82 protein-coding genes (1 of these 82 cut by a window edge) are annotated in these 102,810 nt (G+C 34.5%); 31 read left to right on the top strand and 51 right to left on the bottom strand.

Annotation, left to right across the window (positions count from 1 at the left end; translation table 11 throughout):
* Nucleotides 1–118: 118 nt before the first annotated feature.
* Nucleotides 119–688, bottom strand: a complete 570-nt coding sequence (locus tag AC3Y25_RS16650; protein ID WP_427875483.1) for a 5-formyltetrahydrofolate cyclo-ligase — start codon at nt 686–688, stop codon at nt 119–121.
* Nucleotides 675–1,652, bottom strand: coding sequence for a succinylglutamate desuccinylase/aspartoacylase family protein (locus AC3Y25_RS16645; RefSeq protein WP_095928419.1), 978 nt, complete (start codon nt 1,650–1,652; stop codon nt 675–677). The genes AC3Y25_RS16650 and AC3Y25_RS16645 overlap by 14 nt, the downstream gene beginning before the upstream one ends.
* Before the next feature lie 137 nt (nt 1,653–1,789).
* Here AC3Y25_RS16645 and uvrC point away from each other — a divergent pair, with 137 nt between their 5' ends.
* From uvrC to AC3Y25_RS16580, 13 genes are all read left to right on the top strand, one after another.
* Complete coding sequence (gene uvrC, locus AC3Y25_RS16640) at nt 1,790–3,583, top strand: excinuclease ABC subunit UvrC (RefSeq protein ID WP_489903502.1); 1,794 nt, start codon at nt 1,790–1,792, stop codon at nt 3,581–3,583.
* Nucleotides 3,584–3,590: 7 nt separating this feature from the next.
* Nucleotides 3,591–5,861, top strand: coding sequence for a patatin-like phospholipase family protein (locus tag AC3Y25_RS16635; RefSeq protein WP_489903501.1), 2,271 nt, complete (start codon nt 3,591–3,593; stop codon nt 5,859–5,861).
* Between the two features lie 317 nt (nt 5,862–6,178).
* Nucleotides 6,179–7,336 (top strand): homogentisate 1,2-dioxygenase, encoded by a 1,158-nt coding sequence (locus AC3Y25_RS16630; protein ID WP_489903500.1) that lies wholly within the window; start codon nt 6,179–6,181, stop codon nt 7,334–7,336.
* A gap of 174 nt (nt 7,337–7,510) precedes the next feature.
* Entirely contained in the window at nt 7,511–8,671 is a 1,161-nt protein-coding gene (hppD, locus tag AC3Y25_RS16625; RefSeq protein ID WP_489903499.1) for a 4-hydroxyphenylpyruvate dioxygenase, read from the top strand.
* 297 nt (nt 8,672–8,968) lie between these two features.
* Nucleotides 8,969–9,739: a DUF3108 domain-containing protein gene (locus AC3Y25_RS16620; protein ID WP_489903498.1), complete on the top strand. Its 771-nt coding sequence runs from the start codon at nt 8,969–8,971 to the stop codon at nt 9,737–9,739.
* Entirely contained in the window at nt 9,739–10,680 is a 942-nt protein-coding gene (locus AC3Y25_RS16615) for a tryptophan 2,3-dioxygenase family protein (RefSeq protein WP_489903497.1), read from the top strand. The genes AC3Y25_RS16620 and AC3Y25_RS16615 overlap by 1 nt, the downstream gene beginning before the upstream one ends.
* A 26-nt stretch (nt 10,681–10,706) precedes the next feature.
* Nucleotides 10,707–11,927: a M23 family metallopeptidase gene (locus AC3Y25_RS16610; RefSeq protein WP_250834890.1), complete on the top strand. Its 1,221-nt coding sequence runs from the start codon at nt 10,707–10,709 to the stop codon at nt 11,925–11,927.
* Between the two features lie 33 nt (nt 11,928–11,960).
* The gene (locus AC3Y25_RS16605; protein ID WP_489903496.1) at nt 11,961–12,581 is read left to right on the top strand and encodes a hypothetical protein; all 621 of its coding nucleotides are present in this window, start codon (nt 11,961–11,963) and stop codon (nt 12,579–12,581) included.
* 28 nt (nt 12,582–12,609) lie between these two features.
* On the top strand, nt 12,610–12,942 hold the full coding sequence (locus AC3Y25_RS16600; protein WP_489903495.1) for a hypothetical protein: 333 nt from the start codon (nt 12,610–12,612) through the stop codon (nt 12,940–12,942).
* A 114-nt stretch (nt 12,943–13,056) separates the two neighbouring features.
* Nucleotides 13,057–14,700 carry a glucose-6-phosphate isomerase gene (pgi, locus tag AC3Y25_RS16595; protein ID WP_427875492.1) on the top strand — a complete coding sequence of 548 codons (1,644 nt, stop codon included), beginning with the start codon at nt 13,057–13,059 and terminating at the stop codon, nt 14,698–14,700.
* A 321-nt stretch (nt 14,701–15,021) separates the two neighbouring features.
* Nucleotides 15,022–17,760, top strand: coding sequence for a TonB-dependent receptor (locus tag AC3Y25_RS16590; protein WP_320494316.1), 2,739 nt, complete (start codon nt 15,022–15,024; stop codon nt 17,758–17,760).
* A 108-nt stretch (nt 17,761–17,868) separates the two neighbouring features.
* Nucleotides 17,869–18,291: a hypothetical protein gene (locus AC3Y25_RS16585; RefSeq protein WP_489903494.1), complete on the top strand. Its 423-nt coding sequence runs from the start codon at nt 17,869–17,871 to the stop codon at nt 18,289–18,291.
* A gap of 91 nt (nt 18,292–18,382) precedes the next feature.
* Nucleotides 18,383–18,871: a septal ring lytic transglycosylase RlpA family protein gene (locus AC3Y25_RS16580; protein WP_250834883.1), complete on the top strand. Its 489-nt coding sequence runs from the start codon at nt 18,383–18,385 to the stop codon at nt 18,869–18,871.
* Nucleotides 18,872–18,900: 29 nt separating this feature from the next.
* On the opposite strand, the gene AC3Y25_RS16575 is transcribed toward AC3Y25_RS16580, so the two are convergent.
* Nucleotides 18,901–19,356, bottom strand: a complete 456-nt coding sequence (locus AC3Y25_RS16575) for a DinB family protein (protein ID WP_250834882.1) — start codon at nt 19,354–19,356, stop codon at nt 18,901–18,903.
* Nucleotides 19,357–19,435: 79 nt separating this feature from the next.
* Here AC3Y25_RS16575 and AC3Y25_RS16570 point away from each other — a divergent pair, with 79 nt between their 5' ends.
* From AC3Y25_RS16570 to nadD, 4 genes are all read left to right on the top strand, one after another.
* Entirely contained in the window at nt 19,436–19,783 is a 348-nt protein-coding gene (locus AC3Y25_RS16570) for an arsenate reductase family protein (RefSeq protein ID WP_095928433.1), read from the top strand.
* Between the two features lie 95 nt (nt 19,784–19,878).
* Complete coding sequence (locus AC3Y25_RS16565) at nt 19,879–20,739, top strand: YicC/YloC family endoribonuclease (protein ID WP_095928434.1); 861 nt, start codon at nt 19,879–19,881, stop codon at nt 20,737–20,739.
* A 69-nt stretch (nt 20,740–20,808) separates the two neighbouring features.
* A complete protein-coding gene (gmk, locus tag AC3Y25_RS16560; RefSeq protein WP_250834881.1) occupies nt 20,809–21,381 on the top strand; it encodes a guanylate kinase in 573 nt (190 codons plus the stop codon).
* 111 nt (nt 21,382–21,492) lie between these two features.
* Nucleotides 21,493–22,074: a nicotinate (nicotinamide) nucleotide adenylyltransferase gene (nadD, locus tag AC3Y25_RS16555; protein ID WP_250834880.1), complete on the top strand. Its 582-nt coding sequence runs from the start codon at nt 21,493–21,495 to the stop codon at nt 22,072–22,074.
* A gap of 178 nt (nt 22,075–22,252) precedes the next feature.
* On the opposite strand, the gene AC3Y25_RS16550 is transcribed toward nadD, so the two are convergent.
* The 16 genes from AC3Y25_RS16550 to AC3Y25_RS16475 form a co-directional block, all read right to left on the bottom strand.
* The gene (locus tag AC3Y25_RS16550) at nt 22,253–23,722 is read right to left on the bottom strand and encodes a nicotinate phosphoribosyltransferase (RefSeq protein ID WP_489903493.1); all 1,470 of its coding nucleotides are present in this window, start codon (nt 23,720–23,722) and stop codon (nt 22,253–22,255) included.
* 11 nt (nt 23,723–23,733) lie between these two features.
* Nucleotides 23,734–24,669, bottom strand: a complete 936-nt coding sequence (locus tag AC3Y25_RS16545) for an ADP-ribosylglycohydrolase family protein (RefSeq protein ID WP_489903492.1) — start codon at nt 24,667–24,669, stop codon at nt 23,734–23,736.
* 1 nt (nt 24,670) lies between these two features.
* Complete coding sequence (locus AC3Y25_RS16540; protein WP_489903491.1) at nt 24,671–25,402, bottom strand: metallophosphoesterase family protein; 732 nt, start codon at nt 25,400–25,402, stop codon at nt 24,671–24,673.
* 3 nt (nt 25,403–25,405) lie between these two features.
* The gene (locus tag AC3Y25_RS16535) at nt 25,406–25,966 is read right to left on the bottom strand and encodes a 2OG-Fe(II) oxygenase (protein ID WP_489903490.1); all 561 of its coding nucleotides are present in this window, start codon (nt 25,964–25,966) and stop codon (nt 25,406–25,408) included.
* A 66-nt stretch (nt 25,967–26,032) separates the two neighbouring features.
* Nucleotides 26,033–26,581 carry an RNA 2'-phosphotransferase gene (locus tag AC3Y25_RS16530; protein WP_489903489.1) on the bottom strand — a complete coding sequence of 183 codons (549 nt, stop codon included), beginning with the start codon at nt 26,579–26,581 and terminating at the stop codon, nt 26,033–26,035.
* A 41-nt stretch (nt 26,582–26,622) separates the two neighbouring features.
* Nucleotides 26,623–27,129 carry an O-acetyl-ADP-ribose deacetylase gene (locus tag AC3Y25_RS16525; RefSeq protein WP_489903488.1) on the bottom strand — a complete coding sequence of 169 codons (507 nt, stop codon included), beginning with the start codon at nt 27,127–27,129 and terminating at the stop codon, nt 26,623–26,625.
* Between the two features lie 18 nt (nt 27,130–27,147).
* Entirely contained in the window at nt 27,148–27,618 is a 471-nt protein-coding gene (locus tag AC3Y25_RS16520) for a macro domain-containing protein (RefSeq protein ID WP_489903487.1), read from the bottom strand.
* A 108-nt stretch (nt 27,619–27,726) separates the two neighbouring features.
* On the bottom strand, nt 27,727–28,254 hold the full coding sequence (gene ybiA, locus AC3Y25_RS16515; RefSeq protein WP_489903486.1) for a riboflavin biosynthesis intermediates N-glycosidase: 528 nt from the start codon (nt 28,252–28,254) through the stop codon (nt 27,727–27,729).
* A 9-nt stretch (nt 28,255–28,263) separates the two neighbouring features.
* Nucleotides 28,264–29,346, bottom strand: a complete 1,083-nt coding sequence (locus AC3Y25_RS16510; RefSeq protein ID WP_489903485.1) for an adenylosuccinate synthetase — start codon at nt 29,344–29,346, stop codon at nt 28,264–28,266.
* A gap of 156 nt (nt 29,347–29,502) precedes the next feature.
* Complete coding sequence (locus AC3Y25_RS16505; protein WP_489903484.1) at nt 29,503–30,366, bottom strand: hypothetical protein; 864 nt, start codon at nt 30,364–30,366, stop codon at nt 29,503–29,505.
* Between the two features lie 2 nt (nt 30,367–30,368).
* Nucleotides 30,369–30,704: a hypothetical protein gene (locus AC3Y25_RS16500; protein ID WP_095928446.1), complete on the bottom strand. Its 336-nt coding sequence runs from the start codon at nt 30,702–30,704 to the stop codon at nt 30,369–30,371.
* Between the two features lie 155 nt (nt 30,705–30,859).
* Nucleotides 30,860–31,699: an ADP-ribosylglycohydrolase family protein gene (locus AC3Y25_RS16495; RefSeq protein ID WP_489903483.1), complete on the bottom strand. Its 840-nt coding sequence runs from the start codon at nt 31,697–31,699 to the stop codon at nt 30,860–30,862.
* A 17-nt stretch (nt 31,700–31,716) separates the two neighbouring features.
* The gene (prs, locus tag AC3Y25_RS16490; RefSeq protein WP_489903482.1) at nt 31,717–32,550 is read right to left on the bottom strand and encodes a ribose-phosphate diphosphokinase; all 834 of its coding nucleotides are present in this window, start codon (nt 32,548–32,550) and stop codon (nt 31,717–31,719) included.
* Nucleotides 32,551–32,624: 74 nt separating this feature from the next.
* The gene (locus AC3Y25_RS16485; RefSeq protein ID WP_489903481.1) at nt 32,625–33,317 is read right to left on the bottom strand and encodes an NUDIX hydrolase; all 693 of its coding nucleotides are present in this window, start codon (nt 33,315–33,317) and stop codon (nt 32,625–32,627) included.
* Nucleotides 33,318–33,425: 108 nt separating this feature from the next.
* Nucleotides 33,426–33,782 carry a PKD domain-containing protein gene (locus tag AC3Y25_RS16480; RefSeq protein ID WP_379798473.1) on the bottom strand — a complete coding sequence of 119 codons (357 nt, stop codon included), beginning with the start codon at nt 33,780–33,782 and terminating at the stop codon, nt 33,426–33,428.
* Nucleotides 33,783–33,849: 67 nt separating this feature from the next.
* The gene (locus AC3Y25_RS16475; RefSeq protein ID WP_379798475.1) at nt 33,850–34,755 is read right to left on the bottom strand and encodes a LysR family transcriptional regulator; all 906 of its coding nucleotides are present in this window, start codon (nt 34,753–34,755) and stop codon (nt 33,850–33,852) included.
* Between the two features lie 85 nt (nt 34,756–34,840).
* On the opposite strand from AC3Y25_RS16475, the gene AC3Y25_RS16470 reads away from it, so the two are divergent.
* The 3 genes from AC3Y25_RS16470 to AC3Y25_RS16460 all read left to right on the top strand — a co-directional run bounded on the left by AC3Y25_RS16470 (nt 34,841) and on the right by AC3Y25_RS16460 (nt 38,306).
* Nucleotides 34,841–35,602, top strand: a complete 762-nt coding sequence (locus tag AC3Y25_RS16470) for a type 1 glutamine amidotransferase domain-containing protein (protein ID WP_379798478.1) — start codon at nt 34,841–34,843, stop codon at nt 35,600–35,602.
* A gap of 178 nt (nt 35,603–35,780) precedes the next feature.
* Nucleotides 35,781–36,938: an iron-containing alcohol dehydrogenase gene (locus AC3Y25_RS16465; RefSeq protein ID WP_489903480.1), complete on the top strand. Its 1,158-nt coding sequence runs from the start codon at nt 35,781–35,783 to the stop codon at nt 36,936–36,938.
* Nucleotides 36,939–37,310: 372 nt separating this feature from the next.
* A complete protein-coding gene (locus AC3Y25_RS16460) occupies nt 37,311–38,306 on the top strand; it encodes an NAD(P)H-dependent glycerol-3-phosphate dehydrogenase (RefSeq protein WP_489903479.1) in 996 nt (331 codons plus the stop codon).
* A gap of 150 nt (nt 38,307–38,456) precedes the next feature.
* Here AC3Y25_RS16460 and AC3Y25_RS16455 read toward each other — a convergent pair whose 3' ends face one another.
* The 4 genes from AC3Y25_RS16455 to AC3Y25_RS16440 form a co-directional block, all read right to left on the bottom strand.
* Nucleotides 38,457–38,864, bottom strand: coding sequence for a hypothetical protein (locus AC3Y25_RS16455; RefSeq protein ID WP_489903478.1), 408 nt, complete (start codon nt 38,862–38,864; stop codon nt 38,457–38,459).
* A gap of 162 nt (nt 38,865–39,026) precedes the next feature.
* Nucleotides 39,027–40,046 (bottom strand): phenylalanine--tRNA ligase subunit alpha, encoded by a 1,020-nt coding sequence (locus AC3Y25_RS16450; protein WP_198855280.1) that lies wholly within the window; start codon nt 40,044–40,046, stop codon nt 39,027–39,029.
* Between the two features lie 84 nt (nt 40,047–40,130).
* Complete coding sequence (locus tag AC3Y25_RS16445; protein ID WP_489903477.1) at nt 40,131–40,580, bottom strand: hypothetical protein; 450 nt, start codon at nt 40,578–40,580, stop codon at nt 40,131–40,133.
* 164 nt (nt 40,581–40,744) lie between these two features.
* The gene (locus AC3Y25_RS16440; protein WP_111377556.1) at nt 40,745–41,101 is read right to left on the bottom strand and encodes a hypothetical protein; all 357 of its coding nucleotides are present in this window, start codon (nt 41,099–41,101) and stop codon (nt 40,745–40,747) included.
* A gap of 244 nt (nt 41,102–41,345) precedes the next feature.
* On the opposite strand from AC3Y25_RS16440, the gene AC3Y25_RS16435 reads away from it, so the two are divergent.
* The gene (locus AC3Y25_RS16435) at nt 41,346–41,900 is read left to right on the top strand and encodes a CvpA family protein (RefSeq protein ID WP_489903476.1); all 555 of its coding nucleotides are present in this window, start codon (nt 41,346–41,348) and stop codon (nt 41,898–41,900) included.
* 184 nt (nt 41,901–42,084) lie between these two features.
* On the opposite strand, the gene AC3Y25_RS16430 is transcribed toward AC3Y25_RS16435, so the two are convergent.
* The 12 genes from AC3Y25_RS16430 to AC3Y25_RS16375 form a co-directional block, all read right to left on the bottom strand.
* Nucleotides 42,085–44,481: a glycoside hydrolase family 95 protein gene (locus AC3Y25_RS16430; RefSeq protein ID WP_489903475.1), complete on the bottom strand. Its 2,397-nt coding sequence runs from the start codon at nt 44,479–44,481 to the stop codon at nt 42,085–42,087.
* Nucleotides 44,482–44,769: 288 nt separating this feature from the next.
* A complete protein-coding gene (locus tag AC3Y25_RS16425; protein ID WP_489903474.1) occupies nt 44,770–46,716 on the bottom strand; it encodes a sialate O-acetylesterase in 1,947 nt (648 codons plus the stop codon).
* Nucleotides 46,717–46,829: 113 nt separating this feature from the next.
* Nucleotides 46,830–48,320, bottom strand: coding sequence for a cellulase family glycosylhydrolase (locus tag AC3Y25_RS16420; RefSeq protein ID WP_489903473.1), 1,491 nt, complete (start codon nt 48,318–48,320; stop codon nt 46,830–46,832).
* 201 nt (nt 48,321–48,521) lie between these two features.
* Entirely contained in the window at nt 48,522–50,759 is a 2,238-nt protein-coding gene (locus AC3Y25_RS16415) for a glycoside hydrolase family 3 C-terminal domain-containing protein (protein ID WP_489903472.1), read from the bottom strand.
* A gap of 98 nt (nt 50,760–50,857) precedes the next feature.
* Nucleotides 50,858–52,423, bottom strand: coding sequence for a GH39 family glycosyl hydrolase (locus tag AC3Y25_RS16410; protein ID WP_489903471.1), 1,566 nt, complete (start codon nt 52,421–52,423; stop codon nt 50,858–50,860).
* A 281-nt stretch (nt 52,424–52,704) separates the two neighbouring features.
* A complete protein-coding gene (locus tag AC3Y25_RS16405; protein WP_489903470.1) occupies nt 52,705–54,711 on the bottom strand; it encodes a glycoside hydrolase family 97 protein in 2,007 nt (668 codons plus the stop codon).
* A gap of 276 nt (nt 54,712–54,987) precedes the next feature.
* Complete coding sequence (locus tag AC3Y25_RS16400) at nt 54,988–57,387, bottom strand: glycoside hydrolase family 31 protein (protein WP_489903469.1); 2,400 nt, start codon at nt 57,385–57,387, stop codon at nt 54,988–54,990.
* A 228-nt stretch (nt 57,388–57,615) separates the two neighbouring features.
* Complete coding sequence (locus AC3Y25_RS16395; RefSeq protein WP_489903468.1) at nt 57,616–60,102, bottom strand: glycoside hydrolase family 2 TIM barrel-domain containing protein; 2,487 nt, start codon at nt 60,100–60,102, stop codon at nt 57,616–57,618.
* Between the two features lie 137 nt (nt 60,103–60,239).
* Nucleotides 60,240–61,109, bottom strand: a complete 870-nt coding sequence (locus AC3Y25_RS16390; protein WP_427875520.1) for a hypothetical protein — start codon at nt 61,107–61,109, stop codon at nt 60,240–60,242.
* Nucleotides 61,110–61,127: 18 nt separating this feature from the next.
* Nucleotides 61,128–62,708, bottom strand: a complete 1,581-nt coding sequence (locus AC3Y25_RS16385; RefSeq protein WP_489903467.1) for a RagB/SusD family nutrient uptake outer membrane protein — start codon at nt 62,706–62,708, stop codon at nt 61,128–61,130.
* A 12-nt stretch (nt 62,709–62,720) separates the two neighbouring features.
* Nucleotides 62,721–65,810, bottom strand: a complete 3,090-nt coding sequence (locus tag AC3Y25_RS16380) for a SusC/RagA family TonB-linked outer membrane protein (protein WP_489903466.1) — start codon at nt 65,808–65,810, stop codon at nt 62,721–62,723.
* Nucleotides 65,811–65,851: 41 nt separating this feature from the next.
* Complete coding sequence (locus tag AC3Y25_RS16375; protein WP_320495579.1) at nt 65,852–66,034, bottom strand: hypothetical protein; 183 nt, start codon at nt 66,032–66,034, stop codon at nt 65,852–65,854.
* Nucleotides 66,035–66,423: 389 nt separating this feature from the next.
* Here AC3Y25_RS16375 and AC3Y25_RS16370 point away from each other — a divergent pair, with 389 nt between their 5' ends.
* The 4 genes from AC3Y25_RS16370 (at nt 66,424) to AC3Y25_RS16355 (ending at nt 70,693) form a co-directional block, all read left to right on the top strand.
* Nucleotides 66,424–67,140 carry an NUDIX hydrolase gene (locus AC3Y25_RS16370; protein ID WP_489903465.1) on the top strand — a complete coding sequence of 239 codons (717 nt, stop codon included), beginning with the start codon at nt 66,424–66,426 and terminating at the stop codon, nt 67,138–67,140.
* 35 nt (nt 67,141–67,175) lie between these two features.
* Nucleotides 67,176–67,877, top strand: coding sequence for an NUDIX hydrolase (locus tag AC3Y25_RS16365; RefSeq protein WP_379798511.1), 702 nt, complete (start codon nt 67,176–67,178; stop codon nt 67,875–67,877).
* Nucleotides 67,878–68,039: 162 nt separating this feature from the next.
* Nucleotides 68,040–69,836, top strand: coding sequence for a translation elongation factor 4 (gene lepA / locus AC3Y25_RS16360; RefSeq protein ID WP_095928470.1), 1,797 nt, complete (start codon nt 68,040–68,042; stop codon nt 69,834–69,836).
* Between the two features lie 239 nt (nt 69,837–70,075).
* Nucleotides 70,076–70,693: an outer membrane beta-barrel protein gene (locus AC3Y25_RS16355; RefSeq protein WP_489903464.1), complete on the top strand. Its 618-nt coding sequence runs from the start codon at nt 70,076–70,078 to the stop codon at nt 70,691–70,693.
* A 92-nt stretch (nt 70,694–70,785) separates the two neighbouring features.
* Here the strand turns inward: AC3Y25_RS16355 and AC3Y25_RS16350 are convergent, their stop codons facing one another.
* The 4 genes from AC3Y25_RS16350 to AC3Y25_RS16335 all read right to left on the bottom strand — a co-directional run bounded on the left by AC3Y25_RS16350 (nt 70,786) and on the right by AC3Y25_RS16335 (nt 73,735).
* Nucleotides 70,786–70,983, bottom strand: coding sequence for a hypothetical protein (locus AC3Y25_RS16350; protein WP_095928472.1), 198 nt, complete (start codon nt 70,981–70,983; stop codon nt 70,786–70,788).
* Between the two features lie 4 nt (nt 70,984–70,987).
* Nucleotides 70,988–72,379, bottom strand: a complete 1,392-nt coding sequence (locus AC3Y25_RS16345) for a radical SAM protein (protein WP_489903463.1) — start codon at nt 72,377–72,379, stop codon at nt 70,988–70,990.
* Entirely contained in the window at nt 72,369–73,112 is a 744-nt protein-coding gene (locus AC3Y25_RS16340) for a prolipoprotein diacylglyceryl transferase (RefSeq protein WP_489903462.1), read from the bottom strand. The genes AC3Y25_RS16345 and AC3Y25_RS16340 overlap by 11 nt, the downstream gene beginning before the upstream one ends.
* A gap of 128 nt (nt 73,113–73,240) precedes the next feature.
* The gene (locus AC3Y25_RS16335; RefSeq protein WP_489903461.1) at nt 73,241–73,735 is read right to left on the bottom strand and encodes a hypothetical protein; all 495 of its coding nucleotides are present in this window, start codon (nt 73,733–73,735) and stop codon (nt 73,241–73,243) included.
* Between the two features lie 156 nt (nt 73,736–73,891).
* Here AC3Y25_RS16335 and AC3Y25_RS16330 point away from each other — a divergent pair, with 156 nt between their 5' ends.
* The gene (locus AC3Y25_RS16330) at nt 73,892–74,851 is read left to right on the top strand and encodes a helix-turn-helix transcriptional regulator (protein ID WP_427875527.1); all 960 of its coding nucleotides are present in this window, start codon (nt 73,892–73,894) and stop codon (nt 74,849–74,851) included.
* Between the two features lie 48 nt (nt 74,852–74,899).
* Here the strand turns inward: AC3Y25_RS16330 and AC3Y25_RS16325 are convergent, their stop codons facing one another.
* Together AC3Y25_RS16325 and AC3Y25_RS16320 are read right to left on the bottom strand one after the other, a co-directional pair.
* Nucleotides 74,900–75,400 (bottom strand): DinB family protein, encoded by a 501-nt coding sequence (locus AC3Y25_RS16325; RefSeq protein ID WP_489903460.1) that lies wholly within the window; start codon nt 75,398–75,400, stop codon nt 74,900–74,902.
* A gap of 47 nt (nt 75,401–75,447) precedes the next feature.
* A complete protein-coding gene (locus tag AC3Y25_RS16320) occupies nt 75,448–75,927 on the bottom strand; it encodes a DinB family protein (RefSeq protein ID WP_095928477.1) in 480 nt (159 codons plus the stop codon).
* Between the two features lie 305 nt (nt 75,928–76,232).
* On the opposite strand from AC3Y25_RS16320, the gene thiL reads away from it, so the two are divergent.
* Nucleotides 76,233–77,279, top strand: coding sequence for a thiamine-phosphate kinase (thiL, locus tag AC3Y25_RS16315; protein WP_489903459.1), 1,047 nt, complete (start codon nt 76,233–76,235; stop codon nt 77,277–77,279).
* A gap of 139 nt (nt 77,280–77,418) precedes the next feature.
* Here thiL and AC3Y25_RS16310 read toward each other — a convergent pair whose 3' ends face one another.
* The 6 genes from AC3Y25_RS16310 to AC3Y25_RS16285 form a co-directional block, all read right to left on the bottom strand.
* A complete protein-coding gene (locus AC3Y25_RS16310) occupies nt 77,419–78,117 on the bottom strand; it encodes a response regulator (protein WP_489903458.1) in 699 nt (232 codons plus the stop codon).
* Nucleotides 78,107–80,161 (bottom strand): ATP-binding protein, encoded by a 2,055-nt coding sequence (locus tag AC3Y25_RS16305; RefSeq protein ID WP_427875531.1) that lies wholly within the window; start codon nt 80,159–80,161, stop codon nt 78,107–78,109. Before AC3Y25_RS16305 ends, AC3Y25_RS16310 begins: the two co-directional genes overlap by 11 nt.
* Nucleotides 80,162–80,257: 96 nt before the next feature.
* Entirely contained in the window at nt 80,258–80,533 is a 276-nt protein-coding gene (locus AC3Y25_RS16300) for a hypothetical protein (protein ID WP_427875532.1), read from the bottom strand.
* A 176-nt stretch (nt 80,534–80,709) separates the two neighbouring features.
* Nucleotides 80,710–81,519, bottom strand: a complete 810-nt coding sequence (locus AC3Y25_RS16295) for a LytR/AlgR family response regulator transcription factor (RefSeq protein WP_489903457.1) — start codon at nt 81,517–81,519, stop codon at nt 80,710–80,712.
* A gap of 270 nt (nt 81,520–81,789) precedes the next feature.
* Nucleotides 81,790–83,331 carry a glycine--tRNA ligase gene (locus AC3Y25_RS16290; RefSeq protein WP_250834831.1) on the bottom strand — a complete coding sequence of 514 codons (1,542 nt, stop codon included), beginning with the start codon at nt 83,329–83,331 and terminating at the stop codon, nt 81,790–81,792.
* 139 nt (nt 83,332–83,470) lie between these two features.
* Nucleotides 83,471–84,889: a T9SS type A sorting domain-containing protein gene (locus tag AC3Y25_RS16285; protein WP_489903456.1), complete on the bottom strand. Its 1,419-nt coding sequence runs from the start codon at nt 84,887–84,889 to the stop codon at nt 83,471–83,473.
* Nucleotides 84,890–85,234: 345 nt separating this feature from the next.
* Here AC3Y25_RS16285 and AC3Y25_RS16280 point away from each other — a divergent pair, with 345 nt between their 5' ends.
* Nucleotides 85,235–85,768: a ComF family protein gene (locus AC3Y25_RS16280; RefSeq protein ID WP_489903455.1), complete on the top strand. Its 534-nt coding sequence runs from the start codon at nt 85,235–85,237 to the stop codon at nt 85,766–85,768.
* A 15-nt stretch (nt 85,769–85,783) separates the two neighbouring features.
* On the opposite strand, the gene AC3Y25_RS16275 is transcribed toward AC3Y25_RS16280, so the two are convergent.
* Entirely contained in the window at nt 85,784–88,459 is a 2,676-nt protein-coding gene (locus AC3Y25_RS16275) for a zinc-dependent metalloprotease (protein WP_489903454.1), read from the bottom strand.
* 192 nt (nt 88,460–88,651) lie between these two features.
* On the opposite strand from AC3Y25_RS16275, the gene AC3Y25_RS16270 reads away from it, so the two are divergent.
* The 3 genes from AC3Y25_RS16270 to AC3Y25_RS16260 all read left to right on the top strand — a co-directional run bounded on the left by AC3Y25_RS16270 (nt 88,652) and on the right by AC3Y25_RS16260 (nt 91,164).
* Nucleotides 88,652–89,599, top strand: a complete 948-nt coding sequence (locus AC3Y25_RS16270) for a bifunctional riboflavin kinase/FAD synthetase (protein ID WP_489903453.1) — start codon at nt 88,652–88,654, stop codon at nt 89,597–89,599.
* A 98-nt stretch (nt 89,600–89,697) separates the two neighbouring features.
* Nucleotides 89,698–90,135 carry a hypothetical protein gene (locus tag AC3Y25_RS16265; RefSeq protein ID WP_250834827.1) on the top strand — a complete coding sequence of 146 codons (438 nt, stop codon included), beginning with the start codon at nt 89,698–89,700 and terminating at the stop codon, nt 90,133–90,135.
* A gap of 162 nt (nt 90,136–90,297) precedes the next feature.
* Nucleotides 90,298–91,164 (top strand): cupin-like domain-containing protein, encoded by an 867-nt coding sequence (locus AC3Y25_RS16260; protein ID WP_427875537.1) that lies wholly within the window; start codon nt 90,298–90,300, stop codon nt 91,162–91,164.
* 47 nt (nt 91,165–91,211) lie between these two features.
* On the opposite strand, the gene AC3Y25_RS16255 is transcribed toward AC3Y25_RS16260, so the two are convergent.
* The 3 genes from AC3Y25_RS16255 to AC3Y25_RS16245 all read right to left on the bottom strand — a co-directional run.
* Complete coding sequence (locus AC3Y25_RS16255; protein WP_489903452.1) at nt 91,212–96,626, bottom strand: DUF8693 domain-containing protein; 5,415 nt, start codon at nt 96,624–96,626, stop codon at nt 91,212–91,214.
* Between the two features lie 450 nt (nt 96,627–97,076).
* Nucleotides 97,077–100,910, bottom strand: a complete 3,834-nt coding sequence (locus AC3Y25_RS16250) for a DUF8693 domain-containing protein (protein WP_489903451.1) — start codon at nt 100,908–100,910, stop codon at nt 97,077–97,079.
* A 188-nt stretch (nt 100,911–101,098) separates the two neighbouring features.
* Nucleotides 101,099–102,810, bottom strand: partial view of a DUF8693 domain-containing protein gene (locus AC3Y25_RS16245; protein WP_489903450.1) — the 3' portion only. Its footprint extends 3,586 nt past the window's final position; 1,712 of the gene's 5,298 nt are visible here — the last part of the coding sequence; the start codon falls outside the window, past its right edge; its stop codon occupies nt 101,099–101,101.

Genomic DNA, 102,810 nt, shown 5'->3' with positions numbered 1-102,810 from the left:
ACAATAAAATGGGGTATAAAAAATTAAATGTGTGTTTTTTTGCCACAGATTAAAATGATTAAATGGATTAATCTTTTATAATCCTTTAATCTGTGGCATTATTTTTTTTGCAATTAAATTAAAACTGATAAATCTTCTCTGGCGTTACGCAATAGTCCAACTTGATATCCGATTCAAAAACATCATCAATCTGGTTTACAGCTTCAAAAAATGAAAGTCCAATTTTTAAGGTTTCGGGTTTGCATTCGGCAAGGAATTTATCATAAAAACCTTTTCCGTAACCAATTCTGTTTCCAAAAACATCAAAAGCTAAAAGTGGTACAAAAACAACTTCAACTTTAGAAGATGGAACTTCAATTCCATCAACAGGTTCCGGAATGTTGTATTCGTTCTTTTTGATTTTAGTATTATCCGTTAAAAGAAAATGAGTCATTTTTCTGGTTTCGAAATCACTTTTAGAAATCAGGATTTCTTTGTCTTTTCCAGAAAGCAAATGCAGAACAAATTCCGTATTAACTTCTTTATGCTCTTCAATTGGAAGAAAAACATGATAATAAATTTTATCCCAAATCGGCATTTGAATCAATTGGTTTGCAATTGCCAAACTCTTCTCTTCTACTTCATCAAAAGAAAGTGCTTTACGGAAATTTTTATATTCTATTCGGAGTTCTTTTTTACTCGTCGGCATTGTCTGGAGTTTTAGATAAATGATAAATAGCATCGCCTTCATAAACAATTGGCGAATGATTGGCATTGATTACATAACCATCGTGCGGCGCTTTGATTTTTTGTTCAAACTTCCCGAACGGGTCTGTAATAATCGCCAAAATAGTACCTTTGGTTACAAATTTTCCGATCAAGTTAAAATCATGAAGCAAACCCGAACATTTTGCTCGAAGCCAAACCGATTGTTTAATATAAATTGAAGGTGTTAAGGCGGGTTCCATAATTTGTTTAGAATCTAACATTCCTAAATAATGGAGCAAACGTTTTGTTCCCAAAACACCTTGATTTGCAATTTCATTATTGATATCTAAAGATTTTCCTCCTTCAAAAAGAAGCATTTTTACATTGGCACTTTCAGAGGTTTTTCTAAAAGAACCATTTATATTTTTAGAATAAAGTGTAAATGGCGCATTAAAAATATCGGCCAAAACTTTCAGTTCAGGATTGTTTTCTGTGATTCTAATTTGTGGCGCGTTAAATCGGCTTGCTCCGCCCGCATGAAAATCGACTGCATAATCTAAGATTGGCAAAATTTCTTCGACAATATGATAAGCAAATCGGCTGGCAAGCGAACCTTTTTTGCTTCCTGGAAAAACACGATTCAAGTCGCGCCCATCCGGAAACTCGCGAGATTTATTCACAAAACCATACATGTTAATCACCGGAATGCAGATTATAGTACCGCGTGCAGGTCTGTTGATTTTTTTACTGATAATCTGACGAACAATTTCGACACCGTTAATTTCGTCTCCGTGTATTCCGGCAGAAAATAAAACAGTCGGACCTTCGTTCTTGGAACGACGAACAATAACAGGAATATTAAGTTTTGTTGTAGTATGAAGCCGAGCAATTTCGACGTTTATCGTTCTGTGTTCTCCCGGCAAAATCGATTCGCCAAAAATAACCAATGGAGTACTATTTTTCATGTAGAATTATAAAATCTAAATATAGAAATTATTCTTTTGATTTTGTAAATTTGAAACTAATTCAATGTTAAGCTTCATTTGGAAATCGGAATGGTTTTTGAAAAAAGCTTTTCGAGTATCTTCACACATAAAAAAGAATGCAAAAACCAGCCTTAGATCTTCAAATTTTAACTTTACCAGACAATCCTGGCGTCTATCAGTATTATGATAAAGATGGGAAAATCTTATATGTCGGCAAAGCTAAAAATTTAAAAAAAAGGGTTTCTTCATATTTCAATAAAATTCACGATACTGCCAAGACAAATGTACTGGTAAAAAAAATCGTAACGATAAAACACATCGTAGTTCCAACCGAAACCGATGCGCTTTTATTAGAAAATAATTTAATTAAAACCCTACAGCCGCGATACAACGTACTTTTGCGTGATGACAAAACGTATCCTTGGATCTGCATCAAAAAAGAACCTTTTTCGAGAATATTTTCAACTCGAAACATGGTCAAGGACGGCTCTGAATATTTTGGTCCCTACACCAGTTTCAAAACAGTACATACTATTTTAGATTTAATAAAAGAATTATATCCGCTGCGAACTTGCAATTATGACTTGAGCGCATCTAATATTAATTCAGGAAAATTTAAAGTTTGTCTGGAATATCATATTGGCAATTGCAAAGGTCCTTGCGAAGGTTTGGAGCCATTGGAGGAATACCAAAGACAGGTTAATGCGATTCGCGAAATCTTGAAAGGAAATTTCAAAGAAAGTTTAAAGGATTTCAAGAAACTGATGAACACTTATGCGCAGAATTTACAGTTTGAAGAAGCGCAAAAAATAAAAGAAAAGATTGAAGTTTTAGAGAATTATCAATCCAGATCTACCATTATCAATCCGAAGATTACCAATATTGATGTTTTCTCTATTATTTCTGACGAAAGTGCGGCTTATGTCAACTTCCTTCAGATTTCTCATGGTTCAATTATTCGTTCGCACACTTTAGAAATGAAGAAAAAGCTGGATGAAAGTGATGAAGAATTATTAGAATTGGCGATTATAGAACTTCGCGAGCGTTTTCAGCTATTATCAAAAGAAATCATTGTTCCTTTTGAAATGGATTTGGGCGAAAACATTAAAATAACTGTTCCTCAGCTTGGAGATAAAAAACAGATTTTAGATTTGTCAATTCGAAATGCTAAATTTTATCGAATCGAACAATTAAAGCAATTACAGATTGTAGATCCAGATCGTCATGTGAACAGAATTATGGCGCAGATGCAGAAAGATTTACGTCTTCCTGTTGAACCAAGACATATAGAATGTTTTGATAACTCGAACATTCAGGGAACAAATCCTGTTGCGGCCTGCGTGGTTTTTAAAGACGGAAAACCAAGCAAAAAAGATTATCGCCATTTTAACGTTAAAACTGTTGAAGGCCCCGACGATTTTGCTTCGATGACCGAAATTGTTTATCGCCGTTACAAAAGATTATTAGACGAAAATCAGCCTTTGCCTCAGCTAATAATCATTGACGGTGGAAAAGGACAATTATCATCGGCTTTAAAAAGTATTGATGAATTAGGTTTACGCGGTAAAATTGCCATTATCGGAATTGCAAAACGTTTGGAAGAACTTTTTTATCCAGGCGATTCGATTCCATTATATTTAGACAAAAAATCAGAAACCTTAAAAGTGATTCAACAGTTACGAAACGAAGCGCACCGATTTGGAATTACTTTTCACAGAGACAAGCGAAGCAAATCGGCACTTAATTCTTCTGTTGAAAGCATTCCTGGAATTGGCGAAAAAACTATGACAACATTAATCCAACATTTTAAAAGTGTTAAAAGATTAAAATTGGCTACAGAAAAAGAAATTTCAGACGTTATAGGTGTTTCTAAAGCCAAAAAAATTGTCGACTTTTACAAAACCAATTAAAGTTTTTATGCGTTCATTCCAACTGTACATTTCAAAAATTTGTTTCAAAGGAGCTTCTTCGTACGCATTCTCATTTGTTTTATTGCTGACCTTTTTGTTTTCGTCAAAATCATTTTCGCAGGAAACAAAAAAAGATAGTGTTAAAAGACCCAAAATAGGATTAGTTTTAAGTGGCGGCGGCGCCAAAGGTTTTGCACATATTGGAGTTTTGAAAGTTTTGGAAGAAGCCGGAATCAAAATTGACTATATTGGCGGAACCAGTATGGGATCTGTAATTGGCGGACTTTATGCTTCTGGTTACAATGCTTCTCAAATCGATTCTATTTTCAAACAAACCAACTTCGACGAATTAATAAACGATTATATACCGCGTTCTTCTAAGAATTTTTATGGCAAGAAGAATGACGAGTTATATGCGATTGTCTTGCCTTTCAGTAACTTCAGAGTCGGCATTCCAGAAGCACTTTCAAAAGGAATGTACAATTATAATTTATTAAGCAGTTTAACTAGAAATGTACGTCACGTTCGGGATTTCAACAAACTGCCAACTCCTTTTTTATGTATTGGAACTAACATTGAAACAGGTGAAGAAGTTTTGCTAAATAAAGGAAATCTGGTTCAGGCCATGATGGCGAGTTCGGCTTTCCCTTCCCTATTTACACCAGTTGAAATTGACGGAAATTTGTTGGTTGATGGTGGCGTAGTCAATAATTATCCCATACAAGAAGTTCGCAATCTCGGCGCTGATATTATTATTGGCGTAGATGTTCAAGACGATTTGCTGAAAAGAAAAAATCTAAAAAACGCCACACGAATCTTGGTTCAGATTACAAATCTGCAATCCATCGAAAAAATGAAAAGCAAGATAAAGGACACAGATGTTTACATCAGACCCGATATTCGTGATTTTGGAGTTATTTCGTTTGACCGAGGAGAAGAAATCATTAGAAAAGGAGAAGAAGCCGCTTTTGCGGTTTATGAAAAAATCAAAACTTTGAGTGATGAAAACCACTTTTACAAAAAGCCAAAATTAAAAGTTGAAACAGACACACTTCATATTCAAGACATAAATACTGATAAATTAGATAATTACACCAAAGAATATATTCGCGGTAAACTTCGTTTTAAACCAGGAAGCACCATAACTTATGATGGACTTAAAGCTGGGATAAACAACTTAAATGCAACACAAAACTTTAGCACTATCTCCTATTGCCTTCAGCCAGATGGCGATAAGGACGATTTGGATTTGGTTTTAAGAGAAAATCCAACGCAGACTTATCTAAAACTTGGACTTCATTATGATGGTCTTTACAAAAGTGCGGTTTTATTAAACCTAACTCATAAAAAGACCTTTTTAAAAAACGACGTTACTTCTTTGGATATCATTTTGGGTGATAATTTTAGATATGATTTTAATTATTATGTCGAAAATGGTTTTAACATCAGTTTTGGCTTCCGTTCGAGACTAAATCAATTTAATCGAAATGTAACGACTAGTTTGAGTGGCGTTCTTAAAGAGAATCCAAATTTCAACCTTATTAATGTTGACTTCATGGATATAACCAATCAGGCTTATTTTCAGACTATTTTTGTCCAGAAATTTTTAATGGGCGGTGGATTAGAATATAAGTATCTAAAAATTAACTCCCCAACACTTACCAACGAAGATAACATAATTGAAAAAAGCAATTATTTTAGTGCTTTTGCCTATTTAAAATACGATTCGCTAGATGAAAAATATTACCCAAGTTCTGGATTATATTTTTCTACAGATCTGCAAACCTATATGGCATCATCAGATTATACAAAGCAATTTAAACCTTTCTCGATTGCGAAAGCCGAAATATCAGTTGTTAGACCGCTATTTAGAAAAGCAACTATAAAGTTTGGAGCCGATGCTGGTTTTAATATTGGCAGCGACAGTGTTCCGTTTTTTGATTTTATATTTGGTGGTTATGGCTACAACAAAATAAACAATTTTAATTATTTCTACGGATACGATTTTCTAAGCATTGCCGGCAACAGTTATATTAAAACTGATATTAATATTGATTACGAAATCTTCAAAAAAAATCACATCAATGTATCAGCAAATTTTGCCAACTTAGGAGATGATATTTTTTCTTCTGTAGATTGGGTTTCTATGCCAAAGTATACAGGATATGCCATTGGTTATGGTTTAGAAACCATAATTGGACCTATCGAAGTAAAACAATCTTGGTCTCCAGAAATGTCAAAAAGCTTTACGTGGTTTAGCATCGGGTTTCAATTTTAGTATTATAACCGAGAATACTTCAATAAAAACAGTGTATTTTTTTACATCATAAAAATTAAATCAAAAAAACTAAGTTATTTTATAGTTATAAATAATATAATTTTTATTTTTACTCCGAAAAAATTACGACATTTGTTATAATGAAAACAAATTGGACAGGTTTATTAGAGTATCTTCAATTTCTTATTAAGAGAAATCCAGAATAATGCTTCTATCGAATTGAGATAATTAGTCAATTGGAAAAATTGAACTGATTATTCACTCTGCAATTCAAATTTTCGAATTATCTAATTTACTAATTATCTAATTGAAAAGCCATGCCATTATATCACAAACTCGGAGAATTTCCGCAAAAGCGACACACCCAATTTGAAAAACCAAACGGAGGTTTTTACTATGAACAATTGTTCGGAACCGAAGGTTTTCACGGGCATTCGTCGCTATCTTATCACGTACACAGACCAACTCAGGTTAAAGAAATTTTAAACTCTTATTCGGTTGAACCTAAAATTGCAATCGGAAAAAATATAAAATCGCTTCTTTTTAAAGGTTTTGAATTAAAACCCGAAAATGATTTTCTGGACAGCCGAAAAGCAATGCTTGTCAATAAAGACTGTATTATTGGTTTGGCTGCGCCGAAAGAATCGCTTCGTAATTATTTTTATAAAAATGCCGATGCCGATGAAATGCTTTTCATTCATAGAGGAAAAGGAAAGTTAAGAACCATGTTAGGAAATATTCCGTTTGAATATGGCGATTATTTAATTATTCCGCGCGGTATTATTTATCAGATCGATTTCGAAACAGAAGACAACCGATTATTTTATGTAGAATCTTATTCTCCTTTTTATACTCCAAAACGTTATAAAAACCAATCTGGACAGCATTTAGAACATTCTCCATTTTGTGAGCGTGATTTTATTTTGCCTAGCGAATTGGAAACTCATGACGAAAAAGGCGATTTTTTAATTAAAATCAAAAAGGAAGGAATGATTCATGAAGTGGTTTATGCCACACATCCGTTTGACGTTGTAGGCTGGGACGGCTACAATTTCCCATACGGATTTTCAATTCATAATTTCGAACCTATAACCGGGCGTGTTCACCAACCGCCTCCGGTACATCAAACTTTTGAAACGGCAACTTTTGTCGTTTGTTCATTCTGCCCAAGACTTTATGATTATCATCCGAAAGCCATTCCGGCGCCATACAATCACAGCAATATAGATTCTGACGAAGTTCTATATTATGTAGATGGCGATTTTATGAGTCGCAACAATATTGAGCAAGGTCATATTACTTTACACCCAAAAGGAATTCCGCACGGACCAGCGCCAGGCGCAATGGAACGAAGTATTGGTCATAAAGAAACTCAGGAATTAGCCGTTATGGTGGATACGTTCCGCCCATTAATGGTTACTGAAGAGGCTATGGGGCTTGATGATGGACAGTACTATAAATCTTGGGTTGAATAAATTTCACTTTCGATCTAACCGCAAAGTTCGCAAGGATTTTACGCAAAGATCGCTATAAAAAACTTTGCGAACCTTGCGATTTACTTAGCGCCTTTGCGGTAAAAAAAACAAATTTTAAACACAACATTTCGGAAAAATCAATTAAACGATTAACCGATTAAACAAATAAACATCATGTCAAAAGAAGTAAAATCAGTAGAATACGGATTAGAGAAAATATTTGAAGGAGCACAAGATTTCCTTCCATTATTAGGAACAGATTATGTAGAATTTTATGTGGGAAATGCCAAACAAGCAGCTCATTATTATAAATCTGCATTCGGATATCAGTCATTAGCTTACGCTGGATTAGAAACTGGAGTAAAAGACAGAGCCTCTTATGTTTTGAAACAAGATAAAATTAGAATTGTTTTGACTACGCCTTTAACAGCAGATTCTCCAATAAACGAACATTTGAAAAAACATGGTGATGGTGTAAAAGTGGCTGCTCTTTGGGTTGAAGACGCTACAAAATCTTACGAAGAAACCATGAAGCGTGGTGCCCGTTCTTTTATGGAACCAACGGTTGAAGAAGATGAATTTGGACAAGTGGTTCGTTCTGGAATTTACACTTACGGAGAGACAGTTCACATTTTTGTAGAAAGAAAAAATTATAATGGTGTTTTCTTGCCAGGTTATAAAGAATGGAAATCTGACTTTAACCCAGAATCAACTGGATTAAAATACATTGACCACATGGTTGGAAATGTAGGCTGGAACGAAATGAATACTTGGGTAAAATTCTACGAAGAAGTAATGGGATTTGTAAACTTCCTATCTTTTGATGACAAACAAATTACTACAGAGTATTCTGCTTTGATGAGTAAAGTAATGTCTAACGGAAACGGAAGAATTAAATTTCCAATCAACGAACCTGCAGAAGGAAAGAAAAAATCGCAGATTGAAGAATATTTAGATTTTTACGGAGGACCTGGAATTCAACACATTGCCATTGCTACAGACGATATTATTAAAACGGTTTCACAACTTAGAGCACGTGGTGTTGAATTTTTATCGGCTCCTCCACACGCATATTACGAAGCAATTCCTGAAAGATTGGGTGTTCATATGGACATGATGAAAGAGGATTTGAGCGAAATCGAAAAATTAGCGATCATGGTCGATGCCGACGAAGATGGTTACCTTTTACAGATTTTTACAAAGCCAGTTCAAGACAGACCGACGCTTTTCTTCGAAATTATTCAAAGAATGGGGGCAAAAGGGTTCGGTGCGGGTAACTTTAAAGCCCTTTTTGAGTCTATCGAAAGAGAGCAAGAATTGAGAGGAACGCTATAAAATGTTAATTTTGATGCACAAAACCACATAATTCGCCAAAAAACGATGCTTTTTTTGCAAATGTTATGTTAAACTTGACTTTTGCTATTTTATTTTTGAACTTTCTATCTATCTTTGCACCGCAAATCAGGAAGGGGTGGTTTCCTTCCGAATTGATATAAATTTCATAATTTATAGTTTTTTGGTTAGTTAATAGCATAAAAACTCAGTCATTTTTGACTGAGTTTTTTTGTTTTGGTACATTTGGAATAGAATTTGCATTTGTCTATCTTTATAATAAAATGTAAAGAATGTACTATGAAAAAGCTCTTCCTCACTATATTAGCACTAACAACACTCTCATTTGCGCCTCAAAAAGAAGATGCCTTCGATACTGGAGAATATTTCAAATTTAGAATACATTACGGAATTGTAAATGCGGGCTATGCTACTCTTGAAGTTAAAGATGCCACGATAAACAACAAAAAGGTATATCACTCTGTTGGAAAAGGTTACACAACTGGAATGTCTAAATTTTTCTTTAAAGTAGAAGATTTATACGAAAGTTATTTCGACAAAGAAACAGGAAAACCCTATCGTTATGTTAGAAAAATTGACGAAGGTGGCTACACCAAAAATCAAGAAGGTTTTTTCAATCAAGCAGAAAATAGAGTTTTAGTAAAAGACTATAAAAGAAAATCAGAAAAAACGATTCTAGTATCGGAAGATGTACAAGATATTGTGTCGGCATTTTACTTTTTGAGAAACCATCCCAATATCGATAAACTTAAATCTGGCGAAGCCATTACAATCGATATGTTTTTTGATGAAGAAATCACAAAATTTAAGTTAAAATTTGTAGGCCGTCAAGATATTACGACTAAATTTGGAACCGTTTCTACAATGGTCTTTAAGCCATTGGTACAAACAGGTAGAGTATTTAAAGAAAAAGAGAGCTTAACACTCTGGATAACAGATGATGCAAACAAAGTTCCCATAAGAATTAAAGCAGATTTGGCCGTCGGATCGCTTAAGGCAGATCTTGATGATTATAAAGGATTAAAAAGTCCACTTAAAGTAAAAAAATAATGAACCCTACAGATAATTCTGAAGCACTTTTAAAAGAAATTGATCTTAAATTTCAAGCCATAAATCAAAAAACTAATGTTCAATTAGAAGGATTGCTTTGGGCTAAACCCATCACATATTGGGATTATATTCAGACCGATGCTCTTTTGAATCTGCAAATTCAACGCACCACACTTCCTGACGAAATGGTATTTATAATGTATCATCAGGTAAACGAATTGATTTTTAAAATGATTCTGTGGGAAATTGATCAGATTGCCGAAACAGAAAATATTCAAGTTGATTTTTTTAGCGAAAGACTATCAAGAATCACAAGATATTTTGACATGCTTACCAACTCTTTCAGTATTATGGAAAATGGTATGGAAGTAGATCAATACATGAAATTTAGAAATACGCTTACTCCAGCCAGCGGATTCCAGAGCGCTCAATATAGAATGATCGAATTTGCTTCTACTGATGTGATCAATTTAACAGACCGCAGATACAAAGCAAACTTTGACGAAAATACCGATTTAGAAACTAGCTTTGAACATCTTTATTGGCAAGCTGCCGGAAAAGATTATCATACTGGCGAAAAATCATATTTGCTAAATGAGTTTGAGAAAAAGTACAAAGAGCAGTTCTTAAGACAAATGGCTTCTTTTAAAACCAAAAATCTTTGGCAAAAATTCATCCAATTACCTATTGAAGACCAACAAAATACAGAACTAATCGCAGCAATGCGCCATTACGACAAAACGGTAAACATTACTTGGGTAATGCAACACCTTAATACGGCTAGAAAATACATTTTGGAAAGCGGAAAAGGTAACGGAGAAGCTACTGGAGGAAGTGATTGGCAAAAATATATGCACCCAAAATACCAAAGACGCATCTTTTTTCCTAAATTGTGGACCGAAGAAGAATTGTCCAATTGGGGAAATGAAACCGAAGTTTAATTTCACCACAAAAAAATATTAAAAGTTTGAAAAAAGCAGTCGTAATTTTAATTGTCTTGTTTTCTATTTTTTCATGTAAAAAAGCAGAAGAAAAAGTAGAAACAAAAATTACTAAACCAGCAACCAAAAAAATAGAATTCGGTTTTAATTACGCAGACTTTAATGTTGTTAATGATACTATTTCAAAAGGAGATTCTTTTGGCTCTATACTTCAAAGTCAAAATATTGGAGACAAAAAAGTACATGATATTGTAGAACAGGTAAAAGATTCGTTCAATGTCAGAAGTATTCGTTACGGCAAACCCTTTACTTTACTTCGTTCTAAAAACAAAACGAATAATCTTCAAGTTTTTGTTTATCAGCCAGACGCCTTAAGTTATTATGTTATTGATTTAAGAGATAGCATTGCAAAAGCATATAAAAAAATAAAACCTGTTTCTCTAAAAAGAAAAATGATTGGTGGCGTTCTTAAAAGTTCATTATCTGAAACTTTAGGAAACGAAAGTGTTGAAACAGCTTTGGCCAGCAGAATCACAAAAGTATTTTCTTGGTCTATTGACTTTTTTAAACTTAAAAAAGGAGATCGTTACGGATTAATTTTCACTGAAAGATTTATCAACGGAAAGACGTATGATGGCGTTGAAGATCTTGAGGCTGCATTTTTTGAATATAAAGGCAAAATCATTTACGCCTTCCCTTTTGCAAGAGACACCACTTCTGGTAAAGTTGAATATTATGATGATGAAGGAAAAACACTTAAAAACTTCTTCTTAAAAACGCCAATTAAATTTAGCCGAATCACTTCAAGATTCACTATGAATAGATATCATCCGGTACAGCACACTTGGAAAGCGCATAAAGGAACAGATTACGCCGCTCCAACAGGAACACCAATTTCTACAACCGCATCTGGAGTTGTTGAAGCTACAGGATATACTGCAGGAAACGGAAACTTTGTAAAAGTAAAACACAACGGAACCTATTCTACCCAATATTTACATATGTCTAAAATCTTGGTTCGCCGCGGACAACGCGTTACTCAAGGTCAGACAATTGGTTTGGTAGGAAGTACAGGTCTAGCTTCTGGTCCTCACGTTTGTTACCGTTTTTGGAAAAATGGAGTACAAGTAGATGCTCTTAGACTGAATCTTCCAACTGGAGAATCTTTGACAGGAAACGACAGAACTCGTTTCATGAAACAGATTGAGCCTTTAAAAAGAGAATTGGATAGCATTGGGAATCTGTAATAACCCATTTTATAATCTTTTTGTTTTAAAGCCATGAAAAATGAACGCCTTAAAGCCATGTATCATGAAACTTTTTCTGGTTTAAAATTATTTTACAGAGACACAAATCTTCCTGAAAATATAATTTTAAATTATAAAGTCGGACAGATTATTCAAGAAAAAGGTTTTACTGATATGAGTTCGATTGGCGGAGGACTTTCGAGCAATCTTAGATATTTGATTGCCAGTTCGCATGTAAAAGATTTATCAAAATTTAATCCTGATTCAGCAAAAATTGGACATTTTCTATTAGATTCTATTTCTTATTTTAAAGTTTTGGATATTCAGAAAATTGGCGATAAAACTCAAATTTTTCTTTTGAATATTCCAGACAATTCAATTTCGCTTTTTAAAAATTCATCTTCAAACTTAGAGGAAGAAATTATAGAAAAAGCTCAAAAACGCTTTCGCGAAAAAATCGATTTACCTTTCGTTTTAGAATTGCAAACCGAAGAATGGAAAGAAAGAACAAAATCTCCTCTCGGAATGGACGAAAGCGGAAAATTATTTTTTGACGATTCTAAAATTAAAACCGAATCTCCAAAAAGAATAGATGTTGATGTCTCGAAGAAAATTATAGAAATTAATAAAAAGCCTTGGTGGAAATTCTGGTAAAAAATATCTCTTAAACTCTTATTTATTCATGCAAAAATCCTTTCTGATATTTTTATCATTATTAGCCGTAGGATGCTCCAATCCAAAAGTTTTTATTTTAAATGAAAAAGAAGAAAGCATATATTTTGTACAGCAACTAGTTAGCACTGCCTTCGAAAAAGATTTGATCGGAGAATCGCCACTGATCGTAATAAACGGAATTCCATTTAAATACAATAAAAAACAAGACACCATCTTATTGCCACTTAAAAAACTTGACATCATTACTTTAGACTTTATAAACAAAAACAGCAGCCGTATAATTTATAACGAAAAGGAAAACGATGGAGCTATCATTATAATTTCTAAAAATCAAAAGTGATAATTCATAAAACGTTTTCGTAACTAATTGTTATATAATCGCAAACCGTTCCCCTTTTAAAAGTTATTTCAGTATTTTTGTGTTTCAGAAAACAAACTCAATTATAGATAAAAAATGGCTTTAAACACAACAAACCCAACTGGGACTGAAGCGTGGAAAAATCTACAAAACCACTATAACGCAATTCACGAAACCACAATACAAGAATTGTTTCAACAAGATAGTGCCCGTGCTGAAAAATTCAATTTACAATGGAATGATTTTTTAGTAGATTATTCAAAGAACAATATTAGTCAGGAAACTGTTTCTCTTTTATTAGAATTGGCAAACTCGATCGGACTGAAAGATGCAATCGCACAATATTTTGGAGGAGAATTAATCAATCAGACAGAAAATCGCGCTGTTTTACATACGGCATTACGTGCTCCAGAATCGGCAGTCATTAAGGTTGATGGAGAAAATGTAATTCCAGAAGTTTACGAAGTAAAAAATAAAATCAAAAACTTTACAGAAGAAGTAATCTCTGGGCAAAGAAAAGGATATACTGGAAAAGCTTTTACCGATGTTGTAAATATTGGTATTGGAGGTTCTGATCTTGGTCCAGTAATGGCGGTTGAAGCTTTACAATTTTATAAAAATCACCTAAACACACATTTCGTTTCAAATGTTGACGGTGACCACGTAAATGAAGTTATCAAAAAACTAAATCCTGAAACGACACTTTTCGTGATTGTTTCTAAAACTTTTACTACTCAGGAAACACTTTCGAATTCAGAAACTATTAAGGAATGGTTTTTGAAATCGGCTACTCAGGAAGATATTGCGAAACACTTTGCAGCGGTTTCTACAAACATTAAAAATGTAACAGAATTCGGAATTAATCCGGACAACGTTTTCCCAATGTGGGACTGGGTTGGAGGAAGATTTTCTCTTTGGAGCGCAGTTGGTTTGAGCATCGCATTAGCAATTGGTTTTGACAATTACAATCAATTATTAGTTGGAGCAAATGAAATGGACGAGCATTTCAAATCGGCAGAATTCGACGAAAACATTCCGGTTATTTTGGCTTTATTAAGCGTTTGGTACAATAATTTTTATGGTGCTGAAAGCGAAGCTTTGATTCCATATACACAATATTTACACAAACTTGCTCCTTATTTACAGCAAGCTTTTATGGAAAGCAATGGAAAAAGTGTTGGTCGTGATGGCAAACCTGTTAATTACCAAACCGGAACAATTATTTGGGGAGAGCCAGGAACAAATTCACAACACGCTTTCTTCCAATTAATTCACCAAGGAACAAAAAGAATTCCAACAGACTTTATTGGATTTGTAAAACCTCTTTATGGCAATGAAGATCACCACGATAAATTGATGTCTAATTTCTTTGCTCAAACAGAAGCTTTAATGAATGGTAAAACTCCAGCCCAAGTTCAAGCAGAATTTGACAAACAAGGACTTGCAGCTGAAAAAGCATCATATTTGTTACCGTTTAAAGTTTTTACAGGAAACAAACCAACCAATACAATTCTAATTCAAAAACTTACTCCAAAAAGCTTAGGATCTTTAATCGCATTATATGAGCACAAAATATTTGTTCAAGGTGTGATCTGGAACATCTTTAGTTTTGATCAATGGGGAGTTGAATTAGGCAAGCAATTAGCAAACTCAATCTTAGACGAGATTAATTCTAAGACTGTTAAAAATCACGACAGTTCGACTTCATTTTTGTTAAATCATTTCTTAAAAAACAAATAGAAACATTGTCTTAAGTATTCTATAACTTTTGAAACGTCCTAATTACTAGTAAAATTAGGACGTTTTTTGTATAAAATTCCGACAAAAGACAGAAAAATCCGCTAATTTACATTTTTAACATTGCTTGACCATCCAAATAATTACAGTTTTAACAAAAAAGCATTACATAAATTCAACAAATCAATATTTTTTTTAATAAAAAGAGAAAAATTCATTTTAATGCGCAGCACAAAAAGCAAAACTTGTTTTTCTTAACATTTCGATAACATTATCTGAGTTATTTGTTATAATTTTGCCAAAAACAATAAACTCAATAACAAAATGAAGAAAATGAAAAATTGGTTACTGACCGGACTATTCTTTATGATAGTTTCAACCGTATTTTCTCAAGGAAAAGTTACTGGTAAAATTACCGACGGAACAGGTGGATTACCAGGAGCAAATGTAGTGATCAAAGGATCTACTACAGCAACTTCAACAGATTTTGATGGTAAATTTACTCTTACTTCAACATCAAGCACAGGAGAGATTGTTATCTCTTTCTTAGGTTATGACAACCAAACTGTGAAATTTAATGTGTCTAACGGCGCAACTACAAACTTAGGAACTATCACTTTGGTTTCTAACTCAAACGAATTGAGCGAGATCGTAGTTAAAAGTAGCACAGTAGATATTGCAAAAGACAGAAAAACTCCTGTTGCAGTATCAACAATTAAAGCTTCTGAAATTCAGGCAAAACTAGGAAACCAAGAACTTCCTGAAATGTTAAAAAGCACTCCATCTGTTTACGTAACTAAATCTGGTGGAGGATTTGGAGATTCTAGAATCACAATTCGTGGATTTAGCCAAAACAACGTTGCGGTAATGGTTAACGGTATGCCAGTTAACGACATGGAAAATGGTGCTGTTTACTGGAGTAACTGGGCAGGTTTATCTGACGTTACTTCTTTCATTCAAGTACAAAGAGGTTTAGGTTCTTCTAAATTAGCTATTGCTTCTGTTGGAGGTACTATGAACTACGTAACTAAAGCTTCAGATTTAAAACAAGGTGGTACAGTTGGTACTTCTTTTGGTAACGATAATTTCTTCAAATCTAACGTTGCTTACAACACAGGAAAATTAGATAGCGGATTCTCTGCTTCTGTATTATACAGCCACACTCAAGGTGACGGATATGTAGATGGAACTCAATTTAACGGAGATAACTACTATGTAGCTCTTGGTTATACTACAAAAAACAACAAACACGATTTCCAATTTACAGTTACTGGTGCTCCACAATGGCACGATCAAAGATCTACATTCATCACTATAGCACAGTATCAACAATATGGTTCAGTATCTGATCCAAACATTAGATATAACTCTGATTGGGGATACAAAGATGGTCAGGCTTTCAACATGGTAAGAAACTACTACCACAAACCTGTTACTTCATTAAACTATGATTTCCAAATTAATGAAACATCTAAATTATCTGCTGTAGCTTACGCTTCTTTCGGACGTGGAGGAGGATCTAGAGGAACTGGATTTATTAAAGGATTAAATTATGCTAACGCTGCATTTAGAACAGCAGATGGTTTAGTGGATTATGATAAAATCGTAGCTTACAACTCAGGTGAAACGGTAATGATCAATGGAGCTGCTTCTACTCGTACAACAACAGGTACGACTGGTCAATACCAAAATACTTCACTTACTGGAAACAATACTACAAATGGTATTTCTCAAATTTCATCTGTTAACTCTCACAACTGGTATGGTGCAATTGTTAACTTCAACAAAAAATTCACAGAAAATTTAACTTGGGATTTAGGAGTTGATGTAAGAGGATACAAAGGTCTTCACTACCAAAACGTAAATAACCTTCTAGGAGCAGATGCATTCGCTGACAATTTTGATGTAAACAACCCAAATAGAGTTTTATACGGAACATATTCTACATACCCAGCTTGGAATGTATTCAAAAGCACTGACAAAGAAGAAAAAATCAACTTCAACAATGACGGTGACGTAAGATGGTATGGAGGATTTACTCAATTAGAGTATACTTCTGATAAATTTACTGCATTCGTTCAAGGTGCACTTTCTCAACAAGGATTCAAAAGAGTTGACTATTTCAAATATGCAGCTGGAACTCCATTAGCAAGTACAGATTACGAAAACATCTTAGGTGGTAACGTAAAAGGTGGTGTTAACTACAACATCAACGAGCACCATAATGTTTTTGTTAACTCAGGATACTACTCAAAACAACCATTCTTTAATGCAGTTTACCCAAACAACAGTTCAATTGTAGCTGGTAACTTAACAAACGAAAAAATCTTTGCTGTTGAAGCTGGATATGGTTTACGTACAAGTAAATTTACTGCAAACGTAAACTTATACAGAACTTCTTGGAAAGACAGATACCAAAGATCTAATGATGGTGCTGCTGATAACCCAGGTGGTTACTTTGATTTCGCTGGAATTACAGAAATCCACTCAGGTATTGAGATTGATGGTACTGCTAAAGTTCTTGACAAACTTACTATTACAGGTATGCTATCTCTTGGAGATTGGAAATATGAAGGAACAAGTACAAGTAACCGTTACGATTCAGCTAACAATCAAATCGGAACTGGTTCAACATTATTCCTTGACGGTGTAAGAGTTGGTGATGCTGCTCAAACAACTGCTGCTTTAGGAGCAACTTATGAAATCTTACCTCGTTTTACTGTAGATGCAAACTACAACTATGTTGACAAATTGTATGCTGCTATCTCTCCAGGAAACTTTACTAAAGAAGATAACAGAGGTGCATTACAATTACCATCTTACGGTACTGCTGATGCTGGTTTATCATACAAACTGTTAGTAGGTAGAAACAAAAGCAACTCAGTAGGTTTCAGATTAAATGTAAACAACCTTTTTGATTACACTTACATTGCTGAAGCAAAAACAAATATATTTGCTGCTGATGTTCCTACTGTTACAACTTACAAAGGTATTGCTACTACAAACCAAGTATACTTTGGTTTCGGTAGAACTTGGAACTTCGCATTACGTTACGATTTCTAAGAATTTAGAATCTAAATAAATAATAAAAACGGCATTGACTTTTAAGTTTAATGCCGTTTTTTTATAGCCTTTTTTGTTATATTTGTTTTTAAACAAAAAACACAGTTTATGTATAATTTTCTACAAAAATTTCACTCTGGCTGGGCGTACTTAGCATTGCTTCTTTTAGTAATTGCAGTGGTTAACGCTATCATCGGAGTAACTTCAAAAAAAGAATTTACTGGTAAGGATCGTAAAATCGCTTTATTTGCTTTAATTGGCACACACACTCAATTATTGATTGGTTTAATCTTATATTTTGTTTCTGCGAGAGGCTTTGCTGTATTAGGTCAAATGTCAAATGCAGAATTAAGATTAACATCATTAGAACACCCTCTAATTAATATTATTGCTATCATCTTGATTACTATCGGATGGTCTAAACATAAAAAATTAATCAATAGCGAAGCTAAATTTAAAACCTTTGCTATTTTTTACGGATTAGGATTATTGCTTATTTTAAGTAGAATTCCATGGAGCCTTTGGTTCTAAAAAATACCAATTAAAAGCCCTTAATCAGGGCTTTTTTTATCTCGGCATATTATTTGTACAAACTCCCCCCAAGTCTGAAAAAGAATAACCCATGAGAAATAAAAAGAACATTTTATTCGCCACAATCGCTTTAACCTTAATTAGCGGCTTTACGTATGTCATAAGCCAAACCAAACCTACAACAGAACCTAAAATCATTCAAGATACTGTTAAAAATGTAAAACCAGCTATTATTCCGTTGCCGGATTCTGTTTTTACAGACAAAGGTTTAAAACTGAGACCATACAAGAAAAACGCTCATGCTTCCTACTACGCAGATCGTTTTAACGGAAAAAGAACCGCTAATGGAAGTAGATTTAACAACAACAGCTATACTGCAGCTCACAAAAAACTTCCTTTTGGAACAAGAGTTAAAGTAACCAATGAAGCCAATGGCAAATTCGTTATCGTAAAAATTACAGATCGCGGACCTTTTGTAAAAACCCGCGAAATCGATTTGTCTAAACGAGCTTTTATGGACATTACAAAACATAAAGGTGCCGGAGCTATGAAGGTTACCATTGAAACCATAATTGAATAAAAAAAGTCCCGCTTAAAGCGGGACTTTTTTTAAACCAATTTTCTTATGGCCATTGCAATTCCACTATGAAGCCCTTCGTGGTAATTATTAAAATCTAAGGCTCCTTGAACATGACGAAGCGTGAAACCGATACTAGTAGTATATTCGTGGTAATCAACAAAAAGTCCGCTCTCAAAATCATTTTTTGTTTTTTCTAATGTTGTAGAAAGCAATGTTCGAATCTCATCAACTTCAGCTTGAGAAACATCCCCTTCTGGTTTGGTTCCTTTTCTGTATTTGTTAATGAAATCTTCAGAAACCATTGTTGGAAGGCCCGATAATTTATAAACCAAAACCTGCTGCGACGAAATACAATGACCTATATTCCAAATAATATTGTTGCTAAAACCATCTGGAACTTTGTTTAATTGCTCTAACGAATGACTGTCTAAGATTTTCAAAAGAATTTCTCTAATAGTTTTCTGCACATCAAAAACTGAACTCATAATTTTATTTTTTTTTCTAAAATTAATCATTTTTAAGCTTCAAATGGATTTTCTTTGCATTCTAACAAATTCATAAATAATGAACAAAATATATTACTTAGCATCCTGTGATACTTGTCGTAAAATCATTAAAAGTCTTCCAGAAAACAATCTAGTTTTTCAAGACATTAGACAAGATCCCATTACAGAAGAACAACTGGAAGAAATGTATAAACTTTCTGGAAGTTATGAAGCGTTATTTAGCAAAAAGGCTCAATTGTATAAGTCAATGGGGTTAAAAGAAAAATCTTTGACTGAAGCCGATTTTAAAAAATACATTTTAGAGCATTACACTTTCTTAAGCCGTCCGGTTTTTATTATTGACGGAAAAATTTACATCGGTAACAGCCAAAAAAATGTAGCCGAAGTTATAAATGCACTAACGTAAGAATAACCGCAAATTTTGATCTATAAAACTGATTCACAATTTACAACGTAACACATCAAACTTTTATTTATCTTTGCGCCTTTATACTCAATTATATGATACAATCTATGACAGGGTTTGGCAAAGCTTCTTTGCAATTGCCTACAAAAAAAATCACCGTTGAAGTAAAATCTCTAAACTCTAAAGGTTTAGATTTAAATGTAAGAATGCCATCGGTTTACCGTGAGATGGAACTTGGATTGCGAACTCTTATTTCGACTAAATTGGAAAGAGGAAAAATTGATTTTGCAATCTATGTAGAAAGTACTGCAGAACAAACTTCAACTAAAGTAAATGTACCTGTCGTAAAAAATTATATTGCGCAGTTAAAAGAAGTAAATCCAAATGCTGATGAAACTGAATTAATGAAAATGGCGGTTCGTATGCCTGACACATTAAAAACAGAACGCGAAGAAATTGATGAGAATGACTGGGAGCAGATTCAGGTTATTATTGATGAGGCACTTCAAAACATTTTAAACTTCCGTAAAGACGAAGGTGAATCTCTTGAAAAAGAATTCAATTTAAGAATTGGGAACATTCGCCAATTCATGAATGATACCTTGGCACTTGATCCAGAACGCGTACAAGCAATTAAAGATCGTTTGCAGACTGCAATTTCAGAATTACAGGTTAATGTTGATGAAAACCGTTTTGAGCAGGAATTAATCTATTATTTAGAGAAATTAGACATTACTGAAGAAAAAGTCCGTTTAGGCAATCATTTAGATTACTTTATAGAAACCCTTAATGGAACTGAAGCTAATGGACGAAAACTTGGCTTTATCACTCAGGAAATGGGACGCGAAATTAATACAATGGGATCTAAATCCAATCATGCTCAAATGCAGAAATTGGTTGTGATGATGAAGGATGAATTGGAGAAGATTAAAGAACAGGTCTTGAATGTGCTTTAAAGCTTAGAGCATAAATACCACACAAATATCAAGCTTAGAGCATATTGCTTAAAGCCTAAAGCATACACAATGAACAAAGGAAAATTAATTGTTTTTTCGGCACCGTCTGGATCAGGAAAAACAACTATCGTAAAACATTTATTAGGTCAGGAAGATTTAAATCTTGAATTTTCGATTTCGGCAGCGTCACGTGCGCCACGTGGTGAAGAAGTAGACGGAAAGGATTATTATTTTATTTCGTTGGAAGAATTCAAAAAACACATTAAAGCTGAAGATTTCTTGGAATGGGAAGAAGTATATCGCGACAACTTCTACGGCACTTTAAAATCGGAAATTGAAAGAATCTGGGCTTTAGGAAAAAATGTCATTTTTGATATTGACGTGGTTGGTGGCCTTCGTATTAAACACAAATTTCCAGAAGAAACTTTGGCTGTTTTTGTTAAACCTCCAAGTGTTGACGAATTAAAACGTCGATTAAAACAACGTTCTACAGAAAGCGAAGACAAAATCAATATGCGTATCGCAAAAGCTTCTGTAGAATTGGCAACAGCGCCTCAGTTCGACGTGATTATCAAAAACTATGATTTATCAGTTGCTCTTGAAGAAGCACATCAACTGGTAAAAGATTTCATAAACAAGTAATTTTATTCCACAGAGATACACAACAAAAAAACACAGAGATTCGCAAAAGTATTATTTTAAACTTTGCGAATCTTTGTGCTATCTTAGCGACTCTCTGTGAAACTATAAAAAATGAAAATAGGTCTTTACTTCGGAACATACAACCCTATACATGTTGGTCATTTAATCATTGCGAATCACATGGCCGAGTTTGCAGATTTAGATCAGATTTGGATGGTTGTTACGCCTCACAATCCGTTAAAAAAGAAATCGACTTTATTAGACGACCAACAGCGTCTGCAAATGGTTTTTCTGGCCACAGAAGATTACACAAAGATAAAACCGTCTGACATCGAATTTAAATTACCTCAGCCGAGTTATACTGTTATCACGCTCGCTCATTTACAAGAGAAATATCCAACCCATGAATTTTCATTAATTATGGGCGAAGACAATCTGAAAACGCTTCATAAATGGAAAAACTATGAAGTGATACTGGAAAATCATGATATTTATGTATACCCAAGAATTTCTGATGAACCTGAAAATGTTGAGCTAAAATCGCATCCCAAAATTCATGTAATCGATGCGCCAATTGTAGAGATTTCTTCGACTTTTATTCGAAACAGTATTAAAGAAGGCAAAAACATTCAGCCTTTATTACCTCCAAAGGTTTGGGAATATATTGATCATAATAATTTTTATAAGAAGTAATTCCCGAACAGTTTACATAATCTTGTCATTTCGACCAAAGGGAGAAATCACACAAGAAACTCCGCAAAAGGCATCCCATCTTTGTCGATTTACGAGTGTGATTTCTCCCTTTGGTCGAAATGACAACAGAGCGCAATAAAAAAGCCTGAATTTAAAAATTCAGGCTTTCTATTTATAATTAAGCTTCTATACTTACTTCACTTTTTACTCTCGTTCTGATTTCACTCAGCGATTGATCAACCAAAAGTTTTCCATCTCTAAAAACTTCTTTCAATTCACTTTGTTTTTCTTCTTCCCAAGAAACATTATCTGTTAAATGATACTTGCCATCGATTAAATCGATTTTCATTAATCCTTTAGCCGATTTTTTAGTTCCGTCATCTGTAATCGGATCTTTGAAGATGGCTCTTCCTTCTCCGTTTACTTCTCCGTAAGTTGCTTTCATCGCAAATCCGAACGTATCTCTGGTGTTGTATTGATAAGTGAAAGAACCAATTCCAAGAACAACATTCGTAGAAGCAAATCCCTTTTCTTTTAATCTTTCGCAGATTTGAGTTGCTCTTGCTACTGTAATACTGTCTCCGTAAATAGCTCCGATTTGCGGAACCAATTCTTTAAATCCTTTAGCATTTGTAGTTCCTCCAAAAACATCCCAAAGCAATTCGATAACACCTTTTTTCTCTTGTTCTGTTTTTCCGTTTGGATTTCCGCAGATTATATCAACTGGATCACCGCTGTCAGGACGAATTACGACTTTACCTTCTCTTGAAACAATTTCTTCTTTTAATCTTGGAAGATAATCCGTTAGAACTTTCCATAAATCCCAAGTATCAGAAACGATAGAAACAATTCCTTTTGGATAAACTTCTGTAATTAATCTTTTGAAAGTTTCGTACTCGCCTTCTGTTGTTCCCATACACATAACAGAATGTTCTGTTGCGGCTACTGAACCTGCAACCAATTCTAGATCTGAATTGGCATTGTAATATTCTTCTAAGAAATCAATTGCAGGAATCGTGTCAGATCCTGTAAAGCTTAATAAATGTCCAGCTGCAGAAGTTAGAGCTGCTTCTATTCCGCCCATTCCTCTCATTGAGAAATCATGTGCCTGCCAGTCTACAAATTCTGGAACAGAAGAAGTTTCTGCCGCATATTTGTCCAATACTTTTCTGTATTCTTTTGCAATGGTTGCTGAGTTACAAGGCAGCCAAACTACTGCAGAAAGTAACGTTTCGAAATAATTCGTCAACCAGAAAAATTCTGGAATTGTATTGTACATCGTAAACATTGGAACTCTCAACGGAACGCTTGCGCCTTCTGGCAAAGCTTTGAACACCATCGGAATATATCCTAAATCGTGTAAATCTTCTATATGTTTAGTTCCAACTAAATTTTCGCCTAAATAATTATTGATTCTGCGAGAATACTTTTTAATCACCTCTTCTTTTGGCTTTTTGAAGAAATCCTCTTCGAAGTCATGAATGATATATTTTTTAATGAAATATTGCAATCCAAAAAAGATTACCTCATCAACTGTTTCAATTCTTGATTTTCTTGGTGTCCAGTTAGAATATACGATTGTGGTTCCGTCTGGGTATTGTCTTCTGTGGTCAACTTTGTAACCGTCAGTTAATAGTAGTGGGTTCATATATAAGTTATTTATATTTTATTTGATAAGCGTTCTGCTAAATCTTTTATATCGTTTGTTCTTACTAAATTCTCAATCCATTTTTGCGGAATACTCTCGATTCCATAATAAATTCCTGCCAATCCTCCCGCAATTGCACCGGTTGTATCTGTATCTTGCCCTAAATTAACTGCTTTTAAAACAGTTTCTTCATAAGAATTCGAATTTAGAAAACACCAGATACTCGCTTCTAAACTATGAAGCACATAACCCGAAGAATGAATTTCGTTTTCATTGTATTTTGAAATATCATTTTTCAAAATTCTATCAAATAATCCGATTTCAACAGGATTAAAACTTTTATCTTTCAGAAATTCAGAAAGAATAAGTTGGGTATTTTTATAAGCTTCGAATTTATCTTTATCTTTTAAGATTTCCAAACAATAAACCACGTAAATAAAACAAGCAAATACAGATCTGAAATGTGCGTGTGTTATAGATGAAACTTCTTTTACTTTTTGATAAATAACTTCAATATTATTTTCTTTTTGAAGATAAAAAACCAATGGCAAAATACGCATTAAGGAGCCATTTCCGTTATCGCTTTCAGAAAATCCTCCGCATAAATCCGGCTGATGCCCTTTTGCAATATTTAAAATTGCATTTCTGGTTGCTATTCCAATATCAAAAACCTGTCCGTGTGGTGTCCACAATTCTGCACTATACCATTTTACAAAATTCCTTGCAATATCATTCAAATCATAGCCCGAACATAAACTCTCCACTAAACAAAAAGCAAGTGAACTGTCATCACTCCAGGTTCCAATTGGCTGATAATGCGTTCCAAAACCAAACATTTCTGTAACTGGATTTTGTTTTAAATAAGCTCGAGATTGAAATTCAACCGGAACTCCCAAAGCATCGCCAACAGCTAGGCCAAATAAACCAGATTCTATTGTATTTTTCATTTTATTTATTTCTTCCTTTCTCGTTAGGATACAAGTTTTGCACGACATCACTCTGCCAGAATTCTTTTGATTCTATATCAATACAGGAAAGTTTTCCATAAAAACCTCCTCCTGTATCAATATTCCAAACATTACAACCTTGCATTGGGATTTCTACATCGTAATGAAGCGTTGGCGTATGGCCTATGTAGATTTCATTAAAGAGCAATAATCTTTTTGGATATAAAAGTGAATCTTTTTTGATTCGCTTGTCCATTGTCAGCGCCATTTCCCATAATGTTCTGTCCCACGAAAAGTTGGTTTGGTAATGCTCTTTTTCTGGTCCATGCATAGAGGAGAATCCAGCATGAATAAAAAGATTGTTGTTTTCATCTATGAAATAATCTTTCATTTGATTAAAAAACTCGAGATGTTTCTGTTTTTCCGAAAAATCAACATTCTTATAACTTTCTATTGTCGATTTTCCTCCATGAAGAAACCAAATATCATTTACAACATCGTTCATCAACCATTCTTGACACCAAGCATCGTGATTTCCTTTTATAAAAATACATTCGTGCTTTTTGGATAAATCAATCAGAAAATCAATAACCTGTGCCGATTCGCTCCATCCATCTACATAATCTCCTAAAAAAATTAATCTGTCATTTTCAGATATCGAGACTCTTTCCAGTAATTGAAACAAAGCGTTTAATCCTCCGTGAATATCTCCAAAAACTAGTGTTCTTTTCATTAATTAAATACTGTCTTTACTTTTATACATAATATCACTTCTTAAAACATATTTTACTCCCGAAATCAAAGATGCCCCTTCATGACGCTGTTTATGTTCAAAAATAAGAGCTGATCCTGTTTTGGGTTCAATAATTTCACCCGAAGCAAATTTTGTTTCTCCGCCTTCATAACCATCATTCAGATAAATAAGAAATGTATAATAGCTAGATTCTGATTCATTACGTTTATAACTTCCGTCAATATGCATTTTAAAACGCTGACTTGAATTATACTTATAAAACCTGAACATTTCATTTAATCCAATAGCTGTACTGTTTCCTACTTCTGCTCTAACATGTGGTTCCAGTTTCTGCCATAATAAAGAGGCATATTCATCATCCCGATACATGATACGCTCGTTATTGCGTACCATTTTCATCATTTTTTGTGCACCATCAACATTTACTTCAGCTTCTTCAAAGCCAATTTGTTCGCTTCTCTCTATTAACTCATTACATTCTTCAACGGTAAGAAAATTATCGATTGTGTAAATTTCCTTTTCTTCATTAATAATATTCAGCATGATTATGTATTTAGGAATTACTAAAATTGTTTCTTGAAAAGTCTGATCTCTAAAGCAATCTTTATATTATGATGCAAACTCAATGTACTTCGCCGGAACCTCATCGGTCAACCAAACATTATTTTCGGATAAATAAAATTTAAATCCGTCTCTATGCATCGCGCCGCTTCTAACGGTTAAAATTTGTGGCACTCCTCTTCGGCTTCCTACTTTTGTTGCCGTTTCTTTGTCTTTGCTTAAATGTACGTGTTGACGACTCATTTTTTTCAAACCTTCTGCACGAATGTTTTCCATAAACTTCCCAACCGTTCCGTGGTACAAATATTCCAAAGGTTCTGTTTCTGTCAGATTTAATTCAACCGAAATTGAATGTCCCTGACTTGCACGGATTTTGGTTTTATCTTCGTTATAAGCAAAACGCTTTTTATCGTTATTTTCTACAACGTAATCTAAAAGTTCTGCATCCATGCGTTGTCCTTTTTTATTACATTTTGTAATTAATTCTTCAACATCTGCCCAACCGTTTTCATCTAATTTTAATCCGATTTTTTCTGGCGAATGTCTAAGCACCAGACTTAAAAACTTGCTGACGCTTTTTGCTATATTTTCATTCATATTAATGTTTTTTTTACCAACGAAATGTTCCTAAGGAACATCTACAAAAGGTCTTTATAAATCTTATAATTTTCATCATCGAAACAGACAAATATTACCTTTTCTATTTCATTTGATTTATCGAAATCTTTTACAGCTCTTACTGCGATTTCTGCGGCTTTATCTTTTGGAAAGTGATAAATCCCTGTACTAATATTTGGAAAAGCAATCGTTTTGATTCTGTTTTCAACAGCAAGATTCAAACTGTTCTTGTAACAATCTGCAAGCAATTTTGATTTTTCTTCTTTGTCACCATTCCAAACTGGCCCAACCGTATGAATAACATATTTAGAAGGCAGATTTCCTGCAACTGTAATTACAGCTTCACCAGTTTTGCATCCTCCCTGCTTATTTCTAATTTGGACACATTCATCTAAAATTGCTTTTCCTCCTTTTCGATGAATTGCACCGTCAACGCCACCACCTCCAAGCAAGGAAGTATTAGCGGCATTTACGATCGCATCAACCTTAATTTCTGTTATATCTGCTTTTAACAATTCAATTTTCATGATACTTTTATTATGGATTTAAAAATCATAAACCACGACTTTTATATCATGACTAGAAAGAGTTTTAAGAATGATAGGTTCAATCATTTCCCATTTTCCTCCTGCTAATCCACATCCAATTCTAGGCATATGGACTGATGCGTTGTTTGTTTTTGCAAAATCAGAAACTGCCTCTAACCCTTCTTCAATCGCATGGTATCGAATTGGAGCTTCACCGTTTTCGTCTTTATTTATTTTATGCTGTCCAATTAAATTCGCTACCCATAAATCCTCTTCAACTTGAACAAACTGCACTTTTCCTAATTCAAAATCATTTTTAGATTTAAACCAATCACGATATTGCTTTTCTGGTGTTTTCCATTTTTTTGAAATTGCCATTACAAACCCTTTTCCCCATCCGCCAATATCATTACAAACATGAACGATTATCTTGTTTTCTAATCCTTCAGGAGATGTTGCATCGCCTTTTATATATTGAATGTCTTTCATTTTTACAATTTATTTTAATCAAACGTTCCTACGGAACGTAAATTCGATTAATCAATATTTTTTTCTACCGACCAAATGTTCCTAGCGGAACACCTTTAGCATTTCGATTTATCTCAATTCATCCCTAACTTCCATCAAAGCAAAACCTAAAAGATTCAATCCTTTCCAGGCTTCTGGTTTTAGAACATCTTTATGATCTTCTGCCATTCCGATTCCCCAAATTGGATCGACCGGACTTGCTTCTACGATAACGCGTTCTTTCGTGTTTAGTAAAAACGTTTTCAAATTTGCATTTTGGCTGAATTTGTGAAAGTTTCCTTGTTTTACAATTTCGTATCGATTCTCTAGCCAAACCGTATCAACATAATTTTTAACTTCTCTACCCAATTTTTTAGCTTCGGCAGGAGAATCAGCTTCAAGGATTTTTTCTAAAATTTCTTGATCGTTAAATAATTCAGCTTTCTTTGCCATCATCCAATGTTCTGCAGTTTTATAAGTTACTTTATCTACTTTAAAAGAACTCAACCACCATTGGCTGAAACAGGTTTTAAGAATTTTTCCGTCTTTACTCGGTTGATGACCCCAGAAAAATATAAACTTACTCTCTGGAGCTATGGTATCTATATTGTATTTCATTTTTTCTATTTATTGGAACAAAGAAGTAATGTTTTTAAAATCTTTTGAATCGGGTGAAAATGATCCATAGATTTCATTGAACGTTGTTGTGAGACTTTCAAACTCATAATTCTGATCCAACTGATCCATACAGGTTACAACCAAATTTCGTTTTGCCGTTGGGCTGTAAGCGGCATCGAGTTTTAGAGCATAATTCAGAAGTTCGTAATTCAACTTTCCAAAACGTAAATGTTTTTGGTATTCGTTAAAAACACAAGTTTCTTCTTCGTTGTTTTTTAATTTAATTTCTCCTTCGTTAGCCATCCAGCCGTGTCCATGGCGGGTTGAATAACTTCGGGTTACGTAATAAATGGCTACATCTTCAATCTTTAGTTTATTGCAAATTTCAATTGCATTTTTTGAAGTGGTATTGGCATAGGTTACATTTGGAAAAACGCCGTGATCCATATCCAGCAGAATTCCCTGACTGCCTTCAAAAATGAGATTTTCGTATTTTGAAAGAAACGTATAATCCACAATATTCCATTTTAATTCATCTATTGCTTCTAAATATTTTTCTACTTCATAGTCGATTTCACTTTCGTTTAAAAAACCATAATAATAGGCGATTTGATTTAGTTTTTCTAAAAGCATTTCTCGAGGCGCAATCAAATCTATAGCAAATAATTTATATGGACCTTCATTTCTTTTCATGGTTGAACCAATGCCTTTTCCACAGGTTCCGTGGTCAATATTCCTAGCATTTCCTCTATTATGCCATACATCAAAAGGAGTGGTCACTTTTGCTAAAGGATGAATGTACAAATCCAGATTAGCCTCTTTTTCTTTCAATTCTTCTCTTTCGTTGTATAAAAAAAGCGGATGAATCGTACAGTGTTCGCTGTAATAAGACGGAAGACCGCGAAGTGCTCCACTTGCAAAACTCGAATGCACGTGTTTTCTATTGCCAATCATGACGGTATGAGCGGCCTGCTGTCCTCCTGAAAACCGAATAACTATTGATTCAGGATTTTGTTTTGCCAGAAAATCTGTGGTTATGCCTTTTCCTTCATCACCAAATCCTAAACCTATAACTATTTTCGCTGTTTTCATTTTGTTGTTATTTTAATCTCGCAAAGGCGCGAGGCCGCAAAGTTTTTTAAGCTTAACCTTTAAATTAAAAGGCTTTGCGCCTTTGCGTCTTTGCGAGCAAATTTGTCATTGCTGAGAAAAAAACTTATTATTTTAATCTCGGAAACTCAGAAAATTTTAAAGCATTTCTATATTATCTAAACCTCCTGAAACCGGACTTGTTCCTAAACCTGAAACAGAACTTTTATGTTTATCGCAGATTATCTTTTTAATTACGTTTGGAATTTCTCTGTGATCTTCGATAGACAAACAATTTTGCCCCAGTAATTCTTTCCATTCTACATCGGCATTAATGGCTTGTCCTGAATGCAATACACTAATATGATAGACATCGTATTTTTTTTGCGCTTCTGCTAATAATTCAAGATGCGTATAAGTCTGTTGTCCCTGCCCCATAATTTCTTTAATTGCTGAAGCTGGAAGTGTTTTTAAACCTGGCTCATCACCAACTGTAAACAGCAATCCTTTTTGTCCTCTTTTTTCAAAAGCATCGGTTTTGGTGTGAAAAGCTGCAAAATACCATGCTAAAAGATAACTTTCACCAGCATTTCCTCCTCCTCCGCCTTCAATGTAGGTTCTTGTTAACCACATGTCCAATTCTTCGTCGCCAGATTCAAACTGTCCGACTTGGAGCGGATATCTGTCGCATTCGTGATCGCCAATTCCTAAGAATAAAAGCGCTGGATCTCGAACGCCACCTTGGATAATTCCTCCCATTAATTTTGGAAGTCCTTCTTTTATCAATTCGTGCGGAATATGTCCCATACTTCCGGTAACGTCCAATCCTAAAATAATCGGAACTGTATTGGGATGCACATCTGAATCTCTTGCTTCTCTAAAAACCACTCCGTTTGGGTTCATAGATTCATGAGCCATTCGTAATGCATTCTGTGTAAAAATCTCGCTAGCTGATTTACTAGCATAGCCTACTTTTTTTGCTCTGTCTTCACGAGCACCGAAATCATATCTTGTACCTCCCATGACTAATATTTTTTACCAAATAAATACTCAAATCTCTTTTTTGTAACCTCAAACTGGATGTTTAAATTTCTAATGGTCAGCGAAAGCTCCATGTCTTTCTGAACAAAGGCTTCTGGCTGAAAATCAGCAAAAGTCAAACTGTTTTTATCCAATGGACTAATATCGATCAGCCCTTCTTGTTCTCTTTCGAGTCTTTTGATTTTTAATTCGATATCTTCGACTCTTCTTCTGTATATCAATTCTGAATCCTCACCAATTACTTTGGCTCTGTCTTCTCTTATCTGATCATTGTTCCTTTTTAAAGACTCAATAAATCTTGGTTTTAAATCGTCGCTCATAATATTTTGGTTGTTTTTGTTTCAAGTTTAAAGTTTCAGGTTATATGCTGGGCCTGAAATTTGGTTTTAAATTTGAAAAAGTTAATAGTATTTTTTTGTTTCATGTCTCACACTCGCAACAACAACTTGAAACCTGAAACGTGAAACTTATAATCTCAATGAAACTTCTCTTTCAATTTAAGATCTAAACTGATTAGAAAATCTCTTCCGTATGTGCCGTTTTCTAATTCATCATACAAAAACTTCGGCAGTGTTTTTTCGCAATTATCTTTTTGACTCAAAATCGCCATACACAAAGCTGCAACGGTATCTGTATCTCCACCATAATCGATTCCTCTTTTTAAACAATCCTGCATAGAATCTGCTTCAGAAACCATTTTGATAACAGCTTGAGTTGTAAAATACCCGTGCATATCAATTGGTGATGTTACTTGGTATACTTCTTTTTCTTTTAAAGTATCGTTTATAAAATCTACCAAAGAGCTTTTGTCTCCCAATTTATATTTGTAAAAATGAACCGCTAAAGCTATTCTTTTAGCACAGCTAATTCCTTCTGCAGTAAGATGAGATGTTTTTGCCTGAATTTCACAAAAATCCAATAACTGATTAACATCTTTTACAAGTCCGATAGAGTAAGCTCGCATGGCCGATCCATTTCCACTACTTCTATTATCGATAATTTTTAGAAAATCAGTTCCGTTTTTACTAGCATCTAATGCGTTATAAACCCTATCTGAATAACCTCTTCTTTTATCTCTGTGAAAAACTTCAACAAACTTATCGGCAACTTTTACTTCATTCCAATTGTCATCTTCCAATAAAAGTTCTGTTATTGCAATGGCCATTTGTGTATCGTCAGTATATCTTTTGTAGATTTCTGTATACATACCATGTTTATGATATTGCGTTAAATGATTGTTTTTAATGATATAATCTAACTCCTGAAATTCAAATCCTGCTCCGTAAGCGTCTCCTATTGCTGCTTCTAGTATCATTTTTTACAATTCAAAAGTTAAACTAATTGATCTAATCCAATCACTTGAACGCTTTCTCCTTCAAAATCTTTAAAAGAATTGGTTGTAAAAATGCCATCAAAGCAGTTTAAAACTTCAAAACCTTTATTGAAAATTCCGTGGCTTACTGCTAAGTAAAGTTTTCCTGCATTTTTCTTTTTTAGCTCTTCGGCTAATCCTACAAAAGTTCCTCCTCCGTCGCAGATATCATCTACAATTAAGCAATCCATTCCTTGTAAATCTTCGTTGTAAACTTTAAAACCAGATAATTTTCCCGTTTTTACATCGCGGCTTTTACTGCATTCTACAACCGCAACACCACCTAAAAACTCAGATACTTTGTAAATTTTTTTCAAAGCGCCACCGTCTGGAGAAATCAGTTTTACGTTTTCGCCAATTCTATTCAAAACTTCTTTGATAAAAGTGTAATTCGGAATTACGGTACTATTATTCAACAAAGCTGGTGTTACTTCTGAATGCGCATCAAAAACAAAAACTTTGTTCAATTGCATTGCATTAATAATATCGGCGTATACTTTTACAGATAATGGTTCGCCAGGAATCATAACACGGTCTTGTCTCGCAGCTGGGAAATACGGAATAAAAAGATCAATGATTTTAACATCCATTCTTCTTAGCGCATCAACTGTAACGCACAACAAACCTAAATCGTTGAATGAATTCAATCGATGTGTAATGGTAACTTTTCTATTTGGATCAAAATCTGGAGCGATTTTAATGTGTGGTTCTCCTCCTGAGAAAGTAAAACTTTGAAATTTGATTTCTTCCTGATTTTGAAATGGAGCGAATTTTGGGTCGAGATTTAGTATCATAGTGTTGCAGTTTGCGTTAATTATACGCAAATGTAGAATTTAATTTTAAATAAACAATTTATTTTGTGTAAAAATTACGCAAACTTTATTTCGAAGTGAAAGCCTTTATCAATTAACTCATTGTATTTTAGCTTATTGAACTTAAATAATTTTGCTGGTCTTCCGCTTCTTATGGGAGAAAAAATATCGGTTTCTTCTAAAAAACCATAGCTCAGTATTTTTTTTCTGAAGTTTCGGCGATCTATTTCTTTTTCTAAAATTGTGCAATAAAGATTTTCGAGGTCTGAGAATAAGAATTCCTCGGGAAGTAAATCGAAACCAATTGGTTCGTAAGTCAGTTTGGCTTTTAATCTTTCTATTCCTTTCTTTAAAATCAAATTATGATCGAAAGCCAAAGACGGAATTTCATCAATCTTAAACCATTGCACTCTTTCTGCATCTGTATCTGCTTTAATTTCTAAGTTGGAAGCATCAACCAAAGCGTAATAAGCCACCGAAATAACACGGTTTCTGGAATCTCTGTAAATATCATCTCCAAAAGTGTACAATTGTTCCATAAACGTTAATTGCACATTGGTTTCTTCATGCAATTCACGAATAACGGCATCGCTCAAAGATTCGTCGTTCTGCACTAAACCACCTGGTAGTGCCCAATATTTCTCTGAAGAACCAAACTTTTGTTCAATTAATAAAACATATAAACCATTGTTTTTATAACCAAAAACAATCGCATCAACCGCAATTCTAATATTTTGTAACTTTTCCATATTCCTAAATCATATTCAAACAAATATAACGAATGAGAGTCAACTTTATAATTTATGCTCTTGCATTAAACTATAAAATTGACTCTCATCAATATCTCTTAACTTTTCTTAGTTAACTGTCACAGTTCTTTTAGGGATAGAAGTACATTCTGCACCATCTTTTTTAACCGTAACTTCAGCCTTAGCTTCATATGTTCCTGCAGCCGCATAAGTATGTGTTACCGCCGTACCAGTTCCTGTAGATCCGTCACCAAATGTCCATTTTACAGAAACTAAAGTTCCTGTTCCTGTATACTCAGCCGAGTAGTTCATCAACTTCGGATTAGTAGCATCAGTTGAATTATGTATTTTAACAAAAATTGATTCTGCTAAACAATCTACTATCGCTTCATCGTCGCTTTTACTGCACGAATTACTTATAAGTACAGCTGCAAATAGGATTAACACTGTTGCAATCTTTTTCATTTTTGAAAATTTTAGTGGTTTACTTATCAAAATTAAACTTTTAAAACACACGAACACATGATTGAAATCACAATCGATTTCCAAAAAACAGCTTTAATTCTTTCTCTATAATATCAAAAAACGATTTCAAATTATTGTTTTTAGGCATCAGTAAATACACAAATTCCTCTGGAACATGAAAGCTATTCCAAACTAACTGCAATTTATTCTCTTTGATATAATTTCTGGCGTTGCAATTCCAAGTTGCTGCGATTCCTTCATTTTTAGCCAAAAGCCTAAGCATTTCTGATTCCGAAGGTATAATATAATTTGGAACCATCGACGGTCTCTTTTTATTAAAAGCATGGAGCCAGAATAATTTTATATGCGGAATTCTCGCATCATGGCTGTACCATTTTTGGGCATTAAGCCACTGCTCGATCTCAGTAAAATTATCTGATTTTAATTTCTGTCGGAACTCTGTTATATCCAAACTTGTTGGAGCAACTAAAATCAGTTTGATTTTTCCAACAATTTCATAAGTGGTATCAAAAGTGTCAAATCTTTTTGTTGTAATAGCAAAGTCAAGTTTTTTTGCGTCGACTAAAGCAAAAAGTTCGTCGTTTTCTGCAAAAGTAAAATCGATTAAATCAAACTTTGAAATTAAAAGATTACCAACACAGTCAAAAAGATGTTTTGAAATTCCAACAGAAATTAATCGATTAGCATCTTCTGCTTTAGCCCGGAAACTAGTTTCGACACTTTCGAGCCTGTCAAGAGCGTCTATAATCAAATTATTCAGTAACTTAGCATATTCGGTTGGTTCAACTCCTTTTGATTTCCGATTAAATAATTTATTTCCAACGTGCGCTTCAAGCATTGAAATCTGCTGACTAACGGCAGGCTGACTCATAAACAACTCTTTTGCAGCGATCGAAAAATTACCATTTTTATAAACCGCTTTAAATGTTCTGTACCATTCTAGATTTACCATGATATAAATTTAATAATAACAAACATAGTTTATTTTATTTTTACTGATATCACTTTCGCCGTAAATTTGTTCAAAATTTAATATTATGAAGAAAATAGCACTATTCGCAATAACTGCATTTACAGCTGTAAGCATTTCTGCTGAAGCTCAAAAATCAAACAAGAAAAGTATGAAAAAAGTATTATTTGTTGTAACCAGCAATGATAAACTGGGCAATACAGGAGAAAAAACAGGATTTTGGTCAGAAGAATTTGCTGCACCTTACTACGAATTATTAGATCAAGGTGTTGAAATTACAATTGCGTCTCCACTTGGAGGACAACCGCCAATTGATCCAAAAAGTGCCGATCCAGCTTCGGCAACTGAAGACACCAAACGTTTTGATGCTGATAAAGTTTTACAGGAAAAATTAAAAAACACTTTAAAGCTTTCTACAGTTAACCAAAAAGATTACGACGCTGTATTTTATCCAGGAGGTCACGGTCCGCTTTGGGATTTGGTTGAAGATAGAAGTTCAATTGCTTTAATCGAATCTTTTTACACACACAATAAACCAGTCGCATTTGTATGTCACGCGCCTGCTGTTTTGAAAAATGTAAAAGTAAAAGGTGAATATCTAGTAAAAGGCAAAAAAGTAACCGGATTTACCAATGAGGAAGAAGAAGCTGTTGGATTAACAAAAGTAGTTCCGTTTTTATTAGAAGATGCTTTATCATCCAACGGAGCAATTTTTTCTAAAGGTCCAAACTGGCAACCATATGCCGTTGCAGACGGACTTTTGATTACAGGACAAAACCCAGCTTCATCTAAATTGGTAGCTGCAAAATTGTTACAAGAATTAAAATAAAGGGTCTAAGGGACTGAGGCTCTAAGATGCTAAGGTTTTCTTTTAGAAATCTAAAAACTCAATCTCTTATTCACTAAATGGGAAAATAAAAATTAATAAATCACAATGTTAAGTTTCTGAGAATTTATGTTCTAAAGCAAAAAACTCAGAAACTTAGCATCTTAGAAACGCTAAAAAAATGCTCAACTTTGAATTATATAATCCGACGAATTTAGTTTTCGGAAAAGGACAAATTGAAAAACTTTCGACATTAGTTCCAAAAGGCGCAAAAGTGCTTTTGGCTTATGGCGGTGGAAGTATTTTTAAAAACGGAATTTACGATCAAGTAATCAACAACCTTAAAGGTTTTGAAATTGTAGAATTTGGTGGAATTGAACCCAATCCGAGATTTGAAACTTTGATGAAAGCTGTTGATGTGATCAAAGCAGAAAAAATCGATTTTATTTTGGCTGTTGGTGGCGGATCTGTAATTGATGGCGTGAAGTTTATTTCGGCAGCAGTAAACTTTGAAGGAGATCCGATTGACATTCTTCAAAAAAGAATTTTAATTAAAGAAAATGCAATGCCATTTGGAACAGTTTTAACGCTACCGGCAACAGGAAGCGAAATGAATTCTGGATATGTGGTAACAATTGAGGCAACTCAAGAAAAATTATCTTCTGGCGGAAGTGCTTTATTTCCTCTATTTTCAATCTGTGATCCTACAGTGATTTCGTCTTTACCAAAAAGACAAATCGAAAATGGTATTGTAGATGCGTACACGCACGTTATGGAACAATATTTAACGTATCCTACGGATGCATTTCTTCAGGATAGAATTGCAGAAGGTGTTCTACAAACTTTAATTGAAGTTGGTCCCGGAATCGTAGCAAACCCAACTGATTATACTTTGGCTTCTAATTTTATGTGGAGCTGTACAATGGCATTAAACGGATTAATTCAGAAAGGTGTTCCAAGCGATTGGGCAACGCACATGATTGGTCACGAATTGACAGCGCTTTACGAAATTGATCATGCTAGAACTTTGGCGATAATTGGGCCAAGTTTGTACCATGTAATGTTTGAAACTAAAAAAGCAAAACTAGCACAATACGGAAGAAGAATCTTCAACTTGACTGGTTCTGACGAAGAAGTTGCAAAAGAAGCCATTAACAAAACGGTTGAATTTTTCCATACAATGGGAATGGACACTAAACTTTCTCAATATACAGAAAACTATTCTAAAACTGCCGATTTTATCGTAAATCGCTTTGAGGAAAGAGGTTGGAAAGGCTTAGGAGAAAATCAATTAGTGACTTTAGATAAAGTAAAATCTATTGTTGAACTTAGTTATTAAGGGATAAATTCCAAATTTTTAAAATTCCAAATTCCAATCTTAGACCTATTGGAATTTGGAATTTTTCTATTGGGATTTTTTTAAAATTTGGAATTCATCAAAAAAGGCGTTCTTAACAAGTTTAGGAACGCCTTTTTAAAATACTAAAACAAAACTAACTAACTCAATTTTTTTTAAATTCATTAAAATTCTAATTTATAAATTGTTATAACGTAAGTCAGATAGTTTTATTGTTTGAACATTAAAAATTTTTTTTTTGTTCTTAAACTTCTTGAAAGTCATTGCAATTAAAGCTTGTTTTCAAAATTTCTTAAAACAGATTTTGCTTTATTAGCACATTATTAAGTACTTTTGTTTTAAATTATTAAAATAATGAGCGAAAATTTAAAATTTGCAGTGATTGGTGGTGGTAGTTGGGCAACGGCAATTGCAAAAATGTTATGTGTAAATCTTTCTGAAATTTCGTGGTACATGCGCAATGAAGCTGCTATTGAGCATATCGAGAAATTCAAGCACAATCCGAACTACTTAAGTTCTGTTGAATTTGACACCAAAAAACTCAAATTAACCAACAATATAAATGAAGCGATAGAATATGCAGATTACATTATTTTTGCCATTCCATCTGCTTTCTTAGATGCAGAGTTAAAAAACATGACGGTTTCTTTATCAGATAAGATCATTTTTTCTGCTATTAAAGGAATTGTTCCAGAAACGAGTTTAATTGTCGGCGAACATTTCCACATTGAATACGACATTCCATATTACAATATTGGCGTTATTACAGGACCTTGCCACGCAGAAGAAGTAGCTTTAGAAAGGCTTTCGTACTTGACAATTGCTTGCGGCGATCCGGATAAAGCTAAAATTGTAGCCAAAACACTTTCTGGAAATTATATTAAAGCCAAAATTTCAGATGACATCATCGGAACTGAATATGCAGCGATGCTAAAAAACATTTACTCCATTGCTGCCGGAATTGCGCATGGTTTAGGTTATGGCGACAACTTCCAATCGGTTCTTATGAGTAATGCGATTCGCGAAATGAAGAAATTCATTAGAAAAGTACATAGAATGAAACGTAACATTAACGATTCGGCTTATCTAGGCGATTTGTTGGTTACAGGATATTCTGTTTTCTCTAGAAATAGAATGTTCGGAAATATGATCGGAAAAGGATATACCGTAAAAAGTGCCATGATGGAAATGAGCATGGTTGCCGAAGGTTATTACGCAACAAAAAGTGCTTATAAACTAAATCAAGGTTACGGTGCGAAAACGCCTATTATAGACGCTGTTTATGCTGTTTTATACGAAGGAAAAGACGCTAAAACGGTTTTCAAGAAATTGACCGAGTCTTTGGATTAAGTTTTAGTTAAAAGATGCAAGAAGCCAGAGAAAAGACTTCAATGTTGAGATAAAAAAAGAGCCAAACTGAATTTCAGTCTTGGCTCTTTCTTCTTTATTTCATTTAAGTTTAATATAGTCTTCACTCTTGCTTCTTTCCTCTTTAAAACTTTACTTCACCATCACCCCTTCAACAAACAAAATCGGCACTTCTTCCGTATTGTTTTCGTCAAGCGAATTGGCTTTAAAAATAAACTTCTTATCGTATAAAGTATTTCCGATGAAGAAAGTTACCATAAACTCATTATTAAGCGGTAAAAGGCTTTTTTCTACCAATTCTATTTTCACAACAGAAACCGAAGGAACCTCAACAAATGCATGACGCAAGATTGAAGTCTTTTTCATTTCGCCCTCAATAGTTCCAAATGCTTTTGAAACTACCATTACGCTGTCTAAATTAAAATCACTGTCGTTAACCAAATAAGCGTACCACACTTTTTCCATAAAATCGTCGCTCCATTCCTGCACTGCTGCTAGAAATACGTTTTCAACTTCTGGAATTATTATATCTTTTTTCATCTATTAAATTTTAAAAACCTTTGTCAAAGCCTGAAGCTTCAACAAAGGTTTGTTTATTGTAAAGGTAATTTATAACGTAAAGCCCTAGCCCTGATGGAAGCGGCATCCTTTTGTTTTTTTCTTTAAAAAACAAAAGATACAGCGGACAGCAGGAAATAGCTCCTAAATATTTGCTTTGAACTGCTCTAAGAAACGAACATCGTTTTCATAGAACATACGGATATCTCCAATTTGGTATAAAAGCATTGCAATACGCTCTACTCCCATTCCGAAAGCAAATCCGTTGTATTCATCTGGATTAATATCACAGTTTTTCAAAACGTTTGGATCTACCATTCCGCAACCTCCAATTTCTAACCAACCCGTTCCTTTTGTGATTCTGTAATCCGTTTCTGTTTTTAGTCCCCAATAGATATCAATCTCAGCGCTTGGCTCTGTAAATGGGAAATAAGATGGACGAAGACGGATCTTAGATTTTCCGAACATTTCTTTTGTGAAATAAAGTAACGTCTGTTTCAAATCGGCAAAAGACACATCTTTGTCAATGTATAATCCTTCCACTTGATGGAAAATACAGTGAGAACGAGAAGAAATTGCTTCATTACGGAAAACACGTCCTGGAGAAATGGTACGAATTGGCGGTTTGTGATTTTCCATATAACGCACCTGAACCGATGATGTATGCGTACGCAACAACACATCAGGATTAGTTTGGATAAAAAACGTATCCTGCATATCACGCGCCGGATGGTATTCTGGCAAGTTCAATGCTGTAAAGTTATGCCAGTCGTCTTCAATTTCTGGTCCTTCAGAAACATTGAATCCGATATTAGCAAAAATATCTATAATCTGATTTTTAACGATAGAAATTGGGTGGCGCGAACCAATAATTACTGGTTCTGCAGCACGAGTTAAATCTCCAAAAATTCCTTTAGACTCTTCTTTGCTTTCCAGCTCTTCCTGAATAACTCTAACTTTTTCTTCAGCAACCGCTTTTAAAGTATTGATTACTTGTCCAAAATCTTTTTTCTGGTCGTTTGGTATATTTTTAAATTCAGTAAAAAGTTCTTTCAGCAAACCTTTACTTCCTAAATATTTAATACGGAATTGTTCTAACGATTCTTTATTCTTCTCATTAAAGGCTTTAGCTTCCTCTATATGTTGTTTTATCTTATCTATCATTTTCCTTCGATAATTGAGAGTACAAATTTAGTGTTTTTAGTTGAAAGTGTGCGGTCACCGTCGCAGTTTTAGGTTTTCTGCAAATTATTTTATCAGATTTAACTTTTCTTCAACTTGTTTAATCTTTACATGCCAATAATCTAAACCTTCCTGATTGGTTACTATTTCTTTTTTGTAATTAGAAGAAATACTGCTGAGTTTATGCCAGTTTTTATTTAAATCCCGTTCTTTTTCTTGTTTATTCGTTGGTTCGATTCTAGTGCGCCAAAAGCCCATATTTTCAAGATATCTTTTTTTTATCCCTTCAAAATACTCCACTAATTTTTCTTTTGAATTTGGAATATAGCCCGGCCCGCTACAACCGCAGGAGTGAAACGTAATGCCTACAGAAAATAAACTTTTAATATGTTCCCACTTTTTGACATCGTCTTTCTTAGGCGATTCAAAATCTAGTCCCATATTGGCCATAAATTCACCACATTGCGGACATTTGGCTTCAAAAACCGATGTTTCTCCTTTTTTGACATCAACCATCAATCTTCTTTTAAAGGTCTTTCGACAATTAAAACAAGCATAATGAGGCTTATAAGATGTCATTGCGTATCTGCACATTTTTTTTAATTTTAGTCTCGGTTTTCAGTGACAGTTTACAGTCTCAAACACTGAAAACTGCGACTGCGACTGTAAACCAAAAAAAACTACTCAATAAGTTTTCTTTCTAAAAAATAACTCACAATCGCTTCTTTCATTAAAACCGATTGTTCACCGGCTTTTAACGGCGGTAAATTTTCTTTTACTTTATAATGAGGCCAGCCTTCATCGTCGAAATATTCGAATTCATAAAATCCGTATGGTTCTAGTAATCGACAGATTGCAATGTGCATTAAATTCAGTTTTTCGTCTTTTTTGTATTCGCGGTGCACTTTTCCGTATTCCTGAACTCCGATTAGGTAAATTATGGCATCCAAATCTAAATCTTCGCCTTGCGAAAATTGATTGGAAAGTATATCAACGAGCTTTTCCCAGCGCTCTTTTAATTGTGTATCTCTAGACATTATATGATTTTAGATTGTTGATTTTAGATATTAGATTGCTCAAAAATTCAATTCTGAAGGGGGCAGAATTACAATCTGTACTCTAAATTTGATTTGCAAAGATACAGAGTTCGAACGCAATGTGCCTAAAAAAAATTAAACACTAAAATTACATCTCTCACAAAACCTTTGAACCTTTGCTTCTCTGCAACTTTGAACCTTAAAAAAAACATATCTTTGCGCCTTTATTAAACACCCTTAAAACATGAGTTTTTTTGATATTATTGTAGCCGCACTTTTAGGATACAGTTTGTATAAAGGCATTAAAAATGGACTTTTTGTAGAAGTTGCCTCTTTCATTTCTTTACTATTAGGAATTTATCTTGCGATTAAATTTTCTTCGTTAATGACGGGAATGATTTCAAAACACGTTTCTTGGAATCCGACCAATATTCAAATTACCGCTTTTATCCTGACGTTTATTCTAGTTGTAATTGGAGTTTATTTTTTAGCCAAAATTTTAACCGGAATTGCCGATTTTGCCATGTTAGGCTGGATGAACAAACTCGGAGGCGGATTTTTCAGAGTTTTAAAAACGATTCTTATTCTGAGTATTTTTATTGCTTTGTTCGAAAAGATAAATTTCAATAATACTTTCGCTAAAGAGGAAACTTTAGATAGTTACATTTTTTATAATCCAGTAAAGAAAGTTGCTGCATTTGTATATCCGTCGATTGAGAAATGGTATGAAACTTTTAAAAAAGAACATTCTCAAAAAACAGAAGAAGAAAAAGAAACGTCTGAATCTGAAAAAGAATAAATTCAAATATAAAAAAGCTTCGGAGAAGCGAAATATTTATAGAAAAAAACAAGCGTTCAAGATATAAGAGAGCTCCAGCGGAGCGACATAAAAATTATTTAAAATCTAAATATGTCGCTCCGCTGGAGCTCTTTTTGGTTTGATTATTAAATTTCTACAAATATTTCGCTTCTCCGAAGCTTTTCTAAAACTTGATTTCTATACTTTCTCCTTTTTTCAAAACAATTTCCTGTTTTTTATCGCCAAAAATCAAAGTTGTTTTTCCTCCATTTTTAGAAGAAATAATTGCTTTTTCAGGTTTTTTATTGTTCCAGTTCATTTCAATTTCAAATCCGCCTCTTGCACAGATTCCCTTTACAGAACCTTCTGCCCAAGCGTCTGGTAAAGCAGGAAGTAATCGAATTTCATTTTCATTTGACTGCACCAACATTTCGGCAACGGCAGCTGCTCCTCCAAAATTACCATCAATTTGAAATGGCGGATGCGCATCGAATAAATTCGGATACGTTCCTCCTCCTCTTCTTGGCTTTTCTGTTTTCTTTCCGTGGGGATCTACGTAACGAAGTAATTCACGATACATTTTATAGGCACGATTCCCGTCCCAAAGTCTTGCCCAAAGATTGATTCTCCAACCTTTTGACCAACCTGTGGTTTCGTCGCCTTTTATTTCTAATGTTTTCTTTGAAGCTTCTGCTAAATCTGGAGTTTTTAAAGGCGTAATATGATCGCCAGGGAAAAGTCCGAATAACTGTGATTGATGACGGTGTTTCGGATCATTATCTTCCCAATCAAAATACCATTCTTGCAGATTTCCTTTTTTACCAATTTGATACGGATATAATTTTGAAAGCGCTGTTTCTAGTTTTTTTCTGAAGTCAGCATCTGTATTCAAAACTTTTGACGCTTTTATGGTTTTATCAAAACATTCGCGGATCATGGCTAAATCGGCAGTTCCTCCGTACAATGTCGCACCCACAAAACCATCTGCCAGTTTATATTGATTTTCTGGCGAAGTCGAAGGCGATGTAATTAAATTTCCGTTCTTATCTGTAACCAACCAACCCAAACAAAATTCGGCTGCGCCTTTCATTAACGGATAACCTTCTTTTTTCAAATAAGCTACATCTTGGGTAAAAGTATAATGTTCCCAAATGTGTGTACTCAGCCACGCCTGCGCCATTGGCCAGCATACCCACATCGGGTCTTCTTTTCCAAACTGTCCGACGGGATTGGTCATTGCCCAAATATCTGAATTGTGAGCTGCAGCCCAACCTTTATCTACACCATAAAAAGTTTTGGCTGTAACTTTTCCTGTTACCGAAAGATTTTTAATAAAGCTCAAGAGTGACGAATGCATTTCGGATAGATTGGTGTTTTCTGCCAGCCAGTAATTTTCTTCCAAATTGATATTCATCGTATAATTACTGCTCCAAGGCGGACTTAAATGCGGATTCCAAAGTCCTTGTAAATTGGCTGGAACGCCCAAAGTTCTTGACGAACTGATTAATAAATAACGTCCGAAATTGAAATACAGAATTTCGAGATTTTTATCTTCTTTCCCGTCTGCATAACGTAATAAACGTTCGTCTGTCGGTAAATCTAGAGCGGTTGTTTTTCCTAAATCTAAATTGACCCGATTGAAGAATTTTTGATAATCGGCAATGTGAGATTCTTTTAGTTTATCGAATGGTTTTGCGTATGCATTATTCAGATTTTGCAAGGCGATCGATACCTCGTCTAATCCTTCTGATGCTGGATTTTTGTCAAAACCGTTAAAGCTTGTTGCTACAGACACGTAAATAATCGCTTCGGTTGCATCTGTTAGCGTTAATGATTCTCGAGAACTTGTAATTTTTCCGTCTGTTTTTTTGATTTGGACTAAACCTGTAAATCGTGTTCCCCTTTCTTTTAAACTCAAATATTTTGGAGAAACATTATACCCTGCATTTTCATGAATTGGCGCAGAACCTTTTAAAACCAAAATATTGTTTCGCACTTCAACAGTTGATTTTAAAAGGCTTTTAAGATTTATATCAAAATTTAAAGCTCCTTTTTGATCGGCTGTCAGTTTGATAATCATAACTTTATCTGGAGCCGAAACGAAATATTCTCGCGTATATTTGATACCCGCCATTTCGTAACTTACTTTAGAAATAGCGTTCGAAAGATCCAATTCACGATGATAATTAACTGCTTTCCCTTTTTCAGAATTATTGATTTCTAAAGTTCCTAAAGGCGCATACGATTCGGAGTTTTTTCCCTGAACTTTTTTATTGAGTTCTTCTGCCAGTTTGTAGTTTTCGTTTTGTAAAGCTTCACGAATTGCCGGAATGTTTTTGTATGCTTCCGGACTCATATTGGCATTTACGGGTTCGCCCGACCAAAGCGTAATGTCATTCAAATAAATTTTGTCTGAATTAGCTCCTCCAAAAACCGTTGCTCCCATTTTTCCGTTTCCTAAAACCAAGCTTTCTTCAAAGAATTCTGCGGGTTGTTTGTACCATAAAACATTCTTGGATTGCGCCGAAATGTTTGCACAATAAGACGTGAAAAGTAAAATGAGAAATGTTTTTTTAATCATATTTGGTTATATTATCCTAACAGGTTTTAAAAACCTGTTAGGTATTTATTTTTTATCTAAACTAATAAAAAAATCTAGTGATACCTAACAGGTTTTTAAAACCTGTTAGGATAAAAACCGGTAACAAATCAGATGTTCCTACGGAACATTTTTTTGTTATATACATTTTATTCAACGGATTTCCGTTGACACCGATGAAATTTCTACCGACGAAATGTTCCTAGCGGAACATATATCGTTGTGTGTTATCTAGCTCTTTACTAGGGGCTAATCACTAACGCCTAATAACTATTTACTCACTTTATATTTCTCATTCGCTGTTAGCATTTCCCAATTATCAGTTCTAAATGGCGAAGCGGGAAATTTTTCTTTATTGAAAAGATTAATTGTCGTATCATCGTCTGCCCAGCCGTAATGCACTGCAACAGGATTTTGAACTTTATCGCTTGAAACGATTATTTTGTTGTCTTTAATGATCGCTTTCGCGGAATGAAAAACCTTGTCTGAACCTGCAATTTCGAAACCTTTTAATTCATCGTTATTTGGCGTTGATAATTCGCTGCCGATGTTATCGAAAGTAAGGATAATTTCGTTTCCTTTTATTGTTTGAGATTTATACGTTGGTCCGCTGTGAACTTGTTTTTTGCCGTAAATATTGTTCATTGCAATGGCTGCCAAACGCAAACCAATGTCTTGTTTGTTAGTTGGGTGAATGTCTTTTGCGTTTCCAATATCGGTTGTAACCGCCATTCCGGTGTTTGGTAATTTTAAAGTTTCCGATTGCGCTTCGCGAAGTTCTGCCCAACGGCTTCCTTTTTGACTGTTGCCTCCGAATTCATCAAAAGTGGACAATTGAACGAAATAAAAAGGGAAATTTCCTTGTTTGAATTTGGTTCTCCAATCGTTGATCAGTAACGGAAATGATTTTTTGTATTCTGCCGCTCTCCAAACATTCGCTTCTCCTTGATACCATAAGACGCCTTGCATCGCATAAGGAACTAACGGATTTACCATGGCATTGTACAATAATGACGGATAACTGTTTGGCGAAACTTCTATTCTCACTTTTATGACATTGAATTTCCAAAGTCCTTCTAATGGTAAATTTGAATCTTTAAAATCGATTTTTAGATCTTGCGGATCGCCGTAGATTCCGCCGCCGCCGCTATAATCTGTAATTCTTACGGCAATTACGTTTGTTCCTTCTTTTAAAATGTTTGCAGGAATTTTATAAACTCTTTTAGCATCCCAAAGATTATTAGTTCCAACTTCAACACCATTTACATACGTTTTGTCTTCGTCATCAACTTTTGCCAAATGTAAAATGGCTTCTTTTTTGGCTTGTTCCGCTGTTAAAACAATGGTTTTTCGCATCCATACAATTCCGTCGATATTGCCAATTTGCTGATTTTCCCAAAGTGAAGGCACTTTTATTTCTGGCCAGTTTTTATCTTGGAAGTTTGGGTTTTTAAATTGCTCTTCGTTTTCCATCGAAACATCAAAACCCTGCACTTTTTTAAGATTGTCTAAAACCGATTTTTTATAAGTTTCGAAAATAGCATTGATATCTACGGTTGGAACATCGGCAATCATGGCTTTAAAATCTGGACTGTTTTCGAAAGCTTCACGGCTTGTCCAAGTTTCAACATTGGTTCCGCCCCAAGAAGTATTGATGATTCCGATTGGAATTTTCAATTCTGAATATAGTTTTCTAGCAAAATAATAGCCGACCGCTGTAAAGTTACCTACATTTTCTTTGTTGGCCACTTCCCATTTTCCTTGCTTTAAATCGTCTTTCGGAGTGCCGCTTAAATCTTGGGCAACACCAAAATGACGAATCATTGGATAATCTGCATCACTAATTTCTTTTTCGGCATTCATAGTTTTGAAAACCTGAAATTCCATATTCGATTGTCCGCTGCAAATCCAAACTTCTCCAACCAAAACATTTTTGATGGTGATTTTATTTTTTCCGATAATTGTCAATTCGAAAGGTCCTCCGGCTTTTTCAGCACTTAAATTTACAGTCCATTTTCCGTTTTTATCGGCTTGCGTTTTCTTAATTTGTTTGTTGAAATGGACTTCTACACTTTCATTTGCATCCGCAAAACCCCAAATCGGAATTTGTTTATCTCTTTGAAGCACCATTCCGTCAGAGAATATTAAAGGCATTCTCACATTAGCATTAGTTAAAACACTAATTAACAGAAAAATAAACATTATACTCTTTTTCATTTTTTCAATTTATTTTTTTTTAAACCATATAAGTGATATAAGTTATTTTAAGTTTACATTTCGTATTGCGTTTAAATTTACTTATATCACTTACATGGTTTTACCACATTTTTTTACTTTAATCCGTCTATTAAAGCATTTAAAGCTTGTGTATCGAAGACGGTATTATCGGTTCTATTGATGATTCCGAAACCGTTGTTTCCTAGACTTCCTTCGTCCCAATAAAAAGGTAATAATCCGTTTGCTTTTGCTGTTTTGACTACCGTTTTTAAATAATAGGCTCTTGAGTTTAAATGCAAAGTCAGTGCGTCTCCTGTTAAAGTTGTTCTTCTAATTGCTCCAAACTCTCCCAATAAAACTGGAATTCCTTTGTCTACAAATTGGGTTTTCATCAATTTGAAATTCTTTTCTAAATCGGCTTCTTCTCCCCAAGTTGCATTTCGTTCTGTATCGGTCGCAGAATGAAATCCTGTTCCCCAATAGTAGAACATTTTACCCCAAGTTTCGTCTTTGGTTAAACCAGCAAAATTCCACGGTGAATAATAATGAACTTCGACCATCATTCTGCCTGTAACTTTATCTACTGGCAATGTAGTCATTAATTTGTTCGTTTTTTCGATATCTGTCGTTGGTCCCTGAACGACTAAAACACGCGTTGCATTTTTACCTCCTGTAGAACGAACGGCATCAATAAATGTTTGGTGATATGAAGTTAAAACTGCCATTTGTGTTGCATCTTCAACCGCTGGTTCATTGGCGCTTGCAAAAAGTAAATGTTCATCGAAGCCTCTTAAATGCGTTGCAATCTGTTCCCAAAAAGCTTTTTGTTTCGCATTGTTTTCTACTTTTTTGGCTTCGGTAATATTGTTTTCCAGCCAGCCGCCGTCCCAGTGAATGTTTACGACAACATACATATCATTATCAACGCAATATTGCACGACTTCTTTCACTCGGTTTAACCAATCCACTTTGATTTTTGCTGTTGCAGCATTTTCCAAATTCTGATTCCAAGAACATGGAATTCTGATCGCATTAAATCCGTTTGCTTTTACTGCATCAATTAAAGCTTTTGTTACTTTTGGATTTCCCCAAGCGGTTTCTCCTCCAGTTGCTTCCAATGTATTTCCAATATTCCATCCTAATTTGATTTTTGCAGCCAATTCGACCGCTGAACTTCCCATTCCAGAAGCATCTGCCGCAATTGGATTGGTATTGTAACTTGGATATAAGCTTCCTGCGGCCTGAGAAACCGAAATTGTTGTAGAAGGCACTTCGGTGCTTGTCAAAGTAATCACAGCATTTCGCAAAGCTGTAGTCGTGTTTTCTAAAGCGGTAATTTTTACCACTGTACTTCCTGAAGTTCCTGTAGTCTGACTTACTTTTATCCAGCTTACAGGATTACTCAATGTCCAAGTAACCCCATTGGAATTAACCGTTACTTCTATTGTATTTTCTTTGCTTTCAAAATCGATTTTACTTGTACTCACAGTAAGCGTTTTTATACTTACTGGAGCTTCTTCTTTATCTGAACTGCAAGCTAAAACTCCTAAGAAAGCAAAACATAGAATAAAAGACAAGAGGTAATCTTTGATTGATTTTTTCATTTGGTTTAGTTTAAGTTAAGTGTAATACCGATTATGTATTCAATATAGTCTAATAAAAATTAGACTATTTTCATACTATATCGGCATTATACCAGAATGGGTTAGACTAATATATAAGTATAAATGTATAAGTTTTTAAAATCAACGCCAGCTTTTAATGGGCTGGCGTTGGTGGTTTGGTTATTTTATAGCAATAACAATTTATTTAACTGTTACTTGAATTTCTTTTTTAATATCTCTTGAAGAAGTTCCTAACTTAATAGTATATTTTCCTGGTTCAACTGTCCATTTTTTAGCAGCAACATCGTAGTAAGCCAATTCTTTTACTGGTACTTTGATCGTCACTTTTTCTGAACTTCCCGCTTTTACGTTGGCTTTTTTGAAACCTTTTAATTCTTGCGCTGCACGAGTAATTTTAGAATCAGATTTTGAAGTGTATAATTGTACAACTTCTTTTCCGTCTACTTTTCCAGTGTTTTTAACGTCAACTGTAACTTCGATTACGTCGTTTTGAGCATACGAATCTTTATTTGCTTTTGCATTATCAAGCGCGAAAGTCGTATATGATAATCCGTAACCGAAAGGATATAACGGCGCAACATTTTTAGTATCAAACCAACGGTAACCAATTAAGATTCCTTCAGCATAATTTACTGCTTTGTCTCCAGGGAAACTGTTTGTGGCATGCGCAGGAGAATCTTTCAATTGTTTTGGCATTGTCCAAGGTAATTTTCCTGACGGATTTACTTTTCCTAAAATTACATCAGCCAAAGCATTTCCACCTTCAGAACCGTTGAACCAGCTCCAAACCAAAGCAGAAGATTTCTGGCTAACTTCATTAATATCAAAAGGAGCACCCGCAATCATTACTACAATCGTTTTAGGATTTGCAGCTGTTACTTTTCTAATTAATTCTTCTTGTCCAAAAGGCAAGTGTAAATCTCTACGGTCTGAAGCTTCTGTTTCGTAATCACGGTTGGATCCCGCAAAAATAATCGCAACATCTGAGTTTTTAGCAGCATCAACTGCTTCCTGAACTTTTGCAGGATCTAAAGCATCAATTGTAACTGGGCCATTAGCCGTGATATTTCCTAAATTTCCTTTGTTTTTCTCATCGTAACGCTCTAAATATCCTTCAGCATAATTGATTTTGATTGATGAAGGAAGTCTATTTTTAAGACCTTCAAGAGGTGTAACTTCTCTTTTTGTTTTTACTCCCGCTCCAAATCCGCCAAGAGCATTTTTCTTTGTTGCATTGTTTCCAATTACAGCGATAGATTTTACTCCGTCTAGTTTTAAAGGCAATGCATTGTTTTCGTTTTTCAACAACACAATCGCTTCAGCTGCAATTTTGTAAGCGTCTTGGTAATGTGCTTCAGTTGCGATGCTTCCTTTTGCACGTGTTCCGCCGCCCATTGCTTTTACCTGAAACAATGTTCTTAAAATGCGTTTTACATGCAGATCAATTTCTTTTTCTGAAACTTCTCCCGATTTAACGGCAGCAATTAATTTATCGGCTAAGAAAAATTCATTGAAAGGTTTTGGTGTTCCCATTTCAATATCTAAACCATTTTTCAATGCTTTAGCTGTAGAATGCACCGCAGCCCAGTCAGAAACTACAATACCTTTGAATCCCCATTCGTCACGAAGGATTTTATTCAGCATATAATCATTCTCACATAAATATTCGCCTCTGAATTTATTGTAAGCCCCCATTATACTGTATGCTTTTGCCTCTTTTACTGAAGCTTCAAAAGCGGGAAGATAAATTTCACGAAGTGTACGCTCGTCAATTTGTACATCTACAAAATCACGATTTGTTTCCTGATTGTTTGCTGCGTAATGTTTTACACACGCCATTACATCTTTTTCTTGTAAACCAACAATCAAAGGCACGGCGATTTTTTTGTTCAAAAATGGATCTTCAGACATGTATTCGTAAGTTCTTCCTCCAAGCGGTGTTCTCACCATATTGATCGCTGGCGAAAGCAACATGTCTTTATCTCTTGCACGTAATTCTTCTCCTAAACTGGTTCCGAAGGTATGTGCCATTTCTGCATTCCAAGTTGCTGCCAAAGCGCCTCCTGCTGGATAATACGTTGCAAAATCGTTTGTCCAACCTGCTGGAGCCCAATTGTCTCTTGAAATTTCTTCACGAACTCCCAACGGACCATCGGCCATTTTTAATTCTGGAATTCCTAAACGTTTTACGCCTGCATTCGCAAACATACTGTTCCCGTGAAGCATTCCGATTTTTTCTTCTAATGTCATTTGCGAAATCAATTTGTCGATTTCCGCATCATGATCTGTACTTATTTCTTTTCCAACGTATTCTTCGGTTTGTGCCGAATTTGAAGCTAAAGTTTGCGCATCGTTTTTACATGAAGTAAAAAATGCAAAAACTAAAGCTGATGAAAGGAATATCATTTTGTTTTTCATAGATAGTTAGGTGTTTTTTGATTTAAAGATTTTTGATTCCTCACACATCATCTTTAAATACCGTTAATACTATTTTTATGTTTGTGGTTTTCTCTTTATTATTGTTTGATTAAATTCAGCATGACAACATCATTTTCGTTGATTTTAAATTCTCTGCTGAAAGTTCCTTTTGCGTCAATTGTAATTTTTTCTGTTGAAATTGGCGCTCCGTTATTTTTCTCTTTTATGGAATTTACCTGCTGACGTGTTAATTGACTCGGCTTATTCATTGCCAAATAATCTGCATAAGCGTCATTTACTTTATAGCCGACTTTATATATTTCTAAAAGATATTTTCCTTTTTGAATGCCATCAATCTCCACTTTTACTTTTCCTTTTTCTTTTGATGGAAGATCCTGAATGTAATAAGTTTGGTTCCAAACCTTATCGCCTGGATGCGTATTCGTAAAATCCCATAGTAAAACCTGTACATCTCCTTTTGCATTTTTGGAAGTCCAAGAAGCTTTATCTGAGTTTTGAAGCTCTGTTTCTCCCAATTTATTCATTAAATAATAAGAGAAATAAGCTGGTTTTTTAATTCCCTGCGTATTCAACAATCCGAAACCGCCGTGGAAAGGTGTAAATCTTGGTCCTGGTTCTTCAAAAATATCGGTAAAAACCCAGTATGACATCGAGTTTGCCGCATTGCCGACTTGCTTGAGTTTTTGCAGAATGTAAGCTGCCGAATGATAGCTGTCGTGAATTGGATCTGCTGGCGTATAAGAAGAACTCCACTCTGTATAATGCAGTTCTAAATTAGGTTTAGCTGAATTGGTAATCTGCTTACGCGAATTAATAACATCTCCGTTTACACTATTTACGTCTGGACTCAATACTGTTCCAGAAGTTCCGAATTCGTCCAAATATCCTTGATTTACGCCATAAGTATGTGTCGAAATAAAATCCAATGGCACATTATTTTTCACACAAAAATCAATTGTTTCCGGAACCCATCCAGCACCCGCCGTTGCTGGGCCACCAACTTTATATGTAGGATTTACGGCTTTTACACCGCGGGCTGCGTAATCGTATAGTTTAAAATATTCTTGCTGCGTTCCTGTCCAAAATCCTGGAGATAAATTAGGTTCATTCCACACCTCAAAATACCATGTTTTTACTTCTTCATCTCCGTAACGTTCTTTAAAATGTGCGGTTAGATTTTTAATCAAATCTTCCCATTTTTTATAATCTTTTGGAGGCGTTACATTTCCCTTCCACCAAAAAATAGTTTCTTTTCCGCTTGCCAATGCATTCGGCATAAAACCTAATTCTACAAACGGTTTCATTTTCAGACTAACAATATAATCGAATAAAACATCAACATATTGGTAATTGTATTCTGGATTTCCTTTGTTGTCTTCACGATAAACGGCCATATCATCAGACAATAAACCATGAAAACGGATGTATTTAAAATCGCATTCTTTTTTCACCAATGCCAATTGCTGCTGCCAGTCAGCTCTCAAACCTTCATTTGCTCTTCCGGCTCCAATGCATTCTTTAAACATGGTGTTTAATTTTCCTGCTTCTTTTTTGAAATCTACTTTTATGATTCGATTTTCATTTTGCCCAAACGAATAGATTGAACTAAATAAAACTCCTGCTAGTATTAAAAGTTTTTTCATCTGAAAATGGTTTTGTTTATTTTTTGCCACAGATTAATAGGACTCTAAAGGATTTTTCTTTTCTCTCGCAGATTTAGGAGATCATGCAGATTTAAATCTTTTTAATCATTTTAATCTGTGGCTAAATATTTATTTTCTAACTATATTTTAAACGCACTGCAGTACGTCTCTACAGATTACGTTGTGTATAATCGTTGCGTTTAGCAAACCCGACAGGTTTTAAAAACCTGTCGGGTTTAACATCTAATATTTAACCTCTTACTTTTAACTTCTAACCCGAATTACAATTTTTTAAATCTCACTGCTCCACCGCCGGCACCGCCTAATTTCAATTGTAATTTATCTGAAGCTTTTACTGTTTTCTTAGAAATTGCCACTGCTTCTGGATTATGCGTTTGATCTGTTCCTTCGGCATCAACATAAATCTGTGCTTCGTAAGTTGCACTTGGATCTAAGAATGATAATGAAACTTCTACATTTCTAGGTTTTTCATTTGTTAAAGTTCCTAAATACCAATCGGCACTGTTTCTGTCTTTTCTTGCTGTTGTGATGTATTCACCAATTTTTCCTTCTAAGATTTTAGTGTCTTCCCAATCTGTTGGAACATCTTTTAAGAATTGTAAAGCTGGTTTTCCTTCGTAGTTTTCAGGAAGATCGGCTAACATTTGAATTGGAGAATAAATCGTAACGTACAATGCCAATTGCTGTCCAACTGTTCCCTGAATTCTTTTTCCTGGATAACCTTGTTTTACTTCAACATCAAAAATTCCAGGTGTAAAATCCATTGGTCCAGAAAGTAATCTTGTGAATGGAATAATACTTAAATGGTTTGGCGGATTTCCTTCGCTCCAAGCATTATATTCTTGTCCACGCGCTGCTTCTCTCGAAACCATGTTTGGGAAAGTTCTTCTTTCTCCCGTATCTTTTATTGATTCGTGGTATAAAACCGCTAAATCATATTGTGCTGCTTTTTCTAAAATGTATCTGAAATAATTTACTCCGAACTGTCCGAAATGCATTTGTTTCATATTCAATTTAGAACCTACGTGACCAATTTTTACGGTATGAATTCCTAGTTTTTTGTATAAAGCAAAACCTTCGTCAACTTCTTTTAAGTAGTTAATTAAGTTTGAACCTGTTTCGTGGTAACCGATTAATTCGATGTTCTTTTTCTTTCCGTATTCCACCACTTTTTGTAAGTCGAAATTGTCTGCGCTTTTTGTGAAGCTAAACATGTGCATACGGTTTTCATACCAACCCGGCGTCCAACCTTTGTTCCATCCTTCGATTAATAAATGGTTGAAACCTTCTTTTGCTGTAAAGTCGATATACGTTTCAGCATTTTTAGTTGTCGCACCTTGTTTGTCACTTTCCCAGAAAGTGTATTTCCCAATATGCATTCCCCACCAAATTCCTAAATATTTATAAGGTTTGAAATAGCTGTTTGTATTTTTTAATTTGTTTGGTTCGTTTAAGTTTAAAACCAAATATGAAGTGATTAATTCTCCTGGATTTTCTCCAATTTGAAGTGTTCTCCAAGAAGAAGTAAACGTATCTTTTACGCGAACTTTAACTCCGTCAGGCCAAGGCACCAAATCCGATTTTAATTCTGTTCCTTTATTATTCACCAAAGTCATACTTGCAAAATCGATCAAGTTTGCTTCGTGAAAACTTAACGCTAATCCGCTTTTGCTTTCGATTGTTAATGGAGTAAGAACCGTATCTAATGTGCTTATTGGCGCATCTTTGAAAAGATATTCGTCACGGTTTTCTCTGTTTGCTGGAATCCACCAAGCTTTTCCGTCTTCTTTTAAGTTGAAAGTTGTTTTTTCATCCATGATGAAAATACTGTCTTTTACATTTTGTTTTGGATACACATATCTGAAAGCAACTCCATCATCAAAAGCTCGAAACTGAATTTGTAATTTACGTTTGTTTCCTGTTTTCTGCTGTAAATCAACAACTAATTGATTGTAGTGATTTCTAATATTTTTCTTTTCTCCCCAAACTTGTTCCCAAGTTTCGTCAAACGTAGAAGTCTTAGCTCCCTTAATTTCAAAGTTTGAACTTAAGTCTTCATTTCCTTTCAATACAAATCCCATATCAGACGGAGAAATTACTTCTGTTTTTCCGTGAGAAACGGCATATTTTGGAGCATTTTTTACTAACTCAAATTTGATTGTATTCTTTCCGTTTGGCGATGCCAATTCGTAAGCGCTTTTCGTTTTTTGACTGTAGCCTATTGCTATCGAAAACAATACGGCTGGGAGAACTAGATAGTTTTTCATGTTTTTTGGTATTATGTTTTTTTGCCACAGATTTAAAGGATTATAAAGGATTTTTTCTTTTCATTTTCTCTCGAAGATTTGGCAGATTGCTTCGCCTGTTCGCTATCGCTCGAGTGAGCTGATTTAAAAATTAAAAAAATCTGAATGATCTGCTAAATTTGCGAGAGTAATAATCCTTTTAATCTGTACAATCTGTGGCTATATTTTTCACCACAAATTCCACAAATTATCACAAATTCAATTCGTGATAATTCGTGTAATTTGTGTTTAACTTTTTTATTTAATCCACTCTGTTTTAAAAGTGGTTTTTCCGTTTAATGGATTTGCAGCTACATCAAAATTGTTTCCAGTTTTGTTCACTTTTATTTCTTGTACCGCATCGCCTTCTGGTAAAAATACTTTGGCTGTTGCCGAAGTGGTTTTATCACTTGCATACACTTTTAATGTCAATTTGCTCCAATCCATATCTTTTGTAGACTGCGCTAAACCTATGTGTGGAATTGCAGTTCCATCTTTAATTAAAACCACGATTGGCACTTCACCCGCTTTGATTTTATGCCAGCCCGATTGGTATACTTTTTTAGTTTGATAATCGATCCAAGTTCCTTCCGGAAGGTAAACATCTCTTTCTTCAACCTCTTCAAAAAGCGGTGCAACCAACATGCTTGAACCAAATAAATACTGATTATCTACCAACCAAGCGCCCGGATCGTTTGGATATTCTACAAAAAGAGCACGCATCATTGGTAAACCTTTTTGAGAACTTTCTTTTGCCTGAGCATAGATATATGGCATTAATTCGTAACGCATATTATCTGCTTTTCTAAATCCTTCCAAGAAATCTTTGCTGTACAACCAAGGTTCGCGAGGCGGTTCTCCGTGGCTTCTTACGTGCGAAGTCAACATTCCGAAAGGTGTCCATCTTCTGTAAATGTTCTCAGGCGATTTAGTTGCAAATCCTCCAACGTCATGACTCCAGAAACTGAATCCGCTTAAACCTAATGAAAGTCCGCCGCGTAATTCTGCCGACATCGCTCCGTTTGTAGTTTCAGAGTCTCCTCCCCAATGTAATGGGTAACGTTGTGATCCTGCCCAAGTACTTCTCGCCCAGATTAAAGTGTATCCTTTTTCTTTCTGAGTGATTTCTGCAACTGCTTTATTGTAACGAAGTGGATATAAATTATGCTCGTAAAAACCAGTTCTTCCAGAATGGTAAATTCCGTCTGGCGGAGCTGCTTCTCCAAAATCTACTTTGAAAACTGCAACGCCTTCATCGAATAATTTTTTCAGTTTTCCTTGGTACCAAGTTACCGTTTCTGGATTTGAGAAATCTAAAACAGCATCTTCGTACGGAAGGTTTCCTTTTCTGTCTCTTACGGCTAAATTTTTATCCATGATTTCAGGAAACAAAGTATTCTTTGGCGTGAAATAAGGCAACTGCCATAAACAAACTTGAAAACCATCCTTCTTTAAATCAGACATCATTTTTGTAGCATCTGGGAAACGAGATTTTGCAAACTCATAATTGTTTCTCCAATCTACATCAAACCAGCCTGTATCGAAGTGAATAACATCTGTTGGGATTTTGTATTTACGCAAATCTCTGGCTACTTCTCTTCCTTCTTTTTCAGAGAAATAAGTAATTCTGCTCATCCAAAATCCGAAAGACCAAAGTGGCGGCATTGCCGCTTTTCCAGTCAAATTCGTGTATTGGTCTAAGATATCTTTTGGTTCTCCGATGAAGAAAAACAAATCGGCTTCATCGTCTCCAATGTACATTTCGTTGGCACTTGAAAAATACTTTCCAAAGTCAACTGTAATTGGCGTAGAATGGTGCATGAAAACTCCGTAACCACGGCTGCTCATGTAAAACGGAATCGGTTTGTACATCGTTTCATTTTGGATTCCGTTGGCGTCATCCGTCCATAAAACTACTTTTTGTCCGCGTTTGTTGAATTGTGTGAAAGATTCTCCACAACCAAATATTTTTTCATCTGGTTCTAAACTAAAAGCCGCTCCCATACTTCTAGAATAATCGCTGTTTCTGCGAACATAAGAAAACGGAAGTGTCGGCGTATAGGTATTTTTAAAGTCAGTATCGTGAAGTGTACTTGTCAGCAGTTTTCCTTTTTCATCGTAGATTTTTACATGCCAAGGTTTTGTCAAAATTTCAACTCTTCCGTGTTTGCTTGTATAACTGTGACCACCTTCAATTTTAGCATATTTCCATAATTCAGGATGATTTGGCGCAACGCCGTCAACCAACATTAGAGATTCTTTTTGTGGATGAAATTGCGGTCCTGAAGTGGTTTTGATTCTAACTGTTCGATCTGAAACAAACTGAATTTCGAACGGCAAAACAGGAGATTCTGCATATTCTGTTGTTGGAAATTCGTTTGCTTTTTCAACATCTGGTTTCATCATCATGTTGTTGAAAGCCTGACGTGTTTTATAATTGTATCTCAAATATTTGATCGTTCCTTTTCCCGTTGCAGGATCAAAAGAAGCCAATTCGTCTGCGAAATAAAAAGTATTCAGATAGTTCTGAAAATCTTTACTGATATCTATTGGAGCATTTAATACATCTGCATTTTGGATTTGAGCATTAGCATTTGGAACTGCTAAAAATCCAAACATAAAAGCAGAAAATAATGCGGTTAATTTTGAGTTTTTCATTGGTTACTTTTTATTTTTTTGCCATAGATTAAAAGGATTCGAAAGGATTTTTTTTCTTTTTTCTTTTCACGCAGATTTAGCAGATCATCCAGATTTAAATCTTTTTAATCATTTTATCTATTGCTATCTTTTTACAGAGATTTACAAAAATAAATCTGCATGATCTGCGAGAGCATAAAAATCTTTTTAATCCTTTTAATCTGTGGCTATATTTAAAATTTCAAAAATTTATTCTGTTGTAATTACAATTGTAGCTTGTTTTAAGCCATTCGCTTTAGCGGTTAATTCTAATCTTCCAGATTGATCTCCAGACTGTACAATAACCAAACATTTTCCAGCCAAAGCGGTGTGCTTATTTCCTTTATACGATTCGTGGCTAACTGGATCTCCGCTACAAACCCCAACGATTTTTCCATTTCCTTTTAAAGAGAAATTAATTTCGTTATTCGCATTTGGTGCAATCGTTCCTTTATCATCTAAAATATCAACTGTAATAAATGATAAATCGTTTTTATCTGCTTTGATGGTGCTTCTATCCGCAGTCAGTTTTAATTGAGATGGATTTCCAGCCGTTTTGATTTCTTTTTCTAAAACTACTTTTCCGTCTTTACGAGAAATGGCTTTTAAAGTTCCAGCTTCAAAAGGAATTCTCCACATTACGTGTAAATCGTCTCCTTTTTTACTTCTTTTTCCAACTGATTTTCCGTTTACAAAAAGTTCAACCTCATCGGCTTTATTGTAGTATGCCCAAACATCAACAGTTTGTCCTGCTTTCCAGTTCCAATGCGGGAAAATGTGCAAAACCGTTTTGTCTGTCCATTCGCTTTGGTACATATAATACACGTCTTTCGGGAAACCGGCTAAATCGACAATTCCGAAATACGAACTTACAGATGGCCATTCGTAAGGCGTTGGTTCTCCGATATAATCGAAACCTGTCCAAACGTACATTCCTGCTAAAAAATCATGCTTTTTTATGATTTTCCAAGTCGCTTCGTGTGTAGATCCCCAAGGTGTCTGAACCTGATCGTAAGCCGAAACGGTATTTCCTGGATTTCCTTCTGTAAATTTAAGATCCCATCTTACTGGCCATTTTTTGATAGTATCTGAAACGGCATCGTAATACCCTCTTGTCTGCAAACCTGAAGTGGTTTCAGTTGCAATGAAAGGTGTATTTGGGAAATTCTTTAAATGATGTTCAAATGTTTGATGTGCATAATTGTATCCGATTAAATCTAAAACTCCAGATCCTGCAAGCGGATTAATCGATACCTCTTTTTTCTCAAATTGCAAAGTCACGGCATCAATATTCATGTTTACTGGCGGATTCATTCCTGCAGTCAACGGACGTGTTTTGTCATATTGACGTGTAATTGCGGCCAATTCTTTAGCAATTTCAACACCCGTCTCACTCCATTGTTCTGGAATTTCATTACCAATACTCCACATAAAAATACTCGCATGATTTCGGTCGCGTAACAATTGATCTATTAGATCTTGTTTGTGCCATTTATCCCAATCGTTTCCGTAATCGTATTTGGTTTTCGTTTGCTTCCACATATCAAAAGCTTCATCCATGACAATGAAACCCATTTTGTCGCAAAGCTGTAAAAGTTCTGGAGCAGGCGGATTGTGAGAAGTTCTGATTCCGTTTACCCCCATTTCTTTCAAGATTTCTAACTGGCGTTCGATTGCACGTGTGTTGATTGCAGAACCTAACGGACCTAAATCGTGATGCATACAAACTCCTTTTATTTTGACTTGTTTTCCATTCAAAATAAAACCTTTGTTCAAATCGAATTTAAAATCTCTGATTCCGAAAGTGGTTTTGTATTGATCGATGATTTTATCGTCAAACGAAATTTCGGTAACTGCTGTGTACAATTCTGGGTTTTCATCTGACCATAAAATCGGGTTTTCAATTTCTGTCGATTGATTCAGTGTTTGATTTTCGCTGGCATTGATTGTTATATCTTGAGTAACGGATGTTACTTTTTTGTCTTCTTTAAAAATAGTGGTTGTTACCGTTGCTTTTTTACTTGCTGCATATTGATTTTTAATTGTCGTTTCAATACTTACAAAAGCTTTTTCGGCCGTAACTTTTGGAGTTGTAATATACGTTCCCCATTGTCCCACATGAAGTTTATCTGTGGTTTCGATCCAGACATTTCTAAAAATTCCTGAACCCGAATACCAGCGTGAGTTGGGTTGTTTTGAATTGTCAACCTTAACAATGATTTCGTTGTTTTTGTCTCCGTAATTTAAATAAGGTGACATGTCATATTGAAAACCAATATATCCGTTTGGACGTTTTCCTAAATAATGACCGTTTATCCAGACTTCGCTGTTTCTGTAAACACCGTCAAAAGTAATTGAAGTGATTTTTGTGCTGTCTTCTGCAGCTACTTTGAATGTTTTTTTGTACCAGCCTAAACCTCCATTTAGAGATCCTCCGCCATAACCGCCAGGACTTTTTTCATCAAATTTTCCTTCGATGCTCCAATCGTGAGGAACGTCTAAAGTTCTCCATTTTGTCGAAGTTCCTATAGTGTCTTTATCAGCAATACTGTCATTAAGATGAAAACTCCAATCTGCATTAAAAGAAACTTTTCGGTTTACAAATGCATCCTCTTTTTTTGCACAAGAATTCAAGAAAAGAACTCCGGCTGCAACTGCCCATAAACTTATGTTTTTTATGTTTTTAATAATATGCATGGGTACTTTTTTGTTTTTTGGAATTTGAAGATAGAAATAAAAATCGATTTCATTTATTCCTGCCTAAAATAATTTAAGTCTCAGTCTTAAAGCACATTATAAATGTATTTAAAACTGAGACTTCAAAACTAACTAACTTATGATTTTGGAACTAAATGATAGATCAAATAATCATTATCTGCTCTAATAGCTATAAAACATAAACTTTTATCAGTAAGTTCAACAATTTTTACATTGGTAAAACTAAATGATGGACTAAAGTAACTTGGTTCATTTGGATGAAGCATTTCTGTTCCTCCGTTAAACGAAATTCTATCATTTGTTTCGCCAGCTGTAAGACTAAAATTGAATGTTCCTACTTTGGTTGTTTTTTGTGTATTCCCTAAAGCTGGGTTGGTTTGTGTTACCGAAACATTATAACCTCCATTAAGATCAAATGTAATTTCTCCCCAATCTTTATTTTCTAGACCAGCCCAAGAAATATCTGTAAGATTTGGCCACCAACCTGGTCCACTTACTTCTCTGTTTACATAACTAGGAGTGTTTCCAATAAATTCCAATGGAGCAGTCATATACAAAACCCAAGTTTTTCCAGCTTGTCCGTTGGTCAATTTTTCCCATCTTGGATCACTAAAGAAAGCATCATCATTCTCTGGAACTTCTACAGTTACTGGCGCCGCTTCTACAGATCCACCTCTAACAAATGCTGTATAGTAAATAGTATACTTTCCTGCAAAAGGGAAATTTACTTTATCGTCACTTTTGTTAGAATGCCCAAGTTCATTTCCGTTTCCGTCAACATATCTCCAAAATGGAATTACAGTTGGATCATCATTCTTTAAAACTACTTCATTCTTTTTTGCTGCATTTTGAGTTATCGAGAACTCAAGTGTTTCTGGAGTAAGCGTTACTGCTGGAAGGCTTTCACGATCCTCAGTTGCTTCACAAGAAAATAAAAACGAACTGATAGTTACAGCCGCTAATATTATATATAATATACGTTTCATAATCAATTTGTTTAAATGTTAATTCCAACCTGGATTTTGTTGAATAGTACCATTTGAAAGTACTATCTGCGATTGTGGCAATGCAAACCAACCAAGAGTTTCTGGTCTAAAAGTAACTGCAAACTGAGAATCTCCAGCCGTGTTATCGATAGCAGCTTTCATTGCTGGCATACCTTGTCTGATTAAATCAAAATAACGTAATCCTTCTAATGCCAATTCTAGACGACGCTCTTCCATAATAACTGCTTTAGTTACAGGAATTCTATGCGTAGTACTCTTGAAAGCACGGTCACGAACTCGGTCTAAATCTGCTTGTGCTAAAGCTGCATTTCCTTCCAAATTTAATTCGGCAGCCATTAATAAAACATCTGCAAAACGAATAATAGCATAATCCTGATAGTTATCAATTTGGAAGTTTCCTCCATTTGCTTCAACAACTGCTGTTCCTGCTGCGTTTGTAATTGGACAATATTTTTTCCAAGAATATCCTGTGTATTGACGTTGTTCTCTAGCCTGTGGATCAAAATTTAAACCTTCACCAACATAATCAATAAATGATGCTGCTTTTCTACTATCGCCAGATTCGTATGCTTGAACCAATTTTGGATTCACTGTTGCTCCTCCCCATCCTGTTGCATATTTTCCAATTGAACCTCCACGAGGTGCAATGTTTACTTGAAAACGGTTTCCTTCGTGAAGATCCCAATTTCCTTTTCCTGAACCATTAAAACGTACAGCCCAAACCATTTCTGTATTATCTTCTCCAGCAAAGTTTTCGAAAGAAGCGGCTAACCAAAGATTAGCAAAATCGGCAACTAGTCCGTGACCACTGTTGTTTACAGCATCATTGATATACGTTACAGCTTGCGCTTTGCTAACTACACCTGCTAAATCTGTTTTGCTATAAGCTCCTGTGTAAAACAAAAATGTTCTAGCCAAATACGCTTCTGCTGCCCATTTTGTAATACGTCCGTAGTTTGCATTTCCTGCTTGTGAGTAATTTTCTGGTCCTAAGTTATCTGCTGCAAATTTTAAATCGTTTGCAATTAAAGCATAAGTAACTTCTGGAGCTTGTCTTGGCAATTCAAATTCGCTTGTTGTTACAGTATGGTCTAACGGAACAATATCTCCAAACATTTTTGCCGCTTGGAAATGAAAGTGTGCTCTTAAGAAACGAGCTTCTGCTTCGTAACGTGTTTTCAAAGCGGTATTAGATCCCCAGTTTACTTTGTCTAAGTTTTCTAATAAAACGTTAGCTCTGTAAATACCAAGATAAGAGTTTGTCCATGTTAGAGCGTTCATATCTTTATCTGTAGTATATTGAAAGCGGTCCCACTGCAAATCTACTGTTGGATCTGCAATACCGAATCCTCCAAAACAGTTGTCAGATGCCTGCTCACTTACGATCAATTGCGTACCGTAAGCTTCTCTTTGCAATACGTCATAAACTGCCACTAAACCTTCAAAAGCATCAGATGGAGTTTTATAGAAATTCTCCGTTACTTTATCTGTATATGGTTCGTTTTCTAAAAAATCTTCCGAGCAAGAGCCTAAAACAAGTAAGCTTGAAAGAGCAAATAATTTTATATATGTTTTCATCGTTTTCAAAAATTAAAAGTTAACATTCAGACCCATTAAATAGGTTCTTGGCTGAGGATAATATCCAACATCAATACCTTTAGCCCAAGACTGATTTACGTTTCCGAAACCAATTTCTGGATCCATTCCTTTGTACTTTGTGAATGTATAAATGTTATTTCCTGCAACATACAATCTGAATTTACTGAAGAAACTAAGTTTTGTTGTAAGCTTAGTTAAATCACATCCGATTGTAGCATTTTTAATTCTGAAGAAATCTGAGTCCTGAATATACAAATCAGAGAATTTAGTATAGTTACCATTATCATCTGTTCCGTATGTAACTCTCGGAATTCTGTTAGAAGTTCCTTCAGTTGTCCATCTTCCTAACACTTCTGTAGTGTTGTTTGTATAAGCACGAGTATAATCGTGAACTCCAAAAACGTTTTGTCCTCCAGCGATACCGTAAGTATTAATAGAGAAATCAAAAGCTTTGTATGATAATTCTAAGTTAACCCCGTAATTAATATCTGGATTTGGATCACCAATTTGAGTTTTATCGTTTGCATCGATTTTTCCGTCACCGTTTAAGTCTACGAAACGAACGTCTCCTGGCTGTGCATTTGGCTGAACACCTGCTGCAACTTCAGTAGCATTTTGGAAAATTCCGTCTGTTTTTAATCCGTAGAAATAGCCCATTGGTTTTCCAACCTCAACACGGTTCATTTCGTCTAGACCTTGGAATAAAACGTTTGATTCTCCATGAATGATTCCTTCGTTGTTAGCAATTTTCAACACTTCGTTTTGGTTACGAGAAAGGTTTGCATTGATAGCAAAATTCCAATCTTTTCCAAAACGTGTACGGTAAGATAAACCAATTTCAAAACCTTTATTGCTTACGTCTCCACCATTAATGTAAGGTGCAGTTGCTCCAGCATAAGTTGGGATAGAGGCCAATACTAACCAATCTTTGGTTTTCTTGTCATAGTAATCAAAAGTTAAAGTAAAGTTGTTGAACAAAGTAGCATCAAAACCTAAATCTAACTGCTCAGAAGTTTCCCATTTTAAGTTACGGTTTGCTAATTGGTCAGGGCTTGAACCTACTAAAAGGGTTTCGTCACCAGTTCCAAAATGATATGTTTTGTCTGTAGAATTTACAGTTGACATATAAGCAAATCTTCTAGCAAATTGGTCGTTACCATTTTGTCCCCAGCTTGCTCTTAATTTGAAAGTATTTAAAACTTTGTTTTCTTTGAAGAAAGCTTCTTTATCTAAATTCCATCCTGCAGAGAACGATGGGAAAATAGCATATTTGTTATCTGGACCAAATTCTGATGAACCGTCACGACGAACTGTTGCAGAGAATAAGTATTTATTGTTGTAATCATACAATAAACGTCCGAAGTAAGATTGAATCGCATAATCTCTACGATTTCCTTTTACCACATTTGATGTAGGATCTTTTGCATTATCTAAATAAGCATGCTCAAAATCATCAAAAATTAAGTTTCTTCCTTGCCCTTCCATATAATCAGAAGTATTCTTTTTAGCAGAAGTACCCACTAACACATCAAAATTATGAGAATCGGCAATGTTGAATTTGTATTGAAGTGTGTTTTCAAAAATCCATCCTAACGATTTTGTCGCGCTTTGAGTTACGCTAGAAACTGTATTATTATCATTTGAAGAAAGCGAATAAACTGGTCTGAAAGAACGGTAATTGCTATCTGTCATATCAACACCATAACTAGTTCTGAAAGTAAAGTTTTTTGCAAATTTTAATTCCGCAAAAATGTTACCTACATAACGATTTGTTTTAGTCTGATTAAAGTTGTTGTAGTATAAAGATCCAACTGGGTTGCTGATATCTTGAGAAATAATAGAACGTGCAAAATCTCCATTTTCGTCATAAGCCTGATCAATTGGAGCAGCATTTAAGAAAGATCTAATTGCGTTGCTGTAAATACCATCATCTGCAACACCACTAGATTTGATATTTGATAAAGTGAAGTTTTCACCAATTTTCAAATATCCTTTAATAACTTCAGAAGTCGAGTTTACTGAAAAAGTAACACGATCATATTGAGATTGGTTAGTAGATCCTCCAATCATACCTTCTTGTCCGTAGTAAGATAAACCAGTTGCAATAGTAGATTTTTCGTCACCACCCGTAATTAAAAGAGAGTGATTTTGTTTCATTGCACCTTCGTTGAATAAATCTTTCTGCCAGTCATGGTCAGGAAATGCAGCAATTTGCTCTTTAGTATATAATGGCGCATATCCAGAATTTACACGAGCCTCGTTCATTATTGTTGTATACTCTTGCGTATTCATCAAATCCAGTTTTTTAGCAATTTGCTGAAAACCTGTATAAGAACTGAAAGACACATTCATTTTACCATCTTTTCCTTTTTTAGTAGTAACCAAAATAACTCCGTTTGCTGCTCTTGCTCCGTAGATAGAAGCTGCAGAAGCATCTTTCAAAACGTCAACCCTTTCAATTACCGAAGGATCAAGGTATCCAATTCCATTATCCACTACTACACCATCAACCACATAAAGCGGATCACTGTTTCCTGCTGTACCTGCTCCACGAATATTTACCACCATATTCGCACCTGGCTGTCCAGAAGATGAAGTTACCGAAACCCCAGAAGCTTGACCTTGTAAAGCATTTACAACATCAAGACTCGCAACCTGCTGAATGTCTTTTCCAGACACCAAAGAAGTTGCTGCAGTATTTACTTTCTTCTTTTGAGTACCGTAACCGATTACTACAATTTCTTTAAGTTCTGAAGTTTCTGGATTCAAAACGACATTGATAACTTTTTGAGTTCCAACCGTGATATTCTGCGATTTGAAACCTACAAAAGTGATTACCAAAACATCTCCTGTTTTAGCCTCCACTTTATATTTTCCATCAAAATCGGTAACAGTACTCGATTTTGTTCCCTGTACTTGTACAGTTGCTCCTGGAACTCCAAATCCGTCTTCGGAAGAGGTAATTGTCCCACTTACAGTTTTGGATTCTTGAGCAAATCCAAACTGCATCATAAATACGCTAAGCAGCACCGCCATAAAATATGGAAGCTTTGTTGTTTTAATACAATTTTTGCTTTTCATAATAAGAATTGATTAAGTTTAAGTTATAGTTAGTGTTTTTTTTACCCTAGGAGAAATCCGGAAAAACTTCCCAAGCAGGTCATGCCAAAAAAGAGGGCCTGAATCTCTTTTCCAACATTTAGTACTTGCAGACTATAAACAACTTTAAAATCGATTCTTTGGGCAAAATCTGATGATGGTAATCTCATCAAAAAGCGATTTAAATCAATTTCTAAAAAAAACATTTGTGGTAAGTTTAAGTTAAGTGTAGTTTTGTTCTTTTTTACTTATAGTCAATTTGAATTTATCTTATGGTAAATTTGACTACAAGTGTAAAACAAATTTTCTATATTAACAAAATATTAGGGTTATTTTTTTTCGATTCTGATTAATACCAATCCATTTTTATTAATGTTGTAAAATCTGAACGAGAATTGAAATAAAAAATATAAAAAAATCAACGTTTTATAAAATTGACAATCAGTCGTTTAAGAATTAATTTAAAAAGAACCCTTTTTTAGCACATTTTTAAACGACTGATTATCAAAATTTTGTTTCGTTAAAAAAAATATAAGGCTTTCAAAAAGGTTACTAATGATTTTATTTATTTAATTTGTCAAAATTTATCTCATATATGGTTGAAAATGTAGACGACAAAACTGCTTTAAAAAATGAAAACAGTGCGATGAATGCCATCACAATTGACTGTGTCATTTTTGGATTTGACAAAGGCAGTCTTGAAGTACTTTTGGTACAACACGCCGAAGGTATCAGTAAAGGGAAATGGGGACTTCCGGGTGGATGGATTTATAAAAAAGAAAGCACCGACAGTGCCGCTCATCGGTTATTGAATGAGCTTACAGGTCTTGACAATATTTACCTAGAACAGTTGAAAGCATTTGGAGATCCAGATCGTTTTCCGTTGCGACGAGTTATTACGATTGGGTATTATGCTCTTGTAAAAAGAGAAGATTATAACATTAAAGCAGGTTTTACGGCTTCTGATGCGAAATGGTATAAAATCAATGAAATTCCAGATTTGATTTATGACCACAACGAAATTCTGGATTACAGCATAAAGCATCTTAGAAATAAAGTTCGCCAGACACCGATTGGTTTTAATTTATTGCCAGAGAAATTTACTTTATTGCAGTTAATGCATTTGTATGGAGAAATTTTAGGAATCGAAATGGACAAACCCAACTTTAGAAGAAAAATTCTTCATATGAAACTGCTGGTTGCCTTAGACGAAAAGCAACAGGATGTATCGCACAGAGCCGCTCAACTGTACAGGTTTGATCCAGAAATCTATGAAAAACTCACTGAAAAAGGATTCAATTTTGAATTTTAATTTTCAATACACAATACTAACACGACAACAACAAATTGACTGAAATAACTACTAACCAACACAAACCAGCAGTAGACGGAATCACGATTGACTGTGTTTTCTTCGGATTTAACAAAGAGAGCCTCGAAGTGCTCTTGGTACAGCACGCCGAAGGAGAAAGTAAAGGCAAATGGGGACTTCTTGGCGGATGGCTTCAAATAGACGAAAGTGCAGACAATGCTGCCCAACGAATTTTACAAGAACTTACGGGTCTTGAAAATATATATTTGGAACAATTAAAAGCCTTTACAAATCCGCAACGTGTTCTGGAAAGACGTGTGGTTACCATTGGTTATTATACTTTGGTCAATAGAGAAGATTATAATATTAAGGCCAGTTTAAAGGTTTTTGAAGCAAAGTGGTTCAAGATAAACGAAATTCCAGATTTGATTTTTGATCATAACGAAATTCTTGATTTCAGTTTATTGCAATTGCGAAATAGAGTTCGTCAGGCTCCAATTGGTTTTAACCTTCTTCCAGAAAAATTTACGCTATTGCAATTAATGCATTTGTACGAAGAAATTTTGGGAATCGAATTGGATAAATCTAATTTTAGACGAAAAGTGCTTCACATGAAACTGCTGACAGCATTGGATGAAAAGCAGAAAGATGTTTCGCACAGAGCGGCCAAACTTTATAAATTTGACCCCGAAATGTATAAGAAATTAACAGAAAAAGGATTCAATTTTGAATTTTAATATCATTTTTGATTCTTTCCAATCAACTATCCAACATCAAGATTCCAGAATCCAAAACTTTGCGCTATCTTTGTGCCTTAATATCATGCTTTAAAGCAATTGCTTTAGGCCGTTTTACACCCAAAAAATACTAAAACTCGTTATAGAGAACTGATATATAAAATGAAGAAGATACGTAACTTTTGCATTATTGCACACATTGACCACGGTAAAAGTACATTGGCGGACAGATTACTAGGCGCAACACAAACCGTTACAGCTCGTGAAGAAAAAGCACAATTGCTTGACAACATGGATCTGGAGCGCGAGCGTGGAATTACCATTAAGAGTCATGCCATCCAGATGGAATACAAATACAAGGGTGAAGAATATATCTTAAACTTAATTGATACTCCTGGTCACGTTGACTTTTCATACGAAGTTTCAAGATCAATCGCTGCCTGCGAAGGTGCGCTTTTGATTGTTGATGCAGCTCAAAGTATTCAAGCACAAACGATTTCAAACTTATACTTAGCTCTTGAAAACGACTTAGAAATTATCCCGGTTTTAAACAAAGTCGATTTGCCAAGTGCAAATCCAGAGGAAGTTAGTGATGATATTATCGATTTATTAGGATGTAAATTAGAAGATATTATTCACGCATCTGGAAAAACTGGTTTTGGTGTTGAGAACATTCTTGCTGCCATTATCGAAAAAATTCCTGCTCCAAAGGGAAATCCAGAAGAGCCATTACAAGCTTTAATTTTTGACTCGGTTTACAATCCGTTCCGCGGAATTGAAGTAATCTTTAGAGTTGTAAATGGTGAAATCAAAAAAGGCCAGAAAATTAAATTCATGGCTACAGATAACGAATATTTTGCTGACGAAATTGGAACTTTAAAATTAAATCAGGTTCCTAAAAATGTAGTTTCGGCTGGAGATGTTGGTTATTTGATTTCTGGAATTAAAGAAGCTCGTGAAGTAAAAGTTGGTGATACGATTACAGATGCAAAAGTACCAACTACCAATATGATTACTGGTTTTGAGGATGTAAAACCAATGGTATTTGCCGGAATTTATCCTGTTGATACAGAAGATTACGAAGATTTACGTTCTTCAATGGAAAAATTACAATTAAATGACGCTTCATTAGTTTTTACTCCTGAAAGTTCTGCGGCATTAGGATTTGGTTTCCGTTGCGGATTCTTAGGAATGCTTCACATGGAAATTATCCAGGAACGTTTAGAGCGTGAGTTCGACATGACGGTTATTACAACGGTTCCTAACGTTTCGTATTTGGCTTACACCAAAAAACATCCTGAAACAGCGTTAATTGTAAACAATCCTTCAGATTTACCAGAGCCTTCAAAACTGGATAGAGTTGAAGAGCCATATATTAAAGCTACTATCATTACTAAATCTGACTTCGTTGGAAACGTAATGAGTTTATGTATCGAAAAACGTGGTTTAATTACCAACCAAACTTATTTAACAACGGAACGTGTTGAATTGAATTTTGATATGCCTTTGGCAGAAATTGTATTCGATTTTTACGATCGTTTAAAAACGGTTTCTAAAGGTTACGCTTCTTTCGATTACTCTCCTATTGGAATGAGAACTTCGAAATTGGTTAAATTGGACGTTCTTTTGAATGCTCAAACTGTCGATGCACTTTCTGCATTGATTCACGAAGACAACGCTTACAACATCGGTAAAAAAATGACCGAGAAATTGCGTGAACTTATCCCAAGACAGCAATTCGACATTCCGATTCAGGCTGCAATTGGGGCAAAAATTATCGCTCGTGAAACGATTAAAGCACTTCGTAAAGACGTTACCGCAAAATGTTATGGTGGAGATATTTCGCGTAAGCGTAAATTGCTTGAAAAACAGAAAAAAGGTAAAAAACGTATGCGTCAAGTAGGAAACGTTGAGATTCCGCAAGAAGCATTTATGGCTGTTTTGAAATTGAACGACTAGTTTTTTTTAGATAAAAGAGTAAAGAACAAAGAATATAGATTAGACCCGATGACGAAAGTTGTCGGGTTTTTTGTTTCAGATTACGTTTTTTAAACTCAAATTAAAACAAGTAAAAACTTACTAATTTATGTAAATATTAACCTAATAAATTGTTTTTTAACGCTTTCAACTAAACTTAAGGTTTTTTAAGAACAGTAAATGTATTTTTAATCTTACAAACAATTAAATTTTTTAAGATTATGAAAACTAAATTATCAGTTATTTTAGCCCTTTTTACCTTTTGTTTTGCAAACGCACAAGAAGATCAAGCTGAAGCTGAAATGAATTCTGCAAAAGGTGTGACTTTTCAACAAGGAGATATGTTTCTTGAAGGTTCTATTAAAATTAGTACAGGCGGTGACGCAGATTACTATGGCTTTAGTCCAAAGTTTGGCTATTTGTTAAATGATAAATTTGCAGTTGGAGCCAAATTAAATTACTCAAGTAATAAAGTAGAAACTACTCAGATAGAAACTAATGTTTTTGGAGTTGGCGCTTTTGCTCGTTATTATTTCTTGGAGTTAGACAAAAAACGTTTTAAAACTTATGCTGAAGTTGGTTTGGGTTATGGAAGAAACAAAACTGAAGCTCCTCAAGTTGGCAGCGATACAGACAATAGCTTAACAGCTGACATCAATGTTGGATTAAATTATTTTGTGACTAAAAATATTGCAGTAACTTTTGTTCTAGCAAATGTTTTGGCTTACAATAGCGTATCTCCAGAAAATGGTCCATCGTCTGATACTTTTCAATTAAACATCAACTTATTTGAAAACATTTTCAATCAACCTCAATTTGGAGTTTTGTATAGATTTTAATTTTTTTTTTTGCGATTTAACGATCGAAAAGCTGTTTCAATTTGGAACAGCTTTTTTATTTGTCAAGAAATTCTATTGATTTTTGAATTTTCTTAGGACAGAAGTGTTCCGCATATTCCTAATCCAATAATCAGATATAGGGCTCCAATAATAAAACAAACCTTTGCTCCATTAGGACTATTTTTCTTAACTGCAAAACCAATGATCGTCATTAAAATTGGTGGGCCAACCATTATCGCTACAAAAATTGCGACCAAACCACTTAAATTACCTACTTCTAGCGCTGTCATATTCTTATATGTTAGTTCTTAATTCTTCTAATCTTTTTACTTTATCATCTCTGTAAAACAAATTCATGGTTTCAAAAGGAATTATTTTATTATCCTTATTGACAATATGTACGCATGATTTTTTTATTGCTCTAACATCAAAATTATAGGCATCAATAAACTGCATGATAATAATTCTAAACAGATTGTCATATCCTAATTCTGGTGCATCAATATTAGGAAGACAGCATAATATCGATTTCAAGTTTTCTTGTGCTACTTCTACAGAATTTCCTGTACTAAACAAGTCTATCATTTTGCCGCGAAGCACTTCATCCTGCTCATAAATAATAGTGTTTTTACTATTGTCTAATAAATCGTTTGGATTAATATATCGCGTTAACGGAAAAACTTCGTCTCCTAACTTCAACGCATAGCCCATTACTAAAGCATCAGGATTACAGGGAACAGGAAGCAAATCATCTGAATTAAAGACAGTCGTTTGCTCCAGAATTTTTCTTCTAACTTCGGTTAATGTCATGCGATCTGTTTCTAGGTTAAAGTTCTCCAATCTACCCGCTATTTGAGTCGGCTGAAATGTAACGCCTCGAACGCATTTTTGCTTTAGTGCAAACTCAACAATTTTACCTATTTCATGATCATTTAATCCTTTTTGAAGCGTAACAACCAAAGTGGTCGACAAATTAACTTCATTTAGATTTTCTAATGCCTGTTTTCTTATTTCGCTTAAATCGGCTCCACGCAATTCTTGCAAGACACTATCTTCAAAAGAATCAAACTGAAGATAGATTTCAAAATCTGGAGCATGGCTTTTTAGCCTCTGAACGAATTCTTTGTCTTTTGCAATTTTAATTCCGTTTGTGTTTAGCATTAAATGCTTTATCGGAACTGATTTTGCATAATCCAAAATTTCAAAAAACTCAGGATGTATGGTTGGTTCTCCTCCACTAATCTGCACTACATCGGGTTCTTTTTCATTTTTAACAACCGTATCGAGCATTGCTTTTATTTCTTCAAGAGTTCTGTGTCTCCCATAACTAGGCGATGAACCAGCATAACAAGTTGGACATGTCAGATTGCAGCGATCTGTAACCTCAACAACTGTAAGGCAAGAATGCTGTTCATGATCTGGACATAAACCACAATCGTATGGACAACCATAATCCGTTTTTGTATTAAAAGTATACGGCATCTCAGATGGTTTATTGTAGTTTCGGATATTCTTGTAATACTGAATATCGTCAGCTATCAAAACCTTAGAACTTCCGTGTTCCGGACATCTTTTAAGCATGTAGACATTCTCGTCTTCAAAAACAATTTTAGCATCAATTCTCTTTAAGCATTCTGGACAAAGGCTTAATGTAAAGTCATAATAAGTATATTTTCTAACTGGCATTTTTTACAAATAAATTTAAAATTGTTTTGTTATAATAGAGCAGACAAATCAAACATAAAATCTGAATCGAACTTATTCCAAAAATCAGGAAATAATTGGGTTTCAGAAATTCTACAAAAAAGCGAAATGCAAAATAGGCAATCATAAAATACTGAAATATAAGTCCGTTTTTTATATTTCTGCTTTTTAATTTCTTCAGAACAAAAAGCAAAATAATCAGAAAAATTAATTCGTACAAGGCGATTGGATGCCTCATAATATTGTCGCCAAGATTCATACCCGTAAAAAAATTTGTTTCTTTTCCATAAGTAAACTCATTGGTTCCAGATAAAAAACAGCCTATTCTACCTATAAAAATTCCTAGAATAATCGGAAAGGTAAACAAGTCGCCCGATGATTCTTTTTCTCCTATAATCTTCTTAGCAATTTCAACGCCCAAAAGTCCGCCAAACAATCCTCCCATAATGGTCTTCGCATTGAAGAGTTCTAAAATTGATCTTGCATCAAGATGAAAAACAGGATTTTCTAGAAAACCCATAATTCTAGAACCCAAAAAAGCTCCAATTGCAGCTCCCAATATAATGGATAATCTATTGGAAGAAACAATAGTATCATTGGTTCTTTTTCTCAAAAAAACATAATAACGATATCCTAAAAAAAATGCCAGATATTCTAAAACTAAATGGATATTGATTTCATAACCAAAAATAACTGGTTCAAAAGGAAACTTCATTTTTTACGCTAAGATTTAGTACTATAATTCTGTAAAGATGCGAAAAAATGTTTAAATTCATTTGACTTATAAAGTAAAAGCTGTTCTAGTTTAGAACAGCTTTTTTATTTCAATAAATTTTGCTTTTATTATGCTGATGGCTGATTTAGAGACCACCCATCCAAAATTAGATTTTGAATAAATCTATCATTATCAGTACCATCATGTAAATTATAAACATTCTCTTTTGCCACAAAAAAATGAGTGAGTTTATGCGATCCATAAAATCCCCCAAAAAGAATGGAAAAAAAACCTGCTATGAAAAGAAACACGCCTAAAGTCGAAATATAATAAAACAAAAGTCCCAATAAAAGTGGAACTATCATGCATGTTATTAATCTGGATTTACTCACAGATTTATCATGAATTTCTTTGCATGACGCACATCTTGGAATCCCAATTAATAATTTTGAATATTTTACGGATCTATACACAATAAGATTAGTACGGTCGTCAGTAACATAAAGTGCTACAAAGTGAGTGTCTTTCATGTTTTGTATTTGCGATTCTTCGCAATATGCACATGTAGTTTCTTTAGGTTCAAATCTTTTTTCATATTCATTGAAAGTGTAGTTATCAATCATATAAGGTCTTTTATAACTTAATAATGTTTCTATATTACCTTTCAAAAGTACCTTTTCATATTTTAATAATTAAAAAATACCAAAAACTGTATCTTTGAATCTCTACAAAAAAAAATTAGAATCTCAGCAAATCAGAACCTTAGAATCTTAAAAAAAATGCTTGACGAAACTCCAAAACGATTTGACCGAATTGTAGCTATTCTTATTCAATTGCAATCTAAAAAGATTGTAAAAGCACAAGAATTAGCCGATCGTTTTGAATGTAGTTTGAGGACAATTTATAGAGACATTCGAACTTTGGAAGCTTCGGGAGTTCCTATTTATAGTGAAGCCGGAGTTGGTTATGCATTGATGGATGGTTATCGACTCCCGCCAGTAATGTTTACGCGCGAAGAAGTAAGCAGTTTTATTGCTGCCGAAAAATTAATGCAAAAATTTACCGATCCTTCTTTGGGAACGCATTACGCTTCGGCGATGTACAAACTGAAATCGGTTTTAAGAAGTAACGACAAAGATTATCTTTCGAGCATCGAATCTAGAATTGTAATGCAGGATGCAGAACCTATGTTTAATGATAATTCGCCCAATACTTTGGCTGTTCTTTTTGAAGGAATTGCAGAGAAAAAACAAATTCTTTTAACTTATAAAACTTTTGACAAAGAAGAAACTACGCAACGAAATTTAGAACCTGTAGGTGTTTTTCACGATAATAACAATTGGTATTTTCTAGGTTATTGCCATCTTAGAAAAGACTATCGCCAGTTTAGAACCGATAGAATTCAGGAAATAAAAAAAACAGAGCTTGATTTTACAATCGAACATGATTCTCTAGAAACATATTTGACCAAAACCGAAACGATTCCGACAACAAAAGTTCGAATTTTGGTTCAAAAAAAAATAGCACGATACTTAGCCACAGAGAGGAAATACCACGGTTTTATTTCTCAAAAAGAAGTAGGCGACGAAATCGAAATGACATTTATGTCTCATAGTTTGCAAGATGGTTTTCCGAGATGGTTTTTAATGTTTGGAGATTATGCCAAAATCCTAGAACCAGAATCTTTAAAAACTAGAGTTTTAGAATTATTAGAAATCAATAAAAAAAGACTTTTATAAAAAACTCCCAAAGAGAATTTCAGATTCTATCTTTGGGAGTTTTTTTAATTATTGCATAGTCTTAATTACATTATAAAAATTATAATCGGTGTTTGAAGCATCTGTAATTCCGACATTTCTCCCAATTGTTACAATCTGACCGCGATGATACGTTCCATGATTGATAACTTGGATTAAATATTCGGAAATGGGCAATTCGCACTCAAACCACGGATTTACGATTTTAACTTCTTTCATTAAATCTTCTTCAGATAATGAGTTAATAAGATGTTTCAATTTTGTAGACGAATTAAGCAATCTGGCAAATATTTCTTCTTTCGACAATTCGTTTTCAGGCTTCTTTTCTGCCAAATCATTTTCAGAAATTACCGAAAACCAATATTCTTCCGTAGACCAGATATGATCAAGTGTTTTCATAATAGTAGAAAAGCTCGACGGCACTTCTGCATAAAGCAATTCATCTGATTTCGGCGAAAGCCAATTCACAAATTGTTGATTTACCCACAAATTATAATCTGCATAATTTGACATTATCTTCTTTAAACTCATAATCTTAGTTTTAGATTTCTGATATTAAGTTAGTAAAAAATCATTAATTATCTCTCCCAGAAAAACGGTGGCTCGATATTTAAAGCTCTTAAATAAACGTAAGCTTGTCCGCGATGATGCACTTCATTATCAATAAAATATAGGATATTCTGAATTACAGGAAATTCATATTGTCCAAAAAGATTAAAGGTCTCGCTAAAATCCTCAACCGATAATTGTTCCCAATATTTATTGATTTCTTCTGTAGCTTCATCCCATTTTTCCAAATATTGCGCTTTGAAAATCAAATTGTCTTTTCCTTCTGAAAATGCTTCAGTTTGTTTAGTCACAATTCCTTTTAATCCTGGAACTGCAATAGCTAAAAGTTCATCTACCAATTTTGCAAAAGGACGCATTCCGCCAATTGAAAATTCGAAAAAATCTTTCTCCGGAAAAATCTCAATCAAACGACGTGTAAGTGCTCTGTGCCCTTGCCAGTGTTTTAATAAATCTTCTGAAGTAATAACTTGTGCTTCTAATGTTTTCATGGTTTTAAAGTTTAAATATTTTTAATACTTCAAAAGTAAAATGGGCCAGTGACAACAGTTTGTCAGCAGCAAAAAATAAATGAAATTTTTTTTACTGCTGACAAACGTAGAGACGCACTGCAGTGCGTCTACACACATTATGTGTTAAACAATGAGTATATACAGGACGTAAGACGCACTGCGGTGCGTCTCTACAATATAAACGTTCGATAAAAAAACTTAGAACCTTAGCATCTCAGAATCTTAGCATCTTTAAAAAAATCCTTTGTACCTTTGCACCTTAATAACTTTGGAACTTAACAGAAATGATAGAAGATAAAAATCAGCAGAGAACCAGTATAGCGCAATTGGGCGAATTCGGTTTAATTGAACATTTAACCAAAAACTTTGACGTTACTCAAGAATCTACTTTAAAAAGTATTGGCGATGATGCTGCTGTTCTTGATTTTAAAGACAAAAAAGTAGTCGTTTCTACCGATTTATTAATTGAAGGAGTTCATTTTGACTTGGCTTATATGCCTTTGAAACATTTAGGATATAAAGCAGTTGTGGTAAATGTATCAGACATTTGTGCCATGAATGCAAAACCGACTCAAATTACAGTTTCGGTTGCGGTTTCTAATCGTTTTCCGCTTGAAGCTTTAGAAGAATTATTTGCAGGAATTACACATGCCGCAAAAGAATATAAAGTTGATGTTATTGGCGGAGATACAACCTCATCTCAAAAAGGATTAATTATCAGCATCACTGCAATTGGTGAGGCTGACGAAAACGAACTGGTTTACAGAAACGGAGCCCAAAAAACAGATTTATTGGTTGTAACGGGAGATATTGGTGCGGCTTATATGGGATTGCAGGTTTTGGAACGCGAAAAACAAGTTTTTCAGGTTAATCCAAACAATCAGCCCGATTTAGATCCATATACTTATTTGGTAGAACGCCAATTGAAACCTGAAGCACGAAAAGATGTTCGCACCCTACTTCATGCTTTAGACATAAAACCAACGGCAATGATTGATATTTCAGACGGATTATCTTCTGAAATTATTCATATCTGTAAACAATCTAAAGTGGGTTGTAATTTATATGAAGATAAACTTCCGTTAGATCCGCAGTTTATTTCTACTTGCGAAGAATTCAATATCGACAGTACAACAGTTGCCATAAATGGCGGTGAAGATTACGAACTTTTATTTACGATTGACATTAATGATTTTGACAAAATAAAAGGAAATCCGAATTTCTCTGTTATCGGACATATGGCAGAAGAAAATGAAGGAATTCACCTTGTAACCCGCGCCAACACAAAAATCGCTTTAAAAGCACGCGGATGGGATGCTTTGACGGAATAGTTTTGAGTTTTCAGTCTCGGTCGCAGTACGCAGCAACAACATAACTTAAAATCCTATCAGATTTAAAGAACCTGATAGGATTTTTTATTACTAAGTTTTGTTTTAAAAATCTAAAATCTGAACTCTAAAGTCTAAAATTTTAAAACAGTCCTTTGCTTTTTGCCTCTTTAACCAAATCTTGATCAGAACCACTTTTTATTTTTAGCAAATCCATTAAATGCTTTTTTCTTTTTTCTACCGCATTTAATGAAATCGGAATAACCTGAAGCATTTCTTGAATTGAAGTTCCTTTTTCTAGATGAATTAATATCTGTTTATCATATTGATCGATCTCTATTGCATTATGCGTAGATTGATTCAGCATTTTTACAACCGACTGGCTATAATATTTTTCATTTTTCATTACTTTATCAAAAGCCAGAAGTAATTCGTCAAAAGTAAGGTCATTTTTAATGATCAATCCGTTTGGCTGAATTGTTCTGATAATGGTTTTAATTTTCAGCAATTCGGTATACATCGTCAAAAGAATAATCTTGCACGAAGGCATTTTTTTCAAAAGTAATTTTGCCAGATCTTCACCCGAAAATATCTCTTTTTCTTCGTAAGGAGGCATACTGATATCCAAAAAAGCGATATCAAACTCAGGCGTGCTATTGCTTTCAATTATATCATAACCAGATTTGCAGTCATGCGCCTGTGAAATTAAGAACTCATATTGTTTTGGATTATAACGAGTTATAGCATTTTTATAGCCTTCAATAATAAATGGATGGTCATCTACTATTAAAATATTCTTTCTAACTAATTGTGGAACTGAGGCTGTTAAATCAAATGTCATTATGCAGGTTATTATTTGGCTCTATTGGGACTTTTATAGTGAGAATTGTTCCTTCTCCTTTGGCAGACTTTATCGTAACTGTACCCTTACACTCTTTCGCTCGATATTCTATATTATGCAGACCAATTCCGTTTTTGGTCTTATTGGTATTAAATCCAATTCCGTCATCTTCAATGGTTAAAACCAAATTATTGTTTTCGTTTTTAAACTCCACTTTTATAATATCAGCATTGGCATATTTATTACAATTTTGGAGTCCTTCCTGAACAATTCGATACAAATTGATTTTTTCAATATTACTTATCGAATCCCATTTAATATCAGGATCAAAAGTAGTAATCAGCTTCGAACTATACGTATTTCTTTGATCTTCAAACAGTTTTCCTAAAATAGAGACAAAATTATTAATTAATTCTGACTTTTCTCTATTTAAGTCATGCGAAATTTCTCTAATATCCTGCTCTACATTTTTTAGTTCTGTAAGATACTTTTTTCTTTTAAAAACAGCTTCTTCTTCGTCTAGTTTATCCAAACTATCCAAACTTATTCGAATACCAAACATTCGTCCTAAAACGCCATCGTGCAGCTCTTGTGCAACTCTTTTCTTTTCTTTTATTCTTGTAAGCTCAATTTCATTTTGCTGCGAAATCATCAAATTGTAAATATCTTCATTTGCAATCTGTTGCTGCTGTTTAAAAAGCAATTCTCGATTTCGGGCTTGCTGTGTTTTGTAAACATAAAAAAACAGTCCGAGCAATGTACAAATACTAAATACATAAACCAAAGTTTTATTTTTTTCCTGAAGATTGGAATTTTGGTCTTTAATTTCGTTGGTTTCGTATTCAATGCGAGAGAACTTCTCTCCCATTCTTCGTTCTGCTTTTAACAATTTGTCATTTAACTGAATATATTCTTTCGAATATTCCGATGCATTTTTAGGATCAACGACAGCTAACTGTTTTAAGGCTTCAAGTGTGTTTCTTAGTTTATTGGATTTTTTAGAGAGGCTTAAAGCTTCCTGAGAGAGTTTAATTGCCTGAAAAGTATCTTTTTTAATGGCATAAAATTCAGACAGATGTATTTTGTTTAAAATTATTCCCGATGTCAAATTTAAACTGTCTCTAATTTTCAGCGATACATAAAATTGTTTTGGAATATCTTCAAATTCATTCATTTTAATTTTTGAGTATGCTAGATTATCTAACAGCATGGCATACAACGATGTACTTTCTTGAAATAAATTCTTTTGTTTGAGACCTTCAGAAAAATTTTGTTTTGCATTTTTATAATTTTTCATACTTAAATACACAAAACCAATATTATTAAGTGAAGTTGCCTTAAGCTGAAAATCTGACGGAATCGAGGGATCTTTTAAAATCGCCAATGCTTTATTATGAAACTCTAAAGCTTTATTATATTCTTCACGCTCATTATACAATATTCCTAACAGATTATAACATTGATAGAGCAGATCGCTTACATTTTTCTGGTCCTTAAGTATTTTCAGCGCTTTAAAAATGGTAATTTCACTTTCAAACAAATCACTTCCTTTAAACTGAAGATCGGCTTTACTAAAATAGGTTTTAGCTAAATTAATTTTATCATCAATTTGCTTGTATATTTTTTCTGCCTTGAAGTAAACTAAAAAAGCGCTATCTGAAACTGACTTTCGACTATAATAATCTCCAAGATAAGTATACGCTTTTGCTAAATTTATCGAATCGCGACTATTTAGGGATCTTGTTACAATTAATTTAGAAATACGGCCATACGACTGTAAATCGTTCATATTATAGTATCTATTGGCCACTTTAAATAAATTTACTTTATTTAAAGAATCATCTTTTTCACTTAAGATAATTGCCAATGCTTTTTCATTATAATCCTCTTTAAGCTTACGAGATAAATCAATATCGTTTGCCAATGAGAGATAAATAGATAGGCTATCTTTAGAAGGATTTAAATTTTTATAAAGGTTATCTTTCTTGGTACAACCAAATAAAATTAAGAATAGAAGCAATACTATTTGGCTATATTTTTTCAAAAGATTTTGATTTTCATCAAAAATAACAAAAGTATAGATACAAAAAAAGGCTATCAATTGTTGATAGCCTTTTCTTATATTTTTATTTTTTAACTTTTAGTCAAGTTTTCTATTTAAAGTAGATAATTGAGAGTCAGAATTAACTCCACCAATATTTGCAAAATCTGATTTTCTATCTGGAACTGTTTTTTGTCCTCCATCTATAGGTAGAAAGCTATCACGTTTTCTGTCTGGAACCGTTTTTTGTCCTCCATCAATTGGAGTAATAATACTTAATGTTTCACTTGGACGAGCAGAAGTTGTTGGGTTTGCAAAAGAAGTTGCAACTATTACTAATGAGAATAATCCGAATGTTAAAGCTGTTTTTTTCATGACCTGAGGTTTTATGTTTTGTATTATTTTTTTTGGAGATGATTCGTTGTTTGTTGCGAATCAGAGTGTAAAACTAATACTGAGGTCGAAAAAAATTTATACGAAAAAATGAGTTTGTGGTAGATCGTACCCAATTGATAGTCAATGGATAGCAAATTAATGTAATCGCCTAATTTTTAGACTTCTAGATAATTTCCTGCTGCAAAATCGGCAATAATCTGCTCTACATTTCCTCGATAGGTTTTAGAAAAAGGAATCTTTTTAGTGGAGTTTTTTATGTAACAGATTGAGTTTCCGCTATGAATCCTTGAAATGTAATTTCGATTAATTACATAACTGTTATGAATACGGATAAAAGGGTATGTCAAAACACTTTCAAAATGCTTTAAAGTTTTAAACGCCGTAATCATTTCGCCAGTATTTAAATAAATATCTGTCGAGTTATTATCGGCTTGGAAATAACAAATATCTTCTGCATTTAAATATCGATAATCGCCATATGATTTTATACAAATCGTTAAGGGTTTTTGAATGTTTTGCGGAATCGTTATTTGATCTATAACAAGAGAAGAAGGTTCTTCCCTAAACGGAGAAATTTGCATCTCTAAATTGGCTCTATTGAGTTTTAAAACTGTTTTTAAAAGATCGTTTGATAGAATTGGTTTTAAGAGATAATCAAAAACGCCATATTGAATAGCATCAAAAGCTTTGTCTTTTTGTTTTGTGGTAATAATAATTTTGGGAATCTGCTGCAAAAAACGATGAAGCTCGCTAATAAAAGTCAAAGACAAATGACTCGCAGCATTTTGGGGCTCGATCTCAAGAAAAATCAAAGCCGGCTGGTGCTCTAAAACCAAATTTAAACCGTCTTTAAAATTGGATGCCGATGCCATAAAAGATAATTCTGAAAAACCTGAAGCGGTTGTTTGAGTTTTCAAAATACTCTCAGCGTCATCATCAATTATAATATACGAATACTTTTTCAATTTCGGTTTTTGTTGGTTTTCTCACTACGCAATCATAATCAAAAAATCGCTTTTATTTGATGTAATGAAGAAAAAAATTGCTCTTGACGGTATTACAAATTTAAAATTACAGATTTAAACATTTTAAACACTTCATTGTTAACACATTAAACTCAAATGTTAATACATAAAGATGAAATGCAAAAAAAGCCGATAAAATACCTCCTTTCTAAAATCAAAAATCCCAAACTCCGTTACGGAATTTGGGATTTCTATACTAAACTGTAAAGATTACATTTTCATTAACCAGTTTTTCATCGAAACTTCGTTTTCGATAATACCTCTTAATTCAGTAATTTTTACACGATCTTGTTTCATTGTATCTCTATGACGAATTGTTACTGTTTCGTCTTCAAGAGTTTGATGATCTACTGTAATACAGAAAGGTGTTCCTAAAGCATCTTGTCTTCTGTAACGACGTCCTACAGCATCTTTTTCATCATAAGCCACATTGAAATCCCATTTCAAATCTTCAATGATTTTTCTTGAAACTTCTGGTAAGCCATCTTTTTTAACCAATGGTAATACTGCTGCTTTAGTTGGCGCTAAAACTGCTGGCAATTTTAAAACTGTTCTTGTAGAACCGTCTTCTAATGTTTCTTCTTTTAATGAAGTGGCAAAAACAGCCAAGAACATACGATCTAAACCAACAGAAGTTTCTACTACGTAAGGAACATAGTTTTCGTTTAATTCAGGATCGAAGTATTGTAATTTTCTTCCAGAATATTCTTCGTGTGCTTTCAAATCGAAATCGGTACGAGAATGAATTCCTTCTAATTCTTTAAATCCAAATGGGAAATTAAATTCGATATCAGCAGCTGCATTTGCGTAGTGCGCTAATTTTTCGTGATCGTGAAAACGGTAATTTTCTTTTCCTAATCCTAAAGATAAATGCCATTTTAGACGCGTTTCTTTCCAGTACTCGTATGATTTCATTTCTTCTCCTGGACGTACAAAAAATTGCATTTCCATTTGTTCGAACTCACGCATACGGAAAATAAATTGTCTTGCCACAATTTCATTTCTAAACGCTTTACCCGTTTGAGCAATTCCAAAAGGAACTTTCATACGACCCGATTTCTGAACATTTAAGAAGTTCACAAAAATACCTTGAGCCGTTTCCGGACGCAAATACAAGTCCATTGCATTTTCTGCAGAAGCTCCTAATTTTGTTCCGAACATTAAGTTAAATTGTTTTACCTCTGTCCAGTTTTTAGAACCCGTTTCAGGATCAGCAATTTCAAGTTCTTCGATCAAAGCTTTAACATCAGCCAAATCTCCGTTTCCTAAAGAACGACCTAAACGCTCTCTAATTTCTTTTTCTTTAGCCAAATATTCAATTACACGAGCGTTTGTAGTTACAAACTCTTGTTCGTTGAATGCATCGCCAAAACGAGCTTTTGCTTTGTCAATTTCTTTTTGCGCTTTTTGGTGAATTTTTTCAGCATGATCTTCAACCAAAACGTCAGCTCTATATCTCTTTTTAGAATCTTTATTATCAATTAACGGATCATTGAATGCATCAACGTGACCAGAAGCTTTCCAAGTTGTTGGATGCATCAATATTGCAGCATCAAGGCCGACAATATTTTCATTCATCTGAACCATTGATTTCCACCAATATTCACGGATATTCTTTTTCAATTCGACACCGTTTTGTGCGTAATCATATACAGCACTTAAACCATCGTAAACTTCGCTTGACGGAAAAATAAATCCGTACTCTTTTGCGTGCGAAACCACATTCTTAAATATATCTTCTTGTTTTGCCATAGTGATGCAAAAATATGAAAAGTGAATTTAAAAAAAAGAAAAATAGCCGAAGATTGCCCGATTTTCTATCTGAAAATAGAAAATCATGTTTTATTCTATAGACTAGAATGATAATTACTTCACTTTTCTTTCTAAAACCCTATTTTTTAATCAGTTTAAAAGTTTCTGATTTATCTTGGTTGCTAATAGTAAGAATATACAAACCCGCTGATAATCCTGAAACTTCTATGGTTCTATTGTTTGAAATTCCCTGGCGTAATTTTTGAGATTGTACATTATATATTTCGTAAGTAAAATTAGCATAGGGATAATTAAATACCTCGATCTTATTTTCTACAGGATTAGGTGCTATGTAGGGCAAGTCTTTTGGTGCAATGGTGGTAATTTTATTTTGATCCTCGTTGCATGCTTTCTTAATAAGGCTTTCTAGTTCTTTGTTAAAGTATTTTTTTTCATAGCCCAAATCACGTGCTTTCTGAAAATAATCGCAAGCTTTTTGCGACTTCCCTAGATCATCATACACTATTCCAAGATATTTATTTGCTACAGAGTTTTTTTCATTAATTCGTAAAGCTTCATTCAAATCTGCAATTCCCAAATCGGTCTTTCCTAATTTATGATAGGCCAGCCCTCTTATTGTTCTTAAATCACTCTCTTCTGTTCCGTATCCATTTTCATATAGATTCGCTTCATTTTTAAAAGCAATATTTATATTTTCTACTGCTTTATCATACTGCTCCAATTCCAAATATGTATAGCCTAAAACCCAGTGCGCAAAATTATGATTTGGAAATCTGCGCTCCACTTCGTCCAAATAATAAATTGCCAATCGATAATCATGAACTTCTGTTGCTAAATAAGCTCCAAGATTAAAATAATGTCTTGTTTCTTCCGGATCAATCTGAATTGCCTTTAGCCTGTAATCAACACTAAGATTATCGTTTTCAAATCTGGAATAAATGGTAGAAAGCCTACTGTAAATTTCAGCCAAATCCTGATTTAATCTGGGAAATTGTGCAGCATTTGGACTTGCTTTAAGATTTTCTAGATGCGCTTTAAATCCTAAAAAATCAAACTCTGCCAATACATTGTCCTCAAGATAAGTACGGCTTGCTGCTCTGCCATAAAGTAGTCCGTAATTATTAGGATCTGATTTTAATAACTCATTATTTTTGACAATAATCGCATAGTTTTCTTCGACTTTCACTTTATTTTTGAGATTATCCTCTTTAAAGAAATCAGTTCTTTTAATCAAAATTCCTTTTTTAAAAAGCCATGTGGTTTTTAACTTTCCATCGCTTGAAAACTTTTGACAAAGACCATTCATCTGACTGTTTTCATCAAAATAAAATCTTTCATCCAGTCCTCCAACAATATGATAGGTTTTAATACTATCCAGCATTTGATCTGCTCCCAAATAAAACTCTCTCGCAACTAGTCCATTTTTAAAATAAGTTTTGTTTACGGTTCCTTTTTTTTGAGCAATGGTGTGAGTTTCAAAAACTAAAAAAATGATTATAGTTAAAATCACACAGCGAGTTTGGCAGCTATTTTTCATATAAAGTATTGATTCAGTGTCTTTAAAATTAAATTACTTAAGTTTTTAAAAACTAAAAAAACTTTTTATTGTAAAAATATTTTGATTAAAATTATTATTTCAATTATATTTATTCAAAAGTCGGTAGTATTTTATCGCTTCAACAAAACTCTCACTACACTAAAAATTATTTCTCTTTTAAAACTAAACCATCCAACTGTGTTTCATTATCTTATTAACCTTTTTTTTCCTAAAGTCTGTAGCGGATGCCGCGCTCTTTTACTTCAAAACGAAACGGTTTTCTGTACGATTTGCCGACATGAAATGCCTCTCACTCAATATCATTTAGATCCAAAAAATGAGGCCATGAAAAAGTTTTATGGCAAGATCGATATTCAATTTGCCTCTACCTTTTTGTATTTCAATAAAAAGGGGATGGTTCAAGAATTAATTCATAATTTAAAATACAAAGGCCATCAAGAAATTGGCACTGTATTAGGAAGCTGGTATGTTGAAGATTTAAAAGAACTTCCATTTGAGATTCCTTTTGATGCTGTAATTCCGGTTCCACTTCATAAAAGAAAATTTAAGGAACGTGGCTACAATCAGGTTACTACTTTTGGAAAAGCAATAGCATCTGGTTTTGGAATTCCGTTTGAGGAAAATATTTTAATTCGAAAGATATATTCTAAAACACAATCCAAAAAGAATCTTTTGGGAAGATCGGAAAATATCCAAAACATTTTTGATGCCGAATTTACTGAAGCCGATTACAACAAACATTTCTTAATTGTTGATGACGTACTCACAACAGGAGCAACAATTGAAGCTTGTTCGCTAGCTTTATCAAAAATTCCTGGCGTAAAAATCAGTATGATTTGTATGGCGATGGCCCATTAAGCCATTTCCAAAAATTTAGTTTACCAATATCTTCTTCACTACTTTTCTTTCTCCATCTGTAACCGTTAAGAAATAAAGTCCTGAAGGCACATATGGCAATTGAATGTCTTGAATGAAATATCCTGAACCTTGAAAAGTTCTCTGGTAAACATATTTGCCTACAATATCATTAACATAAACTTTAATCTCGCTTACTGAATCTCTACTAAATTGTACTGTAAAACTTCCTTTATTTGGATTTGGATATGCAACAAAGTCAACATTCTCAAAGTCATCGTTCCCTAAAGTATAGGTTCTATTACAAATATTTACCGAAGCAGAATTAATAGTTCCTATCATTCCAACCTCACTATCAATAACTCTAAAAGTCCATGTTCCTTGTGAATTTTCTCCATTAAAAGCACTTAATAAAGTTGACGGAATCACAATTTGACTTGTCGTTGTACCGCAGTTTAATGCAGATCCGCTATCATCAAACTGTAAAGCAAGAGTTGAATTTGTTCTGGCGCAATTTTTATTGAATAAAGTTACAACTGTTCCTTTCGGGCTTACGATTTCCATAGTCAAATCTGAAAATCTATCATGTGTTACATTTACCGAAACGTTGACATCTGAAATAGATCCAGAAGATGCGGGCACAGAAACCGTTCTATTCACATAAACATTATCTCCTGTTGAATATCCGCCTCCAAAATTATAAGACGCGCAAGATGTCGAAACGGTGTATCCTACAGCAAAGGAGGCACTGTTGACAGCATAATAAATATTACCAACCGGCTCTATTAAAAGTCGACAATTTGTAGAAGCCTCAATTTCTGACGGAACCAATATAGTTTCTGTTCCATCATTTGGAGTATTTCCTGCTAAAACAATTGGAAATGTTAATCCGCCATCTAGAGATAATTTTATATTCACGTTTGACGATCCTGGAAGTGTATTTGTGTTATTTACGCTCCAAGTTATAGTTTGTGCAGATTCTTTTGCCCATGCGATATCGCCTTCTTTTTGTGAAGTTACGGCAAATGGCCCAGCTGCAGCAGTTACCGTTACAACCATCGCATCTGTATAGGTTTGTCCTTTTCCTTGTACCGCATTGTCTCTTCCCGTAAGGGTAAAATTCATTGTTTTTCCAATAGAAGAAACAGATTCCCAAGTTGTAGTAAGCTGATTATTTAGTACCGAATTAAGAGCAGGCATATAACGGACTGGCGATGTTGTTGGCGTAAACGATCTAAACATTGGCCCATCTGGTTTTGTTGGAGAAGGGAAACTATTATTTCCAAAAGCCGTTGTTGCACTATCATATTGCTCCCAAGTATAAGTTATCGTATTACCTTCAGCATCAGAACCCGTCCCTGTTAAAATAAATGGCGTACTAATTGGAATGGTATAATCTGGACCTGCATTTATAACAGGTGGATTATTATCGACTATAGGTGTTGAAACTGGACACGTTTTTCCAGCCAAATTATTCTGTATCTGATTGATGCTTGCATAAGAAAAATAAGAATCAGAATGATCCTGAACATTATAACCATCTGTTACTCCTGCGTATCCCATAATCGTAGATCCACTTCCTGGTTCATAGCATGCGCCCAATCCTTCATTTGCATGCGAAAAAGTATGCGTTGCCCCAAGCTGATGTCCCATTTCGTGAGCAACAAAATCAATGTCAAAATTATCTCCTTGAGGTTTTCCATCTGCTGGAGAGGTATAGGCACTACCCTTTCCAACAGAATTGCTAGGAGTTGGACTGTCGCATACACAGCCAATACAACTGGCAAGTCCGCCGCCTCCAGAACCTCCAAACAAATGGCCAATATCGTAATTAGCTTCGCCAATAACGCTAGTTAATGTGGTCTGAACTTCTTTTGGCCAAGTAGGATTATCATTATCAGCACCTATTCTCGGAATAGAATAAGGATCTGCGGCAGCATCTGTATAAACAACAGCATCATTATTGGCAACTAAAATTAGTTCTACAGCAAGGTCTCTATTAAAAACGCCATTTACACGAGTTAAAGTAGCATTCATTCCTGCTAAAGCTCCCTCCTTTGTACCACCAAAATAGGCTGCGTATTCACCTGTACAAGATAATGCCAATCGAAGTGTTTTAAACTGTTTGGAGCTAGAAGCTGTTTTTGCAGTAGTCGTAGATTTATCTTCAGAAATCGAATGGATTGTTTTACAATTCAAAAGCGCTCTTGAATCTTCATTATCTGCCGACTTAAACAAAACATATTCTGATTTGTTATCAGGATTTTGTTCGATATATTCATTTGGTTTTTCAGTTCTAAAAACCATTGTTTGCAGACCAATTGGAGCAACACTAAAATATACTTTTGCACTTTTATCGTCTATTCCGCGACCTTCATAAGATCTAATTTGTGGATATTTTGCCTGTAATTCTGGATCAAAATTAGATGATTCCCAAACTGCAAAACGTTCTAGATTTCCATCAGTATTTGGAATTGTAATTTCTGATGTTGTATTTTTTGCTGTTTTACTCGATGCCGAAACTAACTTAGAACTAAGAAGATTGGCATTTAGCTTATAATATAATTTATTAGAACTTGCCCCATCTGCCTTTCTTGAAAGCGATGAAGAAGTTACTTTTTGCCATAAAGCATCTTGTGCATTAGCAGTGGCAAAACAAAAAATTAAAAATATATAAAGTAGTTGTTTTTTCATACCCTCAAAATATAATATCAAAATTACTTTAATTAATTTGAAATCATATTATCTATCCGACAATTATTGCTTTTTCGTCGACGAGTTGGCAAATTTTTACAAAAAGATAGATTATGCGTTAAAATTCGATTTGGCATAGCATTAAATTTTAAACAGAATAGTATAAATTTGCAGCATCTTAAATAATTTGTTTTGAAGCTCTTTCATTCTATAAACGATTTTCAGTCAACCAAGAAAACTATCTTAACTCTTGGTACCTTTGATGGCGTACATATTGGTCATAAAAAAATTCTAGAACGAATTACTGAGAATACTGAAAACGGGAAATATGAAAGCCTGGTTCTTACCTTTTTTCCGCATCCGCGAATGGTTCTTCAAGAAAAATCTGAGATAAGATTACTGAATACTATTGGCGAAAAAATAAAACTTTTGGAAGCAACAGGTATTGAAAACTTAATTGTTCATCCTTTTAACGAAAGTTTTTCAAGACTAACAGCCGAAGAATTTGTTCGCACTATTTTAGTGGAGAAATTTCAGATTCAAAAAATTATTATTGGGCATGATCACCGTTTTGGCCGTAATAGAACCGCCAATATTGATGATTTAATTGCTTTTGGAATTGAATACGGATTTGAAGTTGAACAAATTTCTGCAGAAGAAATCCAAGATGTTTCGGTGAGTTCGACCAAAATTAGAAATGCTTTAAATGAAGGAAACATGGCTTTGGCCAACGAGTATTTAGGTTATAACTATTTCTTGAATGGAACTATTGTGAAAGGAAAACAATTGGGACGAACAATTGGATTTCCTACAGCTAACATTAATATTGAAGAAGATTACAAACTAATACCAAAAATCGGTGTTTATGTTGTAAAAGCTACCGTAAATGACGAAAGTCTTTTTGGTATGATGAATATTGGATTTAATCCAACGGTTAATGGCGAAAAGCAAACCATCGAAGTTCACTTGTTTAATTTTGATAAAGATATTTACGATCAAAGCATCGAAGTTTCTTTGCTTCATTACATTCGCGATGAGCAGAAATTCAGTTCGGTAGATGCATTAAAAGCACAGCTTCATCAGGATAAAATGGATTCTTTGGCTTTTATAGATTCTTCTCTAAAAAATCAGACTGTATAGTTTTTATCGTTTTTAAATCATCGTAGTTATTTTTTTAGTAAATTTGATAGAACACTGTTTTTCAAATATTTACTATTAACTTCTAAAAAATAACCACTATGAAATTACCTAAAGAAATTACCAACGGGTTTTTGATTTTCCTCGGAATTGGCATTTATTTTTTATTAATGAATGTACTAGGTTTAGCAGATTTATTTTATCTGAGAACACTAAACGTTTTCTTTATATTTTACGGTGTCAACAGGACAATGCAGATGAACTTACAGGAAGGAGAAACCAATTTTCTATCAAATGCTATTTCTGCAATGACCACTTCTGTGGTTGGTGTATCTATGAGTGTATTTGGCTTATTAGTTTATAGTTACGCTCGAGGTGGAGATGCTTACGTAAGAACTTTGTCTGAAACTTTCATGTTTGGAGGAAATCCATCAGTGCCAACTTATTGTATTTGTTTATTATTTGAAGGAATTGCTTCTTCTGTAATTGTTACTTTAATGATGATGCTGTATTGGAATAACAAATATGCAGCCGATTAATCTGAAACTGCTGCAAAATTTTTACGGAAATCACTTTTTATAAATGCCTCTTTTGAGCATCGATTAGATTAAAAATTTTAGTCAATAGAGATCTTAATTCTCAATAAATATTTTTAAATTGCTTGTAGCAGAGAGTTATAAGCAATTTTTTTATTTATAAAAATGAAATTAAAACAAATTGAAAGGGTAAAAAAAATCTCAAAAGAAGAGTTTGTTTCCCAATATGTAAAAAAACAAATTCCTGTTGTTATCGAAGAATTGACCGAAGATTGGCCAGCTTATAACAAATGGAAATTATCTTATATGAAAGAAATCGCAGGAGATTTGGTCGTTCCTTTATACGACGACAGACCTGTAAATCACGAGGATGGGTTCAACGAGGCGCATACCACAATGAAAATGAGCGATTACATTGAGTTACTACAAGAAAAGCCTACCAATTATCGTATTTTTCTTTACAACTTAATGAAACAGGTTCCTTCGTTAAAAAATGACTTTTTATGGCCTGAAATTGGTTTAAAATTAGTCAAGCAAATGCCAATGTTGTTTTTTGGCGGTGAAAATTCGAAAGTGTTTATGCATTATGATATTGACTATTCGAATATTCTTCATTTTCATTTTCACGGAGAAAAACAATGTATGATTTTCCCTCCTAGCCAATCAAAATTTATGTATAAAGTTCCTCACGCATTAATTTCGAGAGAAGATATAGATTTTGACCATCCAGATTATGAAAAATTTCCAGCACTCAAAAATGCCGAAGGCTATATTACCAATCTAAAACATGGAGAAATGCTTTATATGCCTGAAGGATATTGGCATTATATGAAATATCTAACGCCAGGATTTTCTATGAGTTTGAGATCGTTTCCAAAAAACATTGTCAATTTATCCAAAGCAGCATACAATGTTTTTATTATGCGTCATTTTGATATTATGATGCGGAAAATTCAAGGCCAAAAATGGATTGACTATAAAAACGAAAGGGCGATTACCAATACGCATCAAAATTTACAGCGTAGTGCTTAATAAATGTAAAAAGCGGTTGAGAACTTAAAACTCAACCGCTTTTTTATTTATCTAAATACTATTTTTCTTGTCACTGTATTTCCATTATCTAAAGTGATTTTAACCAATAAAACTTGAGGGCCAGATTGAAAATTTGGTATTAGCCATTCTTTACTTTCTATTTGTTTTTTACGATATAACAATTTGCCTCCCACATCATAAATAGCGACTTCGTCCAGATTTTCCTGCTCAGGCATAGATTGCAATCTGATGTTTTTATCTTTAACCGAAACAAAAACCCTCTTATCTTGATTTTCAAAATCTTCGTTTCCTAAAGGTTTGCCACCATTTGGATTTGTATAACGCAATACAAATCGGTCTAGAAAAGTTCCTGGCGCAGAGATAAAGGTATATCCTCCAGATTTAAGGTTATGTACCGTATTTGTTACCTTATCGTGCAAAAATATATCCTTATTGGCCAAATCTCCATCTGTATGATCTATAGCAATTGTAAAAGCACCTTCTTTAATAGTCGATTTATATCCTAACGGAATTGTATCGGTTACCACAAAAGGTACCGCTCGTCCTTGAATAACTAATTTTTTACCGTCATTGATACTATAAAAATCAACATACGGATTTGCATTCATTGTTACAGCATCGTAATTAAAATCAAATAAGTTTGTTGCTCCCGTTATGTATCCGACAAGTAATTGTTTAAAAGCTCCTTCTGTATTTGTAAAATTTAACCAGACACGATGTTTTTCAATAACCTCTGTTTTCGCAGATTTATAAAACTGACTATTAGAATTAGGAACTCTCATCGAATTTGTAAAAACACCTCTTTGCCCTGTTCTTGCTTTTGCAAAAAAACCTTGCCCAGCGGCAATGTAACCTTTTAATGGCTCTTGATTTCCTGGCGATGGCGCACCAATACCAGTTAAATTGCCAATTGTAGTGTCTCCTGATAAATTATAAATGGCATAATCATCGTTTGTATAAGTATAAGTATTGCCTCCTGGCACAGCTATTCTTGGCGATGTATTATGCGTCCAAAAAAATAATGTACCATAAAAATTAGCGGCATTATCATGAATAAACTCATCTGCATAAATTGCTGAAGGATATGGATTTCCAAAAAAACAAAACTTTTCGGGGCCCGCTACAGGACCTTGAATTGTTCCATTATTTGGCACCCCAACAAATTCGCCTGTAAAAACACTTGGCGTTCCAGTCTGAAAAGACTGTGGACCTCTAATGCTATAACCTCTTCCTGGTTCCATTGTCATTGTACCGTACAAATTGGTTGCCCATTTAAAATCGGAAGTCCAGTAAAAATATTTATCGAATAGCGTTTCTGGCGAGAATTCATTCATGGTAATATCTGCAACTGGAGAAGACCAGTAGGTAAGATCAAATCGTCTTACAGATGTTTTTCTTCTGTAAGTTATATTTCCAGTATTACTAACATCGGCAACCTGAACCAAACTTGAGTTATTTTCAAAAATCAAAACCCCATTACCTAATACACTGACTTCATTTGTCACCGTTAAAGAATTTGTTTCTTCTACAATTAATGATCCATTATTTTCAATCGTTAATCTACTGGCAAAAAAACTTCCATTGGTTCCAGAAATAATAGGATCAACACCTACATCTGGAATATCTATACAGTCGGAAGCAATAGGAACTCCTGCTGGAGTCCAATTTACAGGATCACCCCAATTAGCGCTAACATTTCCATTCCAAACTTTAGTAACAAAAGCATTTATTGTAATTGGTGTTACTTCTGATTCGCAACCTGATGAACTATTTCTCACTTGCACATTGTAACCTCCAGAAGACAAACCTGTAAATATTCCCGAAGTATTACTAAAATCTAATCCATCAATACTATAAGTATATCCTGTTCCAGATGCAGGCGAAGTAACCGTGATAACCCCCGTATTATTGATACAGCTCGGCTGTTGTGTTACTGAAGCAGTTGGCGCAGCTGAAATTGCATTTACAGTTAAAGAAACATTTTGAGTAGACGGGCAGCCATTTGATGTTGTAATAGTCATTATACCATTGTAAGTACCTGCTGTGGCATTTGCTGGAACATTCACATTTATAATATCTCCTGATCCAGAACTAAAAGGAAACGGTGTCGCTCCTTGATCTGTCAATGCAATCCAATCGATTTCATAACTAACTGGAGAACCCGTAGTAGAATTGTAACTTAAAGTAGTAGTCTGCGCTGAAGAACTTTGACAAACTGGAGTAAAGACCCCTGCAGTACTTATTGTTGGAACGGCATTAATCGTTAAAGAAACGGCTTGAGTTGCCAAACATCCATTTGACGTAAAAATTGTCATTACTCCACTATAATTTCCTGCCGCTGTATTTGCCGGAATAGTAATATTATTAATATTTCCTCCTCCCGAATCAAAAGAAAAAGCAGTAGTTACTTGATCATTCAATAATGCCCAGTCTATAGAATAGCTAACCGGAGAACCCGTTACAGCAGAATATGGTAGAGAAGCTGTTTGCTCTAATGCATTTTGACAAATTGAAATTAAATTTCCTGATGTTGTAATTGTTGGAACTGAATTAACTGTTATAGTAAAATTATTGCCTGTCGAAATACAGCCAGCTGCATTAGAAACTGTTAATGTTCCTGTGTATGTTCCCGCCACCGTATTTGCAGGTATTGGAATATTAATTGAACCTGCTTGTAACGTAGCATTTGTAACTGGTGCAAAGGTATTTGTCGGACTTGCATTCCAGATAATACTGTAAGTCGTTGGCGCATTCGTAACTGCCGAATAAGGCAATGTTACATTTTGCAAACTAGTGCTCTCACACACAGCTGTAGTTGAGCCTAATGTTATGGTCGGCAATGGGTTTACGGTAACGGTAAAATTGTTTGCTGATGACACGCATCCGTTTGCATTGCTTACTGTTAAGATTCCCGTGTACGTTCCCCCCGCAGTATTTGCAGGTATCGGGATATTGATTGAGTTTGCTGGCAATGTCGCATTTGTAACTGCTGCGAAAGTATTTGTCGGACTCGCATTCCACGTAATGCTGTACGTCGTTGGTGCATTTGTCACAGCACTATATGGTAAAGTTGTACTCTGTGCGCTCGTACTTGCGCATACCGCAGTAGTGACTCCCAATGTTATTGTCGGCAATGGGTTTATGGTAACTGTAAAATTGTTTGCTGATGACACACATCCGTTTGCATTCCTTACAGTTAAGGTTCCTGTGTATGTTCCCCCCGCGGTATTTGCAGGTATCGGAATATTGATTGAGTTTGCTGGCAATGTCGCATTTGTAACTGCTGCGAAAGTATTTGCCGGACTGGCATTCCACGTAATGCTGTAGGTCGTTGGTGCGTTTGTCACAGCACTATATGGTAAAGTTGTGCTTTGTGCGCTCGTGCTTGTGCATACCGCAGTAGTGGCTCCTAATGTTATGGTCGGCAATGGATTTACGGTAACGGTAAAATTGTTTGCTGATGACACGCATCCGTTTGCATTTCTAGCCGTTAAGGTTCCGGTGTATGTTCCCGCCGCAGTATTTGCAGGTATCGGAATATTGATCGAGTTTGCTGGCAATGTCGCATTTGTAACTGCTGCAAAGGTATTTGCAGGACTAGCATTCCACGTAATGCTGTAGGTCGTTGGTGCGTTTGTCACAGCACTATATGGTAAAGTTGTGCTTTGTGCGCTCGTGCTTGTGCATACCGCAGTAGTGGCTCCTAATGTTATGGTCGGCAATGGATTTACGGTAACGGTAAAATTGTTTGCTGATGACACGCATCCGTTTGCATTTCTAACCGTTAAGATTCCTGTGTATGTTCCCGCCGCAGTATTTGCAGGTATCGGGATATTGATTGAGTTTGCTGGTAATGCAGCATTTGTTACTGCCGCAAAGGTATTTGTCGGACTCGCATTCCACGTAATGCTGTATGTCGTTGGTGCATTTGTGACAGCACTGTAAGGCACCGTTGTGCTCTGTGCACTTGTACTTGCGCATACCGCAGTAGTGGCTCCCAAAGTTATTGTAGGTAACGGATTTACAGTTATAGTAAAATTTGTTGGAGCGGCAGACACACACCCAGCCGCATTACTAACTGTTAGCGATCCAGTATATGTCCCGCCAGCAGTTCCAGCAGGAACCGCAATACTTATTGAATTTGCTGGCAAAACTGCATTTGTAACAGGCACGAAGCTATTTGTCGGACTTGCATTCCATGTTATACTGTAATTTGTTGGCGCACTCGTAACTGCCGAATAAGGTAATGTTACATTTTGCAAATTTGCGCTCGCGCACACAGCTGTAGTTGAGCCCAAAGTTATTGTTGGTTGAGCACTAACTACGATACCGATAGCATTATTCACAGTAGTAGATGAAGTACAATCTACTGAAGTTAAAGAAGTAACTGTAATAGTGCTATTCCCTGGAGTAATCAATCCCCTTGCGGTAAAACTTCCAGATCCGGCAGTCGTAACGACCATTGGTTCTGTTAGTCCTGCCGCATTGGGTAGACTTGTACTGTATGTTACGGTGTATATACCAGCTGGCAGACTAGCCGCTGACCCTGTTAATTGCACTTGTGTGGTAGTTCCTGTACAAACATTTGGCGCCGATATTGCAGTTAAACTATATGTTTTACATGTATATGTAATGTTAACTTGTCCTCTAGCACCACTTCCACCATTATATAAAGTTGATGGAGTTAATAAATTTAAGGAACTAGCTGCTCCAGACCCCCCTCCTCCATATTCCTGTCCAGGCTTTCCTGCACCATTTGCTCCCAAGAGACTAGCATAACCAAGTCCTCCTGCTCCTCCTTTTTGCGGCCCTTGATTGGCTGCATTACCACCATTTCCAGAAGAAAGTGCTAAATTTAGTAAACTATTATACCCTATTCCGGAAGCCCCTCCATTTGTCATCGTTATACTTCCTATAGTACCGGTAGTTGCAGGTGTCGCACCAGGAGGAGTATCTCCTGTAGTTGGAAGATTAGCTGTACCTCCTCCGCCACCTGGCGCGAAAAAAACTCCTTGAAAACCGTTTATATAAGATGCTCCCCCACTGGATCCATTAGCTGTTCCTCCTGCTCCTGGAAGACCAACAATAACATTCAAAGTTGATGCTGTTATTCCTGTAATTTTTCCTAAAGCATATGCACCTCCTCCTCCTCCAGGAGCACCTCTTCCCCATCCGTTACCACCCTGAGCTGCACCTCCAGCTCCTCCTGCACCCCAAGCTTCAACAGTAACTTCGTCCATACCCGCAGGAAGAGGAAAAGAAGGATTACTAGCTGGAACTGAATGTACTAAAGTTTGCGCTTTTGAAGTAGTATAAAAAATTGATAAAACTAAAACCAGCAGAATTCTTAATCCTCTACTTGATTTTAATGGTTTCCCAATATAAGTTATTAAAGATAAAAAGCTGAAGAGACCCAGCGTAGTAAGTAAATCTTTTTTCATCTTGTGGCATTTTAGTAATTGAAAAATAAATTCAAACTCAAAACATGATTAATTGCAAAATGAAAAAGACAAATGCTTTAAAGCCATACCAACAAGACTGAGTCTTTATATAGAATTAATGAAGCGCTCCAATTTTACAATCAACTTAAGGCAGATAAAACACCGTTTTTGAAACTGTGTTTTTTGAAAAAAAATCAAATCATGGGCTTATAGAAAAAGTATTTCATCGATTAAAAAAGCATTTCATCGACAAAAATCAACTACAAGGTACGATTTTATTGACATACAAATTCATTATGTAGTATTAAACACATAATTTTAACACTAAAAACTCAGAAAATACAAAAAATAAGAAAAAACTGTTAATTTAAAAACAAAAACAATATAACTAACTGTTTATCACTACAATATGTAATGCAAAAAGTAATTAGACAAGTTTCAATTCAGTATTTAAAAAATGACTTTTTTTGAAGCAGATTTTCCATTTTCGAAAATGACTTTTACTAATAAAACCTGATGAGAAGAGAACAAGTTTTCGATCGAGACTTTTTGGGTTTCAAGCTGATCTTTTTTATACAGTAGATTTCCTAAAACATCAAATATTACTACCTCTTTTATTGGTTCAGCGAAAGAATCAATACATATGTTGTGTTTTTTAACCGATACTAAAATATTCTTCGAGATGTTATCAGAAATATTATTTCCTAAAGTTTTATTACTGTAAATTATAGAAAAACGATCATTAAAGGTTCCTGCTTCAGAATCAAAATGATAAGGAAGTTCAGAAATATTATGTGTTTTATTCAATTTTTTATCGACTATAAAAATAGGCTTATCATTAAAAAAATCATCTTTATGATCTATTTCAATTTTTAAATTATCACTAACTGTAGTTTTATAACCTATTGCTATTGAATCGCTTTCTAAAAAAGGCAATTCACGGCCTTGGATTACTAATTTTTTATTTTCTATTATACTATAAAAATCCAATGGCATCCCTGAACTTACATATTCTGCATCATAATTCAGATCTAAAGAATTTGAAGCGCCTGATGCATATCCAAGTAAAATCTGTTTGAATTCATTTTCATTGTTTTTAATGTTTAGCCAAAACCGATGCTTTTTGGCAACAGATTTTGCTTGTGAGTTTGGAGCTGGTCTAAAAAAGGAAGTATTTCTATCTCGAACTTTCATACTATTTCTAAATTCTAAAGTGCCTGTTAGATTGCTTTTTACAAAAAAGGCTTGTCCCGAAGCAATTGTACCGTTTGGTGCGTCATTACTAACTCCAAAACTTAAAGCTGAGCTTGTGCCAACACCTCCTAATAAATTGTAAACTGCATAATCATCATTAGTATATCGATAGGTATTAGTTCCTGGAATTGTAATTCTAGGCGGAGTATTATGCGTCCAGAAGTATAATGCACCCTTTGTTTTCGGCTCATTTACTGTTAAGAAATCATCTGCACTTATGGCACATGGATATGGATTACCAACTAGATAAAAACGATCTGCGGCAATCAACTCAACTTCTATCTTACCATTGTTTGGAATTCCTTTGAAAACACCCTGAAATATTGCTCGCTCTGTAGTAGAAAAACTTTGGGGAGCTCTAATGCTGTAGCCACGACCAGAGATCATAGTCATTGTTCCGTAAAGGTCTGTTTTCCATCCTAAAGTGGAATCGTGCCAGAAATATTTATCAAAAAGTGTTTCGGGTGAAAAATCATGCAATGTCATATCAGCTACTGGTGAAGACCAATAGGTAAGGTCAAATCGAATTACTGGTTTTGTTTTTCTTTTTAAATGAACAATTCCTGTGTTTACTATGTCATCATCCTCTTGATATAAACTAGCAGAATCTTCTAAAACAAGTATCCCTTGACCGGTATATGCAAACTCGATTCCTAATGTGTTTTTTTCAAGTAAGGTAACCGTTTTATCTTGTTCAATATTGCATCCACAAACATTGGCTGTTGTTAAGTTTGGAAAACTTTCTTTAAAATAAACATCTTTTCCCGCAGAAGGATAACCATTCGACCATGAAATTCCATCCCAAGTTGTGGTATTAACGCAAAGTTTTAAGCGGGCAATTCTATGTTTTGAAATGCCAGAAACAGAATTAAAATTACCACCAATCATCAATCTATAATCTTCATCAAATTTCATTGCAAACAGCGTATTATTTGATGGCGCCGCAAAAGAATTATCATACAATCCTGAAGGCAGTAAACGAATCAATCTAGAAGAAGCAATAGTATTATATGTACCCGAAAAACTTCCTCCTACCAAAATTCTATCGTCTGGCTGCACTAAAATAGCACGAACATCTCCTTTACTAAAGCCAGCGACTGATTGGAATGTAGCATCCAGACTTCCATCACTATTTAATCGAAGAATGCGTTTTTGTGGAACTTTATTAAAATTCAAAAAAGAACCTCCGACAATAATCTTATGATTGGATTGAAGTGCCATTGCATACACATATTTATCAAAACCCTCTTGTATATTAAAGCTAGCATCAATACTTCCATCTTGATTTAGCCTTACCAAACCTGCAAAAGGCATATTGTTGAAGGTTTTAAAATGACCTCCAACCAATATCTTTCCATCTTCTTGCACGACTAGACTTTCTATTACACTGTCTGCACCTAAACCAATATTAAAAGTTGGATCTTTTATTCCGTCTGGAAGAATTCGGACAATTCTATTAGCACTAACAGCATTGTATTTAGTAAATGATCCTGCCACAATTATTTTTTGATCGGACTGAATTGCCATGGTATACACTTGTGCATTAAATCCATCGCCAGTGTTAAATGAATTATCAATTTCTCCATTGGCTAATATCCTAACCATACGATTATGAGTAAGATCATTGTACTTTGTAAAATTCCCTCCTAAAACAATCTTTCCGTCATTTTGAAGTACAGTAGTTTTGATTAGATTATTACTTCCAGAATTTGTGGCGTTAAAAGTTGGATCGATCGCTCCGTTTTCTAATAAGCAGACCATTTTGGGAGTAGCAAGCCCGTTAAAAGTTTTAAAATTTCCGCCAACTATTATCTTTCTACTTGGAAGGGGTAGAATACTAAAAACAGAATTATCAAATCCTACTCCAGAAGCCAAATAGGAAATATCGTGTTCTCCTTCACTATTAATTTTTGCTAACCTTCCTTGATTTTGGCCGTTAAAAACAGCGAAAGAGCCGCCTACAAACCAAGAATCTTCTTCATCAAATTCTAAAGCTAGAACTGATGCAGAAGCAGGTCCTGTACCAATATCAAAATTAGGTTTTACGCTGCCATCAGATTGTAGAAAAATTAATCTTATCGCCTCGTTTTTATTGTAAAATCCGGTAAAAGAACCGCCTACCATGATATCGCCATTCTTATTAATTCTGATTGTCTGAACTCCTTCTTTACTAAAACCTGAGCCAGTAGCGAAGCTTTCATCTTTAGTTCCGTCTTCATTTAAGCGAATAATTCTATTCGCTTCAACATTATCAAAAAGGGTAAAATTACCACCCAAAACCATTTTCCCATCAGACTGTAAGGCAATGGCATTAACATCATCATTGAAGCCAGCCCCCATATTAAAGCTAGAATCGAAAGTGCCATTAGAGTTTAAACGAATTATTCTATTGGCAGAAATGCCATTAAAAGTGGTAAAATTACCCGTAAGAATGATTCTCTGATCTGATAAAACTTTTACTTGTGTAACATTTAATACGGATCCAGAACCGGTAAGAAACGTAGAATCGATTGTTCCGTTTGGCAATAAACGTACTACTCTGTTCACTGTACTATTATTATATTTTGCAAAGCTTCCAACTATAATTATTTTACCATCTGATTGTAAAGCAATATCATATACAATCCCTGTAGCTGCTCCAATTGTGGTATCAAAAGTAGCATCATAAGAACCGTCTTCATTTAAACGAATTAATCTTCCCGCTTTAATTCCGTTATAACTTGTAAAATTTCCTCCAACAATAATTTTTCCATCGGCTTGTAGACAAGAGACATAAATCTTACCATTAAAACCTGTTCCAGTATTGAAACTTTCATCTATAGATCCGTTTGGATTTAATCGAGTCAGGTACGAGACGGCTGTCCCATTCAAACTCAAATAATCGCCACCAACCAGCAAAGCACCTTCTTTGTGAAGGAGAAGCGTTCGAACCGTATTATTAAATCCATCTCCATTTTGGCCATCATCTAGAACGTTAAATGAACTGTCGACTTTGCCTTGCTGCGAGAAAAGCGTTTGAGCTGATATCAAAATTAGGATTAACGAATAAAATATATTTTTAATCAAAATGGTGTAATTAAAGTTTAAAATTGTAAGAATTAAACTAAATTATAAAGCCATAATTAAAAACACAATACCAAGATTTAGGGATTTTTATAAATTAAAAAAAGCCCATTCTTTAATAAAAGAATGGACTTTTGAAGAAATATTATTTTTTATTACAAATTAGAAAAAATGACTTTTTTAGTAATAGTAGAACCATTTTCTAAAGTTACTTTAACTAATAAAACCTGATCACTAGAGTGTAAATTTGCAATCTGCAATTCTGACGAATTTACTTTGTTTTTGCTATATACTAACTGAGCGCCAACGTTGAAAATAGTAACTTCTTTGATCGTTTCTTTAGAACAAGTAATACTTATTGTTTTGTTTTTTACAGAAATCAAAACGCTGTTTTCAATATTTTCTAAATCATCTGTACCTAATGTTTTACTGGTATAACGTAGGACAAAACGATCAGTAAAAGTTCCAACTAATGTACTGAATGTATAGTTTTCGTTACGTAAATTAATTGTCTTTCCAGTAGTTTTATCTTCTAAGTAAACTTCTTGTTTATTAAAGAATCCATCTCCATGATCTAGTCCTATCGTAAAATCGCCTGCAACAGTAGTTTTATATCCTAACGGAACTAAGTCGGTATTTTCAAAAGGCAGAGCACGTCCTTGAATAGTTAATTTCTTTGTTTCGTTTAAACTATAAAAATCAAGATAAGAGTTACCTGAAATTGTAGGAGCGTCATAATTAAAATCTACGTTATTAGTAGCGCCCTCAATATAACCAACTAATATTTGTTTAAAAGCACCTTCGCTATTTACCATATTTAACCAAATACGATTTCTTTCAATGCTTTTACTTTTACTAGCTACTTTAAAGAAGCTACCATTAACTGATGACCCTCTACGCATATCATTGTTAAAATGTATTTCAGTCGTTTTTGGTCTAGCAAAAAATCCCTGACCTGCAGCTATAAATCCGTCAAATGATTTTGTTCCACTAACAACAGTACCTCCTGAAGCTGTATAAACTACATAATCATTACTAGTATAACGATAGGTATTGTCTCCTGGAGCTTTTATTGGAGGAGCAACGTGAGTCCAGAAATAAAGTGCGCCTAATACATCCTTATTCGCATCCCACAATGCATCTACATCGATCGCAGATGGATAAGGATTTCCTAATAAAAACCATTTATCTGGAACCACTGATGGTACCGTTATATCACCATTGTTTGGTCTTCCTTTAAATTGTCCAGTAAAGTCAGCAGGAGTTTGAGTATCAAAAGACTGCGGTCCTCTAATGCTATATCCTTTTCCTCGTTCCATTTCCGCCATTCCGTACATATTAGTTGCCCATCCTCCAGTAGGACTATAAGTAAAAAACTTATCGAAAAGGGTTTCCGACGACAAATCCTTCATTTTAAAAGTATCTGGTTCTCCCGTAACTGGACTTGACCAGTAAGTCAAATCGAAACGGTTTATTTTAGTTGCTCTTTTATAAACAATCGTACCTTGATTTTGCACATTCGTAGTTTGTAATAGACTTGAACCACTTTCAAATACTAAGTTACCATTAGTTGTCACTTTATTTGTGATTGTCAGAGTTACTCCATTTGGGACAATTACATTTGATGCCGCAGTAATAGTTAAAGAACACGCTGCTATGTTTGGCTTAGCAATTGTAAAAGGCTGGTGACTTGCTGTAACATATGAAATCGTAACGCTTTTACTTCCGTCAGGTTCTCCATTTGTCCATCCTGTTGCATCCCATTCTGTATTAGAGCTTGTATCTGTTATCGTAACAGTCGCAGGACTTGAAGTACAACCTGTAGTATTATTTGTAACAGTAAAGCTATAGGTGTCTGCTGCTAAAT

The organism is Flavobacterium sp. LK-23 (genome assembly GCF_058135255.1).
Note: the sequence above shows the minus strand (reverse complement) of the source record. Positions and strands in the feature narration are given on the sequence as shown.

Coding starts and splice junctions, on each gene's coding strand:
- AC3Y25_RS16285 (WP_489903456.1), bottom strand. CDS start 84,889: ATGAAAAATAGCTGCCAAACTCGCTGTGTGATTTTAACTATAATCATT.
- AC3Y25_RS16275 (WP_489903454.1), bottom strand. CDS start 88,459: ATGAAAAAACAACTACTTTATATATTTTTAATTTTTTGTTTTGCCACT.
- AC3Y25_RS16450 (WP_198855280.1), bottom strand. CDS start 40,046: ATGATAGATAAGATAAAACAACATATAGAGGAAGCTAAAGCCTTTAAT.
- ybiA (WP_489903486.1), bottom strand. CDS start 28,254: ATGAAATACAATATAGATACCATAGCTCCAGAGAGTAAGTTTATATTT.
- AC3Y25_RS16455 (WP_489903478.1), bottom strand. CDS start 38,864: ATGAAAAAAGATATAATAATTCCAGAAGTTGAAAACGTATTTCTAGCA.
- AC3Y25_RS16630 (WP_489903500.1), top strand. CDS start 6,179: ATGCCATTATATCACAAACTCGGAGAATTTCCGCAAAAGCGACACACC.
- AC3Y25_RS16330 (WP_427875527.1), top strand. CDS start 73,892: ATGCTTGACGAAACTCCAAAACGATTTGACCGAATTGTAGCTATTCTT.
- AC3Y25_RS16300 (WP_427875532.1), bottom strand. CDS start 80,533: ATGAAAAAAACAGCTTTAACATTCGGATTATTCTCATTAGTAATAGTT.
- gmk (WP_250834881.1), top strand. CDS start 20,809: ATGAACAAAGGAAAATTAATTGTTTTTTCGGCACCGTCTGGATCAGGA.
- AC3Y25_RS16430 (WP_489903475.1), bottom strand. CDS start 44,481: ATGATTAAAAAAACATTTCTCATTTTACTTTTCACGTCTTATTGTGCA.
- thiL (WP_489903459.1), top strand. CDS start 76,233: ATGATAGAAGATAAAAATCAGCAGAGAACCAGTATAGCGCAATTGGGC.
- AC3Y25_RS16645 (WP_095928419.1), bottom strand. CDS start 1,652: ATGAAAAATAGTACTCCATTGGTTATTTTTGGCGAATCGATTTTGCCG.
- pgi (WP_427875492.1), top strand. CDS start 13,057: ATGGCTTTAAACACAACAAACCCAACTGGGACTGAAGCGTGGAAAAAT.
- AC3Y25_RS16435 (WP_489903476.1), top strand. CDS start 41,346: ATGAGTTTTTTTGATATTATTGTAGCCGCACTTTTAGGATACAGTTTG.
- AC3Y25_RS16410 (WP_489903471.1), bottom strand. CDS start 52,423: ATGAAAAAACTTTTAATACTAGCAGGAGTTTTATTTAGTTCAATCTAT.
- AC3Y25_RS16335 (WP_489903461.1), bottom strand. CDS start 73,735: ATGATTGATAACTACACTTTCAATGAATATGAAAAAAGATTTGAACCT.
- AC3Y25_RS16600 (WP_489903495.1), top strand. CDS start 12,610: ATGCAAAAATCCTTTCTGATATTTTTATCATTATTAGCCGTAGGATGC.
- AC3Y25_RS16535 (WP_489903490.1), bottom strand. CDS start 25,966: ATGCTGAATATTATTAATGAAGAAAAGGAAATTTACACAATCGATAAT.
- AC3Y25_RS16465 (WP_489903480.1), top strand. CDS start 35,781: ATGCTCAACTTTGAATTATATAATCCGACGAATTTAGTTTTCGGAAAA.
- AC3Y25_RS16605 (WP_489903496.1), top strand. CDS start 11,961: ATGAAAAATGAACGCCTTAAAGCCATGTATCATGAAACTTTTTCTGGT.
- AC3Y25_RS16375 (WP_320495579.1), bottom strand. CDS start 66,034: ATGTTTTTTTTAGAAATTGATTTAAATCGCTTTTTGATGAGATTACCA.
- AC3Y25_RS16525 (WP_489903488.1), bottom strand. CDS start 27,129: ATGAAAATTGAATTGTTAAAAGCAGATATAACAGAAATTAAGGTTGAT.
- AC3Y25_RS16485 (WP_489903481.1), bottom strand. CDS start 33,317: ATGGAAAAGTTACAAAATATTAGAATTGCGGTTGATGCGATTGTTTTT.
- AC3Y25_RS16425 (WP_489903474.1), bottom strand. CDS start 46,716: ATGAAAAAGAGTATAATGTTTATTTTTCTGTTAATTAGTGTTTTAACT.
- AC3Y25_RS16415 (WP_489903472.1), bottom strand. CDS start 50,759: ATGAAAAACAAAATGATATTCCTTTCATCAGCTTTAGTTTTTGCATTT.
- AC3Y25_RS16265 (WP_250834827.1), top strand. CDS start 89,698: ATGAAATTACCTAAAGAAATTACCAACGGGTTTTTGATTTTCCTCGGA.
- AC3Y25_RS16380 (WP_489903466.1), bottom strand. CDS start 65,810: ATGAAAAGCAAAAATTGTATTAAAACAACAAAGCTTCCATATTTTATG.
- AC3Y25_RS16440 (WP_111377556.1), bottom strand. CDS start 41,101: ATGTCTAGAGATACACAATTAAAAGAGCGCTGGGAAAAGCTCGTTGAT.
- lepA (WP_095928470.1), top strand. CDS start 68,040: ATGAAGAAGATACGTAACTTTTGCATTATTGCACACATTGACCACGGT.
- AC3Y25_RS16530 (WP_489903489.1), bottom strand. CDS start 26,581: ATGAATGAAAATATAGCAAAAAGCGTCAGCAAGTTTTTAAGTCTGGTG.
- AC3Y25_RS16510 (WP_489903485.1), bottom strand. CDS start 29,346: ATGAAAACAGCGAAAATAGTTATAGGTTTAGGATTTGGTGATGAAGGA.
- AC3Y25_RS16480 (WP_379798473.1), bottom strand. CDS start 33,782: ATGAAAAAGATTGCAACAGTGTTAATCCTATTTGCAGCTGTACTTATA.
- AC3Y25_RS16550 (WP_489903493.1), bottom strand. CDS start 23,722: ATGAACCCACTACTATTAACTGACGGTTACAAAGTTGACCACAGAAGA.
- AC3Y25_RS16325 (WP_489903460.1), bottom strand. CDS start 75,400: ATGAGTTTAAAGAAGATAATGTCAAATTATGCAGATTATAATTTGTGG.
- AC3Y25_RS16345 (WP_489903463.1), bottom strand. CDS start 72,379: ATGCCAGTTAGAAAATATACTTATTATGACTTTACATTAAGCCTTTGT.
- AC3Y25_RS16255 (WP_489903452.1), bottom strand. CDS start 96,626: ATGAAAAAAGATTTACTTACTACGCTGGGTCTCTTCAGCTTTTTATCT.
- AC3Y25_RS16385 (WP_489903467.1), bottom strand. CDS start 62,708: ATGAAAACATATATAAAATTATTTGCTCTTTCAAGCTTACTTGTTTTA.
- AC3Y25_RS16570 (WP_095928433.1), top strand. CDS start 19,436: ATGAACAAAATATATTACTTAGCATCCTGTGATACTTGTCGTAAAATC.
- AC3Y25_RS16475 (WP_379798475.1), bottom strand. CDS start 34,755: ATGGTAAATCTAGAATGGTACAGAACATTTAAAGCGGTTTATAAAAAT.
- AC3Y25_RS16460 (WP_489903479.1), top strand. CDS start 37,311: ATGAGCGAAAATTTAAAATTTGCAGTGATTGGTGGTGGTAGTTGGGCA.
- AC3Y25_RS16500 (WP_095928446.1), bottom strand. CDS start 30,704: ATGAGCGACGATTTAAAACCAAGATTTATTGAGTCTTTAAAAAGGAAC.
- AC3Y25_RS16635 (WP_489903501.1), top strand. CDS start 3,591: ATGCGTTCATTCCAACTGTACATTTCAAAAATTTGTTTCAAAGGAGCT.
- AC3Y25_RS16505 (WP_489903484.1), bottom strand. CDS start 30,366: ATGGGAGGTACAAGATATGATTTCGGTGCTCGTGAAGACAGAGCAAAA.
- nadD (WP_250834880.1), top strand. CDS start 21,493: ATGAAAATAGGTCTTTACTTCGGAACATACAACCCTATACATGTTGGT.
- AC3Y25_RS16310 (WP_489903458.1), bottom strand. CDS start 78,117: ATGACATTTGATTTAACAGCCTCAGTTCCACAATTAGTTAGAAAGAAT.
- AC3Y25_RS16470 (WP_379798478.1), top strand. CDS start 34,841: ATGAAGAAAATAGCACTATTCGCAATAACTGCATTTACAGCTGTAAGC.
- uvrC (WP_489903502.1), top strand. CDS start 1,790: ATGCAAAAACCAGCCTTAGATCTTCAAATTTTAACTTTACCAGACAAT.
- AC3Y25_RS16520 (WP_489903487.1), bottom strand. CDS start 27,618: ATGAAAGACATTCAATATATAAAAGGCGATGCAACATCTCCTGAAGGA.
- AC3Y25_RS16445 (WP_489903477.1), bottom strand. CDS start 40,580: ATGGTTGATGTCAAAAAAGGAGAAACATCGGTTTTTGAAGCCAAATGT.
- AC3Y25_RS16400 (WP_489903469.1), bottom strand. CDS start 57,387: ATGAAAAACTCAAAATTAACCGCATTATTTTCTGCTTTTATGTTTGGA.
- prs (WP_489903482.1), bottom strand. CDS start 32,550: ATGATACTAAATCTCGACCCAAAATTCGCTCCATTTCAAAATCAGGAA.
- AC3Y25_RS16370 (WP_489903465.1), top strand. CDS start 66,424: ATGGTTGAAAATGTAGACGACAAAACTGCTTTAAAAAATGAAAACAGT.
- AC3Y25_RS16575 (WP_250834882.1), bottom strand. CDS start 19,356: ATGAGTTCAGTTTTTGATGTGCAGAAAACTATTAGAGAAATTCTTTTG.
- AC3Y25_RS16615 (WP_489903497.1), top strand. CDS start 9,739: ATGAACCCTACAGATAATTCTGAAGCACTTTTAAAAGAAATTGATCTT.
- AC3Y25_RS16340 (WP_489903462.1), bottom strand. CDS start 73,112: ATGAAGTTTCCTTTTGAACCAGTTATTTTTGGTTATGAAATCAATATC.
- AC3Y25_RS16405 (WP_489903470.1), bottom strand. CDS start 54,711: ATGAAAAACTATCTAGTTCTCCCAGCCGTATTGTTTTCGATAGCAATA.
- AC3Y25_RS16650 (WP_427875483.1), bottom strand. CDS start 688: ATGCCGACGAGTAAAAAAGAACTCCGAATAGAATATAAAAATTTCCGT.
- AC3Y25_RS16565 (WP_095928434.1), top strand. CDS start 19,879: ATGATACAATCTATGACAGGGTTTGGCAAAGCTTCTTTGCAATTGCCT.
- AC3Y25_RS16495 (WP_489903483.1), bottom strand. CDS start 31,699: ATGATACTAGAAGCAGCAATAGGAGACGCTTACGGAGCAGGATTTGAA.
- AC3Y25_RS16545 (WP_489903492.1), bottom strand. CDS start 24,669: ATGAAAAATACAATAGAATCTGGTTTATTTGGCCTAGCTGTTGGCGAT.
- AC3Y25_RS16350 (WP_095928472.1), bottom strand. CDS start 70,983: ATGACAGCGCTAGAAGTAGGTAATTTAAGTGGTTTGGTCGCAATTTTT.
- AC3Y25_RS16290 (WP_250834831.1), bottom strand. CDS start 83,331: ATGGCAAAACAAGAAGATATATTTAAGAATGTGGTTTCGCACGCAAAA.
- AC3Y25_RS16590 (WP_320494316.1), top strand. CDS start 15,022: ATGAAGAAAATGAAAAATTGGTTACTGACCGGACTATTCTTTATGATA.
- AC3Y25_RS16355 (WP_489903464.1), top strand. CDS start 70,076: ATGAAAACTAAATTATCAGTTATTTTAGCCCTTTTTACCTTTTGTTTT.
- AC3Y25_RS16585 (WP_489903494.1), top strand. CDS start 17,869: ATGTATAATTTTCTACAAAAATTTCACTCTGGCTGGGCGTACTTAGCA.
- AC3Y25_RS16540 (WP_489903491.1), bottom strand. CDS start 25,402: ATGAAAAGAACACTAGTTTTTGGAGATATTCACGGAGGATTAAACGCT.
- AC3Y25_RS16260 (WP_427875537.1), top strand. CDS start 90,298: ATGAAATTAAAACAAATTGAAAGGGTAAAAAAAATCTCAAAAGAAGAG.
- AC3Y25_RS16395 (WP_489903468.1), bottom strand. CDS start 60,102: ATGCATATTATTAAAAACATAAAAAACATAAGTTTATGGGCAGTTGCA.
- AC3Y25_RS16580 (WP_250834883.1), top strand. CDS start 18,383: ATGAGAAATAAAAAGAACATTTTATTCGCCACAATCGCTTTAACCTTA.
- AC3Y25_RS16420 (WP_489903473.1), bottom strand. CDS start 48,320: ATGAAAAAATCAATCAAAGATTACCTCTTGTCTTTTATTCTATGTTTT.
- AC3Y25_RS16280 (WP_489903455.1), top strand. CDS start 85,235: ATGAAAAAGTTTTATGGCAAGATCGATATTCAATTTGCCTCTACCTTT.
- AC3Y25_RS16320 (WP_095928477.1), bottom strand. CDS start 75,927: ATGAAAACATTAGAAGCACAAGTTATTACTTCAGAAGATTTATTAAAA.
- AC3Y25_RS16390 (WP_427875520.1), bottom strand. CDS start 61,109: ATGAAACGTATATTATATATAATATTAGCGGCTGTAACTATCAGTTCG.
- hppD (WP_489903499.1), top strand. CDS start 7,511: ATGTCAAAAGAAGTAAAATCAGTAGAATACGGATTAGAGAAAATATTT.
- AC3Y25_RS16620 (WP_489903498.1), top strand. CDS start 8,969: ATGAAAAAGCTCTTCCTCACTATATTAGCACTAACAACACTCTCATTT.